The sequence below is a fragment of the Paraburkholderia sp. BR14312 genome, from assembly GCF_040948675.1.
Lineage (GTDB): Bacteria > Pseudomonadota > Gammaproteobacteria > Burkholderiales > Burkholderiaceae > Paraburkholderia > Paraburkholderia nodosa_A.
Map to the genome: position 1 here is coordinate 57,672 of NZ_JBFPKI010000014.1, position 112,606 is coordinate 170,277.

Sequence of the window (112,606 nt, forward strand, 5' to 3'; positions counted from 1 at the left end):
CGGCAGGCCGCACGCCAGCGAGCAGAAGGTCCAGCCGGTCACGCAGGTCCGACCTCGAGACCGGCACGGCGTAACGCAACTCGCGCAAGCGCTCGCGCTCCGCGAAGGCGACGCGCAGATCCCGGAATTCTTCGAGCGTGAGCTGATCGCGCGCCACGGGCGAAAAACCTGCATAGACGTCGGCCTGACCCTGAGCGACGGCGCGCAACGCTGCCTGCGTGCTCGCGAAGGTTTCGAAGCGTGCCTGCGCGAAACGCTCGCGCAATACCGATTCGAGGGCGTCGTCGCGCTCGACCGCAAACGTCGCACGCGCGAGGCGCGCCGGCTGGGTCGCGAGCGCAGTATTCCCAGCACGTGTGACAAATGCCGTGGTGCCGCTCAGATACGGCACCGTGAAAGCGAGACAGCGCTCGCGCAACGGTATACGCGCGACGCTCATCACGATGTCGACATCGCCTGCGCAGGCCGCCGCGAGCAACGCCGGCATGCCTGCGAAGACGCGCGGCTGAAGCTTGACGCCAGCACCGGCGAGAAGGCGCAGATAGTCGGCGCTGAAGCCCGTGAGCGTGGCGCCGTCGAGCACCTCGAGCGGCGGCCGCCCGCCTTCCACCACGCCGACGACGAGCTCTCGCGGCAACGTCGGGGCGACCTGCCGCGAGAGTTCGACGCCCTCGTTTGTCTGCTCACACGACGTCGCGGCGCTCGCTGCCGCGGAAAACGCGAGCACCCATGCCGCAGCGAGCGCGCCGAAGCAGGCGAACACGCACGCGAGTCGGCGCGCCCGCCACGTTGCAGCCGGGCGCGCGCGAAGACGGAAGATGCGGTGAATCGACTTCATCGGCGCACGGCAGACTGGATTTCAGACGCCGTCGCGAGATGACGTGGTGCAAATGCGCGAGCGCCGGCTCCCGAGGCGGTAAACCACGCCAGCCGCGGCGCCCCCCAGCAACGGCGCCGCCCAGAAGAGCCAGAGCTGATCGAGCGCCCATTCGCCGACGAACAGCGCGGGGCCGGTCGAGCGCGCCGGATTCGCGCCGCCGTTGCTCACCGGGATGGCGATGAGATAGATGGCGGCAAGGCAGGCTCCAACGGCGAGCGCCGCAGTCTTGCGGCGTGCGACCGTGCTCGACATCAGCAGATGGAAGAGGACGAGCACGAAGGTCGCCGACAGTTCCAGGAGAAATACGGCAGCGAGGGCGTAGCCGGTCGGCGAATGATCGTCATAGCCGTTGCTGCCGAGGTCGGACGCCGCGATGGAAAAACCCGGGCGCGCGCTCGCCACGCGCAAGAGCAAGGCCGCGCCGAGAACGGCCCCGATGGTTTGCGCCGCGAGGTAGGGCCCGGTATCGCGCACCGGAAAGCGCCCGGAGAACGCGTAGCCAATCGTGACGGCGGGATTGAAATGGGCGCTCGCCGCGCGCGCGGCGGCGTAGTTCGCTAACGTGAGCGCGAGCCCGAATGCTGCGGCCATCTCGAAAACGTTGAAGCCCTGGGAGGGCGGGCTCGCGTTGAGCGCCGTGGTTGCGCAACCCGCGAACACAAGCCACGCGGTGCCCGCGCCCTCGACCGCTAAACGCCTACCGAGCTTCATCGTTTCATCTCCACATCCGGCCTGCATCCCGGCCCGGGTCTGACCTGGCCGTCGTTCGAACGCATTCCCAGGGTCGGCAATATCTGACGAGCGATGCGTCGAGCTTGGAATTATGGAGAGACGATTCCTGCAATCAGATAGGAGAACTCTTAAAACTCCGGCCGCATTGCGCCACACGGCGGGAGAAAATCCGGCGAACGAAGGACTAATTTAGGGACGCGCCGCCTGACGATGGATCAGGTCAGCCCCACCTGCATGGCGAAATCGCTCAGATCGCGCTCCGTGACGAGCCCCAGCTTGCGCATCGTGCTGCGCTTTTGGGCGCTGATCGTTTTGCCGCTACGCTGAAACCGCTGCGCAATCTGGTGCACCGACATACCCTGCGCGTAAAGCTGGAAGACCTCCCATTCGCGCACGCTCGGCACACCCGAGCAGGGGGCGCACGCGGCACCCGCGCTCGCGAGCGTTGCGCGTGCATGGCTTGAGAGAAACGGCGTGCGCTCGCGAGCGGCGGCAACGGCGAGCAGGAGATCGTGCGTGACGTCGCGCTTGTCGACGATGACGTTCAGGCCGTGATGCATCAGGCCTGTCAGGATGGGCGGCGTCGACACCATGCTCAGGACGACGACGCCAGGCGTGCCTCGTGTTTGCGCGAGGCGCCGCAGCAGGGTGAGGGAGCCATATTCGCCGTCCAGCCCCGGCATGCAGAGATCGGAGATGACGACGTCGCACTCAGTCGTATCGAGTTGCGTGGCGAGCTCGAGCGTGTTGCCGGCTTCGCCGACGACGAGGGCTCGATCCGTTGCGCGCAGCAGACTGGCCACGCCGAGCCGGATGCACGCGTGGTCGTCGGCAACGATCACGCGCAGCGGCTTGCCCGTGTGAAGCGCGTCTTCTCGACCGACCCGGATAGCGTGCATGGGAGACCTCGCGTGCGAAGAACCGTTCAGGTTTGCTCGCCCTGCGTCACGCCGCATTCGACCGCGAAGCGATAGAGCTCGATATCGTTGCCGAGTGCGAGCTTCTTCATCGCCGCGCACTTTTGCGCACTGATCGTCTTGACGCTGCGCCCGAGCAGACCTGCGATTTCCGTTACGCCGAGCCCCGTTGCATAGTGCGTGATCACCTCGAATTCACGCCGCGTGAGAATGCGGTGCACCTCTTCGCGCCGCTCGGCGCGCGCCGCTTCCGTGAGCAGGTCGCGTACGACCGGCCCGATGTATTGCTCATGCGCCATCGCCGACAGGATCGCAACCGGGATCAGGTCGATGCGGTCGCGCTTGCTGAGCACCGCATCCACTTCCATGTCGAGGGTCTTGCGCAGCACCGAGGCCTCGCTTTCCATGGTGAGGACAACCACGGCCTTGTGCGGGAACCCGGCGCGAAAGGCGCGGATGGCTTCGAGCCCGTCCAGCTCGCCGGGCAACGCCATGTAGAGGTCCATCAGCAAGAGGTCGAACGCATTGCGGGCCGCGACTTCGAACAGCTCGGGCACGCTGCGCGCACACGCGACGACCTGCACGTTGGGATAGTTGGTAAGCATGCTGTCCAGCGCATGCACGACGAGCGGGTGGTCGTCGGCGATGATCACGCGTACGGGTGCCGCGAGGTCGGCCGTATCCGTCATGTTACGTGCCGCGAGGCAGGCGCGCTGTTCGTCGTGGTCGCGCATGGCGCGCTGCGAAGCGGTCGCCGCAGCGGCATGATCCGGGAGTGATGAGGGAGGCAGGTTCATAGAAGTCCGTACGCCCTGACATACGCGAAGAGTCCCGCGTCGTTGCTGATGCCGAGCTTCGCCATGGCGTCACGCTTCTGGCAGCTCACCGTGCGCACGTCGCGGCCGAGGGCGCGCGCAATTTCCGTGATCGAGCCGCCGCTCGCGAATTTGCGGACCACCACCGATTCGCGCGGCGTCAAACGCGGCAAACACAGGTCGGAAGGTCCGCCGGCCACCGCGAGTTCGCGCTCGATGGCCGGGCTGAGATGGGCGAGACCCTGGGCGGCGCCGCGCACGATGGCTGCGAGATCGTCCATCGGCCCGGTTTTGCGCAACATGGCGACCACGCCCGCGTGCGCCACTGCGCGCAGGAGGACGGCGTTCGCAACCCCGGTCAGCACGACCACGGCGATATGCGGCCAGTCGCGGCGCAAACGCTGCACGAGGCGCAGGCCGTCCTCCGCTTCGCCGGAGACAGGCGGCATAGTGAGGTCAGTGATCACCACGTCGCATGGGACGGCTTCGAGCGTCTGCAACAACTCTCGCGCGCCGCACGCTTGCCCCACGACCTCGATATCGTCTGCTGCAAGGAGCACCGAGCGAACGCCGAGCAGAACGAATGGATGATCGTCGGCGAGGACGATACGTAGCTTCACACTGAATCTCCTTCGAGGCGGATCTGCGTGGAAGCGATGCGCCGCATGAGCGCATCGGCAACCAGCAATATCGACAAGGTGTTCATCTGACCATTGAAAGGCCGCCGTCGAAATCGGAGATTTCCGAAACGTTAAATATGGCTTGTGTTCCGTACGGTCAAACCGCGGCGCGCGCGCGAGTGCGTTGTCGACGCTCGCCAGTGCGCATCGCGTCGCTGCGCTCGCGCGGCGCCGCGAATGCGGGCCATGCCAGCGCGGCGCAGAGCGCGGCCGCCGCCCAGACCGCCGGCCACCCGAACCACGACAACAGCAGCGGGATCGCCGAAGGCGCGACGAAGAACGCAAGGAATGCGCCGGTGTTGCCCATGGCGAGTGCGGTTCCCACGCGACCGTTGCCCGCGAGCGTCGCGAGTTCGGTGAAGGCAACGCCATGCCAGGCGGAAGCGGCGATACCGCCAGGCACGATCACCACGGCAAGCAGGGTGACGAACGCTGCGCTTGCGCGATGCGCTGGCGACGCAAAAGCCGTCAACGCGGCAAGCACGACGAACAGCGCGACGGTGAGCGCCGCGCAACCGCGCAGCCAGATGCGCCGGTCGCCGTGCCGGTCTGTCCAACGGCCGCCGTACACACGCATGAAGGCCGCGCCGCCCTGCACGGCCGCAAGCGTCGCGCTGACTGCTGCGGTACCCGCATGGCCGACGTCATGCAGGAAAATGCTCGCGAACGAGAGCACCGCCACCTGGGGAACGCACAGCACGCCAATGCCGGTCACCATGCGCCACACGGTGACGCTGCGCAGCGGTGAGACGGCGCGTTGTGCCTGTCCGAGCGCCTCGTGAGCGACGAGTGGCGCCTGCGCGGCGTCCTGTTCGTGCGCGGGTTCATGCAACCAGACGATCGTCAGCACGGTGGAGACCACACACATCGCCGCGAGCGCGCCGTACACGGCTGCGAATCCCGCATGCTCGGCGAGCGCGGGCAGCACGAGCGCTCCCAGCCCGCCGCCGGTTGGCACGGCCGTTTGGCGGATGCTCATCGCGAGGCCGCGCTCGTGGGTGGCGAACCACGCCATCACCGCACGCCCGCTCGAGCCGTTCACGCTTCCGCCAAGCAGGCCGAGCGCGAGCAGGCCTACCGCGAGCACCGTGCCGCTGGGCGTGTGCGTGCCCGCCGGTGCGCCCCAGAGCGCCATCGCGACGAGGGCGAGCGCTGTCGTGGAGAGCCCCGTGAGCAACACGCGCCGGTCGCCCCAGCGATCCGTCAGGAGTCCCCAGGGAAGCTCGCTCAGCACGATGCCCAGTCCCAGCATGCCGAGCACGACACCCAGTTCCCCGGTACCGATACGGTAATCCGACCGGATCAAGACGCCCGTTGCGGGAATGCCGCCGAGCGCTGCCGCAAAACTCGCGTTGGCCGCCACGCCCACCGCGAGCACTTTCCAGCGGTGTGCCGCGCCCCGCGTCGTACTGCGTCCCATGATGATCTCCAGAAAACGGTTGACTGAGGGCATCGTAGAGGCGCACCATCTATCGGAAAAGCGGGAAATTCCAATCCGTATATTCGGAATTTCCGAATCATGGAATTGCATGAAACGCATCTGATCAAGCCGAATCAATGAACGCACGCGGTTTCGATCTCGCGCAGTTGCGCACGTTTATCGCCGTGACAGAAGCGGGCAGTGTCTCTGCGGGTGCCGAGCGGGTGTTCCTCTCGCAGTCGTCGGTGAGCGAACAGCTCAAGAAGCTCGAAGAGCGCGTCGGCCAGCCGCTTTTCGTGCGCAGCAAGCAGGGCATGTCCGCCACACCCGCGGGCGCGAAGCTGCTCGACCACGCACGCCGCATCGTCGCGCTTTGCGACGCCGCCTTCGACGACATGCTCGGCCGCACGCTCGACGGCGAAGTACGCATTGCGATCACGGACTATTACCGGCCACACGACGTCGCCGAGATCATCCGGCGCTTCGCGGTCCAGCATCCGCGCCTGCGTCTGCATGTGACCGTGCTGCCGAGCGCCGTGATCGACAGCAGCGCCGACGATAACGCCTACGACATCGGCTTGTCGCTGCGGCTGGTGGAGGAAGGCCGCAGCACGCACAAGAGCACGTCGATACGCCGCGAAAAACTGGTGTGGGTGGGCGCGACGCAAACGCTGCGCGAGCGGCCCGCGCTCACGCCGCCCTGGCCGCTCGTGCTGCTGCCGGCGACCTGCCAGTTGCAGCGCCGTGTCGTGAGGTTGCTCGACGAAGCGCGCATGCCCTATCTGATTTCGCATTCGGCTTCGGGCGTGGCCGGGCTGCAGCTCGCGCTCAAGGCGGGGCTGGGAATCTCGTGTCTGAACGAGTCGTCGATCGGCGACGGACTGATGCCCTGCCCGGCTTCATTCGGCTTGCCTGCACTGCCCGCGGCCGAATTTCATTTGCTGCCGGGCCGGCTGGGCGAGTCCGCGCACGTGACGAACGCGCGCGCGGCGCTCGCGCAACTGCTCGCTTGAGTCCAGGCGCTTTAGCCTGCGGCCTGAACCAGTTCGGCAAAGCGCAGCAAGTCGACGTTGCCCCCGGAGATGAGCACGCCCACGCGCTTGCCGCGCACGTCCACCTTGCCGTGCAGCACCGCCGCCGCCGCGAGGCAGCCGGTGGGTTCGACCACGAGCTTCATGCGGCTCGCGAAGAACTTCATCGTATCGACGAGTTCCGCGTCGCTCACCGTGACGATCTCGCTCACGCGCTCGCGAATCACCGCGAAGGTCAGGTTGCCGAGATGCTGGGTTTGCGCGCCGTCGGCAAGGGTCTTCGGCGTGTCGATGTGGACGATCTCGCCCAACTGCAGGCTGCGCTGACCGTCGTTGCCGGCCTCGGGCTCGACGCCGATCACCGTGCACGCGGGCGAGAGCGCATGCGCGGCGGTCGCACAGCCCGACAGCAGCCCGCCCCCGCCAAGCGGGGTGAGCAGCATGTCGAGCTCGCCCGTTTCCTCGAACAACTCCTTGGCGGCCGTGCCCTGCCCGGCCATCACGTGAGCGTGGTCGTACGGCGGAATGAGCGTGAGGCCGTGCTCGGCCGCAAGCCGTTTGCCGAGTGCCTCGCGGTCCTCGGTATAGCGATCGTAAAAGACGACCTCGCCGCCATAGCCGCGCGTGGCCTCGACCTTCACGGCGGGCGCGTCGTGCGGCATGACGATCACGGCCTTCACGCCGAGCAGACGCGCCGACAGCGCGATCGCCTGCGCATGGTTGCCCGACGAAAACGTGATCACGCCGCCCGCCTTCTGCTGCGGCGTGAACTGCGCGATCGCGTTATAGGCGCCGCGGAACTTGAACGCGCCCATGCGCTGCAGGTTCTCGCATTTGAAGAAAAGCTGCGCGCCCGTGCGTTCGTTCGCGGTGCTGGAAGTCAGAACCGGCGTGCGGTGCGCGACGCCACGCAGGCGTTCGTGGGCGGCGGCGACGTCTTCGAAGGTAATAGGCAGAGTGCTCATGGTCGTTCTTCGGCTGGCAGGTAGGTGTAGACGGTCGAGCGCGCCACGCCGAGCGTGGTGGCCACGTCGGCGAGCGCATGACGCAGATTCAGCATTCCGTTTGTCGCGAGCTCGCGCACGGCCTCACGGCGCTGCGCGAGCGTCATGCCGATCGGTGTGGTGTTGCGCGTGGCAGCGAAGCGTTCGAGCGCCTCGCGCACACAGCCCACGCCGCGCGGTGCGAGCGTTTCGGCGACGGGCGCAGCCGCGCTGGTCTGGATCAGCTGGCCGAGGCCCGCCGTCACCGCGCCGATCAGCGACACATCCATGTTCAGGCAAAGTGCCGCGACGTACTCGCCCGCGCTGTTCTTCAGGCCGATGGATGTGCTCTTGGCCGGACGCCCATCCGGAAAGCGGTTCGGATAGTTGGCCACGACTTCGGGAAAGCCGGAGTCGGTGATGCGCGCGAGACCCATTTCGGTGGCGGCGTCGCCGACTTGCCGTCCTGACAAATTGTTCGCAATTGCGACGACCGAGTGCTCCGGCCGCGTGAGGTCGTGCAGCACCACCTCGACGAGCGGGGCGAGCGTCTGCCCGAGCGCCGCGACGATCTTCTCGCCTTCGCGCAGGAGCAGCGCATTTTCGTCAGTGGAAAGGCCGGAACGGGATTTGCGGGTTGGCATCATGATATTGGACATTTTGACAGTTAATGACTGAATGTCAATCGCTTGAACAGATCGCTCGGAAGTGCCGTGCATGGCCGCGCGAGACGCGAAAAAAAACCCCGCCCGAAGGCGAGGTCAATCAGACACGAAGAAACACGACTCACTGCATTGCTGCTCAGACCGTGAAGCGTTCGCTCACGAACTGCGTGGACGGCACGCGTGCGCGCGCCGCCACCGCCTGCGCGGCGCTCACCATCGCGGGCGGACCGCAAACGTAGAGGTCGGGCGCCGCGCCAGCGTCTGCCAACGCGGCGGCGAGCGCGTCGACTGGGGTGCTGTGCGAGCCCTGCCAGCCATCGCCCGCTTCGCGCACGCAAAGCTCGACATGCAGTTGCGGCAACGCCTCCCGAAGTGCGTCCAGTTCGTCGAGCAGGAAAAGTTCGCTCTCGCGATTCACGCCGTAGAAGAGCCGCGCGTCGTTCATTTCCCCGAATTCGGCCATGCGGCGCAGCATCGAGAGCAGGGGCGCGAGACCCGTGCCGCCCGCCACGAACCAGCGCGGGCGCAGACTGTCGGCGATCAAACCGAAGCCGCCCTGCGGGCCGTGAACGGTGAGCACGTCGCCCGGCTGCGCTCGCTCGCGCAGATACGCCGAAAACTCGCCTTGCGGCCGCAGCCGGATCAGGAACTCGAGCCGCCCCTCCCAGTTGCTCGTGTTGGCAAGCGAGAACGGGCGCTTCACGCCGCCCTCCGGCAGCTCCAGCTCCGCGAACTGGCCCGCTTCGAACTCGGCGGCGCTGCCGCTCGTGTCGTCGGCGTCGAGCAGCAGTTCGAGACGGCGCGCGTCGTCGGCGATCGTGTCGAGCGCGGCGATGCGCGCCGTGCGCGCGGCAACCGGCTGCAGCAGCACCTTCGTGCCGTCGTACGGCGCGGCGACGCGCAAGTCGGCCGAAGGTCTCGTGCGGCACAGCAGAACCGCGTGCGGGTCGCCGGACGGCAACGCGTCCGCACTGTGGTCGCCAAGCGTGTACGCGCCTTCAGTCACGGTGGCGTGGCACGCGCCGCAGCTGCCGCGCCGGCACTGCGAGGGCAGCGTGATATCCGCCGCCGCCGCCGCGCTCAGCACGTCCTGCCCCGGCTCGCACGCGAAACCGAACGCCTGGCCGTCGCGCGTGGTGAGCTCGATTTGATAACTCATGACGTTCTCACCCGCGCTCAAGCGGCCTTGCGTGCGAGCGCCGCGGCGAGGTCCGCTTGCGCCTCGCCGATCGGCGAAATGCCGAACTGCTCGACGAGGATGTCGAGGACATTCGGCGTGAGGAAGGCGGGCAACGTCGGTCCGAGATGGATGTTGCGCAGGCCGAGCGCGAGCAGCGTGAGCAGCACCGCGGCGGCCTTCTGCTCGAACCACGACACCACGAGTGTGAGCGGCAGATCGTTCACCCCGCAGTCGAAGGCCTTCGAGAGCGCGATCGCGATCTGGATCGCCGAATAGCTGTCGTTGCACTGGCCCAGATCGAGCAGGCGCGGAATGCCGCCGATGTCGCCGAACTGGTGACGGTTGAAGCGGTACTTGTTGCAGCCGAGCGTCATGACGACGGTGTCGTCGGGCGCGCCCTGTGCGAACTCGGTGTAGTAGTTGCGGCCGGGTGCGGCGCCGTCGCAGCCGCCGATCAGGAAGAAGTGGCGGATCTGACCGGCCTTCACCGCGTCGATCACCTTGTCGGCCACGCCGAGCACCGTGTTGCGCGCAAAGCCGATGGTGATGGTTTCCTCCGGCGTCGTTTCGCGGAAGCCCGGCAGCGCGAGCGCGGCCTGCACGACCGGCGCGAACGCGTGATGCTCGAGATGGCGCACGCCGGCCCAGCCTACCGGCCCTGTCGTGAAGATGCGCTGGCGGTACTGCGGCAGCGGCTCGATCAGGCAGTTGGAGGTCATCAGGATCGGGCCGGGGAAATGAGTGAAGTCCGATTGCTGGTCCTGCCATGCGCCGCCGTAGTTGCCTGCCAGATGCGGATAAGCCTTGAGCTTCGGGTAAGCATGCGCGGGCAGCATTTCGCCGTGCGTGTAAATCTGCACGCCGGTGCCCTGGGTGGCTTCGAGCAGCGCCTCCAGATCGCCGAGGTCGTGGCCCGAAACCAGGATGGCTTTGCCCGCCGCGGGCGTCACGCGCACGGCAGTGGGTTCGGGCATGCCGAAGCGGCCTGTGTTTGCCGCATCGAGCAGTTCCATGACCTTGAGGTTCAGGTTGCCGAGCGCGAGCGCATGTTCAAGAAGATCGCCGGCCTGCGTGGGTTCGCTCGCGAGAAACACGAGCGCCGCCTCCACGCCCGTGTAGACCTCTTCGCTCTCGTATCCGAGCACGCGCGCGTGATGAGCGTAGGCACACACGCCTTTGAGGCCATAGAGCACGAGGGCGCGCAAGCCCACAACGTCCTCGCCTACCTTCGGCAGCCCGGCCTTGATGCCGACGAGCGCGGCCTGCGCCTGCAGTTCGGCGAGATCGTTGCCCGGTTGCCAGAGCGCGGCGCCGCCCGGCGGCGCAACGGCGACGCCTTGCGCGAGCGCGAGCGCCTCGCAGGTCGACTTCACGCGATCGCGGTGTTGCGCCGCCTCGCGCAGCATCGCCACGAATCGGCTGGCGTTGAAATTGACGTTGGTGAGCGTTGTGAACAGCGCGTAGAGCATGAAGCGGTCGGCTTCGCGATCGGGGCTGCCGAGGCCGCGCGCGAGCGCGCCATACTGTGCAATGCCCTTGGCCGCGTAGATCAGCAGGTCCTGCAGATCCGCAGTCGTGGCGTCCTTGCCGCAGTTGCCCTTGGCCGAGGCGCAGCCCGGTATGGCCTGGGCGCGGTCGGTCTGTTCACATTGATAGCAAAACACGGCTTTCTCCTTTTCCTTGTGGGGTGACGGCGCGAGCCGTCTTGTAAGATGCAAAATCAATGCATCTTTTAAATGGTCGCGCGCCGGCGGGAGTTTTGCCGTGACAAAAATCAGAAAACGTGTCGCTTGAAGCGGAGAATTGACTGTGTGCGCGAAAACGTCGCAGCGGGTCGGCGCTCGACTCGCTCAGCTTGCTGAGTTCGCTCGGTCCGCGCGCGCAAATGAAAAGCCCCGGCCCGACCGTGAGGTCGAGCCGGGGCTTCAGGTCCTGCCGATGCGTTCGGAGGCTTTAGAACGGAATATCGTCGTCCATTTCATCGAAGCCGCCGCCAGCCGGCGCGTTCGAACGGCCGCCGCCTGCGCCGCCGCCGGCACCGCCACCGCTCGAACGCGGCGCGCCGCCACCGCCCGAAGCACGGCCGCCGCCGCGCGGTGCGGACTGCTCACGGCTGTAGCCGCCGTCGTCGCCCATATCGCTGCCCATCGAGGCGCCGCCGCTGCGGCCGCCCAGCATCTGCATCTGGTCGGCGACGATTTCCGTCGAGTAACGGTCGGTACCGTCCTGCGCTTGCCACTTGCGCGTGCGGATGCGGCCTTCGATATACACCGACGAACCCTTCTTCAGGTACTCCGAGACGATCTCGGCCAGGCGCCCGAAGAACGACACGCGGTGCCATTCGGTCATTTCCTTGAACTCGCCGGACGCCTTGTCCTTGTAGCGGTCGGTCGTGGCGAGGCGAATGTTCGCCACGGCGTCGCCGCTCGGCAGATAGCGCACTTCCGGATCGGCGCCGAGGTTGCCGACGAGGATCACCTTGTTCACGGATGCCATGAATTTCTCCTGTTTGATTCCGTTGCGAGGAGCGGCCGCGCGGTGCGCGCCGGCGAGCGCCTGATGTGTCATGCGCCTTCGCCGGTCGCGGACCGCCTCCGCGAATTGCGTTGCTGTGAACCGCTGGTTCTAACTCAGGCCCGCGCGGGTCAAGCCCGCGTGGCTTCTGCCCGCTTGGGCGGCGCCTTCATATTGGCCGCGATTATAAGCCAGCACAAGACGAGCCCCGAGCACGTGTAAAAGACGGCGCTCGCGCCCTCGTGCTTGAGGATCCATCCGCCCACCACGCCGCCGAGCGCGAGCCCGATCGACTGGGTGGTGTTGTACACGCCCGTGGCCGCGCCCTTGCGGTTGCCCGGCGCGAGCTTCGACACGAGCGAAGGCTGCGAAGCCTCCAGGATGTTGAAGCCCAGGAAGTACACGAACAGCACGGCCGACACGATGACAAGTGTATGCGCGAGCGAGCCGAGCAAAAGCTGGCCGATCAGGATAAGACCGATCGCAGAGACGAGCACGGCCTTCATCTTGCCCCGCTTCTCCGCGACGATGATGGCGGGCACCATCATGACGAACGCGAGGCCCATGACCGGCAGGTAGATCATCCAGTGCGACGCGACCGGCAGGCCCGCGTCCACGAGCAGGCGCGGCACGACGAGAAAGAGCGCCGTCTGCGTGGCGTGCAGCACGAGCACGCCGAAGTTCAGGCGCAGCAGCTCCACGTTGTGCAGCACCTCGGCGAACGGGGCGCGCACGTGCACGGGCTTGCTGGGCGCGTCGGGCACGACCCAGATCACCACGCCCACCGCGAGGATCGAGAACACCCCGACCAGCGCGAACAGGCCGCTCATGCCGACCCAATGGAACACGATCGGTGCGCCGACGATGGCCACGGCGAACGACATGCCGATCGAGCCGCCCACCATCGCCATGGCCTTGGTGCGGTGCTCCTCGGCCGTCAGGTCGGCGATGAACGCCAGCACGGCCGACGACACCGCGCCCATGCCCTGGATCACCCGCCCGACGATGATCCACACCATGTCGTGCGCGCCCGCCGCGACGAAGCTGCCGATCGCGAAGATGACGAGGCCGGTGGCGATGACGGGCTTTCTGCCCACCATGTCCGAAACCCAGCCGTAGAAAATATAGAGAAGCGACTGCGTGACGCCGTATGCACCGAGCGCGATGCCGACCAGCAGCAGGTTGTCGCCGCCGGGAATGGTTTTCGCGTAGACGGAAAACACCGGCATGATCATGAACAGACCAAGCATGCGCAGCGCGAAGATCGCCGCCAGCGAGACGGTCGCGCGCAACTCGGGCGCACTCATGCGTGAAGAGGTAGCGGGTGAATTGGAGGACATCGGAGCGTTATGTGTTCGGACCGCATGTGCCCGCACGTTTGTTGACCGGGACGCCCCCTGACGCGCCTCTTTCGAGGCCCTTGCACTTGCCGCTCCGGGCCCTTTCAAAGACCGTCAGCAAGCCGTAACGGCGGTCTGGAAAAGTCGTTATAGTAGCAGGTTTGGTTTCCCTTTCTCCCGCAGGTTCATGGAACAGATCCGTATCCGTGGGGCCCGAACCCACAACCTGAAGAACGTCAATCTGGACCTGCCGCGCCACAAGCTCGTGGTGATCACCGGGCTTTCCGGCTCGGGCAAGTCCTCGCTGGCGTTCGACACGCTTTACGCGGAAGGCCAGCGCCGTTACGTGGAGAGCCTGTCAGCCTACGCGCGCCAGTTCCTGCAGCTCATGGAGAAGCCCGACGTCGACCTGATCGAGGGTCTGTCGCCGGCTATTTCCATCGAGCAGAAGGCCACGTCGCACAATCCGCGCTCGACCGTCGGCACCGTCACCGAGATCCACGACTACCTGCGGCTGCTTTACGCACGCATCGGCACGCCCTACTGCCCGGACCACGAGATTCCGCTGGAGTCGCAAAGCGTCTCGCAGATGGTGGACGCCGCGCTCGCCCTGCCCGAAGAAACGAAGCTGATGATCCTGGCTCCCGTGATCGTGGACCGCAAGGGCGAGCACGCCGAGCTGTTCGACGACATGCAGGCGCAGGGTTTCGTGCGCTTTCGGGTGCGCTCGGGCGGCGGCACCGCCAATGAAGGGGAAGCGAAGATCTACGAGGTGGAGTCGCTGCCCAAGCTCAAAAAGAGCGAGCGCCACACCATCGACGTGGTGGTCGACCGCCTGAAGGTGCGCCCCGACATGAAGCAGCGCCTCGCGGAGTCGTTCGAAACCGCGCTGCGTCTGGCCGACGGCCGCGCCATCGCGCTCGAAATGGACACCAACCGCGAGCATCTCTTCAGCTCGAAGTTCGCCTGCCCGATCTGCTCGTATTCGCTGCCGGAGCTGGAACCGCGCCTCTTCTCTTTCAACAACCCGATGGGCGCGTGCCCCGAGTGCGACGGTCTGGGCCAGATCACGTTCTTCGATCCGAAGCGCGTGGTCGCGCACCCGTCGCTCTCGCTCGCGGCGGGCGCCGTGAAGGGCTGGGACCGGCGCAACCAGTTCTACTTCCAGATGCTGCAGAGTCTCGCCGCGTTCTACGACTTCGATATCGACACCGCGTTCGAGGACCTGCCGGAGAAAGTGCGCAAGACCCTGCTCTACGGCTCCGGCAAGCAGGAGATTCCGTTCTCGTACATCAACGAGCGCGGCCGCACTTCGGTGCGCGAGCACGTATTCGAAGGGATCATTCCGAACCTCGAGCGCCGCTACCGCGAGACCGACTCCGCCGCCGTGCGCGAGGAGCTGTCGAAGTACCAGAACAACCAGGCCTGCCCGCACTGCGAAGGCACGCGCTTGCGCCGCGAAGCGCGTTTCGTGCGCATCGGCGCGGGCGAAGAGGCGCGCGCCATTTATGAAGTCAGCGGCTGGCCGCTGCGCGACACGCTCGGCTACTTCCAGACGCTGCACCTCGAAGGTGCAAAGCGCGAGATCGCCGACAAGGTGGTCAAGGAAATCGTCGCGCGCCTCATGTTCCTCAACAACGTCGGGCTCGACTATCTCTCGCTCGAACGCAGCGCCGAGACGCTTTCCGGCGGCGAGGCGCAGCGTATCCGCCTCGCCTCGCAGATCGGCTCGGGCTTGACGGGCGTGATGTACGTGCTCGACGAGCCGTCCATCGGCCTGCACCAGCGCGACAACGACCGCCTGATCTCCACGCTCAAGCATCTGCGCGATCTCGGCAATTCGGTGATCGTCGTCGAGCACGACGAGGACATGATCCGCATGGCCGACTACGTGGTCGACATGGGTCCGGGCGCGGGCGAGCACGGCGGCATGGTGATTTCGCAAGGCACGCCAGGGGAAGTCGAACACGATCCGGCCTCGATGACTGGCCAGTATCTCTCGGGCGCGCGCCGCATCGACTATCCCGACGAGCGCATCGAGCCCGGCGAGCGCCGCCTGCGCATCGTCGAGGCCCACGGCAACAACCTCAAGCACGTGACGCTCGACCTGCCCGTCGGTCTTTTGACCTGCGTGACGGGCGTCTCGGGCTCGGGCAAGTCCACGCTCATCAACGACACGCTTTATCACGCGGTGTCGCAGCATCTGTATGGATCGTCGGCCGAACCGGCGCCGTTCGAGGCGATCGAGGGCCTGGAGCACTTCGACAAGGTCATCAACGTCGACCAGTCGCCGATCGGGCGCACCCCGCGCTCGAACCCGGCCACCTACACGGGCCTCTTCACGCCCATCCGCGAACTGTTCGCGGGCGTGCCGGCCGCCAAGGAACGCGGCTACGAGTCGGGCCGCTTCTCGTTCAACGTGAAGGGCGGGCGCTGCGAAAGCTGCCAGGGCGACGGCGTGCTCAAGGTGGAAATGCACTTCCTGCCCGACGTGTACGTGCCCTGCGACGTCTGCCACGGCAAGCGCTACAACCGCGAGACGCTGGAGATTCAATACAAGGGCCGGAACATCAGCGAAGTGCTCGACATGACGGTGGAAGCCGCCTACGAGTTCTTCAAGGCGGTGCCGGTGGTGGCGCGCAAGCTCAAGACGCTGCTCGATGTGGGCCTCGGCTACATCCGCCTCGGCCAGTCCGCCACCACGCTCTCTGGCGGCGAGGCGCAGCGCGTGAAGCTTTCGCTCGAGCTTTCCAAGCGGGACACGGGCCGCACGCTGTATATACTCGACGAGCCGACCACGGGCCTGCACTTCCACGACATCGCGCTTTTGCTCGAAGTGATTCACCGGCTTCGAGATCAGGGCAACACGGTGGTCATCATCGAGCATAATCTCGATGTAATCAAAACCGCCGACTGGGTCGTGGACATGGGACCCGAAGGCGGCGCGGGCGGTGGGCAGATCGTGGCCCAGGGGACGCCCGAACAGGTGGCGAAGTCGAAGGCAAGCTTCACGGGCCGCTATCTCGCGCCGCTGCTCAAGCGCCAGATCGCCGCGCTGGACACGGCGTCGGGCAAATGACCCGCCAGGCGGGCTGACGACCGGGCCGGAAATTTAGCAGTAGAAATAGCTGCAGCAACAACGGGGCAGGGGCGCGTGCGCCCCCGAAGTTTGGAGACGGAATACACCCAACATGGTCAAGCGCAACGAAGCGACGGAAGATAAACAGGTGCGCGACCTGCGGCCACGGCCGGTCAGGCTCACGAGCGACATGAGCCTGCCGAAGCTTTCGGCAGTGGAAATCGGCAGCTATGTGGCCGCGCTCGCCGGTATGCTGGCGGTGCTGCACCTGAACCTGCTCGGCGCGCTGCTCGCGGGCATGCTCGTCTTCCAGCTCGTTCATACCATTTCGCCGCTCATCGAGCGGCGCATGTCGAGCAGCCGCGCCCGCTGGCTTTCCGTGGTGCTGGTTTCCATCGTGATCGTGGGCGTGCTCACGGGGCTCACCGTGGGCGTCATCGAGCAGTTCGAAAACGACGTGCCGAGCGTGCAGAAGGTCATGGCGCAGATGATGACGTTCGTCGATCAGGCGCGCGGGCGCATTCCCGAGTCCATCGCCGCCTATCTGCCCGTAGACGTCGCCCAGATGAAGCTCAAGGCGCTCGCGCTCATGCACGAGCACGCCACCCAGCTCGGCCAGGGCGGCAAGAACGCCGCGCGCATCTTCGGACATATCGTGATCGGCATGATCATCGGCGCGATCATCGCCATTGGCGCGCAGAAGAACGCGACGCGGCTGCCGCTTTCGACCGCGTTCGTCGCGCGCGTGTCGCGTTTCGCCGACGCGTTCCGCCGCATCGTGTTCGCGCAGGTGAAGATTTCGGCCATCAACACGGTGTTCACCGGCCTCTTCCTCCTGCTCGCGCTGCCGTTGTTTCACGCGCCGCTGCCGCTCGCGAAGATGCTGGTCGTGGTGACCTTCGTGGTGGGCCTGTTGCCCGTGATCGGCAACCTGATCTCGAACACGCTGATCGTCGCCATCGCGCTCACCGTGAGCCTGCCCGCGGCGGTCACAGCGCTCGTGTTCCTCATCCTGATCCACAAGCTCGAATACTTCCTGAACGCGCGCATCGTGGGCGGCCAGATCGAGGCGCGCACGTGGGAGCTGCTCGTCGCGATGCTCGTGATGGAAGCGGCGTTCGGCATTCAAGGCGTGGTCGCCGCGCCGATTTTCTACGCGTATATCAAGCGCGAACTGATCTATCTGCGGCTCGTCTGAGCCCGTTTTTCCCAGACCCGCGCGCGGCCTTCAGCGCCCGCGCGGCTCGCCGGGCACGTCGGTCATGCCGTCGTGCCCCATCGCGTAGATCGCCACCTGCACGCGGCTCGTGAGATTGAGCTTACGCAGAATGTTGCGCACGTGAATCTTCACCGTGCTCTCCGCCAGGTCGAGCGCACGCGCAATCTCCTTGTTGCTCGCGCCGCGCGCCAGTTCGCGCACGATGTCGCGCTCGCGCGCCGTGAGCGCCTCCGCGCTCGCGCGCGCGGCGCCAGTCGTGCCGGTTGCGCCGGTCGACTGCGCTGGCTTGCGCATCTGCTCCACGAGCTTCGCCGTCATGTGCTCGGTAATCACCGGCTGGCCGCTCGCGGCCTTGCGGATCGCCGCGACGAGCGCGTCGGCGTCGATGCTCTTGAGCAGGAAGCCACGCGCGCCCTCGCGCATCGCGGCGGTGAGTTCCTCGGCTTCCTCGGAGACGGTGAGCATCACGACCGCCGTGTCCGGCAGATCCTCCACCAGCAGTTGCAGCGTTTCGAGCCCGGAGAGACCCGGCATGTTGAGGTCCAGCAGGATGACGTCGGGCAGGTGCTGCTTCGCGCGCTTGACGCCTTCCACGCCGTCCGACGCCTCGCCGACCACTTCCAGGTCAGGCTGGCGCTGCAGGAGCGCACTCACGCCCGAGCGAAAGAGCGTGTGGTCGTCGATGAGCAGGATGCGTATGGTCATGGGGATCGTTGTTTTGTCGCGATGTCTTCTGATTTTGAGCGTAGCGCCATCGACGATGGTTCATTGGCCATATTTACGCGGCCATGCGGCTCGCGGCGGGCAATACCAGTTCGACGCGCGCGCCGCGCCCCGGCGCGCTCTGCAGCGTGAGCACGGCGGCAAGACGTCGCGCGCGCTCATGCATGATGTGGAAGCCCACGTGCGATTCGCCACGCGAGGCGATATCGGCGGGATCGTAGCCCACGCCGTCGTCCTCGATCGTGAGGCGGAAGTCGCGCGCGTTCACGACACTCACCTGTACGTGCAGTGCCTGCGCATGCTTGCGTGCATTCGAGAGCGCCTCCTGCAACACGAAAAGTACCTGCAGCTGCTGGTCGGGCGGCAGCGGCGGCCCGTCTTCGTCGCGATAGTCGAGCGTCAGCTCGGCGTCCGACTGGCGGCGAAAGCGCGCCACGGTGTCCTCCACGGCGAGGCGCAGCTTGCCTGGGCTGAGCTTCGTGCGGAAATTCAGCAGCAGTTCGCGCACGTCGTCGTAGCTCTCCTCTACGCCGCCCGCGAGCAGCGGCACGATCTCGCGAATCTCGTCGAGATCGCCCTGCTGCGCCGCCCCATCGAGCAGGTGCACTTGCATCTTCAGGAAGCTCAGGCCTTGCGCGATGCTGTCGTGCAACCCCTGAGCGACGAGATTGCGCTCCTCGGACACGGCGAGCTGGCGCCCGAGCGCCACGAGCCGCCGGTTCATGAGCGCGACGCCCAGGTGGCGGCCGAGCGTCTGGAGCAGCTGGACGCCCGAAGGCGGAATCTCCCGCTCGCGCCGGAAGTGCAGCGAGAACGTGCCGAGCGTCTCGTTCTGAGCGACGATGGCCGACACCGCGACGCTCAAGAAGCCCGCCTTCAGGCAGCGCTGCGTAAAAGCCCCACTCAAGCCGCTTTCGCCGCTTTCGCCGCCGGCCGTGCGCGTGCCCGGCTGTGCCACCAGGCCGAATACGACCGGCGCCTCGGCCGTGGCACCGCCGCACGCACAGTCCGCCGCCGGCATGCACTGCTCCGCGCGCGTGATCGATTCGGGCATGCCTTCCGAGACGAGCAGATGCAGATTGCCGTCGTCAGGCGAAACGACTCGCACCGTGCCGCCGTCGGCGTCGAATTCGCGCATGACGCGCGTGAGGAAATCGTGGCACAGGCTTTCCGCCGGGCCCGGCGTATTGAGAAACGCCGCCATCTCGTAAAGCGTGGCGAGTTCGCGGTTTTGCGCCGCCAGTTGCGCGGTCTTGGCGTCCACGCGCCCGGCAAGGTCCTGGTACAGCGCCTGCAACTCCGCGACCATGCGGTTGAAGCCTTGCGTGAGATGGCCGAACTCGTCGTACGTTTCGACCGGCAACCGCGTGTCGAACTCCCGCGCCTCGATGCGCGCGAGCCCGTCCTGCAAGCGCTGCACAGGCGCCACGAACCACTGGTAAAGCAAATAGACGATCGCCATCGTGCCCACGCACGACAGCGCCGCGAGCGCGACCTGCGAAATGCGCAGCCACGCGGTCTTGCGCGCGTTCTCGCGCTCGATCAGGCTGACGAGCCGGTTCGCGTCGTCGACGAAACCGGGCAGCAGGCCGATATACATCGAGGGCTCGCCCCCGCTGGCGGCGAGGTCGCTTAGCGCAGCGGGCCTGAGCGTGTGATTCCAGGCAGACGCGACGCGTTCGAACTGCGCATGGATGCCGGCGTCTGCGGGAAGAAAGAGCGGGCGCGCCGGATCGCCGTCGCGCAATTCGCGCAGCGTCTCGTCGAGTTGGTGCATCTGCGCGTCGACTTGCGAGGGCTGACCGGTGCGGGCTTCCCATAGCGCGATCGCCACCGCGTTCGCGCGCATGCGCAGGCTGCCCGCGTCGTTGATCGCCGCGCCGCCGCCTTCGAGCTGCCAGGAGAGCCAGAGCGTGCCGCTGATCATCGCAAGCACGAGCGCCAGCGCAACCGTGGAGAGCACAACGATGCGCGTGGAGAGCCGCTTCGGGAACGGCGCTTCGTGCGCGCCGGAGGATACGGCGGAAGCGGCAGATGCGGTTGCGGAATCGGAAGACGGAGTCATGGCCGGGACCGGGAATCGGCTGCGCCGAAGCGGCGGCGCCTGTATCGACATTATCGGACGGAGCGCGGCCGATCGCGCGCTATGACGCGGTCTGCACGGCCAACTGCGACACTATGCGTCAGGTCAGCTGCCTCCCGGGCGAGTCCTGGCGAACCACGTCGCGTCGCCCCCGACCTGGGCGCATCGCGAAAAAAAGCGGGGAATGCGAGTGGGTCTCGCTCCCCGCAATGAACGGCCATCCCCACGGCCGTCCAGAGGCAAACGTTGGCCGCTAGCGGCTGCGCACGAGCTGCCAGGCGCGCGACAGATAGGTGATCGAGGCGAACCCGCTCCACACGTGCACGAGCCGCGTGAACGGGAAGATCACGAACAGCGTCATGCCCATGAAGAGGTGCATGCGGAAGATGAGCGGTGCTTCTGCCACGTAGCTCGCTGCGTCGCCGCGGAACGTGACGATGTGCTGCGCCCAGGTCATGAGCCGCACCATCATCGCGCCGTCCATGTGGCTCGCCGATTCGCCGATGGTGCTCAGCCCGAGCAGCAGCGTGACGAGCAGCCACAACAGCAGCACCTTGTCGCCCACGCGCGTCACGGCCGAAACGCGGGCATTCGAAAGCCGCCGGTGCAGCAGGATCGCGAGGCCCACCAGACACATCGAGCCCATCACGCCGCCCGCGACCATCGCCACGAGCTGCTTGACCGCGTGCGGCACGCCGAGCCAGTCCCACACGGCGACGGGCGTGAGCAGACCGAACAGATGCCCGAAGAAGAGCCCGAGCACGCCGACGTGAAAGAGGATATTGCCGAGCCGCAAATGTCCGCGATAGAGCAGCTGCGAGCTGTCCGCCTTCCACGTGTACTGCTCCCGCTCGAAGCGCGCGAGGCTGCCGAACAGGAAGATGGCGGCGGCAATATATGGATAGATGCCGAACAAAAACTGATTGAACGTGTTCATGGCGATTCCTTTGCGCAGGCAGCCGCGGTGGTCGCAGTGGTCGCGGCAAACTGCGCTCGCGGGTGGAATTGAACGACCTGCGGCGAGTTGCTCGCGCCGAACGCGTGCACGAGCGGCTCCACGCCGTCCGCGCCGGTGCCGAAGCGTTCGAGCGCCTCGTCCATGTCGCGCACGGGGGCGTCCACGAGCGGCAGCGGCTCGACATCGGTCAGCTCGCACAGCACCGTGAAGATGCCCGCGTACGGGCTTTCGCTCTTCTCGAGCTGATTGCCGAGCGCCGCGAGCACGTGAATCGCCTCGCCAAGCAGCGCGCGCGCCTCGTCCTCGCCAATCAGGCCGAGCACTTCGAGAAAGAGCGGCACGTAGTCGGGCAACTCGCTCGTCGCGACGTCGAGGCCATGGCTGCGGTATTCGTCGAGCAGATCGACCATCGCCTGGCCGCGCGCGCGGCTCTCGCCGTGCACGTGCTCGAACAGATGCAGCGAGTGGCGCGGATTGCGGTCGAAGGTGGCCACGTACGCCTCCTGCGACTCGACGAGCGAGCGCTCGCGCAGCGCCGCGATGAGCGGCGCCAGTTCGCGCGCTGCGAATGCACCGTTCGGCAGGGCCTCGAGCGCGGCTTCGATCTCGTCGAGCGCGTCGAGCAAGGGCTGCTCGGGATAATCGAGCAGCGCGGAGAGAACCGGATAAATCGACATGATGATGCCCTCCTGCTCAAGCTTCGGACGGCGTCTTGCGACGCGACTTCGGCATATCGACATACACCACGCTGCCTTCGACCTTCGAGCCGAACAGCGAACCCTCGGAAACGCCGCCCGAACACCCGTTGCCGAACGAGAAGCCGCAACTGCCCTTCTCGTTGAACGAGTCCTCGACCATTTCCTTGTGCGACGACGGCACGACGAAGCGGTCCTCGTAGTTCGCGATCGCCATGGTGCGGTACATGTCCTCGACCTGCTCGGGTGTGAGGCCTGCGCGCGCGAGAACCGCGTTGTCGTTCACGCCGTCCACGGCCTGGGTGCGCTTGTAGGCGCGCATCGCCAGCATGCGGTTGAGCGCAGAAATCACGGGCTTTTCGTCGCCGGCGGTCAGCAGGTTGGCGAGATAGCGCATGGGAATGCGCAGGCTCGCCACGTCGGGAATCACGCCGTCCATGCCGATATGGCCCGCGTCCGCGGCCGACTGGATCGGCGACAGCGGCGGCACGTACCAGACCATCGGCAGCGTGCGGTACTCGGGGTGCAGTGGGAACGCGATCTTCCACTCGACCGCCATGCGGTACACGGGCGAGCGCACGGCGGCGTCGAGCCAGCTCTGCGGCACGCCCTGGCGGCGCGCCTCGGCCTGGATGGCGGGATCGTGCGGATCGAGGAACACGTCGAGCTGCGAGTGATACAGATCCTGCGTCGATTCAACCGATGCCGCCTCGCTGATGCGGTCCGCGTCGTAAAGCATCACACCCAGATAGCGGATGCGGCCCACGCACGTTTCCGAGCAGACGGTCGGCTGCCCCGCCTCGATACGCGGATAGCAGAAGATGCACTTCTCGGCCTTGCCGCTCTTCCAGTTGAAGTACATCTTCTTGTACGGGCAACCCGAGATGCACATGCGCCAGCCGCGGCACTTGTCCTGGTCGACGAGCACGATGCCGTCGTCTTCGCGCTTGTACACCGAGCCCGAGGGGCACGAGGCCACGCACGCGGGATTCAGGCAGTGCTCGCACAGGCGCGGCAGATACATCATGAAGGTGTTCTCGAAGGTCGAGTACATCTCCTTCTGCACGTTCTCGAACAGCTTGTCGCGGCTGCGCGAGGCGAACTCGCCGCCCAGGTCGTCTTCCCAGTTGGGACCCCAATGGATCTTGTCCATCTTCTTGCCGGTGATGACCGACACGGGGCGCGCGGTGGGCGGCGTCTGCGAGAGGCGCGCCTTCTGCAAATGCTCGTAGTCGTACGTGAACGGCTCGTAGTAGTCGTCGATGCCGGGCAGGTTCGGGTTGGCGAACAGGTTGGCCAGCACCTTGAGCTTCGGGCCCTGGCGCGGCTCGAGCTTGCCGTTCGGGTTGCGGACCCAGCCGCCGTTCCACTTCTCCTGGTTCTCCCATTCCTTCGGATAGCCGATGCCGGGCTTCGTCTCGACGTTGTTGAACCACGCGTACTCGACGCCATCGCGCGACGTCCACACGTTCTTGCACGTGACGGAGCACGTATGGCAGCCGATGCACTTGTCGAGGTTCAGAACCATCGCCACCTGGGCGCGGATTTTCATGATGCTGCTCCTTCCTTCATCGGGCCTTCCAGCCACTCGACCTTCCTCATCTTGCGCACGATCACGTACTCGTCGCGATTGCTGCCGACGGTGCCGTAGTAGTTGAAGCCATACGCGAGTTGCGCGTAGCCGCCGATCATGTGCGTGGGCTTGAGCACCGTGCGCGTGACCGAGTTGTGAATGCCGCCGCGCATGCCGCTCGTTTCCGCGCCGGGAACGTTGATGATCTTTTCCTGCGCGTGATACATGAGGCACATGCCGCGCGGCACGCGCTGGCTCACCACGACGCGCGCGGTGAGCGTGCCGTTCACGTTGAACACTTCGACCCAGTCGTTATCGACGAGCCCGGCTTCTTTCGCCTCGGCTTCCGAGACCCAGACGTGCGGGCCGCCACGCGAAAGCGTGAGCATGCGCAGGTTGTCCGTGTACGTGGAGTGGATGCCCCACTTCTGGTGCGGCGTGATCCAGTTCAGCACGAGTTCGTGCTCGCCGTTGGGTTTCGCGCCGAGCATCGGCGAGGTCGTCTTCGTGTCGATGGCGGGCTTGTAGTTGCACAGGCCCTCGCCGAAATCGAGCATCCAGCGGTGATCCTGATAGAACTGCTGACGGCCCGTGAGCGTGCGCCAGGGAATCAGCTCGTGCACGTTCGTGTAGCCTGCGTTGTAGCTCACCTCTTCCGATTCGAGCCCCGACCACGTGGGCGCGGAGATGATCTTGCGCGGCTGCGCCTGCACGTCACGAAAGCGGATCTTGTCGTGCTCGCGGCCTTCGGCCAGATGCGTGTGATTCCGGCCCGTGATCTTCGAGAGCGCGTCCCACGCCTTCACCGCTACGTGGCCGTTGGTTTCCGGCGCGAAGGTGAGGATCATCTCGGCGGCGTCGATGGCCGTTTCCAGACGCGGGCGCCCCTCGGCCGCGCCGCGGTTCTGCTGGATGCCCGTGAGCCGGGCAAACTCGCCCACCTCGTGCACGGTGTTCCAGTTGATGCCCTTGCCGCCGTTGCCCAGCTTCTCGAGCAGCGGCCCGACCGACGTGAACTTGTTGTAGATCTCGCGATAGTCGCGCTCCACGAGCGTCATCGAAGGTGCGGTCTTGCCAGGGATCAGATCGCATTCGCCAAGACGCCAGTCCTTCGGCTCGAACGCCTGGCCGAGTTCGCCCGGCGTGTCGTGCATGAGCGGCGTGCACACGAGGTCCGTGCGCTTGCCCAGATGCGCGCCGCCGATCTCCGAAAACGTCTTCGCGATGGCCTTGTAGATCTCCCAGTCGGTCTTGCTCTCCCACAACGGCTGCACCGCCTCCGAAAGCGGATGGATGAACGGGTGCATGTCCGACGTGTTGAGGTCGTCCTTCTCGTACCACGTGGCCGAGGGCAGCACGATGTCGCCGTACAGGCACGTGGTGCTCATGCGGAAGTCGAGGACGGTGAGCAGGTCGAGCTTGCCTTCGGCCGCTTCGCGCACCTTCACTTCGGAAGGCTTGATCGCGTCGGCTTCGTCGCCGAACAGCGCGTTCTGCGTGCCGAGCAGGTACTTGAGGAAATACTCGTGCCCCTTGCCCGAACTGCCGAGGATGTTCGAGCGCCACACGAACATGTTGCGCGGGAAGTTCGCAGGGTTGTCGGGGTCGTCGCAGGCGAAGTTCAATGCGCCCGACTTCAGCTGATCGACGGTGTATTGCACCGGCGGCACGCCCGCGCGCTGCGCGGCATCCACCACGTCGAGCGGATTGGCGCCCAGTTGCGGCGCCGAAGGCAGCCAGCCCATGCGCTCGGACTTCGCGTTGAGGTCGAGCATCGACAGATTCTTGTAGCGTTCGCGGTCCGCGCCGGGGCCGAGGATCTCGTCGAGACTCACCTTCTCGTGGCGCCACTGGCTCGTGTGGTTGTAGAAGAACGACGTGCCGTTCATCTGGCGCGGCGGGCGCGACCAGTCGAGCGCGAACGCGAGCGGCGCCCAGCCGAATTGCGGACGCAGCTTTTCCTGGCCGACGTAGTGCGCCCAGCCGCCGCCGCTCTGGCCGATACAGCCGCACATCATCAGCAGATTGATGATGCCGCGGTAGATCATGTCGTTGTGGTACCAGTGATTGAGCGCCGCGCCGACGATCACCATGCTCTTGCCGCGTGTGCGGTCGGCGTTGTCGGCAAACTCGCGCGCCACCTGGATCACGAGCTTGCGCGGCACCGTGGTGTGCTTCTCCTGCCATGCTGGCGTGCAGGGCACGTCGTCGTCATACGAGGACGCGACGTTCGGGCCGCCAAGCCCCTGGTCGACGCCGTAGTTGGCCATCTGCAGGTCGTAGACGGTGGCGACCAGCACACTCGTGCCGTCCGCCAGCGCCACGCGCTTCACGGGCACGCGGCGCGCGAGCAGCGCGCCATGTTCGCCGCCGAAGTACGGGAAGCCCACCTCGACCACTTCGTCATGCCGATCGACGAGCGAAAGGCGCGGATCGATTTCGCGGCCGCTGCCACCGTCCTTCATTTCGAGGTTCCAGCGGCCCACCTTCTTGCCGCCGTCGTGCTCGCCTTCGCCCCAACGGAAGCCGATCGAGCCGTTCGGCGCGACGATGTCGCCCGTGGTCGCATCGATGGCGAGCGTCTTCCACTGCGGATTGTTCGCTTCGTCGAGATTCGCGGCGAGTTGCGACGCGCGCAGGAACTGGTCCGGCACCAGCGAGCCGTCGCGCTTCGCGAGCGCGACGAGCATCGGCATGTCCGTGTACTGCTTCACGTAATCGCGGAAGTACGCGGACTTCGCCGTAGCGTGAAACTCCTTGAGCACCACGTGGCCCATCGCGAGCGCGAGCGCCGCGTCGGTGCCCTGCTTCGGCGCGAGCCAGATATCGCCGAACTTCACCATCTCGCCGAAGTCGGACGACACCGCCACCGTCTTCGTGCCCTTGTAGCGAACCTCCGTGTAGAAGTGGGCGTCGGGCGTGCGTGTTTGCGGCACGTTCGAGCCCCACACCATGAGATAGGTGGAGTTGTACCAGTCGGCCGATTCGGGCACGTCGGTCTGCTCGCCCCACACCTGCGGCGAGGAAGGCGGCAGGTCGCAATACCAGTCGTAGAACGACAGGCACGCCCCGCCGATCAGGCTCAGATAACGCGCGCCCGCGGCGTACGAGACCATCGACATTGCGGGAATGGGCGAGAAGCCAATCACGCGATCGGGACCGTACTTGCCGATGGTGTAGGCGTTGGCCGCCGCGATCATCTCGGTGGCCGTGTCCCACCCGGCGCGCACGAAGCCGCCCTGGCCGCGCGCGCGCTTGTAGTGCGCCGCCTTCTTCGGGTCCTCGACGATCGAAGCCCATGCCTTGACCGGGTCGAGCGTCTTGCGCGCCTCGCGCCACATCTCGATCAGGCGCCCGCGGATCATCGGGTACTTCACGCGCTGCGCCGAATACACGTACCAGCTATACGAGGCGCCACGCGGGCAGCCGCGCGGTTCGTGATTGGGCAGGTCAGCGCGCGTGCGCGGATAGTCGGTCTGTTGCGTTTCCCACGTGATCAGGCCGTTCTTCACGTAAACCTTCCACGAGCACGAGCCCGTGCAGTTCACGCCGTGGGTCGAGCGCACGATCTTGTCGTGCTGCCAGCGGCTGCGATAGCCGTCTTCCCATTTGCGGTCCTCGTTCACCACCGCGCCGTGGCCTTTCGAAAACGTCGACTTCACGCGCGACATGAACTTCAACCGGTCCAGAAAATAACTCATCAGGTTCTCCGGGACTGCTGCTGGAATCGATCGATCGCGCCTGTCGCCGCCCGCTCGCGTTGCAAGCCTGGCGCCTCGCGCTCGTATCCTTCCGAGTATGGCGAGCAGGCACCTGCCTGCCCATTCATCAACGGGAGAGTTCGCACTACTCCCAAAGGACTAATCCGGTTCAGCAAGGTGTGGACGCGTTGCGGCGCGCATAGAAGAACCACGTCACCACCGCGCACACCACATAGAAGGCGATGAAGCACACGAGCGCGCCGACCGGCGAGCCGGTCATGTCGAGCGACGAGCCAAAGCTCTTCGGAATGAAGAAGCCGCCGTACGCGCCCATCGCGCCCGCGAAGCCGAGCACCGCCGCCGATTCCTTGCCCGCTTCGGCGAGCGCGCCGCGCTGTGCGTCATCACCCTTGCTCTTCGCGGCGCGTTGATGCTGCGTCAGGAAGATCACGGGAATCATGCGGAAGGTCGAACCGTTGCCGATGCCGGTGAGCGCGAACAGCACGACGAACATCGCGAGGAAGCCGGCGAAGCTGCCTTGTGCGCCGCCCAGCGCGCCGCCCGGCAGGAACGCGATCACGCCGATCACCGCGACGATCATCGCGAGGAAAGTCCAGAGCGTGACGCGCGCGCCGCCGAGCTTGTCGGAGATCCAGCCACCGACGGGGCGCGTGAGCGCGCCGGCGAGCGGCCCGAGGAAGGCCCATGCAGTCGGGTTGATGGCGGGAAACTCCGCCTTCGTGAGAAGCGCGAGGCCGGCCGAGAAACCGATGAACGAGCCGAACGTGCCGACATAGAGAAAGCACATGATCCAGTTGTGCGCGCGGCGGAAGATCACGGCCTGCTCGCTGAACGAGGCCTTCGCGTCGGCGATGTCGTTCATGCCGAACCACGCGGCGAACGACGAGACGACGATGAGCGGAATCCACACGAAGCCGGCGTTCTGCAGCCAGATGCTGTGCTCGACGCCGTCCTTCACGTAGGTGTGCCCGTCGCCGAGCAGGCCGGCGAACACGGCTGTCGAGATGACGATCGGTGTGACGAACTGCACGAGCGAGACGCCGAGGTTGCCGATGCCCGCATTGAGGCCGGTGGCGAAACCCTTGCGCGCCTTCGGGAAGAAGAAGCTGATGTTCGCCATCGACGAGCTGAAGTTCGCGCCGCCCAGACCGCACAGCAGGGCGAGCACGAGCAGCGTCGAATACGAGGTGGACGGATCGCGCAGCGCGAAGCCCATGCCGAAGGCCGGGATCAGCAGACTCGCCGTGGAGATCGCCGTGAAGCGGCGGCCGCCGAAAATCGGCACGAGAAACGAATAGAAGATGCGCAGCGTGGCGCCCGAAAGCGCGGGCAACGCCGTGAGCCAGAAGAGTTCGTTCTTGGTGAAGTGAAAGCCGCCCTTGTCGAGATTGACGACCGTGACGCTCCACAGCGACCACACCACGAACGCCAGCATCAGCGCGGGAATCGAAATCCACAGGTTACGGGTGGCGATCTGCTCGCCGGAAGCCTGCCAGAACCTGGCGTTCTCGGGCTCCCATTGGGTCAGGAGATACTTGGACATGATTGTGCTCGTTCAGTAGGCGCCGCACGCGCGGCGCAAGTTGGATCATTCGGAGTACGTGGTTTCCTTCGGCGCCGGCGGCGCGGCTCGAACCTTGTGCGCGAGCTTCGCGCTGCCGTGGGCGAGCGCTTCGGGGCGGAACGAAAAGTGCATGAACAGCAGGCTCACCAGGGTGGCGCCGAACATCAACATGAAGCAGGTGGTACGCACGCCCGTGAGGTCGACGAGCAGGCCGAACAAGATCGGCAGTACGAAGCCCGCGAGACCGCCCGCCAGCCCCACGACGCCGGAGACGGCGCCGATGTTGTCGGTGTACTCGTCGCCGATGAACTTGAAGACCGAGGCCTTGCCTACCGCCATCGCGATGCCGACGACGAACATCAGCACCGTGTAGAACACCGGTCCCGTGCTGATATGCAAACCAAGCGGGCCATGCGCGCTGTGGATCGTGAAGTCGGTCGGCGGGTAGCTCAGCAGGAAGAAGCACGCGAGCGCGACCCACATCACGGCCCACGTCGTGCGATAGGCGCCGTAGCGGTCGGAGAGCCAACCGCCTGCCGCACGCAGCACGCCGCCGGGCAACGAGAAACACGCCGCGAGAAACGCAGCCTGCTCGATGCCGAAGCCGTACTGGTTCACGTAGTACTGCGGCATCCACAGCGACAGGCCGACATAGCCGCCGAACACCACCGAGTAGTACTGCGCGTAGCGCAGCACACGCGGGTCGGCGAGCACGCGCAGCTGGTCCGCCACGCTCTGCGTGCCAGGCACGCGGTGCGCCGGGTGGCTCGCGGAGAACATCCAGAACAGCAGCGCGGTCACGAGCATCGCAACGGCGTAGACCTTGGGCACGATGGTCCACGTGCCGGCCGCGACGATCAGCACGGGCGCCACGAACTTGTTGAGCGCGGCGCCCGAATTGCCTGCGCCGAAGATGCCCATGGCGAGACCCTGGCGCGACTTCGGGAACCAGCGTGCGACATAGGGCGTGCCGACCGAGAATGATGCGCCGGCGAACCCCACGAACAGGCCTAGCGTGAGGAATTGCCAAAGTTGCGTCGCGTACGAGACGAGCCAGATCGGCACGATGGTCGCGAGCATGGTGATGAAGAAGACGATGCGCCCGCCGAAGCGGTCGGTCCAGATGCCGAGCGGAACGCGGGCGAGCGAGCCCGTGAGCACGGGCATCGCGGCAATCAGGCCGAATTCGGTATCGGTGAGGTGAAGCTGCTTTTTGAGCGGAATGCCGAGGATCGCGAACATCATCCAGACCGCAAAGCAGATCGTGAACGCGAAGGTACTTGAACCCAGCACGCGCCAGGCACGGCTATCGGCGACAGGTTCCGCCTGCGGAGATGGGGCGGCTTTCATGAATTTCCCTCTTGTCGTTTAGTTGACGCGACAAGAGTAGGAAAGACGAAAGGTGCGGGCTATTCTCCGCAGGGAGTGCGCGACGATGCGCCACTAGAACTTAAGGAGTAGTACCGCGGGAACGAGTTGGCGTGGAAGCGAAATCGCATGCATGCGAACGCGCCGGAGAGCAATAAGATTAGTCCGAGAAGCCGTAGCGTGTCATGAAACACGCTACGGCATGGTGTCGCACGCGATCAACCAAAGATCAGCGGAACACGACCGTCTTGTGACCGTTGAGCACGATGCGATGCTCCACGTGCCACTTCACCGCGCGCGCGAGCGTCACGCACTCCACGTCGCGGCCGATGGCGGTGAGCTGATCCGGCGTCATGTTGTGATCCACGCGCTCGACTTCCTGCTCGATGATCGGGCCTTCGTCGAGATCGGACGTCACATAGTGCGCCGTGGCGCCGATCAGCTTCACGCCGCGATCGAACGCCTGGTAGTACGGCTTCGCGCCCTTGAAGCTCGGCAGGAACGAATGGTGGATGTTGATCGCGCGGCCTTCGAGCGCCTTGCAAAGCTGCGGCGAGAGGATCTGCATGTAGCGCGCGAGCACCACCAGATCGACGCCTTCGCGGTTCACCACTTCGAGCACGCGCGCTTCCTGCGCGGCCTTGTCGGCCTCGGTGCCGCCTAGCAGCGGGAAGTGATGGAACGGAATGTTGTAGCTCGCGGCGAGCTGATAGAAGTCCTTGTGATTCGAGATGATCGCTGGAATCTCGATAGGCAGCTGGCCGGTGCGATAGCGGAACAGCAGGTCGTTCAGGCAATGGCCGATCTTCGAGACCATGATGACGACGCGCGGCTTCACGTTCGCGTCATGCATCTCCCAGCGCATGCCGAACTCCTGCGCGAGCGGCTCGAATGCGCTGCGCAGACCGTCGAGGCCCGGGTCGCCGCCCACTTGCTGGAAGTGCACGCGCATGAAGAACTCGCCCGTGTGGCTGTCGCCGAACTGGGCCGAGTCGAGGATATTGCTGCCGCGCTCGAACAGAAAGCCCGACACGGCGTGCACGATGCCAGGCCGGTCGGCGCACGACAGTTTGAGGATGAAGCTGTGATCGGTCGACATGACCTTGGTAACTCCCGTCAAGACTTGGTGTTGCTAAAAGGGCTTTGGGCTTTGCTAAAAGAACCGGCGCCCTTTCACAGCGTCGGCGGTTCGAAGATCGCGGCAATGCCCTCGCACGCGTCTTCGTCTATCCATCGGCGGCGCAGCAGGCAGTCGAGCGTCGCGAGGCTCGCGTCTACCGTCATCGCGCCCTCCTCGATCCAGCGCGCGGCTTCGTCGATGCGTGCGAGGCGATGCTCGCCCACTTCGCCGTCCTGGTTGTGCGGCACGAAATCGGCCGGGAGCACGAGATCGTAGATGAAGATCTGCTCAGCCTGCGTGCCCTCTGGCAGCGACTGCAGCACGTGCACGGTGCGGCCCGCGCGCGCCTCGCGCGCCAGCTCCTCGGCAATGCCCGCCTCTTCCCAGCATTCCTTCACGAGCGTGGCCTCGATCCCGAAGCCCCAGCCGATGCCGCCCGCCACGACGTTGTCCAGCATGCCGGGGTCGGTGGCCTTGGTATCACTGCGCCGCGCGATCCACAATTGCGGCGCGCCGGGCGCGCCTACGCCGGCCGCACCGGAATCTGCGTATTCTACGACGCCGTTCAGATGAACCGCGTACGTCATCGTGCCGAAAAAGCGCGAGGCCGCACGTTCGATAAAGGCGAGCGGCGGCGCATCGAAGGTGTTGCGGATCGCGTAGGTTTCGTTGCGCCAGCCCGGAATGTGCCCTTGCGCCGCGAGTGCGCCGATCACCGAACCGAGCGCTGCGCTGCGTGCATCGACGCTATCGAAGTGCGGGGCGAGCGTCACGCGGGCGCTATCCGCATCGCCGTCGATTTCGAACACGTCGGGCCAGCGTGCGAGCCGCGCCACGTCGTTCTCGCGTATCCAGCCCACGCGCTCGTCACCGATGTGAAACGGCAGATGCGCGCCGGCATCGAAGCGTCGCGCGTCGATAATGCAAGGCAAGCTCATCGATCAGGACTCCATAGATCAGTCGCGCAGGGCGACGCGTATGCCGATGGCGATGAAGGTAACGCCGGCCAAGCGGTCGAGCCACAGGCCCGCGCGCGGCCGGCGCTTCAGCCAGCCGCCGATCGTGCCCGCGCACAGCCCGAAGAGGGAGAACACGACGACCGTCTGCGCCATGAACACGAGGCCGAGCTCGAGCATCTGCAGCGTGACGGGCTGCGCGCCATGCGGGTCGACGAACTGCGGCAGGAACACGACGAAGAACAGCGTCACCTTCGGATTCATGATGTTGCCGAGCACGCTCTGGCGAAAGATCGCGGAGAGCGGCTGGCGCGGCTTGTCGCCGGCGGCGGCGAGGCCCTGGCTGCGCAGCGCCTTCACGCCGATCCACACGAGATACGCGGCGCCCGCGAGCTTGAGGATCTGGAACGCGAGCGGCGAAGAACGCAGCACGGCGGCCACGCCGAGTGCCGCGAGCGTGGTGTGGAACGTCACGCCCGCGGCGAAACCCAGCGCGGCCACGAGGCCGGCGGCGCGGCCCTGCGAAATGCCGCGCGCGAGCACCTGGAGATTGTCGGGACCGGGCGCGAACGTGATGGCGATGGAGGTGGCGAGAAAGAGCGCGAAATTCGGCATGAGATCGACTCGTGACGGTGGGCGTTCGGGTTGTTTCAGTGGCCGCCGAAGGCGGTCACGGTGAAGAGCGGCAGGCCGGCATCGGTGAGCAGCCTCGAGCCGCCCAGATCCGGCAGGTCGATGATCGCGGCGCCCTCCACCACGCTCGCGCCCAGGCGTTCGAGCAGCAGCTTGCCGGCCATCATGGTGCCGCCGGTGGCGATCAGGTCGTCGACGATCACGACGCGGTCGCCCTTGCTGCAGGCATCCTCGTGAATCTCGACGGTCGCTTCGCCGTATTCGAGCTTGTAGGTCTCGGAAACCGTCTTGTACGGCAGCTTGCCGATCTTGCGGATCGGAATGAAGCCAACGTTCAGCTCATACGCGACGATCGGCCCGATGATGAAACCGCGCGCGTCGAGCCCGGCCACGTAGTCGAGCTTCGCATCGACATAGCGCTCGACGAACAGGTCGATCAGCACGCGCAGGCCCTTCGGATGGCCGATGAGCGGCGTGATATCGCGGAACTGCACTCCCGCCGCAGGCCAGTCAGGCACCGTGCGGATCAGGCTGTTCACGAACTGGGCGGCTTCAGCGCTCGGGTTCGCAGGTGCGTTGGACATGATTGCTCCGGGTAATGACCAGACAAGAACGGTAGAGTTATTTAAACGGGGCTGGACCGCTTGGCGCGGTCTCGCGATTGCGCGAACGACGGCGTATCAGACCGCCGCCGCGCCCGCACCGGCCGCGCCCGGCTTGCGATGCCGCGAAAGCCGCTCCTCGGCCTGCGCGAGCTGCTCGGGCAGACCGCGCAGCACGACGATGTCGGCCTCGCGCAGTTTGGTCGATGGGTCCGGTTCCACACCGCGAATGCCGTGGCGGCGGATCGCCGTCACCTCGACGCCAAGCTCGTACAGGCCCAGTTCCGCGAGCGTGCGGCCCACGGCGTCGGCGCGCTCGTCGACCGGTACGGATTGTAGCCGCACCTGCTCGTGACCGTCCTCGCCCACATCGTCGGTACCGTGGAAGTAGCCGCGCAGGAGGCTGTAACGTTCGTCGCGCAGTTCCTCCACGCGGCGCACCACGCGGCGCATCGGCACGCCCATCAGCACCAGCATGTGCGAGGCGAGCATCAGGCTGCCTTCCACGATCTCCGGAATCACCTCGGTCGCGCCCGCGGCGAGCAGGCGTTCGAGATCGGCGTCGTCCACCGTGCGCACGATCACGGGCAAGGTGGGCTCCAGTTCGTGAATGTGATGGAGCACGCGAAACGCCGATTGCGTATTGGCGTACGTGATCGCCACCGCGGCCGCGCGGTGGATGCCCGCCGCGACGAGCGATTCGCGCCGCGCGGCGTCGCCGAACACCACCGACTCGCCCGCCGCCGCAGCCGCCGCGACGCGGTCCGGGTCGAGGTCGAGCGCGACGTACGAAAGGCCTTCGTATTCGAGCATGCGCGCGAGATTCTGCCCCGCACGGCCGTAGCCGCACACGATCACATGGCCGCTTTGCTTGATGCTTTGCGTGGCGATGCGCGTCATCATCAGCGACTGCTGCATCCATTCCGTCGAAGAGAGGCGCAGTACGATGCGGTCGGCGTTCTGAATCAGGAACGGTGCGGCGAGCATCGACAGCAGCATGGCCGCGAGGATCGCCTGGAGCAGCGTGGCGTCGACCAGATGCTTGTCGAGAATGAGGTTCAGCAGCACGAAGCCGAACTCGCCGGCCTGCGCGAGACCGAGACCCGTGCGCATGGCCACGCCCGGCGAGGCGCCGAAAATACGCGTGAGCGCCGTGATGAGCACGGCCTTCATCACGACCGGCCCGAGGAAGAACGCCGCCACCATGATGGGGTGCTGCCAGATCACGTGCGGGTTGAGCAGCATGCCCGTGGTCACGAAGAAGAGGCCGAGCAGCACGTCGCGAAACGGCTTGATGTCCTCTTCCACCTGGTGCCTGTACGGCGTCTCGGCGATCAGCATGCCCGCGATGAAGGCGCCGAGCGCGAGCGAGAGGCCGAACTTGTCGGTGATGAACGCGGCGCCCAGCGTGACGAGCAGCACGTTGAGCACGAACAGCTCCTGCGAGCGGCGGCGGGCGACCACGTTGAACCAGCGCGTCATGAACTTCTGGCCGACGATGAGCAGAATGCCGAGCGCGAGCACGATCTTCACGGCCGCCGTGCCGAGCGACTCGACGAGCGACGCCGACGAACCGCCGAACGCCGCGATCACGATGAGAAGCGGCACCACGGCCAGATCCTGGAACAGCAGCACGCCCAGAATGTTGCGGCCATGCTCCGATTCGATCTCGAGCCGCTCGGAAAGCATCTTGCTGACGATGGCCGTCGACGACATGGCGAGCGCGCCGCCCAGCGCCACGCAGGCCTGCCACGTGATATGCACCCACGGTTCCAGCACGAGCCCGAGCAGGAGTGCCACGACGATCGTGCCCATCACCTGCGAAAGCCCGAGTCCGAACACGGCGTGGCGCATGGCGCGCAGCTTCGAGAGCGAGAACTCGAGGCCGATGGAGAACATCAGGAACACGACGCCGAACTCGGCCAGGTTCTGCGCGCCGTGCGTGTCCGGCACGATGCCGAGCGAGCGCGGGCCCACGAGAATGCCCACCGTGAGGTAGCCGAGCATCGGCGGCAGATTCAGATAACGAAACAGCACGACGCCAACCACCGAGGCGAGCAGCAGGAACAGCGTCATTTCCAGCGGGGAGATCATCGTGTGAAGCGTCCTCGTTCGTCTGCGTCGTTACCGGCGATGCAAATTCTGCCCCGCGCCGGGTCAATGATCGACGCCAGGGCGGCTAAGGCCTGTTTACATGAATAACGGGCTAAATGGGAAGGGCTACGGAGAAACGGCTGGGCAAGCCCGGCGGCTCGCGCACGGGGTTTTGGCGCTGGGGGCGCCGGCGCGGCGCGCAGACGCCTTTGCTATACTCCGCGGATGATAGCGAAAATCAATGGCGACCGGGCGCTGAAGCTCGCTCGCAACGTGCTCGACATCGAAGCGGACGCCGTGCGCGGGCTTCGCGACCGGCTCGACGACAACTTCGTCGGCGCGGTCGACCTCATCCTCAGCTGCCGTGGACGCGTGGTCGTTTCCGGCATCGGCAAATCGGGCCATATTGCCCGCAAGCTCGCGGCCACGCTGGCCTCCACGGGCACCCCGGCGTTTTTCGTGCATCCGGCGGAAGCGAGCCACGGCGACCTCGGCATGGTCACCGCCGACGACGTCTTCATCGGCCTGTCGAACTCCGGCGAATCCGAAGAACTCGTGGCGATCCTGCCGCTCGTCAAACGCATTGGCGCGAAGCTCATCGGCATGACGGGCAATCGCCCGCAATCGACGCTCGGCCAGCTTTCCGACGTGCATCTGGACGCCGGCGTGGAGAAAGAAGCCTGCCCGCTGAACCTCGCGCCCACCGCCAGCACGACGGCGGCACTCGCGCTCTCCGACGCACTCGCGGTCGCGGTGCTCGACGCGCGCGGCTTCGGTGCCGACGACTTCGCGCGCTCGCATCCGGGCGGCGCGCTCGGCCGGCGCCTGCTCACCTACGTGCGCGACGTGATGCGCACGGGCGACGAAATCCCGAAGGTGCGCGACGACGTGACCGTGCGCGACGCCCTCTTCCAGCTCACGGCCAAACGCATGGGCATGACGGCGGTCGTCAACGCCGACAACCACGTGCAGGGCATCTTCACAGATGGCGACCTGCGCCGTGTGCTCGAGCGCGTGGGCGATTTCCGCGACCTGCCGATCGCTCAGGTCATGACGAAAGGCCCGCGCACGATCGGCCCGGACCAACTTGCCGTCGAAGCTGTGGAACTGATGGAGCGCCATCGCATCAATCAGATGCTGGTCGTCGATGCCGAGGGCACGCTGATCGGCGCCCTCAACATGCACGACCTGTTCTCCAAGAAGGTGATCTGATGGCTAGCCCACTCGACGCAACCGCGCGCGCCGCGCGTGTGCGCTTGATGATTTTCGACATCGACGGTGTGCTCACCGACGGTGGCCTGCTCTTCACCGGCGCGGGCGACACGATGAAGGCGTTCAACTCGCTCGACGGCCACGGCGCGAAGCTCCTGCGCGAAGCCGGCATCGACACGGCCATCATCACCGGGCGCCGTTCGGAGATCGTCGCCGTGCGCGCGAAGGAACTGAAGATCACGCATCTGTGGCAAGGCGTGGAAGACAAGCGCGTCGCGTTCGCCGAGCTGCTCTCGCAAACGGGCATTGCGCCCGAAGCGTGCGGCTACATGGGCGATGACTGGCCCGACCTCGGCGTGATGCTCCAGTGCGGCTTCGCGGCTGCGCCCGCGAACGCCCACCCCGACGTGCTCTCGCGCGCCCACTGGGTGTCCGACAAGGTGGGCGGCCACGGCGCCGTGCGCGAAGTCACCGACCTGATCCTGCGCGCGCAGAACCGCTACGACGCCCTGCTCGCCGCGGCCTGCGCGCCGCTCGCCGGGATGCCGCGATGAACCACCAGAAGTTCCGCCTCACGTCGCTCGTGCCGCTCGTGTGCGTTGCCGCGCTCGCCGGCTTCACGTGGTGGCTGCTGCAGGCCGTCCAGCCGCGCGAGAAGGAGGCGGCGCCGCGTGCGCCCACGCATACGCCCGATTATTTCGCCGATAACTTCTCGGTGTCCGAGCTCGACCAGTCGGGCGCCACGCAGTACCGGCTCACGGCCACGCACATGGTTCACTACGAGGACGACGAGAACAGCGACCTCACGAACCCGGCCGTGCGCGCATTCCAGCCCGGCAAGCCGATCGTCACGGCCACCGGGCTGCGCGGCACGGTCAACGCCGACGCCTCGATCGTCAATCTGTACGACAACGCGCGCATTCTGCGCGCGGCGGGCGCCGGCGACCCCGAAATGCAGGCTGATTCCGAGCATTTCAAAGTGCTCGTGAACGACGATGTGATCCTGACCGAAAAGCCGGTTAAACTTCGACGCGGCCAGTCGGTCATGACGGCCACCAGCGGCATGAACTACAACAATGTCTCCCGGGTCATCCAGCTCTTCGGCAACGTCCGTGGAGCCATCGCCCCGGCAGACTCCGGCGGCTCGTCCTGAACGCCGGGCCGTCCACGCAAGGCACGATTGCATGAACGATTCGCTTCCCCGTCCACTGAACGGCCGTTCGCCTGACGCCCGCCGCGCACGCTTCGCGGCGCTGATGGCGCTCGCCAGCGCGCTGCTGTTCGCCGGCCTCGCGCCCGCGGCCCACGCCGAGCGCGCCGACAAGGACAAGCCGCTCAATATCGAAGCGGACAACATGACCTATGACGATCTGAAGCAGCAGACCGTCTTCACGGGCCACGTGGTTGCCACCAAGGGCACGATCCTCATCAAGGCCGACAAGCTCGTCGTCACCCAGGACCCGCAGGGCTACCAGTTCGCGACCGGCACCGTCGCGCCGGGCACGCCCGCCGACAAGCTCGCCTACTTCCGCCAGAAGCGCGAAGGCCTCGACGAATACGTCGACGGCACGGCCGAGCGCATCGACTACGACGGCAAGCAGGACCTCACCACGCTCACGACGCGCGCGACGGTGCGCCGCCTGCAGGGTCTCTCGACGGTGATGGATCAGGTCCACGGCAGCGTCGTCACGTACGACGGCCAGAACGACTTCTACACGGCGCGCTCCGGCAAGGACGTCGCGGGTCCCGGCAACCCCGGCGGCCGCGTTCGCGCGATGCTCTCGCCGCGCAACACCGCCACCGGCGCACAACCGCCCGCCGGCGCCCCGGCCGCCCTCACGCCGTCCACCAAGCTGCAGGAAGCGCCGCCACAGTGAATACCGTCACCGCCACCCAAAGCTACGGCCGCCAGCTGGCCGGCAAGACGAGCACGCTCGTCGTGCGCAACCTGAAGAAGCGCTATGGCTCGCGCACCGTCGTCAAGGACGTGTCGCTCGACGTGAAGAGCGGTGAAGTGGTCGGACTGCTCGGCCCCAACGGCGCCGGCAAGACCACGTCGTTCTACATGATCGTGGGTCTCGTGCCGCTCGACGCCGGCGAGATCGACCTCGACGGCCGCTCCATCAGCCTTCTGCCGATCCACAAGCGCGCGGCGCTCGGTCTTTCGTATCTGCCGCAGGAAGCCTCGGTGTTCCGCAAGCTCACGGTCGAGGAGAACATCCGCGCGGTGCTCGAACTGCAGGTCGACGGCAACGGCAAACGTCTGTCGAAAGACGTCATCACCGAGCGCGCCGAAGCGCTGCTCGAGGAGCTGCAAATCGCGCATCTGCGCGAGAATCCGGCGCTGTCGCTCTCGGGCGGCGAACGCCGGCGCGTCGAAATCGCGCGCGCGCTCGCAACCGATCCGAGCTTCATCCTGCTCGACGAGCCGTTCGCAGGCGTCGACCCGATCGCCGTGCTGGAAATCCAGAAGATCGTGAAGTTCCTGAAGCAGCGCAACATCGGCGTGCTGATCACCGACCACAACGTGCGCGAGACGCTCGGCATCTGCGATCACGCGTACATCATCAGCGACGGCAGCGTGCTCGCGGCCGGCGCGCCCGGCGAGATCATCGAGAACGAGAACGTGCGCCGCGTTTATCTCGGCGAGCACTTCCGCATGTAAGCCCCCGGGCGCGCCTCGCGCGCCCGTTCACCGCAGTCCCGCAGCGCCCACCCGGGCGCGCGCGATCCGCTTTCGCGTTTTTCCGGCCTCATCTTTCGCGTTTCCCCGTGTAACTGCTCGACCTTGCCCCCAAAGCGGTGCATGGCAGGCCCGGGAGCGCCCCTGTTTGCGCACCAAATTCCGGGCAGGCACCGGCGTGGCGCACGCTCGTTTTTGCGAGTGCCCCGTGGTTTCGTCCGCGTGGCAAACTCTTTACAATGGTTCGCACACCGCCATGAAAGCCAGCCTCCAACTCCGCCTCTCGCAGCATCTTGCGCTCACGCCACAACTGCAACAGTCCATCCGGCTGCTGCAGCTGTCGACGCTCGAACTGCAGCAGGAGGTCGCGACGGCGATCTCGCAGAACCCGCTGCTCGAGAACGAGGACGACTGGATCGCGAGCCCGCTGCGCGTGGCCGCGGACGGCTCGGTCATCGCGCAGCCGCCCGCGCCCTCCGGCGCCGAGCCGATGCAGGGCGCGAACAGTTCCACCTCGACGTCCAACGGCAGCGGCGAAAACAACGAGAGCGAGCCGCGAGGCGTGGACGAATACGACGGCCTTGGCGGCGACGCGAACGGCGACGCGAGCCAGTGGAACCTGGACGATTACGGCCGCTCGGGCAACGCCTCCGACGACGACGACCTGCCGCCGCTGCAGATCCACGAATCGACCACCACGCTGCGCGACCATCTCATGGCGCAGTTGCGCGAAACGAACGCGAGCCAGCGCGACCGCGCGCTCATCACGTTTCTCATCGAATCGCTCGACGAAGATGGCTACCTCAGCGCGACCTGCGAGGAAATTCTTGCCGACATTCCCGAAGAACTCGAAGTCGACGCCGACGAATTCAATGCCGCGCTAGCGCTGCTGCATAGCTTCGACCCCGCGGGCGTGGGCGCGCGCTCGGCCTCCGAGTGCCTCAAGCTGCAGTTGTTGCGCGTCACTTCGTCGCCCACGCGCACGCTCGCGCTCGAAATCGTGTCGAACTATCTCGAACTGCTCGCCGCGCGCGACTTCACGCGGTTGCGCAAGCAACTGAAGACGGGCGACGACGAGCTGCGTGACGCGCATGCGCTGATCCGTTCGCTCGAACCGTTCCCGGGTTCGTCGTATGGCAAGGCCGAAGCCGATTACGTGGTGCCCGACATCATCGTGAAGAGGACCGGCCAGAACTGGCATGCGGAACTCAACCCCGAGGTGGTGCCGAAGCTGCGCATCAACCACCTGTACGCGAATATCCTGCGCAACAACCGTGGCGATCCGGCTAGCGGTTCGCTGCGCCAGCAGCTGCAGGAAGCGCGCTGGCTCATCAAGAATATCCAGCAGCGCTTCGAGACGATCCTGCGTGTCGCGCAGGCTATCGTCGAGCGTCAGAAGAACTTTTTCGTGCACGGCGAAATCGCCATGCGCCCCTTGGTTTTGAGGGAGATTGCTGATACGCTGGGCCTACACGAATCAACTGTCTCGCGTGTGACAACCGGTAAATACATGCTGACTCCATTCGGGACACTTGAATTTAAGTACTTCTTCGGATCGCATGTATCGACGGACACCGGAGGCGCTGCATCGTCCACCGCCATCCGCGCCCTCATCAAGCAACTCATAGGAGCCGAGAACACCAAATCTCCTCTTTCAGACAGCCGCATAGCCGAACTGCTGGCAGAACAGGGCTTCGTGGTCGCGCGACGCACCGTTGCGAAGTATCGCGAGGCGCTGAAGATTCCAGCCGTCAATCTGCGCAAGTCTCTTTAGCCTGTTCCGGCTTTTTCGGAGCAGGCGTTTTCCGGCCGCTACGCCCGTTGGCGGACATGGCCGGCCGAGTTCGCCCGCCGTCGCAGGCCTTTCGGGGAGCCGCGTTCTGGCAGACAGTCGACCGGCATTGCCGCACTTCACGCGTCACGCGGCCATCAGCCTGGAGAAGCACTATGAATCTGAAGATCAGTGGACACCATCTCGAAGTAACGCCAGCGTTGCGAGAATACGTGATCACCAAACTGGACAGGGTGCTAAGACATTTCGATCAGGTAATCGATGGCAATGTGGTCCTCTCGGTCGACAACCATAAGGAAAAGGATAAGAGACAGAAGGTCGAAGTGAACCTTCATCTGAAAGGCAAGGACATATTTGTGGAGAGCGCGAACGGCGACATGTACGCCGCCATCGATCTCGTGGTCGACAAGCTGGACCGCCAGGTCGTACGTCACAAGGACCGCGTGCAGGGACATCAACATGAGGCGATCAAGCACCAGCCTGCGCCCATCATCGAAATCCCGCCGCAGTGATCCCACAGTGTCCTGTGTGGCGATTCACGCCATGAACCGGGGCTGGAGTCGATAGTTCATCCTCCGCCCCTCGAAGCGAAGCCGCCCAAACCGGGCGGCTTTTTCGTGAGTACGCGCAATGCAGGGTTTTACCGCTGGGTGCAACCGGGCAACGAGGGTTGCGCTCATGCGTGGCGCATCGCACCATCGGCGTGGACGCTTGTTCTATAATGGTCCAGTCGTATTACGGGGTCTAACGCGCCAACAGGTCCCCACGGTCCCGGCACCGGGCTTCGTCGCCAGATCCAAAGCTTCCGCCAAAGCGGTCAGCTGTCGGGGTGTGGAGCATTCAGGCCACGTTTTCGCCTGCCAACATGAATCGTTTAGCCAAAATACTTCCCATCGAGAACGTCGTCGTCGGCCTGTCCGTCACCAGCAAGAAACGCGTCTTCGAGCAGGCTGGCCTGATCTTCGAAAACCAGAACGGCATCGCCCGCAGCACGGTTACCGACAATCTTTTCGCACGCGAGCGTCTCGGCTCCACGGGCCTCGGCGAAGGCGTCGCGATCCCGCACGGCCGCATCAAGGGCCTGAAGCAGCCGCAGGCCGCCTTCGTGCGCCTCGCCGAGCCGATCGCCTTCGAAGCGCCAGACGGCCTGCCCGTGTCGCTCCTGATCTTCCTGCTCGTGCCCGAACAGGCCACGCAGCAGCACCTTGAAATCCTGTCCGAGATCGCACAACTACTGTCGGATCGCGAAACGCGTGAGCGGCTCCATACGGAAGAAGACCGCGAAACGTTGCATCGCCTGCTCACCCAGTGGCAACCTTGATGTAATGTGCGGCGTCTTGCGAGGCGCGGTCGCGGTACGCGCGGCCGAACAGCGCGCGCTCGACGCTCGTTGCAGGGGTGAAGCGTAAGGCGCCGGCAGCCGTGAACCACCCAGGTAGCGCACCCAGGCCAGGTCGCGCGGATTATTTAGCCAGCAATTCAGTCAGCCGTTAAGCGAGTCATCTCGCGGAGTCACCGACTCATGGACACTTCCAGCATCAACGCCCAAAGCATCTTCGACGACAACGCCACCACGCTGAAACTCAGCTGGCTGACGGGGCACGAAGGCTGGGAACGCGGCTTTTCGACCGAAACGGTGGCCACGGCCACGGCGAGCGCCGACCTCGTCGGTCACCTGAACCTGATCCACCCGAACCGCATCCAGGTGCTCGGCGACGCCGAAATTCACTACTACCAGCGCCAGACCGACGAAGACCGCTCGCGCCACATGGCCGAGCTGATCGCGCTCGAACCGCCGTTTCTCGTGGTCGCCGACGGCATGACCGCGCCGCCCGAACTGGTGCTGCGTTGCACGCGTTCTTCCACGCCACTCTTCACCACGCCGATGTCGGCGGCCACCGTCATCGACAGCCTGCGCCTCTACATGTCGCGCATTCTCGCGCCGCGCGCGACGCTGCACGGCGTGTTTCTCGACATTCTCGGCATGGGCGTGCTGCTCACGGGCGACTCGGGTCTCGGCAAGAGCGAGCTGGGTCTGGAGCTGATCAGCCGCGGCCATGGCCTCGTAGCCGACGACGCCGTGGACTTCGTGCGCCTCGGCCCCGATTTCGTCGAGGGGCGCTGCCCGCCGCTGTTGCAGAACCTGCTCGAAGTGCGCGGCCTCGGCCTGCTCGACATCAAGACGATCTTCGGTGAAACGGCCGTGCGCCGGAAGATGAAGCTCAAGCTCATCGTGCAACTCGTGCGCCGCCCGGACGGCGAGTTCCAGCGTCTGCCGCTGGAGAGCCAGACCGTCGACGTGCTCGGCCTGCCCATCAGCAAGGTCACGATCCAGGTGGCCGCGGGCCGCAACCTCGCCGTGCTGGTCGAGGCCGCCGTGCGCAACACGATCCTGCAATTGCGCGGTATCGACACCCTGCGCGACTTCATGGACCGCCAGCGTCTCGCCATGCAGGACCCCGACAGCCAGTTTCCCGGCAAGCTGATCTGACGCCCGAAGCGGTGAGGCCGGCGAGGCGCGCAATGTACGCCGTGCGCGCCCTCGAAACGAGCGCCTGCGGCCCGGAGAGCCAATACAGGCGCGCGGATCGGATGCTATGATGACCCAATCGGGTTCATCGACTCTCCCATGCGTATCATCCTGATCACCGGCATTTCGGGTTCCGGCAAGTCAGTGGCGCTCAATGCGCTCGAAGACGTCGGCTATTATTGCGTCGACAATCTGCCGCCGCGCTTTCTACCGCAACTCGCCCAATATCTCAGCGACGACGGCTACGAACGCCTCGCCGTCGCTATCGATGCGCGCTCGAGTTCGTCGTTCGACGACATGCCGGAGATGATCCGCGACCTGGCGCTTCGCCACGATGTGCGCGTGCTCTTCCTCAACGCGAGCACGCAGTCGCTCATCCAGCGCTTCTCGGAAACGCGCCGCCGCCATCCGCTTTCGGGCTCCGCCGCGCACGACGCCAACGTGGGCATGCTCAAGTCACTCGAAGAAGCGATCGAGCACGAGCGTGAACTCGTTTCGAACCTCGCCGAGTTCGGCCATCAGGTCGACACGAGCAACCTGAGTTCCAACGCACTGCGCCAGTGGGTGAAGGTGTTCGTCGGCGGCGAGCGCGGCTCGCTCATGCTCACGTTCGAATCGTTCGGCTTCAAGCGCGGCGTACCGCTCGACGCCGACCTCGTGTTCGACGTGCGCACGCTGCCGAACCCGCATTACGACGCCCGCCTGCGGCCGCTCACCGGGCTCGATCAGCCCGTGATCGACTTTCTCAATGCGCAGCCGGCCGTCCACGAAATGATCGACGATGTCTATGCGTTCGTCGCGAAGTGGCTGCCGCATTTTCGCGCCGACAACCGCAGCTATCTCACCGTTGCGATCGGCTGCACGGGCGGACAACATCGATCGGTGTACATCGCCCAGACGCTCGCCACGCGCTTTGCCGGCGAGTCGAACGTTATCGTGCGTCACCGCGACGCGCCTCTCGATGTCGGAGAGTCGTCACGGCTGATCGCCTAACCGGCTGCGCATCGCGCGGCCCTTAACCGAAAGCGTTGCGCCATGTCCTCGTCTCCTGCCGTGCTTGGCCGTTTGCCGTTGTTCCCGCTGCATACGGTGCTGTTCCCCGGCGGCCTGCTGCCGCTCAAGATCTTCGAAGCGCGATACCTGGACATGGCGAGCGAGTGCCTGCGCGAGCACACGCCGTTCGGCGTGTGCCTGCTCAAAAGTGGCGCGGAAGTCGCGCAGCCCGACGAGACGACTGCCGTGCCCGAATCCGTGGGATGCCTCGCGCTCATCGAGCAATGCGATGTCGAGACCGTCGGCATGCTGCATATCCAGGCTCACGGCACGCAACGCTTTCATCTGCTCTCGCATCGCGTGGAAGCCGACGGCCTGCTCGTGGGCACGGCCGAGTTGATCCCCGAAGATATTCCACTGGAAGGCGGCAAACAGCTCGCGCAATTCGGCGCGTGTGCGGAAGTGCTCGAGCGCATCATCGCGACGATCCGCGAGCGCGATTCCGCGAGCCTGCCGTTTGCGGAGCCGTTCCGCTTCGACGATCCCTCGTGGGTATCGAACCGTCTGGCCGAGGTGCTGCCGATCGCGCTGCGCGCGCGTCAGAAGCTCATGGAATTGAACGACGCGGGCGCGCGTATCGAAATCGTGCATCACTACATGCAGCAGCATCAGCTGCTTTGATGCAGCGTTGATGCGGCTTGCTCGCTGACTCAGATCAGCGGTCCACGCAAACCATCGAGCAGTTTGCGCACCGGCGCGGGCACGCCATACGCGTCGATGTTGCCTAGCGACACCCATGCGCTCTGTCCATCATTGGCTTCGAGCGGCGCGGCATTGCGCTTGAGTTCGATCACGCGCGGCTCGATGTCGAGCTTGAAGTGCGTGAACGTATGCGTGAGCGGCATGAGCGCCGAACTCGACGCCGCGCGCTCCGGCGTCACTCCGAAGTCTCGCGCGCGCTCGGCGAGCGCGGGTTCGTCCGCGGCTTCGGGCAAGCTCCACAACCCACCCCAGATACCCGATGGCGGGCGCTTCTCCAGCATCACCGCATCGCCGTCGAGCAGCACGAGCATCCACGTGCGCCGCGTGGGCACGGCCTTCTTCGGGCGCGCGGCGGGTAGTTCGCGTTGACGTCCCGTCGTGTTGGCCACGCAGTCCTGCGCGAACGGGCAGCGCGCGCAGTCGGGCTTGCCCCGCCCGCACAGCGTCGCGCCAAGATCCATCAAGCCTTGCGTGTACGCGCTCACGTCGGCGTCGCTCGCTTCGGGACCCGGCACGAGCGTTTCGGCGAGCGTCCACATCGCGTTCTCCACGCGCTTTTCACCAGGAAAGCCTTCCACGCCGAACACGCGCGCGAGCACGCGCTTCACGTTGCCGTCCAGGATCGTTTCGCGCGCGCCGAACGCGAACGACGCGATCGCCGCCGCCGTCGAACGGCCGATGCCGGGCAGCTCCGCGAGCGCCTCGACCGTCTGCGGAAACTTGCCACCGTGGGTATCGGCCACGACCTGCGCGCAGCGGTGCAGATTGCGCGCGCGCGAGTAATAGCCGAGGCCGGCCCAGAGCGCCATCACGTCGTCGTCGGGCGCAGCGGCAAGCGCTTCGACCGTCGGAAAGCGCTCGAGAAAACGCGTGTAGTACGGAATCACGGTCGAAACCTGGGTCTGCTGCAGCATGATTTCCGAGAGCCAGATGCGATACGGGTCGCGCGTGTTCTGCCACGGCAGGTCGTGACGGCCATGCTCGCGCTGCCAGGCGATCAGGCGCGGCGCGAAACCGGTAAGCAGCTCAGCGGGATACGCGCCAGCCGGTAGCGGCACGGAAGTGGAAGAAGTTCGGTACATGGAAATGCCTGGCGCTCAGCGCTGGCAGCGCGGACAGAAATAAGTGGAACGCTGGCCCTGCACGATCTGTTTGATCGGCGTGCCGCACACGCGGCAGGGTTGGCCCGCGCGGTCATAAACGAAGTATTCGAGCTGGAAATAGCCGCTTTCGCCGTTGCTGCCGACGAAGTCGCGCAGCGTGCTGCCGCCCTTCTCGATGGCCGAGGCGAGCACGGCGCGCACGGCATCCGCGAGGAGTTCGTAGCGCGCGAGCGAAACGCGGCCCGCCGGGGTCGTCGGCCGGATACCGGCGCGGAACAGACTTTCCGATGCGTAGATATTGCCAACGCCCACCACGATATCGCCCGCGAGGAGAGCCTGCTTGACGGCGACCTTGCGGCCGCGGGTCTCGCGAAAGAGCAGTGCGCCGTCGAAGGCCGGTGTGAACGGCTCGATGCCGAGCGCCGCCAGCAGCGGATGGCCGAGCACGTCGCCAGCCTCGCGCGGGTGCCAGAGCACGGCGCCGAACCGGCGCGGGTCGCGAAAGCGCAGCGTGAAGTCGTCGAAGAACCAGTCGACGTGATCGTGCTTCTCCGCGGCCGGCGGCTTCGGCAGATTGCGCAGCACGCGCAGCGTGCCGGTCATGCCGAGATGCACGATGAACCAGCCTTCGTCGACCTCGAACAGCAAATACTTGCCGCGCCGCCCAACCGAACGTATCGTGCGGCCGCGCAGCGTACGGGCGAGCGTAGCCGGCACGGGCCAGCGCAATGCGGGGTTGCGCACCTCCACACGCTCGACGCGGCGGCCCGCGACCCACGGTTCGATCCCCCTTCGGGTAACCTCAACTTCTGGCAACTCTGGCATATCTCGCGGCCTGATTCGGATGCTGGTCCGGGTTGGTCTGCAACTTGCATAAACGTGTGTGCGCGTTGTGCGCGTATTGTAGCCAGCGCGTTACAATCGACCGAAACATTCGACGGAATTCCATGGAACTGTCTTTCGTTAAGCTGTTCGCGAAGCGTCCCGCGACGCCCCGCGCCCCTGCCGCCTTCGCGCGTCGCCTCGTTGGCGCCGCAGTTCTCGCCGCCTGGGCGTTGACCACGTCGAGCGCATATGCGCAGGATCCGTCCCCTGACACGGACGACACTTCCGTCACCATGCCGGACGCTTTCGGCCCCCCCTCGCCCGACGAGAAGAAGGATCTGCCGGCCGTTCCGCTGTCGAGCCAGATCGTCTTCCAGGTGCTCGCCGCGGAAATCGCGCTGCAGCGCGACCAGCCTGCCCCCGCCTTTCAAACGTATCTCGCGCTCGCGCGCGACACGCACGACCCGCGCATGGCGCAGCGCGCGACGGAAATCGCGCTCTCGGCGCAAAGCCCGTCCGACGCCCTGAATGCGGTGCAGCTCTGGCAGCAGTACGCGCCCGATTCCGAGCGCGCGGCGCAGCTCGACGCGTCACTCCTCGTGCTCGCGGGCAGGCCCGACGACGCCCAGCCGCTGCTTGCGCGCGAACTCGCGAAGGTACCGGCCGACAGCCGTGGCCAGGCGATCCTCTCACTGCAGCTTCTGCTTTCGCGCGGTCCCAATCGCGTGGGCGGCCTGAATGTGCTCAAAACGCTGCTCAAGGACGACATGAACCGTCCCGAGGCGCAGCTCGCGATCGGCCGCCAGCAGCTGCTCGCCGACGACGCACCCGGCGCACGCAAGTCGTTCGAGCAGGCGCTCGCGCTCAAGCCCGACTACCTTCCCGCCGCGCTGATGCTCGCGCAGATGGGGCCGGAGGAGCGCGCCGAAGGCATTGCGTCGATCGAAAAATACGTCCAGCAGAACCCGAAGTCGCGTGAAGGGCGTCTCGCACTCGCGCAGACCTATCTCGCTGCCGACCGCCTCGACGACGCGCAGAAGCAGTTCGAGATTCTGCACAAGGACAACGCGACCGACCTGATGCCGCTCATGGCGCTCGCGCTCATCAGCGTTCAGCAGAAGAAGTTCGACGCCGCGCAGAAGTATCTGACGCAATACGCGCAGGTTGCCGAGAAGAATCCGGCCGCCGACCCAGGTCAGGCCTATATTTACCTCGCGCAACTGTCGGTCGAGCAGAAGGACGACGCCGGCGCACAGAAGTGGCTCGACAAGATCCAGCCCAACAGCCAGCAATATGTGCCGGCCCAGATCACGCGCGCACAGATCCTGGACAAGGAAGGCAAGACCGACGACGCGCGCCGTCAGCTCGCGAGCATTCAGGCCGACGATCCGCGCGACCAGGCGCTGATCGCGCGCACCGACGCCGCGATCCTGTTCGACGCGAAGCGCTACCCGGAAGCCGAGGCACGGCTCGCGAAGGCGACCGCCGACTTCCCGGACGACCCGGACCTCACCTATGACTACGCGATGGCTGCGGAAAAAACCGGCCACTACGACGTCATGGAAGCGCAACTGCGCAAGCTGATCAAGACGCAGCCCGACAATCCGCAGGCGTACAACGCGCTCGGTTACTCGCTTGCGGACCGCAATCAGCGCCTGCAGGAAGCCGACAAACTGGTGGAAAAAGCCTCGTCGCTCGCACCGGACGACGCGTTCATCATGGACAGTGTGGGCTGGGTCAAATACCGCCTGGGTGACAATGCCGACGCGATCAAGCTCTTGCGCAAGGCCTACAGCCTTCAGCCGAACGCGGAAATAGGCGCGCACCTCGGTGAAGTGCTCTGGAAAAACGGCGACCAGGACGGCGCACGCGCCGCCTGGCGCGAGGCCCGCAAGCTCGAACCCGACAACGACACGCTCCTGAAGACGCTCAAACGCTTCCAGGTCAACGATCTCTGATGGCAGATTTTTTCACTTCGATTTCCCCCCAGGCCCTCACCGTTGCGCGCGCAGCCAGTTTCGTACGGCGCGCGTCGCTCGGCGCAGCGGCGGCCGCGCTCCTCGCGCTGACGGGCTGCGCGACGCAGCAGCCGCCGCGCCAACCTTCCACCTCGAACGCCACGACCTCGCTCAGTACGCAGACGAACCGCGCCTATCATGGCCGCTTCGCCGTTCAATATGTCGATCAGAACGGCCAGCAGCGCAACGCGTACGGCAACTTCGACTGGCACGAGACCGATTCGACGGTGACGCTGCAACTGCTCAATCCGCTCGGCCAGACGCTCGCGCTCGTCACTTCCGCGCCATCGCAAGCCACGCTGGAACTGCCCAACCGCCAGCCGCTCACGGCCGACAACGTGAGCACGCTCATGCAGCAGGCGCTCGGCTTTGCCCTGCCCGTGGAAGGGCTGCGCTACTGGCTGCAGCCTTCGGTCGCGCCCACCTCGCATGCGCGCACTACGCCCGACTCGCAGAATCCGCAGCGGCTTTCGCAGATCGAGCAGGACGGCTGGACCATCGATTACGTCGCCTATGCCGACGCGCCGGCCAATGGCGTGAAACGCGTCAATCTCACGCGCGAAGCACCGCCGCTCCAGATCAAGCTCGTGCTCGACCAGTAAGCGGGCCGGTTGCGGTCTCTCATCAGCAATATCTGGCCGGCACGCGCCGGCCAGAATCCAGGCATCATCCCAAGAGCATCATGATCGAAACCCAGGACTCGCTGCGCGACTGCCTAGCGCCCGCGAAACTCAATCTCTTCCTGCACATCACGGGCCGGCGCCCCAATGGCTATCACGATCTGCAGACCGTATTCCAGTTGCTCGACTGGGGCGACACGCTGCATTTCACGCGCCGCCACGACGGCCGCATCACGCGCACCGTGGAAGTGGAAGGCGTACCTGCCGAGCACGACCTCACCGTGCGCGCCGCGACGCTGCTCAAGGAACACACGGGCACGAGCGAGGGTGTCGAGATCGATATCGAAAAGCGTCTGCCGATGGGCGCGGGTCTCGGCGGCGGCAGCTCCGACGCGGCCACGACGCTGCTCGCGCTCAACCGCCTCTGGAAGCTCAACCTGCAACGCGAGCAATTGCAGGCGCTCGCACTCGAACTGGGCGCGGACGTGCCCTTCTTCGTGTTCGGGAAAAATGCGTTCGCGGAGGGTGTTGGCGAAGCCCTCGAGGCTGTACAATTGCCCCCGCGTCATTTTTTGGTCGTGACGCCGCGGGTTCATGTTCCTACTGCCGAAATTTTTTCAGAAAAATCGTTGACAAGGGACACAAAGACCTGCACAATTGCAGTCTTTCTTGCACAGCAAGCAACGCAGAACGGATGGCCAGACAGCTTCGGTCATAACGATATGCAAGCGGTTGTCGCAGGAAAATACGCGGAAGTAGCGCAGGTGCTTCGATGGTTTGAGAGTGTCTCGAGCAGCATCGCACCAGCGCGGATGACCGGATCGGGTGCCAGCGTTTTTGCAGCATTCGCCAGTCGGTCCGAAGCAGAATCGGCACAGGCCAGACTGCTTGCGGAACAACCGGACTGGCGAAGCGCGGTAGCCTCGAGTCTGAACAAGCATCCACTCTTCGCTTTCGCGGCATAGTTTTGCATGGTTGATCGTCCTACCGGTCAGTCAGGCTCAAAGTTGAGTGTAGGGGAGTCGCCAAGTTGGTTAAGGCACCGGATTTTGATTCCGGCATGCGAGGGTTCGAGTCCTTCCTCCCCTGCCAAAAATTCCAGGCAGTTCGCTCTGTGGGTTACCCAGAGCAGTTCGCCCAAGTAGTTCCTCTCGCCCCCCAAAGTCCGCAGCAGGTGCATGATGAGCAGCCATGACGGCCTGATGGTTTTTACTGGCAACGCAAATCCCGCGCTTGCCCAGGAAGTCGTCAAGATCCTCGGTATTCCCCTCGGTAAGGCTATGGTTAGCCGATTTTCCGACGGTGAAATCCAGGTCGAAATCCAGGAAAACGTGCGCGGCAAGGACGTCTTCGTCCTTCAGTCGACTTGCGCGCCGACCAACGACAACCTGATGGAACTGATGATCATGGTCGATGCGCTCAAGCGCGCATCCGCAGGCCGGATCACCGCAGCTATTCCCTACTTCGGCTATGCCCGTCAAGACCGCCGCCCCCGTTCGGCGCGCGTCGCCATCTCGGCGAAGGTCGTGGCGAACATGCTGGAAATCGCCGGCGTCGAGCGGATCATCACGATGGATCTGCACGCTGACCAGATTCAGGGCTTCTTCGATATTCCCGTCGACAACATCTACGCGACGCCCGTGTTGCTCGGCGATCTGCGCAAGCAGAATCACGAGAACCTGCTGGTCGTTTCGCCGGACGTCGGCGGCGTGGTGCGCGCCCGTGCGCTCGCCAAGCAACTGAATTGCGATCTCGCCATCATCGACAAGCGTCGTCCGAAGGCGAACGTCGCCGAAGTGATGAACATCATCGGTGAAGTCGAAGGCCGCACCTGCGTGATCATGGACGACATGGTCGACACCGCCGGCACGCTCTGCAAGGCAGCGCAAGTGCTGAAGGAACGCGGCGCGAAGAAGGTGTTCGCTTACGCCACGCACCCGGTTCTCTCGGGTGGCGCAGGCGAGCGCATCGCCGCTTCGGCTCTGGACGAACTCGTCGTGACCGACACGATTCCGCTGGGCGCCGAAGCGCGTTCGTGCGCGAAGATCCGCTCGCTCACGAGCGCAGGACTTCTCGCCGAAACGTTCTCGCGTATCCGTCGCGGCGACTCGGTGATGTCGCTGTTCGCGGAAAGCTAAAAAGAATTGTCGCGCAAGGCGCGGTGTTCGCAAGGACGCCGCGCTTTTGCACGTAATCGGCGCGAACGGACGATGGTTCGCGCTGCATCGCTGGGGGCCGGAAGGCAGGCATTCTGCTGAAAAGGCCCCGTTTTACTGCCTGGTCGCGGGCAGTGCAATGGAGAATCAAATGAAAGTCATCGCTTTCGAGCGTAACCTGCAAGGTACGGGTGCGAGCCGCCGCCTGCGCATTGCTGGCAAGACCCCTGGCATCGTTTACGGTGTCGGCGCCGAGCCGCAACTGATCGAAATCGATCACAACGCGCTGTGGCACGCCCTCAAGAAGGAAGCCTTCCACTCGTCGATCCTCGACCTCGAAGTGGCTGGCAAGTCGCAGCAAGTGCTGCTGCGCGACGTGCAATACCACCCGTTCCGTCAGCTCGTGCTGCACGTGGACTTCCAGCGCGTGGATCCGAGCAAGAAGATCCACACGAAGGTGCCCCTGCACTTCATGAACCAGGAAACCAACCCGGCTGTGAAGACGGGTGGCGCGATCATCTCGCACGTTCTGGCTGAAATCGAAATCCAGTGCCTGCCGGGCCAACTGCCGGAATTCCTCGAAGTCGACCTCGCCAAGATCGAAGCCGGTCAATCGCTGCATGCCAAGGACATCACCCTGCCCGCAGGCGTGACGCTGGTTCAGCACGTCGAAGTGGAAAACCCGGTCATCGTGTCGGCACCCGTGCCGGCTGGCGCCCAGGCGGCTGCTGAAGGCGAAGAAGCGCCGGCTGCGGAGTAAGCGCAGCGGCCTCAATGAGCCGATCCTCTCGATCCGTTTCCCTGAAACGGTCGACGTGACCCGCCGCGGTTCGCCCCGGCGGGTTTTTTTTCGCACTTTTTCGTACACTTGCGGGTCAGTTCATCGATTTACGCAAGCGGAACACCACAATGATCAGGTTGATCGTCGGGCTCGGCAATCCGGGCGCCGAATACACGGCGACGCGCCACAACGCGGGCTTCTGGCTCGTGGACCAGCTCGCGCGCGAAGCCGGCACGACGCTGCGCGACGAGCGGCGCTTCCACGGCCACTACGCGAAGGCGCGACTCTACGGCGAGGAAGTGCATCTGCTCGAACCGCAGACCTATATGAACCGCTCGGGGCAATCGGTCGTCGCTCTCGCGGCCTTCTTCAAGATCCTGCCCGATGAGATCCTCGTCGCGCACGACGAGCTCGATCTGCCGCCCGGCGCCGTCAAGCTCAAGCTCGGCGGCGGCAGCGGCGGCCACAACGGCCTGAAGGACATATCCGCGCATCTGTCGACGCAGCAGTACTGGCGTTTGCGCATCGGCATCGGCCATCCGCGCGACCTGATCCCCGAAGGCGCGCGCGCCGGTGCAAAGCCCGATGTCGCGAACTTCGTGCTCAAGCCGCCGCGCCGCGAAGAGCAGGAGGTCATCGACGCATCGATCGAACGCGCGCTCGCCGTGATGCCGACGTTCGTGAAGGGCGAGGCCGAACGCGCGGTGATGCAGCTGCATCGCAACGGTTGAAACAAGGAGAGCGTCTTGAGTCGTTACTGGAGTGACATCGTCGACCGGCTCGTGCCCTACGTGCCGGGCGAGCAGCCCGCGCTCGCGAAACCGGTCAAGCTCAACACCAACGAGAATCCGTATGCGCCCTCCCCGCGCGTGCTCGAAGCGATCCGCCACGAACTGGGCGAGACGGGCGAGTCGCTGCGCCGCTATCCCGACCCCGTCGCGAAGCGTCTGCGCGCCGCCGTGGCCGCGCATCACGGCATCCGCGCGGAGCAGGTGTTCGTCGGCAACGGCTCGGACGAGGTGCTCGCTCACGCCTTCCAGGCGCTGCTCAAGCACGACGAGCCGATCCTCTTTCCCGACATCACCTACAGCTTCTACCCGACCTACGCGCGGCTCTACGAGGTCGAGTACCGCACCGTGCCGCTCACGGAACAGTTCACGATTCGCGTCGACGATTACCGCCAGCCCAATGGCGGCGTGATTTTCCCGAATCCGAATGCGCCCACGGGTCACGCGCTGCCGCTCGCGGAAATCGAGCGGCTTGTCGCGGCGAACACGGAATCCGTGGTGGTGATCGACGAAGCGTATGTGGATTTCGGCGCCGAGTCGGCGATTGCGCTGATCGACCGCTATCCGAACCTGCTGGTCGTGCACACCACTTCGAAATCGCGCTCGCTCGCGGGCATGCGCGTGGGCTTCGCGTTCGGCCACCCCGATCTCATCGATGCGCTCAACCGCGTAAAGGACAGCTTCAACTCGTACCCGCTCGACCGCCTGGCACAAGCCGCCGCGACGGCCGCTTACGAAGACGGCGAGTGGCTGAAGACCACGAGCGCGCGCGTGATCGCCAGCCGCGATCGCCTGACGGCCGCGCTCACGGCGCTCGGCTTCGACGTGGTGCCTTCGGCGGCGAATTTCGTGTTCGCGACGCATTCTGCGCACGACGCGGCGGCACTTGCGGCCAAACTGCGCGAAAAGGAGATCTTCGTGCGCCATTTCAACGCGCCGCGCGTGAGACAGCATCTGCGTATCTCGATCGGGACGGATGCCGAGTGCGACACGCTTATCGACGCATTGAAGGCCATCGTCGCGTAAGAAGACGGCGGGATGAAATAAAAAACGCGCCAGTTGGCGCGTTTTTTACTTTCCGCAGAATTGCGCGATTCAGGCGTGGTTCTTCGCGGCCGTCAGCGCGTGGTACTTCTGCATCAACTGCTCGGGCGACTCGACATGCTCCGGATTCTTGGGAATGCACTCCACCGGGCACACCTGGATGCATTGCGGCTCATCGAAATGGCCGACACATTCGGTGCACTTCTTCGGGTCGATCACATAGATTTCCGGGCCCATCGAGATCGCGTCGTTCGGGCACTCGGGCTCGCACACGTCGCAATTGATGCACTCGTCGGTAATCATCAGGGCCATGCTGTTCTCACTTCCCGCCGGCGCGAAGGCCGGCTCACACGTTGCTTAGCCCGACAGTTTACGCTGCTTTGGCCGGGCGTTCACACCTTCGTAACCGGGGCGCCCATCGAGGCCACCTTGTCCTGCAAGCGCTTTTCCACGGACGGAAACACGAACTTGCTCACGTCGCCGCCCAACTGGGCGATTTCGCGCACAATCGTGCCCGAAATGAACTGATACTGGTCCGATGGCGTCATGAACATCGTCTCGACGTCGGGCAGCAGGTAACGGTTCATGCCCGCCATCTGAAATTCGTACTCGAAGTCCGACACCGCGCGCAGGCCGCGCACGATCACGCGTGCGTTGTTGGTGCGCACGAAGTCCTTCAGGAGCCCCTTGAAGCTCATGACCTGCACGTTCGGATAGTGGCCGAGCACCTCGTGGGCAATCTCGAGCCGCTCGTCGAGCGAGAAGAAAGGCTTCTTGTTGCGGCTGTCCGCAACGCCGACTACCAGCGTGTCGAAAATGCTCGACGCGCGCCGCACGAGATCTTCGTGGCCGCGCGTGAGCGGGTCGAAGGTACCGGGGTACACGGCGACTACCATGAGGCTTCTCCTCTCAACAGAAATGGGGCGCAATGCAGTGCCGTGGCGACGCATGCGCACGTGCGTGCGTGACGGCCAGGCCGCCCGCCGCTTCTTATCGAACGCGCATTATTCCTCATTTTCGCGCTGCAGCAAATGATAGTGAACGGCGCCGGCCCGGCCCTCGCGCACCACGCTCCAGCCCGCCAGCGCGGGCCGCGCAGCTGGATCGATACGCTCACCTGACTCCACGTAAAGCCAGCCGTCCGGGGCGACGAGCGGCGCAGCCAGTTCGAGTGAGCGCTCGAGCAGCGCGGTGTCGCCGAACGGGGGATCGAGGAACACTACATCGAACGAGCCTGGCGCGAGATTGGCCGCGAGACGCAGTGCGTCGGCTTCTGCGATTTCGATCATGCGCGCGCCAAGGCGCGCCTGGTTCGAGCGCAGTTGCGCGGCGGCGCGCGCGCTGCGCTCCACCATCACGACGCGCGCGGCGCCCCGCGAGGCCGCTTCGAAGCCGAGGCCGCCGCTGCCCGCGAAAAGGTCGAGGCAACGCAGACCGTCGAGACGCTGGCCAAGCCAGTTGAATACGGTTTCGCGCACGCGATCGGGGGTCGGACGCAAACCGTCGAGGTCGAGCACCGGCAGCGGCGTGCGCTTCCAGTCGCCGCCGATGATGCGGATCGTGTGCGCACCGCCGCCGCCACGTGCGCGGGGATCGGGCTGATGGGTGCGGCCGCCTTGGCCACGTGAAGGTGAGGAACGGGTCATGCGTTGGGTCGTACCGCTGCGTGCATTTGACCGCTGGCACTCAACTTGCCGGCGGAACTCGACTGTGGGGTTCGACGCTTTCGCATCGCGCCCTCCAATGCGCGCACGTTACCACAGGGGCGCGCAGGTGCCGCGTGCGCGCCGCAACGCTCCCACGGCGATGCCGCAGCGACTCCAGCTAACGCGCCTGATAAAATGCCATGTTTTCCGCGCGTTACCTCTTCCATGCTGTCGCTGACCGCCCCTCGGTCCGACCCGCAGCGCGCCTGACCCACCCCAGACCATGTTCAGTTTCTTCAAACGATTCCGCGGCTCGAAGGACGCCGAGAACGCGCCGGCCGAGAATGCGCAGGACGAAGCCACTCTCGAGGCGCCGGACGAGGCCGTTGATGAGGCCGTTGATGAGGCCGCCAGCGCGCCGCACCAAACGTCGCCCGCGCCCTCCGCTCCACCGGCCGTGACCGCTCCGGTCGAGCCGCAGCAAGCCGTCGACAATGACGACGAACCGGAAACCGTCGAGATTGTCCCGCCGCCCGCGCTCGAGCCCGAAGCCAGGCAATCGTGGCTCAAGCGCCTGAGGTCGGGGCTCTCGAAAACCGGCTCGAACATCCAGAGCATCTTCGTCAACGCGAAGATCGACGACGATCTCTACGAAGAGCTCGAAACCGCGCTGCTGATGTCGGATGCGGGCGTCGACGCGACCGAATATCTGCTCGAAACGCTGCGCCAGAAGGTACGCGCCGAGCGCCTGACCGACGCACAGCAGGTGAAGAACGCCCTGCGCGAGCTGCTCATCGGCCTGCTCAAGCCGCTCGAGAAGTCGCTCATGCTCGGCCGCGCGCAGCCGCTCGTGATGATGATCGCGGGCGTGAACGGCGCGGGCAAGACCACCAGCATCGGCAAGCTCGCCAAGCATCTGCAAAGCTTCGACCAGAGCGTGCTGCTCGCCGCCGGCGACACGTTCCGCGCCGCCGCGCGCGAACAGCTCGCCATCTGGGGCCAGCGCAACAACGTGACGGTCGTGCAGCAGGAAAGCGGCGATCCGGCAGCGGTGATCTTCGACGCCGTGAGCGCCGCGCGCGCGCGCCGCATCGACGTGGTGATGGCCGACACCGCTGGCCGCCTGCCCACGCAATTGCATCTGATGGACGAGCTGAAGAAGGTCAAGCGCGTGATCGGCAAGGCGTTCGACGGCGCACCGCACGAGGTGGTGCTCGTGATCGACGCGAACACGGGCCAGAACGCGCTCGCACAGGTCAAGGCCTTCGACGACGCGCTCGGCCTCACCGGCCTCATCGTCACGAAACTCGACGGCACCGCCAAGGGCGGCATCCTCGCCGCAATCGCGCGGCAACGCCCGGTCCCCGTGTATTTCATCGGCGTGGGCGAAAAGGTCGAAGATCTGCAGCCGTTCGTGGCCGAAGAATTCGCCGACGCGCTGCTTGGCAGCTGATAGCGCGCAATTACCCGGCTTTAGATGGACGAAGGGCGTCGTTCTCACGAACGACGCCCTTTTCATTGTCGCGGCGAGTGCAAACCGGTCATGCGCTCACTCCGTGTCCGGCTGCACGCCCGGCGCGGCGCGCGCGAACGCGTCGAGCGTGAGCGCGTAGTCGTTGATGCGCTGAATGGTCGGGTAACGCGTCGTGTCGATCTTGAAGCGGTTCGCGTTGTAGACCTGCGGCACGATGCAAAGATCGGCGACGGTCGGCGTGTCGCCGAAAGCGAGCTTGCCGGTGCGCGGATCGCTGGCGAGCCGCTGTTCGAGCGTCGCGAAGCCCGCCTCGATCCAGTGGCGGTACCACGCGTCTTTCGTCGCGTCGTCGGCGCCTACGGTGTGCTTGAGGTACTTGAGCACGCGCAGGTTGTCCACCGGATGAATCTCGCACGCCACCTGCAGCGCGAGCGAGCGCACATGAGCGCGATCGATGGGCGACTTCGGCAGCAGCGGCGGCTCGGGATGCGTCTCTTCCAGATATTCGATGATCGCGAGCGACTGCTGAAGCGTGTGCCCTTCGTCGTCGACGAACGACGGCACGATCGCATCGGGATTCACCTGGCGATAGGCGGGCTTGAGCTGCTCGCCGCCGTCGCGCACGAGGTGAACCGGGACGTACTCGTACGACAGGTTCTTCAGATTCAGCGCAATTCGCACCCGATACGATGCCGAACTGCGGAAATAGCTGTAAAGCTTCATGCTCCTCTCTTGCTCCTCTTGAATCGTGATGCGGCGCGCGCCGCTCAGACGACCCGCACGGCGAATTCGCCGATTCCTGCCACACCGCCCGTCATCAGATCGCCCTTGACCACGGCGCCCACGCCTTCGGGCGTGCCCGTGTAGATCAGGTCGCCGGCCTTGAGTTCGAACAGCGTCGAAAGGAACGCGATCGTGTCGGCAACCGGCCAGATCATCTGCGAGATATCCGAGCGCTGTTTCTCCTCGCCGTTGACTGCGAGCCAGATTTCGCCCTTCTCGAGCTGGCCGATCTTTGAAACCGGATGGATCGGGCCGATCGGCGCCGAATGGTCGAAGCCCTTGGCCGTATCCCACGGACGACCGAGCTTCTTCGCCTCGCCCTGCAAGTCGCGGCGTGTCATATCGAGGCCGAGCGCGTAGCCAAACACGTGGTCGAGCGCGCTCGCGACCGGAATGTCCTTGCCGCCTTTGCCGATTGCCGCGACGAGTTCCATCTCGAAGTGCACGTTCTGCGATTGTGCGGGGTACGGAAATTCGGCGGTCGAGCCCGGTGCAACGTAGAGCACGGCGTCGGCGGGCTTGGAGAAGAAGAACGGCGGTTCACGGTTCGGATCGTGGCCCATCTCGCGCGCATGCGCTTCGTAGTTGCGGCCAACGCAATAGATGCGCCGCACCGGGAAACGCGTGTCGGTGCCTGCCACCGGCACCGAGGCGAGTGCCGCCGGTTCGAATACGTACGTCATGGAGTTCTCCGTCTTTGTGATGGCGCGTGCACGAAGCACGCGTGCCTGTCGATCGCGCGGCTTGCGCCGTCAGAACAATCGCGAGTGTAACGCGCGGCGGTGGGCGTGCGCGGCGGCGTCTTCACGCGGTCGGCCGGGCGTGGCCGGCGAGGCACCGCGTGCTCGTGCGATACTTGCCGCATCCCCATTTCAATACGACGGCGGCCCTCGGCACGCCGTCGAACGAACCGCGCCCATGACCACCGCCGACTCCACCGACATCTTCCCGTGCGCCCGCTTCATCAAGGAGATCGGCCGCGGACCGCACGGCGCTCGCTCGCTCTCGTCCGAAGACACGCACGCCCTTTACGCCGCCATGCTCGACGGCCGCGTGCCCGAGCTGGAGCTAGGCGCGGTGCTGCTCGCCTACCGCCTCAAGGGCGAAACCGCGGATGAGCTGGCCGCCATGCTCTGCGCGGCGCACGCCTCGTTCGCGCCGCTCGCGGTGCCGCGAGGCGACTATCGGCCTGTGTCGATCCCAAGCTACAACGGCGCGCGCAAGCAGCCGAATCTCGTGCCGCTGCTCGCCTTGCTGCTCGCGCGCGAAGGTGTGCCGACGCTCGTGCACGGCGTCGTGACCGATCCGGGTCGTGTCACGAGCGCGGAAATCTTCGCGGCGCTGAATCGTCCCGAAGCACGCGATCACGCCGAAATCGAGGCGCAACTGGCGTCGGGCCGCGTGGCGTTTTCGTCGATCGACACGCTCGCGCCCAAACTCGCGCGCCTGCTCTCGATGCGCCGGCGCATGGGCGTGCGCAACTCCACGCATACGCTCGTGAAGCTGCTGCAGCCGTTCGCGGAGCCGGGCCTGCGTCTCGTGAACTACACGCACCCGCCGTACCGCGAAAGCCTCAGCGCCCTCTTCGCGGCTCATCCGGAAGCGGCGGTGGGCGGCGCGTTGCTCGCGCGCGGCACTGAGGGCGAAGCCGTCGCCGATACCCGCCGCCAGGTGCAGGTCGACTGGCTGCACGACGGCATCTGCGAAACGCTGGTCGAACCGGAGCGCTCGTCGCCCGGCGCGCCCGAAATCGATCTCCCCGAAGGCCGCGATGCACCGACTACAGCCGCCTGGATCGACGCCGTGCAGCGCGGCGAAGCGCCGGTGCCGGTTGCGCTCTCGCGCCAGATCGAGACGATCAAACGCATCGCGAAGCGCTGACGATCGAACCCGAAAACCCGGCGCTCAAGCCGCCGAGGGCCGCGCGGGGCGGGCGACGCGCGTGGTCCGCCGCAAGCGTATCGGCGCGCTTCATCGGCCATCTTCACGCATCTTCATGCGCCCAACCAGCAAATTCGCTGTTGACACGCGCAGCCGCCCTGATTTACATTGAACGAATGCGTTCCTACCCGAACACCCTCCGAATTACCTTCGGCCGACTATCGGCCCTATCGCTACGCCTGGCCTAAAGCTGGTGTAGCGCCGCAACGACCCCTCCTCCGGTCACCGCGGTCCTCCCAAAGCAGTTCTCGCAGTACCCCAAATCCGCTGTATCTCTACAACTTGTCGTCTGCATTCGTCCGCTTACCGTTCGGACGAGGCGCGAGGTCAAAATGCACGTTGCATGGGCATCGTTCACGTCCGCTTTCGCCGCGCCGGTTACCGCCGTCACCGTGGCCGTCTTCTTCGCGTCCGAGGTTGCCGCCCGTACGCGTGAGGTTTCGCGCATCGTGCTCCGTCGCCAGCCCGCCAACCGCCCGCTGCCGACCACCATCGCAAACGACACCATGAAGAACGAGGCTCGTCATGTTGCGTAATCCCGCCGAGAAGTACCGCCCCTTCCCCGCCATCCGATTGAACGGCCGCAAATGGCCCGCGCGCACCGTCGAGCGCGCGCCGATCTGGATGAGCACCGACCTGCGCGACGGCAACCAGTCGCTGATCGAGCCGATGAGCATCGAGCAGAAGACCGAATTCTTCGAAATGCTCGTCGCGATCGGCTTCAAGGAAATCGAAGTCGGCTTTCCGTCCGCTTCGCAGACCGACTTCGATTTCGTGCGCAAGCTGATCGACGAAAAACGCATTCCCGACGATGTGACGATCGAAGTGCTCGTGCAGGCGCGCGAAGAATTGATTGCACGCACGTTCGAAGCGCTCGAAGGCGTGCCGCGCGCCATCGTCCACCTCTACAACGCGATCTGCCCGTCGTTCCGCAAGATCGTGTTCGGCCAGTCGAAGGAGGAAGTGAAAGCGCTCGCGGTCGAAGGCACGCGCATCATCCGCGCACACGCCGACAAGAACCCGCAAACGCACTGGATTTACCAGTATTCGCCCGAAACCTTCAGCATGACCGAGCTGACCTTCGCGCGCGAAGTCTGCGACGCGGTGGCCCAGACGTGGCGCCCGACGCGCGATCACAAAATGATCGTGAATCTTCCGGCGACCGTCGAAGCGGCGATGCCCAACGTCTACGCCGACCAGATCGAGTGGATGGACCGCAATCTCGCGTACCGCGACAGCATCGTGCTGTCGGTGCATCCGCACAACGACCGCGGCACGGCGGTGGCCGCCGCCGAGTTGGCGCTGCTCGCGGGCGCGGACCGGATCGAAGGCTGCCTGTTCGGCAACGGCGAGCGCACCGGCAACGTCGATCTCGTCACGCTCGCGATGAACCTCTACACCCAGGGCATCGACCCGGGCCTCGACTTCTCGGACATCGACGCCGTGCGCCGCGTGGTCGAGCGCTGCAACCAGTTGCCCGTGCATCCGCGTCATCCGTATGCGGGCGACCTCGTGTTCACGGCGTTCTCGGGCTCGCACCAGGACGCGATCCGCAAGGGCTTCGCGCAGCAGCAGCCCGACGCCGTCTGGGAAGTGCCGTATCTCCCGATCGATCCCGCCGACCTCGGCCGCAGCTATGACGCGGTGATCCGCGTGAACAGCCAGTCGGGCAAGGGTGGCGCGACTTATCTGCTCGAGCGCGGCATGGGCTTCACGCCGCCGCGCCGCGTGCAGATCGAGTTCAGCCACGCCGTGCAGACCGTCGCCGATACGTCTGGCGAAGAGATCACGGGCGATGCGGTCTGCGCACTGTTCGCGCGTGAGTACTTCGAAACGCGCGGGCCGGTTGCCAACGCCGGTTCGGGTCGCGTGCGCTGGGAAGGCCGTGATGTGGCCATGCCGGCTGCCACGAGCAGCGATGAGGCACATGCGCAAGCTGTGGCCGCCGCCATCGCGGCAATCGCCGGCGAGCACATTGAAATCACGTCGTTCGAGACTGGGCGCACCTCGCAGGGCGGTACGGCCGTGTTCGTCGGCGCGCGCGTGGGCGGCCAGCCGCTGCGCCACGGCATCGGCGTGGGCGAAGACGCGGTCCATGCGTGCGTCGCGGCAGTGGTCAGCGCGGTGAACCGCGCGACGTGGCCGCAAGTGGATCGGCGCGCGGCGGCCTGACGCCTTTCGCGCGTGTCGCGCGCTGTGCGCGAAGCAGTTTGGCCTTTCGCGCGTGTCGCGCGCTGTGCGCGAAGCAGTTTGGGTTTCAGCAGGGAAATCGGCGGCATTGTTGAGCGCCGGCGGCAAAACGGGCCGCCGGCGTGCGCCTGAAGCGCCTACACGGCGTTTCAGCGAGCGGACTTACCGGTCGTCACTCGATCGCGCAACGCGTCGCCTGCCATGCGAGCAGACGCCAGTGGCCCCCTTCCTGCGTCTGGATCGCCGTATAGGCAATCGGAAAGAGCAGCGCACCGTTGTTCGCTTCCATCTCGATCAACACGCGGCCGGAGACCACGCAGGCCTCGTTGCCCGCGTGCAGCACGTCCTGCGACTGGATCTCGATCTGGCGGTAGCGGCGGCGGCCGGCCGTGATCGCGTCGATGAACTGCTGCTTGGTCTCGCGTTTGCCGTTGGTGTGGACGAAGGTCGCGTGATCGGACAGCAACTGGTCCAGCGACGTGCCGTCGCCGTCGACCATCGCGCGAAAGCGCTCGCGCTCAAGTCCGCGAATCGCATCGATCAGTTTTGCCGCCATCGCTCGAGCCCCTTGCGCGTTGGCCCGCGCCTGAGCGCAGATCTCCGCCGAAGATTTCTGCATACGTCTGGCTGAAATTTATACCAGGTTTTGGCACAAGGATACTTGCGATCAAAGACATCGCCTCCATTTATGGTGGATACGCCACGCGCCCGGTGAGAACTGCGCCTGGCGTAACGACATCTCCGCGGCCGCGCCCGGATGTCGCAGCGCAGCACTTTCCGCTTTATCCGATGTCTATTTCTCAGATTGTGTGACAAGGTCCTGGCGCTGCGCGGCCCGTCGAACGTCGCTGATTTCACCCCTTATTTCCCGCGCACTTCGCGCCGGACGCTGTCCCGTTCTAGAGTGTTCCTTCGGCCTGCCCCTTCGCAGGCCTGCGCCGGGCGCTGGGCCCCGCCCTGCTTGATTGCCGGCGTTTAATGTAATCTATCGATACAACCATTTCGATAGGAATCAAGGAACCTTGAAGCCCCTACAGACTCCAAGTATTAGCACTCGGGGATTCAGAGTGCTAACATCCACCGTGGAGTCGGTGTCTGACTTTCGCAAGATTCCTGAGGAGTTCGCTACGTGAGCAACGCAATGACCATGACCCTTCCGAGTACGCGGAGCCCGTCGTCGGCCAAGGCCGGGGGCTCATTGGCGCTCGCGAATGCTTCCCTGTTGCCCGGCCAGCTGGGCAACATCGACGCTTATATTCAGGCCGTGAACCGGATCCCGATGCTGACGCCACAAGAAGAGCGTCAGTTCGCGACCGAGTTTCGCGAGCAGAACAATCTTGAAGGCGCGCGCCGCCTGGTGCTGTCGCACCTGCGCCTCGTGGTGTCGATCGCGCGTAATTATCTCGGCTATGGCCTGCCGCACGCCGACCTGATCCAGGAAGGCAACATCGGCCTGATGAAGGCCGTGAAGCGCTTCGACCCCGAGCAGAACGTGCGCCTGGTGTCGTACGCCATGCACTGGATCAAGGCTGAGATCCACGAATACATCCTGCGCAACTGGCGCATGGTGAAGGTCGCCACGACAAAGGCGCAGCGCAAGCTGTTCTTCAACCTGCGCAGCCACAAGCAGGGCCTGCAGTCGTTCACGCCGGAAGAAATCGACGGCCTCGCGCAGGAACTGAACGTGAAGCGCGAAGAGGTCGTGGAGATGGAAACGCGCCTGTCGGGCGCCGACATCGCGCTCGAAGGCCAGACCGAAGACGGCGAGGAGTCGTTCGCCCCGATCGCCTGGCTCGCCGACTCGCACAGCGAGCCGAGCGCCGTGCTCGCCGCACGTTCGCGCGACCGCCTGCAGTCGGACGGCATTGCGAGCGCGCTGGAAGCGCTCGACGCACGCAGCCGCCGCATCATCGAGGCGCGCTGGCTCAACGTGGACGACGATGGTTCGGGCGGCTCGACCCTGCACGAGCTGGCCGACGAGTTCGGCGTTTCGGCCGAGCGCATTCGCCAGATCGAGGCGAGCGCCATGAAGAAGATGCGCACCGCCCTCGCCGACTACGCGTAAGCGTCGCCAGGTCTCACCGCCGGCACACCGAAAACCCCGTTCCCGCGAACGGGGTTTTTCTTTTGCGCGCACCACACGCTGCGCACCTTCGCACCGGCCTCGCTGATTCCACCCTAAGATGATTTCGAGGTGGTGAGCCAGAGGCCGCGCCGCGGTCTGGCCTCGTAACGCGTTCGAGGGCACCCGTCGCCATGATCCCGGCATCCGGTCAACGCCAGCGCACATCGTCGCTGCTGCGCACGCGCATCCTCCAGTGGATGCGCGGCCCCACCTTCGCGCGCGATATTGCCCTCGTTCTCGCCGTCAAGCTCGTCCTCTTGATGGCGCTCAAATACGCGTTCTTCAATCATCCGCAGGCAGAAGACATGAACATGCCGCCTGCCGCTGTCGCGCAGGCCATCCTGGCCGTGCCCGAGTCTACGGCGCTCAAGCCGTCAGTGTCCCAATCCCCGACCATGCCGCCCCCGCGAGGAGACCGTCATGCCCACGATTGAATCGGTGGAACTCTCGCGTCTTCAGTTCGCCATCACCGCGCTCTACCACTTCCTGTTCGTGCCCCTCACGCTCGGCCTCTCATGGCTGCTCGTCATCATGGAGTCCGTCTATGTGATGACCGGCAAGGAGATCTACAAGGACATGACGCAGTTCTGGGGCAAGCTCTTCGCCATCAACTTCGCGATGGGCGTCACCACCGGTCTCACGATGGAGTTCCAGTTCGGCACCAACTGGTCGTACTACTCGCACTACGTGGGCGACATTTTCGGCGTGCCGCTCGCCGTGGAAGGGCTCGCGGCGTTCTTCCTCGAATCGACCTTTGTCGGGGTGTTTTTCTTCGGCTGGAATCGCCTGTCGAAAGGCGCACACCTCTTCACCACGTTTCTCGTCGCGCTCGGCTCGAACCTCTCGGCGCTGTGGATTCTCATCGCCAACGGCTGGATGCAGAACCCCGTGGGTGCGTCGTTCAACTACGAAACCATGCGCATGGAACTCACCAGCCTGTTCGCGGTGATCTTCAACCCCGTCGCGCAGGTGAAGTTCGTGCACACGGTTTCGGCCGGCTATGTGACGGCGTCGATGTTCGTGCTCGGCATTTCGTCGTGGTACCTGCTGCGCCGGCGCGACGTCGAGTTCGCGCTGCGCTCGTACGCGATCGCCGCGGGCTTCGGCCTTGCGTCCACGCTATGCGTGCTGATCCTCGGCGACGAATCGGGCTACACCGACGGCGTGGTGCAGCAGGTCAAGCTCGCCGCCATCGAGGCCGAATGGGAAACCGCGCCCGCCCCCGCGCCGTTCACGCTATTCGGTTTGCCTAACCAGAAGGAAGAGCGCACCGACTACGCGATCCGCATTCCCTGGCTGATGGGCATCATCGCCACGCGCTCGATCGACACGCCCGTGATCGGCCTGAAAGACCTGATGGGCCGCGCCGAAGTGCGCATCCGCAATGGCATGCTCGCCTACGCCGCGCTGCAAAAGATGAAGGAAGGCACCGCCGACACCGAAACGCGCGACGTGTTCGAGGCGCACAAGGCCGATCTCGGCTACGGCCTGCTCTTGAAGCGGTTCACGCCGAACGTGGTCGACGCGACCTCCGGCCAGATCAGGGCCGCGTCGCGAACCGCGATTCCGGCCGTCGCGCCGGTGTTCTGGTCGTTTCGCGTGATGGTGGGTCTCGGCATCCTCTTTCTCGTGACCTTCGTACTCGCGTTCTGGTTCTGTGCGCAGCGCTCGCTGCTCAAGGACAGCCGCCGCTGGTTCCTCGGCTGGGCGCTCGTGGCGATTCCGCTGCCGTGGCTCGCCGCCGAGTTCGGCTGGGTCGTCGCGGAAACCGGCCGCCAGCCGTGGACCATCGCGGAAGTGCTGCCCACGCGTCTTTCGGCTTCGAGCCTCGCACCCGGCGACGTGATGCTGAGCATCGCGGGCTTCGTGATCTTCTACACGCTGCTCTTCATCATCGAGATCACGCTGATGTTCAAGTACGCGCGCCTCGGGCCTTCGTCGCTGCATACCGGTCGCTACTTCCACGAGCAGACGGCCGCGCTGGCCACCAGCGGCAAGGTCTCGTGATCGCTGCAAGACACCGAAAGACGCGAGGAAACACGCCATGGACTACGCAACGCTCAAGTTGATCTGGTGGGTGCTGATCGGCGTGTTGCTGATCGGCTTCGCGCTCACCGACGGCTTCGACATGGGTGCGGCCGTGCTGCTGCCCTTCGTCGGCAAGACCGACGAGGAGCGCCGCATCGTCATCAACGCGGTCGGCGCGACGTGGGAAGGCAACCAGGTGTGGTTCATCACGGCGGGCGGCGCAATGTTCGCCGCGTGGCCGCTCGCCTATGCGGCGTCGTTCTCGGGCTTCTACTTCGCGATGCTGCTCGTGCTGTTCTCGCTGTTTTTCCGTCCCGTGGGCTTCGACTATCGCGGCAAGCGCGTCGATGTGAGATGGCGCCAGGGCTGGGACTGCGGTCTTTTCATCGGCGGCTTCGTGCCGGCGCTCGTGTTCGGCGTGGCGTTCGGCAATCTGCTCCAGGGCGTGCCGTTCGCCTACGACACGGACCTGCGCGTGACGTATCACGGCAGCTTCTTCGCACTCCTCAATCCGTTCGCGCTGGTTTGCGGGCTGGTGAGCCTCTGCATGCTCACCGCGCACGGCGCGGCGTTCCTGAAGAGGAAGACCGATGGCGTCGTCGCCATGCGCGCCTCGAAGGCGCTACGGCTTTTCTCGGCGCTCACGATCGTGTTGTTTCTCGTGGCGGGCGCGCTCGTGGCGACGCTCATCGGCGGCTATACGATCACGTCGCCGGCGCCGCTCGATACCGTGGCCAATCCACTCCTGAAGCGTGTCGATTCGGGGCCAGGGCTCTGGCTCGCGAACTACGGGCTTTATCCGTGGATGGCGCTCGCCCCTTCCGTGGGCGTGCTCGGCGGCGTGCTCGCATTCGCACTCGCGGGCTCGCGCTTCGAGCGGCTCGCGTTCGTGAGCACGGGGCTGCAGATCGTCGGCGTGATTCTGACTGCGGGCTTTTCGATGTTCCCGTTCATCATGCCCTCCTCGCTCGACCCGCGTTCGAGCCTCACCGTCTGGGACGCAACCTCGAGCAAGATGACGCTCGAGATCATGCTGGTGGCCGTCATCATTTTTCTGCCGATCGTGCTCGCCTACACGGCGTGGGTCTATCGCGTGATGCGCGGCAAGATCACCGCCAGCGCGATACAGGACAACCACCATACGCTGTACTGAGCGCCCAGGCGACTGAGCGGCGCTGGAAACGAAAACGCCGCGGCAGGTGCCGCGGCGTCTTTCACAGGCATACAGCGAATCGATTACGCCGGCTGGAGCGCCAGCTCGCGTGCGTAACGCGGCGCGGCGTCGCCGACCACGATGTGCAGCGTATCCGCCGAAGTCCACACCGCGTCGAGCGCGCCGAGCTTCTCGCGATCCACGGCCGCCGGGTCGCGCACGATCACGCGCAGGCGCGTGGCCGCCACCGCGTCGAGCGAAACGATATTGGCAACGCCGCCGAACACCGCGAGCCAGCGCGACGGATTCGGATCGAGCGGGCCATGCGCGATATCTGCGCTCGCGCTCGCCTGAGCAGCCAGAACAGCCTGAGCCGCAGGCTGCGCCGCGGGAGCCGCCTTGCCAGCCGCGGAACCGCCGCGGGCGATCTCTCCGCGAATCTCATCGGCGATGATGTCCGCTTCCGGCCCGATGACGACCTGCACGCTTTCGCCGCCGCGCTTGAGCACGCCGCGTGCGCCGATCGCCTTCAACGCCGGCTCGGAAACATGCGCGGGATCGGCCACCGTGAGACGCAGACGCGTCGTGCAGGCATCGACCACCTTGAGGTTGGCCGCACCGCCCAGCGCATCGATGTAACGCGCCGCACGCGAAAGCGATGCCGCCGCCGCGCCGCCGGCTGCCACCGCAACGCCCGACATCGACGAGGCGATTGCCGTATCGCCCGCCGAAGCTTCACGGCCCGGCGTGGGCAGATTGAAGCGGCGGATGAAGAAGCGGAACAGCCCGTAGTACACGACCGCATAGACCGCGCCGAGCGCAATTGCATACCAGCCGTGCGTGGAGAGCCCGTAGTTCAGCACGTAGTCGATCGCGCCGGCCGAGAAGGTGAAGCCGAGCTTGATGCCGAGCAGCGAGCAGATCGCGAGCGACAGACCCGTGAGCACCGCGTGGATCGCGTAGAGCACGGGAGCGAGGAACATGAACGTGAACTCGATCGGCTCGGTCACGCCCGTGAGGAACGAGGTCAGCGCCATCGAAAACAGCAGGCCGCCCACCATCGCGCGCTTGTCCTTCGGCGCTTCGTGCAGCATCGCGAGACACGCTGCCGGCAGGCCGAACATCATCACCGGGAAGAAGCCGGCCATGAAGCTGCCCGCCGTTGGGTCGCCCGCGAAGAAGCGGTGCAGGTCGCCCGTGACCGCCGCACCGCCGGCTGCCGGCGTGAACGAGCCGAACACGAACCACACGAGCGAGTTGAGGATGTGGTGCAGACCCGTGACGAGCAGGAGCCGGTTGAGCAAGCCGTACACGAAGGTGCCGATCGCGCCCGCCGTGGTGAGCCAGTGGCCGGCGGTGTCGATCACGCCCTGCACCGGTCCCCAGACGTAGCCGAACGCGATACCCAGCGCGAGACACGTGAGCCCCGTGACGATCGGCACAAACCGTTTGCCGCCGAAGAACGCGAGGAACTCGGGCAGCTTGATGTCCTTGAAGCGGTTGTACAGCATGCCCGCGACGACGCCGGCCACCACGCCCGACAGCACGCCCATGTTGAGCTTGTCGTTGATGTCCTTCATCACGGCGGTCTGGACCAGATAGCCCAGCGCACCCGCGAGGCCGGCGACGCCGTTGTTATCCTTGGCGAAGCCCACCGCAATGCCGATCGCAAACAGCAACGGCAGGTTATCGAAGATCGCGCCGCCCGCGTCGGCGATGATCTTGATGTTGAGCATGTCGGCCTGGCCGAAACGAAGCAGGATGCCGGCGACCGGCAGCACTGCGATGGGAAGCATCAGCGCGCGGCCGAGGCTTTGAATCTTGAGAAACGGATTGCCATCCATTGAACTGCCTCCAGTCTCTATCTCTTGCTTGACGTGTGTGGGTGAGAGAAGCCGGCGCGCGATCGCTGCGCACGCCGGCATGTTTCTAAGGATTACTTAGGGTGGGTGAAACAGAAATCATCAATCGAGCGGCCAGCTTTCGCGGCTTGCCGCACGCACGGCTTGCGCCGATTCGAGTGCGAGGGCGTTCTGCGCACGCTGGCGGCAGTCGTTGTAGTCGAGCTTGCGCACGCGCGCCTTGATCGACGGCACCGAAACCGGATCGACGGAAAGCTCCGTCACGCCGAGGCCGACGAGCAGCGGCACCGCGAGCGGATCGCCCGCCAGCGCACCGCACACGCCGACCCACTTGCCGTGCTTGTTCGCGCCTTCGACCGTCGCTGCCACGAGACGCAACACGGCCGGGTGCAGCCCGTCGGCTTGCGCCGCGAGGTCAGGCTGGCAACGGTCCATCGCGAGCGTGTACTGCGTGAGATCGTTGGTGCCGATCGAGAGGAAATCGGCGTGGCGCGCGAGCTGGTCCGCGAGCAGCGCCGCCGAGGGCACCTCGATCATCACGCCCACTTCGACCGGCTCCGTGCGGCCCGCTTCGCGTGCGAAGGTGTCGATGCGCTCGCGCAGACGCACGAGTTCGCCCACGTCGGTCACCATTGGCAGCAGGATGCGCACCTTGCCCGCGGGCTTCACGGCAACGAGTCCGCGCAGCTGATCGTCGAGCAGATCGGGCCGCACCTGCGCGAGGCGGATGCCGCGCAGACCCAGCGCCGGATTCGGCTCGGGCGGCAGCGTGAGATAGTCGACTTCCTTGTCCGCGCCCACGTCGAGCGTGCGGATGATCGCCGTGCGGCCCGCCAGTGCGTCCGTGATGGCCTGGTAGCTCTGAAGATGTTCGTCCACCGTGGGCGCGGCCTGGCGATGGATGAAGAGCAGCTCCGTGCGCAGCAGCCCCACGGCGTCCGCGCCGTTATCCACCGCCGTGTTGGCATCCTCCAGCGTCGCGATGTTCGCGGCGACTTCCACCGCGTGGCCGTCGCGCGTGGCTGCGGCCTCGTGCGACGTGCGGCGGTTCGCTTCGCGCACGCCGGCCAGGCGCTGCTTTTCGCTGCGCGCGCGTTCGATGTCGAGCGCGCTCGGCGTGTACGCAAAGCGGCCGGCGCTCGCATCGATGACGACTTCGGTGCCCTCGGGCACCGCATGCAGCGCGTCGCCAAGCGCGACGAGCGCCGGGATGCCGGCCTGGCGCGCGATGATCGCGGCGTGCGAGGTCGCGCCGCCGCGCGCCATCACGAGCGCCATCACACGCTTGCGGTCGAGCGAGGCGAGATCGGAAGGCGTGAATTCGTCGGCGGCGAGCACGGCTTCTTCGGGCAGCGTACGCGCGGCCGCGTTCGACAGACCGAGCGCGCGCAGCACGCGCTTTTCGAGGTCGCGCAGGTCGGCGGCGCGCTCCGCTAGCAGCGGATCGTCCACCTTGCCGAGCACCGCAATCTGCGCGCGAATCGCTTCGCGCCACGCGTAGCCGGCGCTCTTGCCGAGGCTGATCGCGTCGCGCGCGGCGTCGACGAGCGTCGGGTCTTCGAGCAGCACGCGGTGCATCGTGAAGATGCCCGCCTCGCCGATCGCGCCGCGCTGCGACGCCGTGCGCACGCTCTGGTTCAGCTCGGCGTCGACAGCGGCGATCGCCTTGTCGAGCGCGCGGCTTTCCGCGGCCGACGTACCGCTCGCGAGTTCGGGCGGCGTCAGTTCGGCTTCGTCCCAGCGCACCAGCTTGCCGACCGCGACGCCCGGCGCGGCGCACACGCCCGCGAGCACGCCCGGCTCGGCGGAGGACGCCACGGCGGCCGCGGCTTCCTGCATCACGGGCGCGGGCGACTGCTGCCGCGCCGGGGCTTCGCCGTGCTCGCCGGGCGCTTCGCGCAGGAGCTCGTTCGCGACCGCGTCCACGGCGCGCTGCGCCTCCAGGCCGATGCCGACGAGTTCGATGGTCGCGCCCTCGCCCGCGCCGAGGGCGAGCAGGCCGACGACGCTCTCGATGGCGGACTTGCGCTCGCCGAAGCGCACCTCGACGCGCGCGTCGATGCCGCGCACCGCTTCGCGCGCCCGCGCCGCGGGCCGCGCATGGAGGCCGCCCGCATGCGTAAGTGTGACGCTGCGGCGCACTTCGTTTGCGATCAATTCATGGGCGGCTGCGATCTCCGCGCCGTCACGCACGCGCAGCACGAGCAGCGCGGACTTGCCCGCTTCGACGTGACCCGCGCCCGCGCGCTCGATCACTTCGAATGCATCCGAATTGGCGATCGCGACGACCGAAACGAGGCTCGGTGCATTGCACGCCACCACGTCGAGATCGAACTCGATCAAGGTGTCGCCGAGCCGCACCTGCGCGCCCTGCTTGACCTTCGGCGTGAAGCCCTTGCCGTTCAGCTCGACGGTGTCGATGCCGACGTGCACGAGCACCTGTGCGCCTTCCGCCGATTGCAGCGTGACCGCGTGGCCGGTGCGTGCGAGATGCACGACGATGCCGTCGCACGGCGCGACGACGCGGCCGACGAGCGGATCGACGCCGATGCCGTCGCCGAACAACCCTTCCGAGAACACCGGATCGGGCACCGACGCGAGCGGCACAACCGGGCCGGTGAGCGGAGAGACCAGTACGATGTGCCCCTCGGCGCGAGTATGCGGATCCATCAGGCGAGACTCCTCGATGCGTTCCATTCGCTTTCCAATCTAGTGTGTTTCGGTGACTTTGTTCAGGTAACGCGGCTCGTCAGGATTGCGGCCGCGCGCGGCGGCAAGGCCCGCCGCCATCACGTAGAACGACAAAATGGCCGCGATGGGATCGAGTGCCGCGTCGGCAGCCGTTTCGAGCGGCAGCGCAGCGCCAGCCACGTCGGCGGGCGCCGCGAGCAGCACGCGCGCACCGCGCTTTTCCATGTCGCGGGCGAACTCGATCAGGCCCGCCTGCTCCGGCCCGCGCGGGGCGAACACGAGCAGCGGGTAATCGCGGTCGATCAGCTCCATCGGGCCGTGGCGCACCTCGGCGCTCGAAAACGCTTCGGCCTGAATGCCCGAGGTTTCCTTGAGCTTGAGCGCAGCCTCCTGCGCAACGGCGAGGCCCGGACCGCGACCGATCACGATCATCTGTTTCACGTCGCGCAATTCTTCGACGGCCTTCGACCAGTCGAGCGTGCCCGCGCGATCGAGCGCGTCGGGCAGCGCGCGCACGGCGTCGAGGAACGCGGCGTCGCGCTGCCAGAAGCCGACGAGTTGCGCCGACATCGCGAGCATCGCGATATAGCTCTTGGTGGCCGCCACGCTCAGCTCGGGACCGGCGAGCAGCGGCAGCTCCATGCCGGCGGCCTCGGCGAGCGGCGAGCCCGCGACGTTGACCATCGTCGCCGTCAGCGCGCCGGCTTCGCGCAGCGCCTTGATCGTCGCAACCAGATCAGGACTCCTACCTGATTGGGAGAAAGCGAGGGCAAACTGGCTGCGCACACGTAAGGGCGCCTGCTGGAGCGTTGCGATCGACATCGGCAGCGTGGCGACCGGTATGCCGATGCGGCTCATGGTGAGCGCAGCGAAGTAGCTCGCCGCGTGGTCCGAACTGCCGCGCGCAACGGTGAGCGCGACATGGCGCGGTTCGGCCTCGAGCGCGCGGGCGAGCGCCTCGACGCGCGCGGTGTCCGCGAGTTGCGCGGCGACAACGCTGGCCGATGCCAGCGCTTCCTTAAGCATATTCGACAATCGATTCTCCTTCGACGTAGGTCGCGGTGAGCGCCAGCTCGCGATCGAACACATTGACATCGGCCCATGCGCCGCGCGCGAGGCGGCCACGGTCTTCGATGCCGAGGTAATCGGCGGCATAGCGCGACAGGCGCGCGGACACGTCTGCGATCGGCAAGCCGATCGAGACGAGGTTGCGCAGCGCCTGGTCCATGGTGAGGGTGCTGCCCGCGAGCGTGCCGTCGGCGAGGCGCACGCCGCCAAGGCACTTCGTCACGTGCTGGCTGCCGAGGCGGTATTCGCCGTCGGGCATGCCGGTGGCCGAGGTGCTGTCGGTCACCACATAAAGGCGCGGAATGGCGCGCAGCGCGGCGCGGATCGCGCCTGGATGCACGTGCAGCAGGTCGGGAATGATCTCCGCGTACTCGGCATGCGCGAGCGCCGCGCCGACTACGCCCGGGTTGCGATGGTGCAGCGGCGACATCGCGTTGAAAAGGTGCGTGAAGCCGCAGGCGCCATGCTTGAGCGCGGCCACGGCGTCGTCGTAGGTCGCGAGCGAGTGGCCGATCTGCACGCGCACGCCGCGCGCCGCCATCTCGCCGATGATCTCGATATGGCCCGCGATCTCGGGCGCCACGGTCACCACGCGAATCGGCGCGATCGAGAGGTACTTGAGCACTTCGTCGAGCACGGCCGAAACGGCGGCGTCGGGCTGCGCGCCGAGCTTGCCCGGATTGATGTACGGCCCTTCGAGGTGCACGCCCAGCACGCGCGCGCCACCCACCGTGCGGTTGCGCGTAACGTTGCCGAGGCCCGCGACCACGTTCATCAGCTCGTCGCGCGGGGCGGTCATGGTGGTGGCGAGCAGGCTCGTGGTGCCGTAGCGGGCGTGGGTGCGCGCGATGGTTTCGATCGCGTCGCCGGCTTCCATCACGTCGGCGCCGCCGCCGCCGTGCACGTGCAGGTCGATGAAGCCCGGCAGGATGTAGGGCGCGTCGTTGTTCGCCGGATCGGTGGCCTCGCCCGTGATCGCGGTGATGCGTCCGTTCTCGAACGACAGCGTGCCGTGGATCCAGCCTTCAGGGGTGAGTATGTTTCCGCTCAGCATGAGAGTTTTCCGATGAGGCGCATCGAAGCGCGGTAGGACGTTTCGGTGACGTGCATGAGAGAGACTGCGGCGGCGCTCACTGGCGCAGCTCCGCAACGAAGTCGTAATAGCCGTCGCGGCAATAGGTGTCGGTCAGCTCGATGGCCCGCTGATCGGCGGAAAAGCCCACCCGCGTGATGACGAGCAGCGCCGCGCGCGGCTCGACGCCCATCAGCGCGGCGATTTCGCCCGTCGCGTTGACCGCGCGAAAGTGCTGCAGGGCGCGTACCACGGGCACGCGATGCTGCTCGAGATACGCATACAGCGAGCCCTCGATGGCTTCCGGGTCGGGCACGATCGACACGGGCAGCGCCGAATGCTCGACGGCCATCACGGTGCCGTCGGCGCGGCGCAAGCGGCGCAGGCTCGCGACCGAGGCGCCCGGCGAGAGGCCGAGCTGCACGATCTCCTCGCGGTGCGCGGGCCGGACCTCGCGCGCGAGCCACACCGAGTCGGGCGTGAAACCGCGCTGCTCCATTTTCTTCGTGAAGCCCGTGAGGCGCGAAAGCGGGTCTTCCACGCGCGGCGTGATGAAGCTGCCCGCACCGCGTGCGCGCCGGATCAGCCCCTGCTCCACGAGCAGCTCGATCGCCTTGCGCGCGGTGATGCGCGACACGCCGATGGCGTCCGACAGCGTGCGCTCCGAAGGCAGCGCTTCGCCGGCCGACCACACGCCGCAGTGAATGGCCGTGGCAAGGTTGCGCGCCAGCTGCAGATAGAGCGGCGTCACATTGCGCGCATCGGGCATCAGGGCAGACCAACGGGTTTCCATGGACTTGGCGCCAGCGGTTGGACGTTCGTGGGGGGCCGGACGGGCACGCTGCGTGGCAGTGCCGGTGGTGCAGATTGGTCCGGTGTGGAAGCGAGCCCATTATATAACCACAATAAGACCAGTCAACAGAGGCCATCGCGCCGCAGGTAAACTAAGAATATCGTTAAAAATCAATGCATTAAACGAACTAACAAGGCTCCAGCGGGGTGCAGTTCGACATCAGGATTTACCCTGGAGCGGTATCCTGGGGGCGCCACAATGGGACCAGGGTGGCGTCAACAGGTTAGCTGACATAGGCCCACCGTAGTACCGCCGTAGGACCAGGATGCGACTGCAGCAGGAACCGTCGCGGAGACCGCGATCGTGCACGCGCAATAAAAAACGCCGTGGCGGTCGCCACGGCGTTCGGGGGCTCCCGCGTCGATTGGACGCAGGCAGCCGCTGCTCGAAGGTCCCTTAGAACGACGGAACCATCGAGCCCTTGAACTCGTTCTTGATGAACTGGCGCACGTCTTCCGACTGGTACGCGGCGACCAGCTTTCTCACCCAGGGCTTGTCCTTGTCCTGGGTGCGAACGGCGATCAGGTTCGCGTACGGGCTGTGGATGTCCTCGATGGCGATCGCGTCTTTGGTCGGCTGCAGGCCGGCCGCGAGCGCGTAGTTCGTGTTGATCACGGCGGCGTCCACGTCGCCGAGCGCACGCGGAAGCTGCGCGGCGTCCAGTTCGACGAGCTTGATCTTCTTCCGGTTTTCGGCGAGGTCGAGCGGCGTCGCGTTGTTGCCGTTGACGCCCGCGCCAGCGCGCAGCTTGATCAGGCCCTTGCTTTGCAGGAGCAGCAGCGCGCGGTTTTCGTTCGATGGGTCATTCGGCACGGCGACCTTCGCGCCTTGCGGCAGATCGTTCAGCGATTTGAGCTTCTTCGAGTACACGCCGATGGGCGAGATGTACGTGAGGCCCGCGTTCACGAGCTTGTAGCCGCGCTGCTTGATCTGGCTGTCGAGATACGGGCCGGTCTGGAAGCTGTTGGCGTCGAGCTCGCCGGCGTCGAGCGCGGCGTTCGGCTGCACGTAGTCGTTGAATTCGACGACCTTGACGTTCAGGCCTTCGCGCTTGGCGACCTTCTGGACGACGGCCCAGACTTGCGCGTCCGGACCCGAAACGGTACCGACCTTGATGACCTGGTCGTCGGCGCGTGCGCCGAAGCTGGCCGCGAGCGTGGTGGCGGCGATGCCGGCGAGGAGTGCTTTAATCAGATTTCTGCGCTGCATGAAGAGGATGTTCCTGCGTGGTTTTGGTATTGCTCCGGTTCCGTGGCGTTGTGCGCCATCTGCCGGACGATATAAATCGTCTCATATGGAACCGGTTGCGCGAAATAATGAATTCGCATACTGGTATGCCCGTGCAGCCCTGAGGCGTGCGGCGCGTGTTCGCCTCTCGCGGCGAACACGCCGCGCTTCCCTTAGTCGGGATTCGAGCCGAGAAGGATCTTCAGATCGTGCAGCCAGGGCGTGACGCCCTGCCCGTCGCGCGCAAAGAGGCGCAGCTTGCCGGTCGTGTCGAACACGTAGCTCGCGGCGGTGTGATCCATCGTGTAGCTATCCGGCGTGTTGCCGGGCACCTTCGCGTAGTACACGCGGAAATCCTTCGCCACCTGCTTGAGCTGGTCCTCGTTGGCCGGGCGCAGCCCAATGAAGGTCGGATTGAACGCGGCCGCGTACTGGCCCAGGATCTGCGGCGTGTCGCGCTCGGGATCGACGGTGACGAACAGCACCTGCACGCGCTTCGCCGCATCGGGCCCGAGCTGCTGGAGCGCCTGCGAAAGCTCGGCCATGGTGGTCGGGCAAACGTCCGGACAGTGCGTGTAGCCGAAGAACAGCACGACCACCTTGTCCTTGAAGTCGGCGAGCGTGCGCGTCTTGCCGCTGGTGTCGGGCAGCGCGAAGTCCTTGCCGAACTGGGTATTGCCGGTGATGTCGAGGTTCGAGAACGCGGGCGGCTGCTGGCCGCAGCCCTCGAGTACCAGCGTGCCGCCGAGTGCGCCTGCAGCGGCAAGCGCGACGACCGTGGCGCGCACGAAGCGCGCAAGCGTGCGGTGGGCCATGTCGTTACGCCGCGATGAGCGCATGCACGTAATGGTCGACGAGCAACGCCATGAACAGCAACGAGAGGTAGACGATCGAATAGCGGAAAGTCTTGCGCGCCAGTGCGTCGGAATATTCGACGTAGATCTTCCACGCGTAGGCGAGGAATACGGCGCCGAGCAGCACGGCCGAAGCCAGATACAGCACGCCGCTCATGCCCGAGATGTACGGCATCAGCGTGACCGCGAACAGGATCACGGTGTAGAGCAGGATGTGCAGACGCGTGTACTTCTCGCCGTGCGTGTTGGGCAGCATCGGCAGGCCGGCGTTTTCGTAGTCCTTGCGGCGGTAGAGCGCGAGCGCCCAGAAGTGCGGCGGCGTCCACACGAAAATGATCAGCACGAGAATCCAGGCGTCGCCGGGCACGTGGCCCGTCACCGCGGCCCAGCCGAGTGCAGGCGGCATGGCGCCCGAGGCGCCGCCGATCACGATGTTCTGCGGCGTGGCCGGCTTGAGCAGCAGCGTGTAGATGATCGCGTAGCCGATGAAGGTCGCGACCGTGAGCCACATGGTGAGCGCATTGGTGAACGTGTACAGCACCCACATGCCCAGGCCGCCGATCACCGCCGAGAAGATCAGGATCTGCGTGCTCGTGATCTCGCCGCGCGCCGAAGGACGCCAGGCAGTCCGACGCATGCGCGCATCGACCTTTTGCTCGACGAGACAGTTGATCGCGAAGGCCGCGCCGGCCGTGAGCCAGATGCCGACGGTGCCGCCGATCAGCTGCTTCCAGGGCACCATGCCGGGCACGGCGAGGAACATGCCGATGACGGCGCAAAACACGGCGAGTTGCGTGACGCGCGGCTTGGTGAGCGCGAGATATTGGGAAATCCGGCTACCGGGCGTCTGGGATAGGGTTGTACTTTCCATAGGGCGGGATCACACCGCAGCGGTGTCGCGCGCTGGGAGAACGGCGCGGCCGGGGCGGCTACAAGCAATTCGAAAGTTTAGCACGACGACCAAAAGCAGCAGGATCGCCGCGCCACCGTTGTGCGCCACTGCCACGGGCAGCGGCCACTGCAGCACGATGTTGGATAGCCCTGTCAGAAATTGGATAAAGATCACGATCATGATCCAGTTTGCCGGGCGTCGCAGCGAGGCATAGCGTCGCAACTTGAGGGCGAACCATACCAGATAAGCGATCACGACGAACGCGAAGGTACGGTGCGTCCAGTGGATTGCGACGAGCGCGTCCTGCGTGATCACGTCGCCGTTGCCGTCCATGCCGAGCGCGCGCCACAGGTGGAAGCCGTGATGGAAATCCATCGGCGGAATCCACGCGCCGTTGCAGGTCGGGAAGTCGGTGCAGGCCAGCACCGCGTAGTTCGTGCTCACCCAGCCGCCCAGCGCGATCTGCAAAACGAGCAGCACGAGCGCCGCCAGCGCGGCCATGCGCCAGCGCGCGGCGTCCGGCTCGTACGCGGGCAGCGGCGTCATGCGCGCGGCGAGCCAGGCGAGCGAGCCGAGCAGCGTGAGGCCGAGCAGCAGGTGCGTCGTGACGATGATGGGTTGCAGCTTCATCGTCACCGTCCACGCGCCGAACACGCCCTGCACGAGGATCAGCCCGAGCAGCGCCGTGGGCCACCACGGCGACACATGCAGCGGCAGGCGCTTGATGCGCGCGCGCCAGGCAATCGCCATCTGCGCGATGATCAGCACACCGATCGCCATGGCGAAATAGCGGTGGATCATCTCGATCCATGCCTTCGTCATGCTCACGGGACCGCTCGGCATGGCCAGATGCGCCGCGGCAATCTGCACGTGCGCGATGAACGGCGACGACGTGCCGTAGCAGCCCGGCCAGTCAGGACAGCCGAGGCCCGAGTCGGTCAGGCGCGTAAAGCCGCCGAACATCACGAGGTCGAGCGTCATGAACGTCGTGAGCCACACGAGCTTGCGAAACTTGTTGTCGTCGGCCTTGACCCAGACCCACGAGAGCGGCAGCAACGCGATGCACAGGCCGATCAGGCCCAGCTCCAGGATAATCATCTCTCTTACTCTTCTCTGTCAGACTCGCGCTGCGCACCTTAACCGATGCGGGACCACTTGAGCAGTTTAGTGACGTCTTGTTTGATTTTCGACGGATCGGCTTGCGCCGGGAATCGCATCATCAGGTTGCCGTTCGGATCGACCAGATAGATGTGGTCGGTGTCGTTCGTCGTCTGCGTCGCGGGCAGCCACGCCGCGACGGCGACCGGATCGGCGCGCAACACGCGCGTGTCCGCGTAGGCGCCCTTCACTTTCGCGGGGACGCTCGTGTCGTCGGTGCGCAGCCAGACCGTGACGATGCGCTCGCGCTCCTGGCCCTGCGTCGCGCGCACCTGGCGCATGAAATAGAGCTTCGTGGCGCAGGCTTCGTCGCAGGCGCCGCCATTCACCGAGATCATCAGCCAGCGGCCCTTGAGCGAGGCGAGCGGCACTTCATGGCCGTCGTCGCCCGTCACCATGAGCGCGCCGGGAATGGGCCGCTGCGGCTCGATGAGCGTGCCATAGCTCGTCGAGCCGCCCTTCGGCTTGATCACGTAGTACGAGAAGTACGAAATCGCGATCGGCGCGCCGCAGATGAGCATGATGATGAGCAGCGTCCAGCGGCCACGCCGCTTCGCGTGATTCTGCGCGGACGTGGCGGCCGGCTGTGCGGCTTGTCTGGCCTGGGCGGAACGGGGGGATTGCGTCGACACTCTCGTGGAACCTCGCTTCTGTCGCTTTCAGTTGTCCATGTGCTGCACGCGCAGCGCCATTGTCCGGATCATGTCGGGATCGAATCGATTCGTCCGACGGATCATCAGGCGTCCTTCGCACTGCCTGCGTCTTGCCCTTCGGGCTCTACGGCGTGCCGCCCGGCTTCGCCTTCGGTGCGCGCTTTTGTCGCAGCGCTTTTCGCAGCTTTACGGGCCGCAAACAGACCGAAACCGAGGGCCGCGAGCGCCATGCCCCACCACTGGAGCATGTAGCCGTAGTTGCGCTCGACATCGGTATCCGGCACCGGCCAGTCGCGCACGAGCCCGTCCTTGAAGGCCGGCACGAAGCCGGTTTGCTGAATCACGAACGATTGCAGCGGCAACCCGGTTTCCGCTGCGTAGGAAGCGACGCCGAGATTCTGCCGTATCTTCTGATGCGCTGCAGAGCCACCCGCACCGAGTTCGAACGCACGCGAGGCGTTTGCGCGCGCAATGCCTTCGACTACGACCGGCCCAGGCGGCGTGACATAGGGCGCGATTGCGGTGCGGTCCGCGACGTTGCGCGGCAGCCAGCCGCGATTGACCAGCACGTAGCCGCCGCCTTCGAGTTTAAGCGGCATCACGACATAAAAACCCGGCTGATCGTTATACGGACGATTGTCGAGATACACCACGCGCTCGGGCAGGAAGGTGCCCGTCGCCCGCACGCGATGGAACTCGATGTCCTTCAGCGGGAGCGGCGCGGCGCCCACCGGTTGCGGCGCAGACGATTCGTACTGCGTGATTTGCGCCTGCAGCGCCTCCTTCTGATGCGCGCGGTCGCGCTGCCAGAAGCCGAGCCGGATCGTCACGGCCATCACGATCAAGATGAGCAGCGTGGGGACGAGCCGGATTTTCATTGGGCACGTCCGATGCGTGAGATACCGGTGATCGAACCCCGCACCACGCAGCGTGGTGCGATAATGAGACAGACGTTTTCAGGCATGCCAAATTCCGTGAACTTCATGCACATACTCGTCCCGGTTGCGTTCGCGCTGATCATCGCGAGCATGATCTCCGCGCTCTACTTCATGATGCACGACCGGGGCCGCACCAAGCGGATGGTCTGGTCGCTCGCCACGCGCGTGGGCCTTTCCATCTCGCTCTTTCTGTTCATCCTGTTCGCGCACTGGATGGGCTGGATTCAGTCCACCGGGATTCCCTACGGTCGCTGAGCACCGCTGACCGTCACCGAACACCGCCGCGCAAACCGCATTCCGGAAAACACAAGGCGCCGCGCCGACGAGGTCGGGCGGCGCCTTGTTTCTCTCCCGGCTCGCGCGCCGCGGCCTGCGCGGCGCACCCCGCATCACAGCCAGTACACGACGACGTAGAGGCCGAGCCACACCACGTCGACGAAGTGCCAATACCATGCCGCGCCTTCGAAGGCGAAGTGATGCTCCGCGGTGAAGTGGCCGCGAATGAGCCGGATCATCACGACGGTCAGCATGGTGCCGCCCAGGAACACGTGGAAGCCGTGGAAGCCCGTGAGCAGGAAGAACGTCGAACCGTAGATGCCCGAAGCGAGCGTGAGATTCAGCTCGCCGTACGCGTGGATGTACTCGAACGCCTGCAGGAAGAGGAAGCACACGCCCAGCACGATCGTCGCGGCGAGCCAGGCGATGGCCTTCGAGCGATGATTGTCGCGCAGCGCGTGGTGCGAAACGGTGAGCGTCGCGCCCGAGGAAAGGAGCAGCGCCGTGTTGATGGTCGGCACGGGCCACGGCGTCATCGAGCGGAAGTGCGAGACCAGCGCTGCGGGACCGTTGTTCGGCCACACCGCGGAGAAGTCCGGCCAGATCAGCCTGTAGTCGAGGCTGCCGAGCTGATGCAGGGCGATCGCACGCGCGTAGAAAAGCGCACCGAAGAACGCGCCGAAGAACATCACTTCGGAGAAGATGAACCAGCTCATGCTCCACCGGTACGACACATCGACGCGCTTGCCGTACATGCCGCCTTCGGACTCGGCGATGGCGTCGCCGAACCAGTGCCACAGCGTGAAGAGCAGCCACAGCAGGCCGACGAGCACACCGATCGGCCCCCACGACTCGCCGTTGATCCACGAGGCGAGCGACCCGAGCATGACCACAAGCCCAATGGACGCGCTGATCGGATGCCGCGACGGGTGCGGTACGAAGTAGTACGGGCTATCGTTTTGGCCGCTCATGCCTGTTTCTCCAGTTTCCAGTTGCACCGGACATCGCCGGCTGCATTTGTCCGAGTGTGTCCTCGTTATTCACTGCTTCGTGCGCAGCGTTGCGCGCACTCGCTCATCCCACCACCGCGTGCACGATCAACAGCAGCACGACGATGAACAGCACTGCGCCGATGATGCCCGCGATGATCAACTGCACGGGGTGCAGGTTCGCCGCGTCGTCTTCGAGGTCGGCGCGCTTGCGCACGCCGAGAAAGGACCACGCCACCGCTTTCATCAACTGCAGGATGCCGCCTTTCTTCTTCGCCGGCCCCGCTCCGCCATGTTCGTCACTCATGCGCCCTTCGCCTCCTGGCATCGTTGACTTCGGCGCTGAAGGAGCTCACGCGCCCGCCGATTGCTTCGGCGGCGGCGGCACAGCCGGCTTGTTCAGCTCGAAGAACGTGTACGACAGCGTGATCGTCTTCACGTCTTTCGGCAGCTTCGGGTCGATCACGAACACCACCGGCATGCGCTTCGTCTCGTTCGCCTTCAGGACCTGCTGCGTGAAGCAGAAGCATTCGATCTTGCGGAAGTACTCCGTCGCCTGCTTCGGCGCGTAGCTCGGAATGGCCTGCGCGTCGATCGTGCGTCCTTCGTTGTTCGAAATGTCGTACATCACCGTCATGACTTCGCCCGGATGCACGTCGAGGCTCGTCTGCTCCGGCTTGAAGCCCAGCAGCCCGCGTGCGTTCGCGTCGAACTCGACCGAGATCGTGCGTGTCATGTCCACCTGCGTGTTGCGCGCCTCGCGCTCCGTGGCGTCGCGCTGCACCAGGTTGTTGATGCCTGTGACCTGGCAGATCGCTCGATACATCGGCACCAGCGCAAAACCGAAACCGAACATCAGCAGCGCCACCACGGCGAGCTTGATGAGCATCGACCGGTTGAATGCGCGATCATTTCCAGCTTGCGTGGACATCGAACTTCCTCGAACGATCTTCCGGCAAACGCCCTGCGCGTCAGTGGCCGGGGAAATACACCTGCTTGACGACGGCCGCCACAAAGAAACCGACTACGACAGCCAGCAAGATGAGGCCGAGCCGCAGATTGCCCGCGCGGATCTGCTCGGGCGTGCGTCTTTTTTGTGGATCCCGGGTCATGCGTTCAGCGCGGTTGGCCGCGGCTTCTCCTTGCATCGTGAATCGCCTCTCGTACGTGCTCCGATGAAGACTGCGTGAAGACCGCGTGCTTCGTTCGCGTCCGGCTGCGCACAGCCGGACGCCACCCACTCAACGGGTTACTCGACCGTCGGCGGGTTCTCGAACGTGTGGAACGGCGCCGGGCTCGGCACGGTCCACTCGAGGCCCGTTGCGCCGTCCCACGGCTTGTCGCCGGCCTGTTCCAGCTCGCCGCCGCCGCGATACGCGGGCAGCGCGACAAAGAACAGGAAGTACACCTGAGAAAGCCCGAAGCCGAAGGCGCCGATCGTGATCACCTGGTTCCAGTCGGTGAACTGGGCCGGATAGTCGGCATAGCGTCGCGGCATGCCGGCCAGGCCGACGAAGTGCATCGGCAGGAACGCGAGGTTGAAGAAGATGAGCGAGCACCAGAAGTGGATCTTGCCGCGCGTCTCGTTGTACATCCAGCCGGTCCATTTTGGCGCCCAGTAGTACCACCCTGAGAACAACGCGAATAATGACCCCGCCACCAGCACGTAGTGGAAGTGCGCCACCACGAAGTAAGTGCCGTGATACTGGATGTCGAGCGGCGCCATGGCGAGCATCAGGCCCGAGAGACCGCCGAACGTGAACACGATCAGGAAGCCCACGGCCCACAGCATCGGCGTTTCGAACGAGAGCGAGCCGCGCCACATCGTGGCGACCCAGTTGAACACTTTCACGCCCGTCGGCACGGCGATCAGCATCGTCGCGTACATGAAGAAGAGCTGGCCCGTGACCGGCATGCCGGTGGCGAACATGTGGTGCGCCCAGACCATGAACGAGAGAATCGCGATCGACGCCGTGGCGTACACCATCGAGCTATAGCCGAACAGCGGCTTGCGCGAGAACGCCGGAATCACCTGCGAAACGATCCCGAACGCCGGCAAGATCATGATGTAGACCTCGGGGTGCCCGAAGAACCAGAAGATGTGCTGGTACATCACCGGGTCGCCGCCGCCGGCCGCGTTGAAGAAGCTCGTGCCGAAGTGGCGGTCGAACAGCAGCATCGTGATGGCGCCCGCGAGCACCGGCATCACGGCGATCAGCAGGTAGGCGGTGATGAGCCACGTCCACACGAACATCGGCATCTTCATGAGCGTCATGCCGGGGGCGCGCAGATTCAGGATCGTCACGACGATGTTGATACCGCCCATGATCGACGAGGCGCCCATCATGTGCAGCGCGAAGATCGCGAAGTCCATGCCCGGGCCCATCTGCGTGGAAAGCGGCGCGTAGAGCGTCCAGCCCGCGGCGGTCGCGCCGCCCGGCGAGAAGAACGAGCCGACCAGCAGGCAGCCGGCGGCGGGCAGCAGCCAGAAGCTGAAGTTGTTCATGCGCGCGAACGCCATGTCCGAGGCGCCGATCTGCAGCGGAATCATCCAGTTCGCGAAGCCCACGAACGCCGGCATGATCGCGCCGAACACCATGATGAGACCGTGCATCGTGGTGAGCTGGTTGAAGAACTCGGGGCGCATGATCTGCATGCCCGGCTCGAACAGCTCCGCACGAATGGCGAGCGCCATGACGCCGCCCGAGAGGAACATCACGAACGAGAAGAGCAGATATAGCGTTCCGATGTCCTTGTGATTCGTCGCGAGCAGCCAGCGGCGCCAGCCGTGGGGCGTGGCGTGCGCGTGGTCGCCGTGCACGTGACCGTGCCCGCCAGCTACATCGTGTCCGATGCTAGACATGTCTTATCTCCTGTCGGTCCGGAGTTGGCGCTTTGGCGCCTGACTCCAGCCCCATGCAATTGAAATGCTGAAGCGAATTGCTTTTGCGTCTCTTGCTGCTTGTTCTTATGGCGCGGGCCCGTTCAGGCCGCCGCGCTGATCTCCACCCGACGCGCTTCTTTCGCGTTCGCGCCGCCCGTGATCGTTTCCGGCTTCTTCAGAATGATGTGGTCTTCCGCAATGCCTGCCGCCTTCATCGCGTCGCGCACCGCTTGCGCGCGGCGCTTTGCGAGGTCGGCGTTCGTGCTGGCGTTGCCGCTCGAATCGGTGTAGCCCGACAGCGTGAACTTCGCGTCCGGGTGCGCCTTCGCGTAGTCGGCTGCCGCCTGGATGGCGTCCTTCGCGTCGGCGGGCAGCGTGCTCTTGCCCACTTCGAAGTAGACGCTCGCCGGCAACGCGGCTGCGCTCGGCGCCGCTGCGCCCGACGCCTGATCCGCGCCGCTTGCGGGGACCGCGCCGCTCGCCGCGCTCGCTTCGGCCGCGCCGCTGGCGGCTTCCGCGCCGCTTGCCGCGGCCGCGCCGCTCGCGGCGCCCTCGCCCGCTGCCGCCGTCGTGCCGCCGCCCTCGGGCATTTTGCCGTTACGCGCGTCGGCCACCTGACGCGGCTGCAGAATGTCGCCGGTGTGGTTGCCCCACGAGTTACGCTCGAACGTGATGACCGATGCGATCTCGACGTCGTTGAGCGTCGGCGCCCATGATGGCATGGCGTTCTTGCCGTGCAGGACGATGCTCACGTGCTCCGCGAGCGGACCCTGAACGACCTTGCTGCCGTCGAGCGCCGGGAACGCGCCCGCGCCCTTGCCGGTGGGCTGGTGGCACACCGCGCAGTTCGAGTTGTAGATCTTTTCGCCGCGCTCCTTGAGCTCGGCCAGCGTGTAGGTCTTGTTCGGGTCGTCGTTGGCAGAGGCCATCTTTGCCTTTTGCGTATCGACCCACTTCGCGTAGTCCTCGTCGGAGAGCACCTCGACGACGACCGGCATGAACGCGTGCTCCTTGCCGCACAGCTCGGTACAGAAGCCGCGATAGGTGCCGACCTTGTCGGCCCTGAACCACGTGTCGCGCACGAAGCCCGGAATCGCGTCCTGCTTCACGCCGAACGCGGGCACGTACCACGAGTGCACGACGTCGTTGGCCGTGGTGATGACGCGGATTTTCTTGTTGACCGGCACCACGAGCGGATTGTCGACTTCCTGCAGGTACGTATCGGTGATCGGCACGCGGTTGTTCACCTCGGAGCGCGGCGTGCTGAGCGTGGAGAGGAAGTTGATGCCCTCGCCCGGCCCCTTCACGTAGTCGTAGCCCCATTTCCACTGGTAGCCCGTGACTTTCACGGTGAGGTCGGCGTTGGAGGTGTCCTTCATCGCGACGACGGCCTTGGTGGCGGGCAGCGCCATCAGCACGACGATGATGAACGGCACCACCGTCCAGATGATTTCGACCGTGGTGCTCTCATGAAAGTGAGCGGCCTTGTGGCCCTTCGCCTTACGGTGCGCGTAGATCGAATAGAACATGACGCCGAACACGCCGACGAAAATCACGACGCACAAGAGCAGCATCATCATGTGGAGGCCGTAAAGCTCTTCGGCGATGCGCGTGACGGGCGGCTGGAAATTGATCTCGTTGACCGCAGGGCCGCCTGGGCTGTCTCCGACTGCGAGTGCCGCGCCGGCGACGAGGAATCCGCTGCACGCCAGCACGCCCTGGAGGGCTCGCTTGATTGTTTTCATAGCTTCCTTACCCATAATTTCCATTCAAACCCTCGACCCCGCAGGAAGGTTTTGCAACCAGGGCGCCCCCTGGGACGCTCGTGCCGCCAACCGGCAAGCTCACGCGCCGCGCATCAAGGCGCGCGCGCAAGCCAGGCACGCAGTTCCCGCGCGAACTGCGCACGCCGATATTGCGGCAGATGCAACCCGACAGCGACCGCCTGACCGCGGGACACGAGACGCACCGGGTCGCGTGGGGTCGCGCCCGGCTCGACCCGGACCCAGCGGGGATTGAATTCGAACTGCGTGAGCGCGTCGGCGCTCATCTGTTCGATCACCAGCCGGTTCGGATAAAGCCTGATACGTTCGTAATCGACAGCATGGCGCGCATAGATGACAAAAGCGCCGCCTACTACCAACAGATCGATACCGGTAAACGGCAAAACCAGCCAGGCGCCGTGGATCAACAACAGAACGGCGATCGCGATGGAAACCAGCGCCAGCGAAACATAGAAGAACACGAATTGCCTGGGCGAAACCGAACAGTTGCGCTTCATGATCCAGTCTTTCAGGACCGGTTCCGGACTCGCCAGCAGATCAGACGCCTGCATCGCTCGCTTCCCCCACTTGCAACTTCGCCAGACTATCGCCGCGTCGCGCCTCGCACAACTACGGGAACATCTGGACTTGCCACAACGGAATTTGGGGACCCTTCCGCGCAGCAAACTGACGCATTATAGGCGCGATCCCCAGCCCTCACAAGCAAGGCCCAATCGCCCGCGAACCCATACCAGATGGGCTTTACAGCGATTTTTCAGGCATTTCCCCAAGGCTTTTCCGGCGCTAATTTCAGGCATAACGAAAGCCCCCTTACCACGTTACCGATTCCTTGCAGGACCCCGGCCGATGTCTTCGATGCGCACGATGCCATGGCCTTCGGCGGTCGTGCGCGGCACGGCCTTCCACGCGTGGCCGTAGATGATCTCGAAGGTCAGCGGGATCGTGCCCGCGTGCGGACCGTCCGTGCAGCGGCGCGCCTCGAGCGCCGCCACGAGCGCACGGTGCAGGCGCCGCGCGGTGCCACCGTTCTCACTGTCGCCATCGCCGTTGCGCTCGAACGGATACGCGCCCCAGCGGCGCACGTCGGCGAGCAGCTTCTCCGGCGTCTTGTAGGTGATGGTGAGCGTTTCCTGGTCCATGACCGGAATCTCGAAACCGTTCTCGACGAGCATGTCGCCGAGATCGTGCATGTCGACGAAATCGATGACGTGCGCGCGCGTCGGCACGCCGTGCGCGGCTTCGACTTCGGCGAACGCGCCGCGCAACTCCTTGAGCGTGTCGGGGCCGAGCGTGCTGAACATGAGCAAGCCGTTGACCTTAAGCACGCGCTGCCACTCGCCGAACACGAGGTCGGGGCGCGGATGCCAATGCAGTGCGAGATTCGACCACAGCAGCTCGAACGCACCGTGCGCGAACGGCAGTTCGGCGAAGTCGGCCTGCGCAACCCGCGGACCGCGCGAGCCGAGCGCGCGTCCAACCGATGCAGGCAGGAAACGCCGCCAGCTCGTGTCGGGGGCGTCGTGCTCGCGGGCACGGCGCAGCATGGCGAGGGAGAGATCGGTGCCGAACACGGGCGCTTCGGGAAAGCGCTCGCGCAAGCCGGGCAGGTCGTCGCCCTGGCCGCACGCGATGTCGAGCACGGCCGCAGGTTTCACCTTGATGTACTCGAGGCGCTCGCGCATGCGTTGCGCGATTTCACGCGGCAGGAAGGCAACGTCGTCGAAAGTCGCCGCACGGCGATCGAAGATGCGCCGCAGGTGCCGGGTGTCATAGTCCGGACGGCCAGTTCTTGCGGGAGACGGGGACATGTCGGTCGTATTGGCGAAGTCTGCGAAGTATACTCGCTCACTCCTTTCCTTTCAGTCACGCGAGCCCGCTGCCCGGGCCGTCCTTCGATGCCGCCGCGCCCTTCTTCTCGTGATGCACGCAATGCAGCGGGCGTCACACCGCCCGCTTCGCACCGCACTCGTCTTGCGGGCGTTGCGCGCGTCTGTCGAAAAGCGCGGGCGCTGCCGTCACAGCTTGCCCACTTCGTGCTGCCCAATCTGTGTCCATTATGCGGCAATTTGACGCGAGCCACGCTCTGTGTGTGCTGCGATGCCGCGTACTGGAATGAGCCGCGCCTGCGCTGGACGGTCTGTGCGATGCCGCTCGCGCACAGGCGCGGTGCGGCGGGACGCGCACGCTACCGCTGCGAGGCCTGCACCGACGCACCGCCTGCGTTCGACGCCACGCTCGCGCTCGCCGATTATCGCGCCCCGCTCGACCTGCTCGCGCGTGGCCTGAAGTTTCGCGCGCGCCTCGCACTCGGCGAGGAATTTGCGCGACGCCTGGCGCTGGCCGCATACGATATGTGCGATGAGCACGGCATGCCGGAGATCGTCGTGCCGGTGCCGCTCTCGCGCGAACGCCTGATCGAGCGCGGCTACAACCAGGCCTGGCAGATCGCGCGGCCGCTCGCGCGCCGGTTGGGCACGCACGCGGATGCCACGCTCGTACGACGCATCCTGCATACGGCGCCGCAATCGAAGCTCGATCGCGAGACGCGCCGCCGCAACGTCGGCCGGGCCTTCGCGCTCACGCGGCCGCTTGCCGGCCAGCACGTGGGTGTGGTCGACGACGTGATGACCTCGGGCGCCACGCTCGACGCGCTCGCGCATACGCTCAAGGCCGCTGGCGCACGGCGCGTGACGAATTTCGTCGCGCTGCGCACGCCGAAGGACTGATCGGCCTCACCCTGTTCAAGACATCGAGAGAGTTTCATCGTCATGTTCAACGTCGTTCTCGTCGAACCCGAAATCCCGCCGAACACCGGCAACGTGATCCGCCTGTGCGCGAACACCGGTGCGCGGCTTCATCTGATCGAACCGCTCGGCTTTCCCCTCGACGACGCGAAAATGCGCCGCGCGGGCCTCGATTACCACGAGTACGCGCAGATGCACGTGCACGCCGACTGGGATACCTTCATCGCCAAGGAAGCGCCGGACCCGTCGCGCATGTTCGCGTTCACGACGCGCGGATCGGGCCGCTTTCATGCGCATGCGTTCCAGCCGGGCGACTGGTTCGTGTTCGGCGCGGAAACGCGCGGCCTGCCCGACGCGGTGCTAGAGCGCTTTGCGACGCCACAGCGTGTGCGCCTGCCGATGCGACCCGGCAATCGCAGCCTGAATCTCTCGAACACAGTTGCGGTCGTGGTGTTCGAAGCGTGGCGTCAAGCGGGATTCGAAGGCGGCGAATGACGCGGGTACGTTGTACCGCGTCGCCCTACGCCCTGCCGCGCGCCGCAAGCTCACGCTCGTAGCGCGTGAGCATCGCATTGTCGAAGCACGCGAAGATCACGTGTTCGAGCGTCGGATATTTCGATAGCTCGTCGATCACGGTCGATACCGCAATCGCCACGGCCTCGTCGGCAGGAAAACGGTAGACGCCGCAACTGATTGCCGGAAACGCGATGCTCGTCACGCCGGCCTCGCGCGCGCACTCGAGCGAGCGCCGGTAGCAGGACGCGAGCAGATGCGCTTCGTCACGGCCGCCGCCGTACCAGACGGGGCCCACGGTATGGATGACGTGTTTTGCGGGAAGGCGATAGCCGCCGGTGATTTTGGCGTCGCCGGTCGGGCAGCCGTTCAGCGTCTCGCATTCGCGCAGCAGGTCCGGCCCGGCGGCGCGATGAATCGCGCCGTCCACGCCGCCGCCGCCGAGCAGCGATTCGTTCGCGGCGTTGACGATCGCATCGACCTTCAACGTGGTGATGTCGACGGCCTGCGCTTCGATGCGGCAGTTTCCGATGGTCAGCATACGGTCCTCCTTTGCGATCCGGCCCACGCAAAGCGTGCTCAAAACCTGGCGCAGCAGGACCGAAGCGTCCTACTCCGCCTTCGCGTCGCGCCGCAGCAGCGCGCTCACGGCGTCGCGCGGCGTGACACCGTCGAACAGCACGGCGCATACCGCCTGGGTGATCGGCATGTCGATGCCGTGCGCGCGCGCGAGCGCCAGCACGGCCTGCGCGCAGCGCACGCCTTCGGCCACGTGGCCGAGTGCGGCGAGGATATCGTCGAGCGTGCGGCCGCTCGCGAGCTGCTTGCCCACGGTGCGGTTGCGCGATAGGTCGCCCGTGGCGGTGAGGATGAGGTCGCCGAGGCCGGTCAGCCCCGTGAAGGTCTCGGCGCGCCCGCCGAGCGTGACGCCAAGGCGCGTCATCTCGGCGAGACCGCGCGTGATGAGCGCCGCGCGTGCGTTCAGGCCGAGGCCCAGACCATCGGCAATGCCGGTCGCGATCGCGAGCACGTTCTTGACCGCGCCGCCCACCTCCACGCCGACCACGTCGTCGCCGGTATAGATGCGCATCGCGCGGTGATGGAACGCAGCGAGCGTGCGCTCGCGACAATCGGCGGAGGCGCTCGCCACCGTCAACGCGACAGGCAGGCCCTCGCCGACTTCGCGCGCGAAGCTCGGCCCCGAAAGCACGCCGTTGCTCGCATGGCCCGGCAGCTCGGCCGCCACGACCTGATGCGGCATCAATTGCGTTTGCGCTTCGAAGCCCTTGCAGAGCCAGACGAAGTGCGCGGGCACGCGGCCCATGTCGCGCAGTGTGCAAAGCATGCCGCGCAGGCCGGCCACGGGCGTGGCGAGCACGACGAGATCCGCCTCGCCCGACGCATGGTCGAGCGCGGCGGCAAGATCCGTTTCGTATTCGAGATTGCTGGGCAGCGCGACGCCCGCGAGGTAGCGGGCGTTTTCGTGCGTCTTGCGCAAGGTGTCGACGAGCGCGCCATCGCGCGCCCACAACAGCGTGTGATGCGCCTGGGCGAGATGCCCTGCCAGCGCGGTGCCCCACGCTCCGGCGCCGAGAACGGCGATGTTCATTCCGATACTCCGCACCGGTAGTTCGTGGAAACGATCAACGTACGCTTTAGTGCGTTGCGCTGCTTGCGCCGTCTTGCTGGGCGAGTTGCTGCAGGCGTTGCTCGTAGAGCGCCTGGAAGTTGATCTCGGCCAGGTGGATCGGCGGGAAGCCCGCGCGCGTGATCGCGTCGGCGATATTCGAGCGCAGGTACGGGAACAGGATGGTCGGGCATGCGATGCCGACGAGCGGATCGACCTGTTCGGCGGGGATGTTGCGGATGTCGAAAATGCCGGCTTGCTTGGCTTCGATCAGGAACGCAACCTTGTCCTTGACCTTGGCCGTGACGGTGCCGGTGACGATGATCTCGAACACCGATTCGGCGAGGCGCTCGGCCTTGACGTCGACTTCCACTTCGACCGAAGGCATGTCCTGCTCAAGGAAGATGGCCGGCGAATTCGGCTGCTCGAGCGACATGTCCTTGAGGTAAATGCGCTGGATATTGAAGAACGGCTGGTTGTTCTCGTCAGACATGGTGTATGGCTTCCCTGATTGAATGGATCGCGGCGGCATCCTCGTGACATCTCAGCGTCCCGAAAATGCGCCGCGCTACGGCAATGAACGGCAACAGGCCCGCGCAAGCCTCACTGGCTCGCGCGGGCCGAAACCCTGCGTCGCTACGTCACGCTGCGCAGCCCGCCTGCGGACCGAGGCCGCAAGGCTATCGGGCTGCGAATCAGGCCTTGAATCCGCCCGTAACCTCAGGCGGCTTCGAGCAGCGGCATCAAGCCGCCCGCACGGTCGAGCGCGGAGAGGTCATCGTAACCGCCCACGTGCGTCTCGCCGATGAAAACCTGCGGCACGGTACGCCGGCCGGTGCGCGTCATCATCTCTTCGCGCCGCGCCGGGTCCCGGTCGATCAGCACTTTCTCGATGTGTTCGACGCCGCGCGACTTTAAAAGACGCTCGGCCATCTGGCAATACGGGCACACCTGGGTGCTGTACATGACCACTTTGCTCACTTCGAACCTCCTTGTTTCACGACCGGCATACCGGCCTGCTGCCAGGCGTTCACGCCGCCGTCCAGCACGTGGACTTCGGCAAAACCGGCGTCCTTCACGAGGCGCAGCGCCTTGTGCGACTGCTGGCCCGTCTGGCAGACCAGCAACACCGGGTTGCTCTTGTTCTTCACGAGCTGGCCGATCTTCGTCTCGAGTTCGCCGAATTCAACCTGGCGCGCCGAGGGCAGATGACCCTTCGCGAACTCACCCGCGGGACGCAGGTCGACCACCACCGCGTTGCGGCGGTTGATGAGCTGCGTCGCCTCGGCGGTGGAAACCCCGCCGCGGCCGCCGCGCTTGAGCGTCGGCCACAGGAGCAACCCTCCTGAGATGAGGACGATCGCGATGAGTACAAGGTTGATGTAATTGGTGAAGAACGTCACGGAGGGGCCGCCGAAAAAAGGGAAAGTCGGAGAAATCGTGCGAAATCGGATTCGGACAATCCGCTCATTATAAAATAACCGTTTGTCGCAGGGTTACCGCCCCCCAGCCCGGGCGTGCCGCCCGCCGGACCTGGACCGCCGCCATGGTGCTGCTGCCGTGTTGCGTCTTCCGTCCCCGATTACCGCTTCCTTCACTACCGACCGGCATCCTCATGTACAAACTCGTACTCATCCGCCACGGCGAATCGACCTGGAACAAGGAAAACCGCTTCACCGGCTGGGTGGACGTCGACCTCACCGAGCAGGGCAACCGCGAAGCGCAGCAGGCAGGCCAGCTGCTCAAGGAGTCCGGCTACACGTTCGACATCGCCTACACCTCCGTGCTCAAGCGCGCGATCCGCACGCTCTGGCACGTGCAGGACCAGATGGACCAGATGTACCTGCCCGTGGTCCACTCGTGGCGCCTGAACGAGCGTCACTACGGTGCGCTTTCGGGCCTGAACAAGGCCGAAACGGCAGCCAAATTCGGCGACGAGCAGGTGCTGGTCTGGCGCCGCAGCTACGACACGCCGCCGCCGGCGCTCGAGCCGTCCGACTCGCGCACGTCGTACAACGACCCGCGTTACGCCAAGGTGCCGCGCGAGGAACTGCCGCTCACCGAGTGCCTGAAGGACACGGTCGCGCGCGTGATGCCGATCTGGAACGAGTCGATCGCGCCGGCCATCAAGGCGGGCAAGAAGGTGGTGATCGCCGCGCACGGCAACTCGATCCGCGCGCTCGTGAAGTACCTCGACAACATTTCGGATGACGACATCGTCGGTCTGAACATCCCGAACGGCGTGCCGCTCGTCTACGAGCTGGACGAGAGCCTCAAGCCCATCAAGCACTACTACCTGGGCGACGCCGAAGCCATCGCGAAGGCGCAGGCCGCCGTGGCGAACCAGGGCAAGAAGGCGGGCTGAGGCTTGGTGCTTCCCTTCATCGGCCGCATCCTGGCCATGCCTGGTTGATTCAGGCAGCCGCCGGTCCGTCGGGCCGGCGGCCTGTCCGCAGGCCATGCCCTCCCACCAGGCGAAGCGCCGCGCGGCTTCGCCCCGGCACTCTGGCCGCGCTGGAATTCGTTGCACATTCCCCTTTTCTGTCTTTTTCCGGGCCTGGCTGGCAGGATTGCCAGCGCACTGCCAGCACCGTGCCAGAAGCAAAATTGCGGCACACGGTTTGCGAACCTGGCGGCTGCGGCACTGTCTTAGTCCCCATCGTACGCGCCATATACACAGCCACGGCGGGTGTGCAGTTATACTTGTCCGTCGCTTTTCCAATAGACGCTGCCACGCGCCTTTTCGACCGCACGCAACATACTCTATGCGAAAGAACCTGAAAAACATCGGCCTGATCGCCGCTGGCCTCGCGACCGGCGTATTTGCCACCCTGCAGATTTCCGCCGAGGCGCAGCAAACCCAGCAGACGGTCGTAGAACCGCTGCCGCTCGACCAGCTGAGGCTCTTCGCCGAAGTCTTTGGTCAAATCAAGCATGAGTATGTCGTGCCGGTGGACGACAAGAAGCTCCTCACCGCCGCCATCAAGGGCATGGTGTCGAGCCTCGACCCGCACTCGTCGTATCTCGACAAGACCGATTACCAGGAACTCCAGGAGCAGACCAAGGGTCGCTTCGCGGGCCTCGGCATCGAAATCTCGTCGGAAGACGGCCTGATCAAGGTCATCTCGCCGATCGAAGACACGCCCGCCTACCGCGCCGGCATCCGTCCGGGCGACCTCATCACGCGCATCAACGACAAGCCGGTGCGCGGCATGACGCTCGACCAGGCCGTCAAGCAGATGCGCGGCGACCCGGGCACGAAGGTCACGCTCACGATCTTCCGCAAGACCGACGACCGCACCTTCCCGCTCACCATCACGCGCGCCATCATCAAGGTCCAGAGCGTGAAGTCGAAGATCGTGCAGCCGGGCTACGCGTATATCCGCATCACGAGCTTCCAGGAGCGCACGGTCCCCGACCTCGCCCAGAAGCTGCAAGATATCGCGCGCCAGGAGCCGAACCTCAAGGGCATCATCCTCGACCTGCGCAACAACGGCGGCGGCCTGCTGCAAAGCGCCGTCGGCGTTGCGGGCGCGTTCCTGCCGCCGGATTCGGTCGTCGTCTCGACGAACGGCCAGATCCCGGACTCGAAGCAGGTCTACCGCGACACCTACGAGAACTACCGCCTGCCGTCGTTCGACGGCGACCCGCTCAAGGGCGAGGCGGCCGAGTTCAAGACCGTGCCGATGGTCGTGCTGACCAATGCCTACTCGGCGTCGGCCTCGGAAATCGTGGCGGGCGCGCTGCAGGACTCGAAGCGCGCGCTGATCGTCGGCAAGACGACGTTCGGCAAGGGCTCGGTGCAGACCGTGCGCCCGATGACGGCCGACACGGCGCTGCGTCTCACCACGGCGTACTACTACACGCCGAGCGGCCGCTCGATCCAGAACAAGGGCATCCGTCCTGATATCGCGGTCGATCAGTACGCAGACGGCGATCCGGACGACGCACTCGTCACGCGCGAAGTGGACTACCAGAACCACCTCGCCAACACGCAGGATCCGGACGAGAAGAAGGAGCAGGAAGTGCGCGAGCAGGAGCGCATGGACATGCTGCGTCAGCTCGAAGAGCAGAACGACAAGAAAACGCCGGATCAGCGCCAGAAGGATCGCGAGCGCAAGCCGGTCGAGTTCGGTTCTACCGACGACTACATGCTCCAGCAGGCGCTGAACAAGCTCCAGGGCAAGCCGGTGGCCGAATCGAAGTCGCCGATGGAGCGCCGCCTCGCGCAGCAGAAGCCGCCGACCTCGGCTTCCGCGCCGATCGCCGTGAAGCCGGGCGCGCTCATCATGGCGCCGGCTCCGGGCTCCGCCGCGCCGGCCTCCGCTCCCGCGCCGGCGAAGTAACACGCCGTACCGCCTCGCGACCCGTGCGCCTCGTGCGCCGGTCGCGAGGCCGCCCCTCCTCCAGCCGCTGGCGTCGTTACAATAACGGCACGGTATTTCCCCGGCGCGCGCTCCCCCATTCAGGGCCATTCAGGCTCTCGAGTCCATCGCAGCGCCATCGAACCAGCGCATCGCGATGAACGACGACCAACTCCTTCGCTATTCCCGCCATATCCTCGTCGACGAGATCGGCATCGAGGCGCAGCAGCGCTTTCTCGACGCGCATGCGATCGTCGTGGGCGCGGGCGGCCTGGGGTCGCCCGCGGCGATGTATCTCGCGGCCTCGGGCGTGGGCACGCTCACGCTCGTCGACAACGACACCGTCGACCTCACCAACCTGCAGCGGCAGATCATGCACGAGACGGCTTCGGTCGGCCGCGCGAAGGTCGAGTCGGGCCGCGACGCCATCGCGCGCCTGAATCCCGAGGTGAAGGTGAACGCGCTGCAAACACGCATCGACGATGCGTGGCTCGACGCGCAGGTGCCGGGCGCGACGGTCGTGCTCGACTGCACCGACAACTTCGCCACGCGCCACGCCATCAACCGCGCGTGCGTGAAGCACCGCGTGCCGCTCGTCTCGGGCGCGGCGTTGCGCTTCGACGGACAGATCAGCACGTTCGACTTTCGCGACGACGCCTCGCCGTGCTACGCCTGCGTGTTCCCGGAAGATCAGCCATTCGAGGAAGTGGCGTGCTCGACGATGGGCGTATTCGCGCCAACGGTTGGCATCATCGGCGCGATGCAGGCGGCCGAGGCGCTGCGCGTGATCGGCGGCATCGGTACGCCGCTCGTCGGGCGGCTCATGATGCTCGACTCGCTGCGCATGGAGTGGAGCACGATGCGCGTGGCACGGCAGCCGGATTGCCCGGTGTGCGGCGAGCGTCGCCGGCACGCCTGAACCCCCGCGCGAGTCAAGAAAAAAGCCCCGGACATGCCGGGGCTTTTCGCATTTTCGCGTATCAGCAGGTGCACGCTCAGGCCTGGGCCACACGCTGCAGCGCGGCCTGCAGCTCCTCGGGCTCGTAAGCGGCCAGCACCTCCGCCACCGGTTTTTCCAGCGTCTTGAGCTGCGAGCGCAGGATCTCCTGCTTCACCACGAGCAACTGGCTCGGGTGCATCGAAAACTCGGTAAGCCCCATGCCGAGCAGCAAACGCGTGAACGACGGGTCGCCCGCCATCTCCCCGCATACCGAAACGGGCACGCCCGCGCGCTTCGCCTCGCGCAGCGTATGCGCGATCAGCTGCAGCACGGCCGGATGCAGCGGATCGTACAGGTCGGCCACCGCGTTGTCGGCGCGGTCGATGGCGAGCGCGTACTGGATCAGGTCGTTGGTGCCGATCGAGAGGAAGTCGAGACGCCGCAGGAACATCGGCAGCGCGAGCGCGGCCGCCGGAATCTCGATCATCGCGCCGACCTGGATGTTGGGATCATAGGCGAGGCCCGCGTCGTCGAGCTGGCGCCTGGCCTCGCGGATCAGGTCGAGCGTCTGGTCGATCTGCTGCGCGTGCGCGAGCATCGGAATCAGGATCTTGACCGAACCGAACGCCGAGGCGCGCAGGATTGCCCGCAACTGCGTGAGGAACATCTGCGGCTCGGACAGGCTCCAGCGGATCGCGCGCAGGCCGAGCGCCGGGTTCGCAGCCGTCTCGTAACCGTCGCCCGCATTCATGGCGTCGAGCGGCTTGTCCGCGCCCACGTCGATCGTACGGATCGTCACGGGCAGCCCGTTCATGAGCTCCACCGCGCGGCGGTAGGCGGCGAACTGCTCGTCCTCCTCCGGCAGGTGGTTCTTGTGGTTCATGAACAGGAACTCAGTGCGAAAGAGGCCCACGCCCGTCGCGCCCGAGTCGAGCGCGGCCTGCGCGTCGTCGGGCAGCTCGATGTTCGCGTACAGCTGGATCTTCGCGCCGCATAGCGTTTGCGTCGGCGAGAACTTCAGGCGCTGCAGCTTGCGCCGCTCGAGCGCCATCTCGCTTTGACGGTAGGTGTACTCCTCGAGCACGATCGGCGCGGGATCGACGATCACGATGCCGTGGTCGCCGTCGACGATGATGAGATCGTCCTGGCGGATCAGCGCGCTCGCCTGCTGCACGCCCACCGCGGCCGGGATGCCGAGGCTGCGCGCGACGATCGCCGTGTGCGAGGTGCGGCCGCCCAGATCGGTGACGAACCCCTGGAAGGTTTGCCCCTTGAACTGCAGCATGTCGGCCGGCGCGATGTCGTGCGCGACGACGATCATCTCGTCGCAGCCGCCGTGCAGCGAAGGCGGCATGGCGCCGGCGAGCGACTTCAGTACGCGCTCCACGACTTGCTCGATATCTGCCTTGCGCTCGCGCAGGTACTCGTCCTCCACGTCGTCGAAGTGACGCGAGAGGCGTTCGAGCTGTTCGGTAAGCGCCCACTCCACATTGAAGCGGCGCGTGCGGATGAGATCGATGGTCTCCTGTACGAGCATCACGTCGTTCAGGATCATGAGGTGCACACCGATAAATGCGCCCATTTCGGAAGGGGCGTCGGCGGCGAGATCGGCGCGCAGCGTGTCGAGTTCGTGCTCCACGGCCTGCAGCGCCGCGCGAAAGCGCACGATTTCGTCTTCGATCTGCGCGTGCTCGATGAGGTAATGGTCGACGTCGAGCGCAGCCGGAGCGATCAGGTACGCTCGCCCGATGGCTATACCGCGTGATACGGGAATTCCATGCAGCGTGAACGGCACGCGCACCTCCTCTGGTTATTTGATGCTGCGGCAAACCGCTGCAATGCGCTCTCTCAGACCCCGGCGATGATTATAAATTCCAGCGCGGCGGAATGTGGCCATGCGCACCTGTGCGCGCATGACTGCGGCGTTGTGCAGCAGTCGCCGCCCGCAAACAAAAACGCCGCGGCAAACCGCGGCGTTCCGAGCAAGGCGCAATGACCACGCGCGTCTTACTGGCCTTCGCCAAACTTATCGGCGATCAGCTTGAGCAGCGCGCTCATGGCGTCGGCCTCGTCCGGGCCTTCGGTTTCGATCATCACCGTGCTGCCGATGCCCGCCGCCAGCATCATGACGCCCATGATGCTCTTGGCGTTGATGCGGCGGCCGTTGCGGCTCATCCAGATTTCCGACTGATAGTTGCCTGCGAGCTGCGTCAGCTTCGCCGACGCCCGCGCGTGCAGGCCGAGTTTGTTCACGATGGTCGTTTCTTGTTGCAGCATAGGTCGATCCGGACGCGGTGTGTGGAAGTGAGACTGGGTTGTTTCGCTGTGCCTTGTTGTTGGCTTTCGCTGGCGCGCCGCCGGCTCAGGTGCTGCCAGCCGGCCTGAACACGCCCGCCGCAACGCCGCCGGTGCAAGCCGCGCCGCGCGTCGCGGCTGCTGGCTGGCTCGCGCTCTGGCCGGCTACCGGATTCGCGGCCTGCTTTGTCGCGTCGGCAGTGGTTTCGGTGCAGGGCGTGGGCGGGCAAGCGCATTCGCTCGCAGGAGCAACGGGCGGCATGGTCGGGCCGATGGTCTGCACGCCCTTGCTCGCGCCGGCCAGCGCCTTTTCGACCAGCGTGTCGAGCGGCGTTGCCCGGTAGCACACGGCACGCACCAGCATCGGCAGATTCACGCCGGCCAGCACGCGCACCTCGGGCACCGTGGCGAGGCGCGCCGCGATGTTCGAAGGCGTGGCGCCGAACATGTCGGTCAACACGAGCGCGCCGTTTTCTTCGCGCAGGCGCTCGATCTCCGAATTCGCCTTGGCGACCACTTCAGCCGGGTCGCTGTCGGGGAGCACGTCGAGCGCGCCGATGCGCGCCGGACAACCGCCATAGATATGCGCGATGCACTCGCGTAGCGCGGTGGCGAGCGGTGCGTGCGCAATGATCAGAATCCCTGCCATGTCAGCTTGACTGCAAAAAACGGCTCCGGTTGATGCTCGGACGACCCCGTAGATCGCGTCCTGCAGCGCCAACCCCGCAGCCAGCCGTGAGCTCGCAGGGTCGGAACACGCGCCGCGCGGCAGCCAAAGCGTCTCGTCGACGCCCGCTTGCCAGCCCGGAACGCGGGCTCGCGGCATTGTAGCAGGGTCATTTTCGCGCACGCGAGGCGGTTCTGCTCACAGCGGCGACAGATATCGCGCGCGATTCACAGGCTCCGCGTACGCGCTCGACCTTTCGTGGTCCAAAACTGCCCGCCAGTCAAGGTCTGGAGGGGCGCCTGCCCTGCAAGGCGTCCACATCCGGCAAATGCAGCCATACGCGAGGCTTTCAAGTCCGCGCTCCAGGTGCGGGCTTCAAATGCGCCCGGTCCCCGTTTCGAAAGCAGATTCAGGCCGCCGCGCGCTCCAGCGCGTCGATGAACATCGCGGCCACGTCGAAGCCCGTCTGCTCCATGATTTCGCGGAAACACGTCGGGCTCGTGACATTGACCTCGGTGAGCCAGTCGCCGATGGCGTCGAGCCCGACAAGCAGCAGGCCGCGTGCCGCGAGCGTCGGGCCGAGCGCTTTGGCGATCTCCATGTCGCGCCCGGTGAGCGGCTGCGCGACGCCGAGCCCACCCGCCGCCAGATTGCCGCGCACTTCATTGCCCTGAGGAATACGCGCGAGCGAAAACGGCACCGGCTCGCCGCCGATCAGCAGGATACGCTTGTCGCCGGCCTTGATTTCGGGGATGAACTTCTGCGCCATCACGCTGCGCGCCCCGTCGTGACTCAGCATCTCGATGATCGAGCCGAGGTTCATGCCGTCCGCCTTCACGCGGAACACGCCCATGCCGCCCATGCCGTCGAGCGGCTTGAGGATCACGTCCTGGTGCTCCTCATGGAACTTGCGCAGGCGCGCCGCGCTGCGCGTGACGAGCGTCGGCGCGACGAACTGCGGAAATTCGCCGATGGCGAGCTTCTCCGAGTGATCGCGAATCGACTGCGGCTTGTTGAAGATCTTCGCGCCCGCGCGCTCGGCGATCTCCAGCAGCCACGTCGACGTGACGTACTCCATGTCGAACGGCGGGTCCTTGCGCATGACGACGGCGTCGAAGCCGGTGAGCACGCGCGCATCGGCCGTGGCTTCGAACCACGTTTCGCGATGCAGGTCCGCCGTATCGCCGATGATCGTGAAGCGCCGCACGTCGGCCTCCACCTGGCCGTTCACCCATGCGAGGTGCCGAGGCTCGCACGCGAAGAGCCGGTGGCCGCGCTTCGCGGCCTCGGCCATCATCGCGTAGGTCGAGTCCTTGTAGATCTTGAACCGCTCGAGCGGATCGGCGATGAAGAGAATGTCCATATCGTCTCTGCCTTGTCCCTGTCCTGTCGCTGCTTGACGCCTGGCATGGCGCCTGGTGTGGTGCCTGCTTTCATGACGGCAACGCCCGCACGGTGGCGGGCGCTGCGTTCGATTGTGTGAAGGATGACGGCTGGATCAGACCTGGATCGCTTCGGGGTCGGTCTTCTCCAGCTCGACCGAGGCCGCCAGCAAGCCGAGCCGCGCCACCACGCCGTACATGTAAAAGCGGTTCGGCGGCGCCGCCCCCGCTTTCGCGCGCGTGTCGGGCAGCGCCGTGTGCTCGAAGCCGAGCGGCACGAAATGCATGCCCGGCGCGTTCAGGTTCTGGTCGCGCTCGCGGCTGCCGTGCGCGCGGTAGAAGCCGCCCACCACATAGCGGTCGATCATGTACACGACCGGCTCGGCCACTTCGTCGCCGATATGCTCGAACGTATAGACGCCTTCCTGCACGATCACGTCGTGCACTTCCAGCCCGTCCTTCGTGGCCGACATCTTCGCACGTTCGCGCTTCGTGAGTGCGGCGACCTCCGAGGCATCGTGCACCGTCATCACACCGCGGCCGTCCGTGCCGGCATCGGACTTGATGACGACATAGGGCTTTTCGGTGATGCCGTACTCGCGGTACTTCTTCGCGATCTTCTTGAGCACGGCGTCGATGGCAGTCGCGAGCGGCTCCTCGCCCGTGCGCGCCTCGAAGTCCACGCCTTCCACGTGCGCGAAGTACGGATTGATCATCCACGGGTCCACGCCCACCATCTTCGCGAACTTCTTCGCCACGTCGTCATAGCAGGAGAAGTGCGTGGACTTGCGGCGCACCGCCCAGGCGGCGTGCAGCGGCGGCAGCACGTACTGCTCGTGCAGGTTTTCGAGCACGGGCGGAATGCCGGCCGAAAGATCGTTGTTCAGCAGGATCGAGCACGGGTCGAAGTTCTTCAGGCCGAGGCGCCGCTGCGAGCGCTCGAGCGGTTCGAGCACGATCTTCTGGCCGTCCGCGAGCGAGATCGTGACCGGCCCGGCGATCGTGTCGTCGAGGGTGCCGAAACGCACGTTCAGGCCCGCCTGACGCATGATCGTGGCGAGCCGCGCGACATTCTCCAGATAAAACGCGTTGCGCGTGTGCATCTCCGGAATCACCAGCAGGTTCTTGGCGTCCGGGCAGATCTTTTCGATGGCGGCCATGGCCGCCTGCACGGCGAGCGGCAGCACTTCCTGCGGCAGGCAGTGGAAGGCGCCGGGAAAAAGGTTGGTGTCGACGGGCGCGAGCTTGAAGCCGGCGTTGCGCAGGTCGACCGAGGCGTAGAACGGCGGCGTGTGCTCCTGCCATTCGAGGCGGAACCAGCGCTCGATGGCCGGCGTCGCGTCGAGGATGCGCTGCTCCAGTTCGAGGAGCGGGCCATTCAACGCCGTAACCAGATGCGGGACCATAAGGGGTGACTCGCGGACGAAATGCTTTGATTGTAGGGAAACCGGTCGTTTATCTGGGGACGATTGCGCCAGTTGCAAGACGGGATTGCCCTCGTGAATCCCCGTCATGAAACCCTTGGGCGCGGTAGGGTCAATCGAGCGTTTCGCGCGCGCGGATATTCAAGCCGGATATCCATTCTGGACCGCCCGCGCCGCCCGGCGCAATTGGGCACACGGATTGAAGGGGCACTATGCGAACGCGCGGGCGCGGCGCTTATTCCCCCTCCCGCGGGAGCAAAGCCCACACCCGGCGCCGCAGCGCGCAAAAGAAAAGGGCCCGCCGAAAAGGCGGGCCCAGGTCGCTGCTTACTGCCCTGCTAGATCAAACCATCTAACGCGGCGCGCTTATTCCACGCGTTCGCCATGCAGCACCACGTCGAGACCTTCGCGCTCTTCTTCTTCCGAAACGCGCAGGCCCATCACCATGTCGATCACCTTCAGCAGGACGAAGCTCACCACGCCGCTATAGATGAGGGTCGTGAGCACGCCCTTGGCTTGCAGGATGAGGCTGCCATCCGCGCCGCCGATGTCCTTCACCGCGAACACGCCGGTCAGCAGCGCACCGATGATGCCGCCGATGCCGTGCACGCCGAACGCGTCGAGCGAGTCGTCATAGTTGAACTTGTGCTTGAGCCACGTCGCCGACCAGAAGCAGACCACGCCCGCCACCACACCGATCACGATTGCGCCCAGCACGCCGACGAAACCCGAAGCCGGCGTAATGGCCACGAGACCTGCAACGGCGCCCGAAGCGATACCGAGCACCGACGGCTTGCCCTTCGCGATCCACTCCGCGAACATCCAGCCGAGCGCGGCGCAGGCGGTAGCGATTTGCGTCGTGAGCATCGCGAAGCCGGCACGGCCGTCAGCCGCGACTGCCGAACCCGCGTTGAAGCCGAACCAGCCCACCCACAGCATGGCCGCACCCATCAGCGTGAGCGTGAGGTTGTGCGGAGCCATCACTTCGCGGCCATAGCCAACCCGCTTGCCGAGCACGAGACAGCACACGAGGCCCGCGATACCGGCGTTGATGTGCACGACCGTGCCGCCCGCGAAGTCGAGGATGCCGGCGCTGGCGAGCCAGCCCGTCGGCTCCCACACCATGTGCGCGATCGGCGAGTAGACGATGACCGACCACAGCGACATGAACACGAGCATCGCCGAGAACTTCATGCGATCGGCAAACGCACCGGTGATGAGCGCCGGCGTGATGATCGCGAACGTCATCTGATAGACGAAGTACACGGTCTCGGGGATGGTCGGCGCGAGGTGGCTCACGGTAAGCGTCGTCGCCTTGTCGCCCTTGATGTAGTTCATGCCCTCAAGGAAGATGCGCGAGAAGCCGCCGATGAACGAGCCGCCCGGCGTGAACGCGATCGAGTAGCCGACCACCGTCCAGATCACCGTGACGACGCAGGTGATCGCGAAGCTCTGCATGAGCGTCGAGAGCACGTTCTTCTTGCGGACCATGCCGCCGTAGAAGAGCGCGAGGCCCGGGATCGTCATGAACAGCACGAGCGCGGTGGAGGTCAGCATCCACGCGGTGTCGCCGGAGTTGATCTTCGACGAATCGACCGAGAACGGCGCGGTCGGTGCGGCGGGCGCCGCAGCTGCGGCAGCGGCCGATGCGTCGGCCGGGGCGCTGGCGGCGGCGGCCGGGGCGCTGGCTGCTGCTGCCGGGGCCGAAGCCGCGTCGGCTGCGGGCGCCGAAGCCGGGGCGGCCGCGGACGCATCGGGCGCCGAAGCGGTGGTGGCCGGCGCGGAGGCCGCGGCGGGCGCGGATGCGTCGTCCGCCAGCGCGGCGCCGACGCCGCCGGCCAGCAGCGAGCCGGCCATCATCAGGGACATCAAAAGTTTGCGCATCTCGGTTTCCTCTTTCCTCTTGTCTCGGTCTCTTTAGGCTTTACAGCGCGTCGGCGCCGGTCTCGCCGGTGCGGATGCGGATCACTTGTTCGATCGGGGTGACGAAAATCTTGCCGTCGCCGATCTTGCCCGTGCGGGCCGCGCGTTCGACTGCCTCGATGGCCTGCTCGACGATATCGTCGGCCACGGCGGCTTCGATCTTCACCTTCGGCAGGAAGTCGACGACATACTCCGCGCCGCGGTACAGCTCGGTGTGCCCCTTCTGGCGACCGAAGCCTTTCACCTCCGTCACCGTGATCCCCGAAACGCCGATCGCCGAAAGGGCTTCGCGCGCCTCATCGAGCTTGAACGGCTTGATGATTGCTGTAATGAGTTTCATGTAGTCCTCGCTGTGGTTTGCTTCATTCCTTTGTCTGCTTCTGCAACGGGCGCCCGGCGAACGGCGCGTGATGCTTCGCCGCGTCGCTGGCACACCGTGAGCCAACCTGTCGTTCGGTGCGCGGGGCAGTATTAGCAACACCCGTGCCAATTTGCTGCACTCCGTGCGTAAAGGCGGTGTGATGGACTTCGATGCAAGCGCGCTCAAAGCCGTGGACAATGCGGTCCGCGCCTTGAGGGGCGCGGCGCGCAAGGCCCTGGCCGAACGGCCAGCGTGGCGCGCGCGCGGTGGCGTGGCGCGGGGAACGTTGCTACAGTGTTCTCAGGCATTGCTGCCGCGCCGGGCGCCGCATGGCGGCGGGAAATGGCCCGCCGCGCCACAGCGCGAAGCACACGGGCCCGCGGTGCGCACCACTTGCGCGCACACTGGCCGTGGCCCTGCGAGTTCGCACCAAGATCGATCACGGTCCGCCGCGGGGCACAGGCGAAACAAAACTTGCACATTTTTTGTGCAGCGAAGGGGAATCGAATGAAGCAACCTAACGATGTATTCAATGATCTGCAGTCGCGCATGAGCGATCTGCTCAAGAACTCGCCGGCGCGCGATGTCGAACGCAATGTTCGCGCAATGTTGTCGCAAGGCTTTTCGAAGCTGGACCTCGTCACGCGCGAGGAATTCGACGCGCAAACGCAGGTGCTCGTGCGCACGCGCCAGCGCCTCGAAGAACTCGAGCGCCGCGTGGCCGAGCTCGAGCAGAAACTGCCGGTGACTAGCCAGTCCTCCTGATCATTTCCTTGCGCACTCCTGTGCGCAATTGAGTGCAGCACCGCTGCCGCCCGCCGCAAGCGATCCGTAGCGTGGTCGCAATGGAACCGTAAAGGGGCATACGCCTCACCAGCCTGGCGCATGCACGGCGCGCGAAACACATACGAAGCCCGGTCCGAAGCTTCGTACACCGCGCGCCACTTCCGCATGCGAGCCTTCCGGAGAATCCCATGTCGCTTGCCGTGGTGCGCAGCCGCGCGCCGGCTGCTGGCCGCGCGCCCGAAGTCACCGTCGAAGTCCATCTCGCCAACGGTCTGCCGTCGTTTTCCATCGTCGGGCTGCCCGACCTCGAAGTGCGCGAAAGCCGCGAGCGCGTGCGCGCCGCGCTCTCGAACTGCGGCTTCGATTTCCCGGTGAGGCGCATTACCGTCAACCTGGCACCCGCCGATCTACCCAAGGAATCCGGCCGCTTCGATCTGCCCATCGCGCTCGGCATTCTCGCGGCGAGCGGGCAGCTTCCGGCTGCGGCACTCGCGCACCGGGAGTTCGCGGGCGAGCTTTCGCTCACCGGCGCCGTGCGGCCCATGCGCGGCGCGTTTGCCATGGCTTGCGGCACGGCACGCGCGCACAGAGAGCGCGCAGCGCATTTCGACGAAGCGGCAGCGTTCAGCCGCGAGCCCATAGGCGAAAGCGCCATCCTTCGGATTCCCGATACTGAACCCGGCGAAGCAGCGCGCCCCGGCATGCCCGAGCTTTATCTGCCCGCGCAAAACGCTGCCGAAGCGGCGCTCGTGCCAGATGTCGCGGTGTACGGCGCGGCAGACCTGCGCTCCCTGTGCGCCCATCTGGCGGGCGGCAATCCCGAAGCGCGCCTCGCCCCCGTGCGCGCGAGCGCCCTCGACACTGGACCCATCGCCACGCCCCCTGACATGGCCGACGTCGTCGGCCAGCGCGGGGCGCGCCGGGCGCTCGAAGTCGCGGCGGCCGGCGGGCACCATCTGTTGATGGTCGGGCCGCCAGGCGCCGGCAAGTCGATGCTCGCCGCACGCCTGCCCGGGCTCCTGCCACCCATGACGGACGACGAGGCGTTAGCCTCCGCCGCCCTGCTCTCCGCCAGCGCGGTCGGTTTCACGCCGCAGCAGTGGCGCAAGCGGCCGTTTCGCGCGCCGCATCACTCGTCGAGTGCCGCCGCGCTGATCGGCGGGCGCAATCCGCCGCAGCCGGGCGAGATCACGCTCGCGCATTTAGGGGTGCTATTTCTGGACGAGCTGCCCGAATTCGACCGCCACGTGCTGGAGACCCTGCGCGAGCCGCTCGAAGTGGGCGCGATCACCATTTCACGCGCCGCGTGGCAAACCGACTTTCCGGCCGCCTGCCAACTCATTGCCGCGATGAATCCCTGCCCGTGCGGCTGGCGCGGCGACCCCGCTGGTCGCTGCCGCTGCACGCCCGAAAGCGCCGCGCGCTATTTGCGCAAGCTGTCGGGGCCGCTCCTGGACCGCATCGACATCCAGATCGAGATTCCAGCGCTGCCGCCCGCCGAACTGGCCGCTCGCGCGAGCACGAACGCCGAATCGAGCGCCGCGATCGCCGCTCGCGTCCAGGCGGCACGCGAGCGCCAGCTGGCGCGCCAGAGTAAAACCAATCGCGAATTGAACGGCCGCGAAACCGACGCAGTCTGCCAGCCGGACGCCGCCGGGGAAGCGCTGCTGCGCGAAGCGGGCGAGCGCTTTGGCTGGTCGGCACGCGCCCATTACCGGGTGCTCAAGGTCGCGCGCACGATCGCCGATCTCGCGGGCGCCGCGATGCCCGAAGCCGCCCACGTGGCGGAGGCCGTGCAGTACCGGCGCGTGTTCACCGAGCGGTAACCCGCAGTGCCGGTTTCGCCGGAGAGCGCTGCCGCTTTGCGCCGCAGGGAATGTGAATAGCGCCAATAAGTCGAAGTCAAGACTTGACTTATGCACATTTCGTCATGCTGCCCCTGGTTCTGAGCATGGTTCGCATTACGCCACGATCGCTTTCGTAACCCATTGATTCTTCTACCCTTCTGGATTTATAGAAAAGCGGCCAAAACTAACAGAAAGCCCACAGGACGGCCCTTTCCGGCCAACGGGGCGTTGTTTTCCACAAAGTTACCCACAGCTCCTGTGGGTAACCAGTAAACCGTCAATCAAATCCGATAATTAGCGTGTTTACCTGCAGCGCAACTTTCACTTCGGCCCGCAAGCGCCCGCCGCTGTGTGACCAAAACATCGCGACGCAAGGCGTACTGCGGACTCCCAAAACTCAGTACAGCTTGAAAGATCCGAAGAACTGATCGACCTGCTCGACCGGCGGCTCGGTACGGCCGACGATCGCCACCTGATAGGCGCGTGCGCCCTTTGCCACGAGCCGCGCGTGGATCGTGCGCGTCTCGCCGTTGGCGCCCGCCTTGCCGGCCATGCGCATTTCGACGCCCTCGACCGAGCCGCCCATTGCAAGCGGCACCCCCACCGCGTGTGTCTCGGCAGCCGCGCCCACGTTGCGCGCAAGGCCCGCGCGCAGGAAGTCGAGTGCCTTTTGCTGCGTTGCGGGCTGCGCGTCGGGCAGATCGAGCGTGCCGACCACGAACACGTCGCCGGCGACTTCGGCCGTCTGCACGCGCATGCGCATCGGCGTGCCGTTCACGTCGATGCGGCGCTCGTCCTTGTCGGGCTTGGCCGGCAGATCGATCGCGTAGCCGCTCGCATCGTTTGAAATCGTGCGCCAATCGTAAGTGGGCGAGCAGGCGGCCAGCGCGAACGCGGCGGCGACTATGCCCAGCGCCGCCACGCGGGCAGGAACGGAGGCGCGCATCGGTAGATTCAACGGGAGTCGGGCACGGCGAAGGATGTCCAGGACCATGGGGCGCGGTTCGTCACGGAGGTGAAAGGTGCGCGACATTATCCGTCGACGCATACCCGGATGTTGTCTCGCAACCGCTATGCCGGGAAATTCGGCGCTACAATATTTGCGCTCGACACCCGCGCCCTTCGGCGCACGAGGCAAGGCTCATGACCGCTGCATCCCCGAATTCTTCGAACAAGCGTTCCGGCGCGCTCATGCGCATTGGCGCGGCGGTGGTCGTCGTCGCGATCGCTGTGGCCGGCTACTTCGCGTTCTTCGGCAGCCAGCAGCGCGTACCCGACGCCACCTTCACGCTCCTGTCCGGCCAGAAGGTCTCCACGAACGACCTCAAGGGCAAGGTCTACCTCGTCAACTTCTGGGCGACGAGTTGCACGACCTGCATGGCGGAAATGCCGAAGATGGTCCAGACCTATAACCGCTTCAAGGGCGAAGGTCTCGAGTTCGTTGCGGTGGCGATGAACTACGACGCGCCGATGTACGTCGCCAACTACGCGCAAACGCGCCAGCTGCCGTTCAAGGTGGCGATGGACGACGGCTCGGCGGCCAGGCAGTTCGGCAACGTCCAGCTCACGCCCACTACCTTCGTGATCGGCCGCGACGGCAAGATCCTCAAGCGCTACGTGGGCGAGCCGCAGTTCGCCGAACTCGACCAGTTGCTGCAGAAGGCGCTGGCGACCTGATACGCAATTCGCGTAGCCAATAAAAAAAGCAGCGGAAAACCCGCTGCTTTTTTTATGCCTCTTTGTGCCGCTTCACGCCTCGCCGCGCGCCACCAGCCCATAGCGGCGTATTTTCTCGTACAGCGTGGCTTTCGCCATTTGTAGCCGCTCGGCGGCCTGGGCGACCGCGCCGTTGTTCTGCTGCAGCGCGTCGGCAATCAGTGCGCGCTCGTACTGCTCCACGCGCTCCTTGAGCGGCAACGCGTCGTCCTCGCCGGCCGCCGCGACTGCCGACAGATCGTCGGGAATCCCGAGGACCCTGCGGTCCGCCGCATTGCGCAGCTCGCGCACGTTGCCCGGCCAGTCGCGTTGCGCGAGCCGCATGCGATCGCGCTCGGTGAGGAGCGGCGCAGGACGCTGGTAGCGCACCGCCGCGTCGAGCAGGAAGTGCTCGAAGAGCGGCACGATGTCCTCGCGGCGCTCGGCCAGCGGCGGCAACGCGATCGTCACGACGTTCAGCCGGTACAGCAGGTCGCGCCGGAAGGTCCCCGCCGCGACGTGCTCGCTCATGTCGCCCTTCGCCGCCGCGACCACGCGCAAGTCGGCGCGCACCGGCTGGTTCGAACCGAGGCGCTCCAGCACGCCATCCTGCAGCACGCGCAGCAGCTTCACCTGCAGCGAGAGCGGCATGCTTTCGATCTCGTCGAGAAAGAGCGTGCCGCCGCTCGCGTGCTCGAGCTTGCCGATCCGGCGCTTGGCCGCGCCCGTGAAAGCACCCGCCTCGTAGCCGAACATCTCCGACTCGAACATCGGTTCGGGCAGCGCGCCGCAGTTCACGGCGACGAACGGCTTGTCATGGCGCGGCGAAAGCTCATGCAGGCTGCGCGCAATGAGTTCCTTGCCCGCGCCGGTGTCGCCGTTGATGAGCACCGAGGCGTCCGTCGGCGCGACGTTCGCGATGAGCTTGCGCACCTGTTCGATCGCCGGACTTTTGCCGATGATGCGCGGCGCGAGCGCGTCGTGCCCCGCCAGCTCGCGGCGCAGCGCGAGGTTTTCGAGCACGAGCAGGCGCCGCTCCAGCGCGCGCCGCACCGTTTCGATAAGGCGTTCGGAGGCGAACGGCTTTTCGATGAAGTCGTAAGCGCCGTCGCGCATGGCCTGCACGGCCATCGAGATATCGCCGTGGCCCGTCACGAGGATGATGGGCACCTCGGGCGCTCGCTCGTGGCACTGCGCGAGCAGATCGAGCCCGCTCATGCCGGGCAGGCGGATATCGCTCACCACGACGCCCGCGAAGTCGGCATCGACGAGCGGCAGCGCGCTTTCCGCATTGGCGAAACCGGCGGCGTCGAAGCCGGCGAGCTGCAGGCTTTGCACGCCCGCGCGGCGCACCAGTTCGTCATCCTCTACGTAGAGCACCCGGCCGGGCGCGGTATTGACCATGCGTTCACCATGTTCGTTCGTCATCCTGATTCAAAAGCCAGCCACGCAACCCAGCGTCACAACCCCGCGGCACGCGCCGCGCTCTCGGCATCGGCACGCGCGCGGCGCAACGTCAGCACGAAGCGCGCGCCGCCTTCGGGTACGTTGCTCGCCGTGAGCGAGCCGCCGCAGTCGCGTGCGATCGACGAGGAGATCGCAAGGCCAAGGCCAAGCCCCTGCCCCATTTCCTTCGTCGTGAAAAACGGCTCGAAGAGGCGCGGCAGCACATCGTCGGGAATGCCCGGTCCATTGTCGCTCACCGCGATGGCGAGCGTCGCGGCGCTCGCCTGCACGTCGATCGCAATGCGCGGCGACGGCAGGCCTCCCACGGCGTCGAGCGCATTGCCGAGCACGTTGATGAGCACCTGTTCGAGCCGCAGGTCGTCGCTCTGCGCGCTCAGGTCCGGGTACTCTGCGTCCACGTCGAGCGGCACGGTCGGCGCGCCGTCTTCCGTCAACGTGAGATCCACGCGCAAGCCGTCGAGCCGCTTGCCGAGCAGCGCGAGCGAGTTGCGCAGCGCGCGGGTCACCGGTGCACGCGCGCCTCTCGGCCGCGCGCGCCCGACGAACAGCTTGAGCTGATTGACGATCTTGCCCATGCGCTCGGTGAGCGAGCCGATCGCCTCGAGGTTTTCGGTGGCCGCCGCGTATTGGCCGCGCTCCAGAAACACGCGCGTGTTGTCCGAGAAGCTGCGCAACGCCGCGAGGGGCTGGTTCAGTTCGTGCGTGATGCCCGCCGCCATCTGGCCGAGCGCGGCGAGCTTGCTCGCCTGGATCAGCTCGTCCTGGGTGGCGCGCAGTTCCGCTTCGGCGCGCGTGCGCTCCGCCACCTCGCGCTGCAGGCGCTCGTTGGCCTGCGAGAGATCGGCGGTGCGCTCAGCCACGCGCTCGTTGAGCATCGCATAGGCCTTTTGCAGCATCGCGCGGCTGCGCATCACTTCCCTCACGCGTGCGCGCCGCATGCGCCAGTAGAAGCCGAACAGGCACAGGGAAACGTAGCCGAAACCGGTCATGATGGTCGCGTTGCGCGAGGCTTCGAGCACGGGGTCGATCGACGACATGGTGACGAGATGCCAGTCGGGCTCGACGAGCGAGCGGCGCGTTTCCAGGTAACGCGGTGCACGGATGCCGGCGCCCATGCGCACGATGTCGGCGCCGCCCTGCAACACGCGTTCGACGCGCGTCGGCAGCGGCGCGATCG

The 112,606-nt window shown here is 65.6% G+C and carries 105 protein-coding genes and 1 tRNA gene (2 of these 106 only partly in view); 39 read left to right on the top strand and 67 right to left on the bottom strand.

The annotated features are described in order from the left end of the window. From AB3X98_RS32995 to AB3X98_RS33020, 6 genes are all read right to left on the bottom strand, one after another. A protein-coding gene (locus AB3X98_RS32995) for a transporter substrate-binding domain-containing protein (RefSeq protein ID WP_368605874.1) crosses the window boundary here: on the bottom strand, window positions 1-838 show its 5' portion. It extends 3,728 nt beyond the left edge of the window; only the first 838 of its 4,566 coding nucleotides appear in the window; it begins with the start codon at window positions 836-838; its stop codon lies beyond the left edge, outside the window. Window positions 839-859: 21 nt separating this feature from the next. Further along, on the bottom strand, window positions 860-1,591 hold the full coding sequence (locus AB3X98_RS33000) for an aquaporin (protein WP_368605873.1): 732 nt from the start codon (window positions 1,589-1,591) through the stop codon (window positions 860-862). A 236-nt stretch (window positions 1,592-1,827) separates the two neighbouring features. After that, window positions 1,828-2,511 carry a response regulator gene (locus AB3X98_RS33005; protein ID WP_368605872.1) on the bottom strand — a complete coding sequence of 228 codons (684 nt, stop codon included), beginning with the start codon at window positions 2,509-2,511 and terminating at the stop codon, window positions 1,828-1,830. A 26-nt stretch (window positions 2,512-2,537) separates the two neighbouring features. Next, window positions 2,538-3,263: a response regulator gene (locus AB3X98_RS33010; RefSeq protein ID WP_368610374.1), complete on the bottom strand. Its 726-nt coding sequence runs from the start codon at window positions 3,261-3,263 to the stop codon at window positions 2,538-2,540. Between the two features lie 59 nt (window positions 3,264-3,322). Beyond that, window positions 3,323-3,964, bottom strand: coding sequence for a response regulator transcription factor (locus AB3X98_RS33015; protein ID WP_342949499.1), 642 nt, complete (start codon window positions 3,962-3,964; stop codon window positions 3,323-3,325). Window positions 3,965-4,121: 157 nt separating this feature from the next. Further along, a complete protein-coding gene (locus AB3X98_RS33020) occupies window positions 4,122-5,444 on the bottom strand; it encodes an MFS transporter (protein WP_342949500.1) in 1,323 nt (440 codons plus the stop codon). Between the two features lie 137 nt (window positions 5,445-5,581). Here AB3X98_RS33020 and AB3X98_RS33025 point away from each other — a divergent pair, with 137 nt between their 5' ends. Then, window positions 5,582-6,457 carry a LysR family transcriptional regulator gene (locus AB3X98_RS33025; RefSeq protein WP_368605870.1) on the top strand — a complete coding sequence of 292 codons (876 nt, stop codon included), beginning with the start codon at window positions 5,582-5,584 and terminating at the stop codon, window positions 6,455-6,457. 11 nt (window positions 6,458-6,468) lie between these two features. On the opposite strand, the gene AB3X98_RS33030 is transcribed toward AB3X98_RS33025, so the two are convergent. The 6 genes from AB3X98_RS33030 to AB3X98_RS33055 all read right to left on the bottom strand — a co-directional run bounded on the left by AB3X98_RS33030 (window position 6,469) and on the right by AB3X98_RS33055 (window position 13,157). Further along, on the bottom strand, window positions 6,469-7,440 hold the full coding sequence (locus AB3X98_RS33030; RefSeq protein ID WP_368605869.1) for a threo-3-hydroxy-L-aspartate ammonia-lyase: 972 nt from the start codon (window positions 7,438-7,440) through the stop codon (window positions 6,469-6,471). Then, window positions 7,437-8,105, bottom strand: a complete 669-nt coding sequence (locus tag AB3X98_RS33035) for a transcriptional regulator (protein WP_218108657.1) — start codon at window positions 8,103-8,105, stop codon at window positions 7,437-7,439. Before AB3X98_RS33035 ends, AB3X98_RS33030 begins: the two co-directional genes overlap by 4 nt. Before the next feature lie 154 nt (window positions 8,106-8,259). Beyond that, window positions 8,260-9,282 carry a 2Fe-2S iron-sulfur cluster binding domain-containing protein gene (locus AB3X98_RS33040; protein ID WP_368605868.1) on the bottom strand — a complete coding sequence of 341 codons (1,023 nt, stop codon included), beginning with the start codon at window positions 9,280-9,282 and terminating at the stop codon, window positions 8,260-8,262. Window positions 9,283-9,299: 17 nt separating this feature from the next. After that, on the bottom strand, window positions 9,300-10,967 hold the full coding sequence (gene hcp / locus AB3X98_RS33045; protein WP_368605867.1) for a hydroxylamine reductase: 1,668 nt from the start codon (window positions 10,965-10,967) through the stop codon (window positions 9,300-9,302). Window positions 10,968-11,256: 289 nt separating this feature from the next. Next, window positions 11,257-11,799: a single-stranded DNA-binding protein gene (locus tag AB3X98_RS33050; protein ID WP_069265232.1), complete on the bottom strand. Its 543-nt coding sequence runs from the start codon at window positions 11,797-11,799 to the stop codon at window positions 11,257-11,259. 149 nt (window positions 11,800-11,948) lie between these two features. Next, complete coding sequence (locus tag AB3X98_RS33055; RefSeq protein WP_368605866.1) at window positions 11,949-13,157, bottom strand: MFS transporter; 1,209 nt, start codon at window positions 13,155-13,157, stop codon at window positions 11,949-11,951. Between the two features lie 187 nt (window positions 13,158-13,344). Here AB3X98_RS33055 and uvrA point away from each other — a divergent pair, with 187 nt between their 5' ends. Beyond that, window positions 13,345-16,236, top strand: a complete 2,892-nt coding sequence (gene uvrA / locus AB3X98_RS33060) for an excinuclease ABC subunit UvrA (RefSeq protein WP_069264813.1) — start codon at window positions 13,345-13,347, stop codon at window positions 16,234-16,236. Between the two features lie 112 nt (window positions 16,237-16,348). Continuing rightward, window positions 16,349-17,434: an AI-2E family transporter gene (locus AB3X98_RS33065; protein WP_069264815.1), complete on the top strand. Its 1,086-nt coding sequence runs from the start codon at window positions 16,349-16,351 to the stop codon at window positions 17,432-17,434. 30 nt (window positions 17,435-17,464) lie between these two features. Here the strand turns inward: AB3X98_RS33065 and AB3X98_RS33070 are convergent, their stop codons facing one another. The 13 genes from AB3X98_RS33070 to AB3X98_RS33130 form a co-directional block, all read right to left on the bottom strand. Beyond that, on the bottom strand, window positions 17,465-18,160 hold the full coding sequence (locus AB3X98_RS33070; protein ID WP_368605865.1) for a response regulator: 696 nt from the start codon (window positions 18,158-18,160) through the stop codon (window positions 17,465-17,467). A 73-nt stretch (window positions 18,161-18,233) separates the two neighbouring features. Further along, complete coding sequence (locus AB3X98_RS33075) at window positions 18,234-20,243, bottom strand: type IV pili methyl-accepting chemotaxis transducer N-terminal domain-containing protein (protein WP_368605864.1); 2,010 nt, start codon at window positions 20,241-20,243, stop codon at window positions 18,234-18,236. Window positions 20,244-20,514: 271 nt separating this feature from the next. After that, on the bottom strand, window positions 20,515-21,198 hold the full coding sequence (gene narI, locus AB3X98_RS33080) for a respiratory nitrate reductase subunit gamma (RefSeq protein WP_069264820.1): 684 nt from the start codon (window positions 21,196-21,198) through the stop codon (window positions 20,515-20,517). Beyond that, window positions 21,195-21,896: a nitrate reductase molybdenum cofactor assembly chaperone gene (narJ, locus tag AB3X98_RS33085; protein ID WP_069264823.1), complete on the bottom strand. Its 702-nt coding sequence runs from the start codon at window positions 21,894-21,896 to the stop codon at window positions 21,195-21,197. The genes narI and narJ overlap by 4 nt, the downstream gene beginning before the upstream one ends. A 16-nt stretch (window positions 21,897-21,912) precedes the next feature. Further along, entirely contained in the window at window positions 21,913-23,466 is a 1,554-nt protein-coding gene (gene narH, locus AB3X98_RS33090) for a nitrate reductase subunit beta (protein WP_368605863.1), read from the bottom strand. Continuing rightward, window positions 23,463-27,188, bottom strand: a complete 3,726-nt coding sequence (locus AB3X98_RS33095) for a nitrate reductase subunit alpha (RefSeq protein ID WP_368605862.1) — start codon at window positions 27,186-27,188, stop codon at window positions 23,463-23,465. The genes narH and AB3X98_RS33095 overlap by 4 nt, the downstream gene beginning before the upstream one ends. Before the next feature lie 169 nt (window positions 27,189-27,357). Further along, the gene (locus AB3X98_RS33100) at window positions 27,358-28,752 is read right to left on the bottom strand and encodes a NarK family nitrate/nitrite MFS transporter (protein WP_368605861.1); all 1,395 of its coding nucleotides are present in this window, start codon (window positions 28,750-28,752) and stop codon (window positions 27,358-27,360) included. Window positions 28,753-28,797: 45 nt separating this feature from the next. Further along, window positions 28,798-30,123 (bottom strand): nitrate/nitrite transporter, encoded by a 1,326-nt coding sequence (locus AB3X98_RS33105; protein WP_368605860.1) that lies wholly within the window; start codon window positions 30,121-30,123, stop codon window positions 28,798-28,800. Between the two features lie 247 nt (window positions 30,124-30,370). Next, a complete protein-coding gene (gene purU, locus AB3X98_RS33110) occupies window positions 30,371-31,240 on the bottom strand; it encodes a formyltetrahydrofolate deformylase (RefSeq protein WP_069264838.1) in 870 nt (289 codons plus the stop codon). Window positions 31,241-31,314: 74 nt separating this feature from the next. Next, window positions 31,315-32,199, bottom strand: a complete 885-nt coding sequence (locus AB3X98_RS33115; protein ID WP_069264841.1) for a DUF4743 domain-containing protein — start codon at window positions 32,197-32,199, stop codon at window positions 31,315-31,317. 18 nt (window positions 32,200-32,217) lie between these two features. Then, window positions 32,218-32,832, bottom strand: a complete 615-nt coding sequence (locus AB3X98_RS33120; protein WP_368605859.1) for a LysE family translocator — start codon at window positions 32,830-32,832, stop codon at window positions 32,218-32,220. 35 nt (window positions 32,833-32,867) lie between these two features. Beyond that, the gene (locus tag AB3X98_RS33125) at window positions 32,868-33,434 is read right to left on the bottom strand and encodes an adenine phosphoribosyltransferase (RefSeq protein WP_368605858.1); all 567 of its coding nucleotides are present in this window, start codon (window positions 33,432-33,434) and stop codon (window positions 32,868-32,870) included. 96 nt (window positions 33,435-33,530) lie between these two features. After that, on the bottom strand, window positions 33,531-35,546 hold the full coding sequence (locus AB3X98_RS33130; RefSeq protein WP_069264848.1) for a cation:proton antiporter: 2,016 nt from the start codon (window positions 35,544-35,546) through the stop codon (window positions 33,531-33,533). A 225-nt stretch (window positions 35,547-35,771) separates the two neighbouring features. Between AB3X98_RS33130 and kdsD the strand changes: the two genes are divergently transcribed. The 11 genes from kdsD to AB3X98_RS33185 all read left to right on the top strand — a co-directional run bounded on the left by kdsD (window position 35,772) and on the right by AB3X98_RS33185 (window position 45,437). Next, window positions 35,772-36,758, top strand: a complete 987-nt coding sequence (gene kdsD, locus AB3X98_RS33135) for an arabinose 5-phosphate isomerase KdsD (protein WP_069264850.1) — start codon at window positions 35,772-35,774, stop codon at window positions 36,756-36,758. Next, complete coding sequence (locus AB3X98_RS33140) at window positions 36,758-37,312, top strand: HAD family hydrolase (protein ID WP_069264851.1); 555 nt, start codon at window positions 36,758-36,760, stop codon at window positions 37,310-37,312. The genes kdsD and AB3X98_RS33140 overlap by 1 nt, the downstream gene beginning before the upstream one ends. Next, entirely contained in the window at window positions 37,309-37,911 is a 603-nt protein-coding gene (lptC, locus tag AB3X98_RS33145) for an LPS export ABC transporter periplasmic protein LptC (protein ID WP_342949516.1), read from the top strand. Before AB3X98_RS33140 ends, lptC begins: the two co-directional genes overlap by 4 nt. 31 nt (window positions 37,912-37,942) lie before the next feature. Beyond that, window positions 37,943-38,635, top strand: a complete 693-nt coding sequence (gene lptA, locus AB3X98_RS33150; RefSeq protein WP_069264856.1) for a lipopolysaccharide transport periplasmic protein LptA — start codon at window positions 37,943-37,945, stop codon at window positions 38,633-38,635. After that, window positions 38,632-39,423 carry an LPS export ABC transporter ATP-binding protein gene (gene lptB / locus AB3X98_RS33155; RefSeq protein ID WP_069264858.1) on the top strand — a complete coding sequence of 264 codons (792 nt, stop codon included), beginning with the start codon at window positions 38,632-38,634 and terminating at the stop codon, window positions 39,421-39,423. The genes lptA and lptB overlap by 4 nt, the downstream gene beginning before the upstream one ends. Before the next feature lie 274 nt (window positions 39,424-39,697). Beyond that, window positions 39,698-41,215, top strand: a complete 1,518-nt coding sequence (locus AB3X98_RS33160) for an RNA polymerase factor sigma-54 (protein WP_368605857.1) — start codon at window positions 39,698-39,700, stop codon at window positions 41,213-41,215. Between the two features lie 173 nt (window positions 41,216-41,388). Then, on the top strand, window positions 41,389-41,745 hold the full coding sequence (gene raiA / locus AB3X98_RS33165; RefSeq protein ID WP_028201861.1) for a ribosome-associated translation inhibitor RaiA: 357 nt from the start codon (window positions 41,389-41,391) through the stop codon (window positions 41,743-41,745). A 353-nt stretch (window positions 41,746-42,098) separates the two neighbouring features. After that, the gene (gene ptsN / locus AB3X98_RS33170; protein WP_069264863.1) at window positions 42,099-42,554 is read left to right on the top strand and encodes a PTS IIA-like nitrogen regulatory protein PtsN; all 456 of its coding nucleotides are present in this window, start codon (window positions 42,099-42,101) and stop codon (window positions 42,552-42,554) included. A 201-nt stretch (window positions 42,555-42,755) separates the two neighbouring features. Further along, window positions 42,756-43,724, top strand: coding sequence for an HPr(Ser) kinase/phosphatase (gene hprK / locus AB3X98_RS33175; protein ID WP_028201859.1), 969 nt, complete (start codon window positions 42,756-42,758; stop codon window positions 43,722-43,724). Between the two features lie 138 nt (window positions 43,725-43,862). Further along, window positions 43,863-44,756, top strand: coding sequence for an RNase adapter RapZ (gene rapZ / locus AB3X98_RS33180; RefSeq protein ID WP_069264864.1), 894 nt, complete (start codon window positions 43,863-43,865; stop codon window positions 44,754-44,756). A 42-nt stretch (window positions 44,757-44,798) separates the two neighbouring features. Next, on the top strand, window positions 44,799-45,437 hold the full coding sequence (locus AB3X98_RS33185; RefSeq protein WP_069264867.1) for an LON peptidase substrate-binding domain-containing protein: 639 nt from the start codon (window positions 44,799-44,801) through the stop codon (window positions 45,435-45,437). Window positions 45,438-45,466: 29 nt separating this feature from the next. Here the strand turns inward: AB3X98_RS33185 and mutY are convergent, their stop codons facing one another. Together mutY and mutM are read right to left on the bottom strand one after the other, a co-directional pair. Next, on the bottom strand, window positions 45,467-46,600 hold the full coding sequence (gene mutY / locus AB3X98_RS33190; protein ID WP_368605856.1) for an A/G-specific adenine glycosylase: 1,134 nt from the start codon (window positions 46,598-46,600) through the stop codon (window positions 45,467-45,469). A gap of 15 nt (window positions 46,601-46,615) precedes the next feature. Further along, entirely contained in the window at window positions 46,616-47,446 is an 831-nt protein-coding gene (gene mutM / locus AB3X98_RS33195; RefSeq protein WP_069264868.1) for a bifunctional DNA-formamidopyrimidine glycosylase/DNA-(apurinic or apyrimidinic site) lyase, read from the bottom strand. A gap of 122 nt (window positions 47,447-47,568) precedes the next feature. Between mutM and AB3X98_RS33200 the strand changes: the two genes are divergently transcribed. The 8 genes from AB3X98_RS33200 to hisC all read left to right on the top strand — a co-directional run bounded on the left by AB3X98_RS33200 (window position 47,569) and on the right by hisC (window position 54,835). After that, the gene (locus AB3X98_RS33200; RefSeq protein WP_368605855.1) at window positions 47,569-49,404 is read left to right on the top strand and encodes a tetratricopeptide repeat protein; all 1,836 of its coding nucleotides are present in this window, start codon (window positions 47,569-47,571) and stop codon (window positions 49,402-49,404) included. Next, window positions 49,404-50,066 carry a lipoprotein insertase outer membrane protein LolB gene (gene lolB / locus AB3X98_RS33205; protein WP_069264872.1) on the top strand — a complete coding sequence of 221 codons (663 nt, stop codon included), beginning with the start codon at window positions 49,404-49,406 and terminating at the stop codon, window positions 50,064-50,066. Before AB3X98_RS33200 ends, lolB begins: the two co-directional genes overlap by 1 nt. 80 nt (window positions 50,067-50,146) lie before the next feature. Continuing rightward, complete coding sequence (ispE, locus tag AB3X98_RS33210) at window positions 50,147-51,049, top strand: 4-(cytidine 5'-diphospho)-2-C-methyl-D-erythritol kinase (protein ID WP_368605854.1); 903 nt, start codon at window positions 50,147-50,149, stop codon at window positions 51,047-51,049. 50 nt (window positions 51,050-51,099) lie between these two features. Beyond that, a tRNA-Gln gene (locus tag AB3X98_RS33215) sits at window positions 51,100-51,176 on the top strand. Between the two features lie 89 nt (window positions 51,177-51,265). Continuing rightward, the gene (locus tag AB3X98_RS33220) at window positions 51,266-52,222 is read left to right on the top strand and encodes a ribose-phosphate pyrophosphokinase (protein ID WP_069265235.1); all 957 of its coding nucleotides are present in this window, start codon (window positions 51,266-51,268) and stop codon (window positions 52,220-52,222) included. 169 nt (window positions 52,223-52,391) lie between these two features. Continuing rightward, on the top strand, window positions 52,392-53,000 hold the full coding sequence (locus tag AB3X98_RS33225) for a 50S ribosomal protein L25/general stress protein Ctc (protein ID WP_069264876.1): 609 nt from the start codon (window positions 52,392-52,394) through the stop codon (window positions 52,998-53,000). A gap of 149 nt (window positions 53,001-53,149) precedes the next feature. Beyond that, the gene (gene pth / locus AB3X98_RS33230) at window positions 53,150-53,752 is read left to right on the top strand and encodes an aminoacyl-tRNA hydrolase (protein WP_342949522.1); all 603 of its coding nucleotides are present in this window, start codon (window positions 53,150-53,152) and stop codon (window positions 53,750-53,752) included. Window positions 53,753-53,767: 15 nt separating this feature from the next. Further along, entirely contained in the window at window positions 53,768-54,835 is a 1,068-nt protein-coding gene (hisC, locus tag AB3X98_RS33235) for a histidinol-phosphate transaminase (RefSeq protein ID WP_368605853.1), read from the top strand. Window positions 54,836-54,904: 69 nt separating this feature from the next. Here hisC and AB3X98_RS33240 read toward each other — a convergent pair whose 3' ends face one another. The 3 genes from AB3X98_RS33240 to rsmD form a co-directional block, all read right to left on the bottom strand. Beyond that, window positions 54,905-55,165, bottom strand: coding sequence for a YfhL family 4Fe-4S dicluster ferredoxin (locus AB3X98_RS33240; protein ID WP_368605852.1), 261 nt, complete (start codon window positions 55,163-55,165; stop codon window positions 54,905-54,907). Between the two features lie 80 nt (window positions 55,166-55,245). After that, window positions 55,246-55,749: a pantetheine-phosphate adenylyltransferase gene (gene coaD / locus AB3X98_RS33245; RefSeq protein ID WP_069264884.1), complete on the bottom strand. Its 504-nt coding sequence runs from the start codon at window positions 55,747-55,749 to the stop codon at window positions 55,246-55,248. 108 nt (window positions 55,750-55,857) lie between these two features. Next, window positions 55,858-56,499: a 16S rRNA (guanine(966)-N(2))-methyltransferase RsmD gene (gene rsmD / locus AB3X98_RS33250; protein WP_368605851.1), complete on the bottom strand. Its 642-nt coding sequence runs from the start codon at window positions 56,497-56,499 to the stop codon at window positions 55,858-55,860. Between the two features lie 283 nt (window positions 56,500-56,782). Between rsmD and ftsY the strand changes: the two genes are divergently transcribed. Next, entirely contained in the window at window positions 56,783-57,952 is a 1,170-nt protein-coding gene (gene ftsY, locus AB3X98_RS33255) for a signal recognition particle-docking protein FtsY (RefSeq protein WP_368605850.1), read from the top strand. Window positions 57,953-58,048: 96 nt separating this feature from the next. On the opposite strand, the gene maiA is transcribed toward ftsY, so the two are convergent. Both maiA and AB3X98_RS33265 read right to left on the bottom strand, forming a co-directional pair. Continuing rightward, the gene (gene maiA, locus AB3X98_RS33260) at window positions 58,049-58,696 is read right to left on the bottom strand and encodes a maleylacetoacetate isomerase (protein WP_368605849.1); all 648 of its coding nucleotides are present in this window, start codon (window positions 58,694-58,696) and stop codon (window positions 58,049-58,051) included. Between the two features lie 44 nt (window positions 58,697-58,740). Continuing rightward, window positions 58,741-59,439, bottom strand: a complete 699-nt coding sequence (locus AB3X98_RS33265; RefSeq protein WP_342949527.1) for a fumarylacetoacetate hydrolase family protein — start codon at window positions 59,437-59,439, stop codon at window positions 58,741-58,743. Between the two features lie 235 nt (window positions 59,440-59,674). Between AB3X98_RS33265 and ybiB the strand changes: the two genes are divergently transcribed. The 3 genes from ybiB to leuA all read left to right on the top strand — a co-directional run bounded on the left by ybiB (window position 59,675) and on the right by leuA (window position 62,869). Next, window positions 59,675-60,637 carry a DNA-binding protein YbiB gene (gene ybiB, locus AB3X98_RS33270; protein WP_368605848.1) on the top strand — a complete coding sequence of 321 codons (963 nt, stop codon included), beginning with the start codon at window positions 59,675-59,677 and terminating at the stop codon, window positions 60,635-60,637. A gap of 392 nt (window positions 60,638-61,029) precedes the next feature. Beyond that, window positions 61,030-61,233, top strand: a complete 204-nt coding sequence (locus AB3X98_RS33275) for a hypothetical protein (protein WP_342949529.1) — start codon at window positions 61,030-61,032, stop codon at window positions 61,231-61,233. After that, a complete protein-coding gene (leuA, locus tag AB3X98_RS33280; RefSeq protein ID WP_368605847.1) occupies window positions 61,223-62,869 on the top strand; it encodes a 2-isopropylmalate synthase in 1,647 nt (548 codons plus the stop codon). The genes AB3X98_RS33275 and leuA overlap by 11 nt, the downstream gene beginning before the upstream one ends. Window positions 62,870-63,059: 190 nt before the next feature. On the opposite strand, the gene AB3X98_RS33285 is transcribed toward leuA, so the two are convergent. Then, window positions 63,060-63,443, bottom strand: a complete 384-nt coding sequence (locus tag AB3X98_RS33285; RefSeq protein WP_028201838.1) for a nuclear transport factor 2 family protein — start codon at window positions 63,441-63,443, stop codon at window positions 63,060-63,062. Between the two features lie 573 nt (window positions 63,444-64,016). Here AB3X98_RS33285 and rpoH point away from each other — a divergent pair. From rpoH to cydB, 4 genes are all read left to right on the top strand, one after another. Next, the gene (gene rpoH / locus AB3X98_RS33290) at window positions 64,017-64,952 is read left to right on the top strand and encodes an RNA polymerase sigma factor RpoH (protein WP_368605846.1); all 936 of its coding nucleotides are present in this window, start codon (window positions 64,017-64,019) and stop codon (window positions 64,950-64,952) included. A 191-nt stretch (window positions 64,953-65,143) separates the two neighbouring features. Then, entirely contained in the window at window positions 65,144-65,446 is a 303-nt protein-coding gene (gene cydP / locus AB3X98_RS33295; RefSeq protein ID WP_342949531.1) for a cytochrome oxidase putative small subunit CydP, read from the top strand. After that, window positions 65,433-67,019 (top strand): cytochrome ubiquinol oxidase subunit I, encoded by a 1,587-nt coding sequence (locus tag AB3X98_RS33300; RefSeq protein WP_069264906.1) that lies wholly within the window; start codon window positions 65,433-65,435, stop codon window positions 67,017-67,019. Before cydP ends, AB3X98_RS33300 begins: the two co-directional genes overlap by 14 nt. Window positions 67,020-67,056: 37 nt before the next feature. Further along, window positions 67,057-68,193 (top strand): cytochrome d ubiquinol oxidase subunit II, encoded by a 1,137-nt coding sequence (gene cydB / locus AB3X98_RS33305; RefSeq protein WP_342949533.1) that lies wholly within the window; start codon window positions 67,057-67,059, stop codon window positions 68,191-68,193. 83 nt (window positions 68,194-68,276) lie between these two features. Here the strand turns inward: cydB and nagE are convergent, their stop codons facing one another. The 11 genes from nagE to AB3X98_RS33360 form a co-directional block, all read right to left on the bottom strand. Then, window positions 68,277-70,037 carry an N-acetylglucosamine-specific PTS transporter subunit IIBC gene (nagE, locus tag AB3X98_RS33310; RefSeq protein ID WP_368605845.1) on the bottom strand — a complete coding sequence of 587 codons (1,761 nt, stop codon included), beginning with the start codon at window positions 70,035-70,037 and terminating at the stop codon, window positions 68,277-68,279. 120 nt (window positions 70,038-70,157) lie between these two features. Continuing rightward, a complete protein-coding gene (ptsP, locus tag AB3X98_RS33315) occupies window positions 70,158-72,752 on the bottom strand; it encodes a phosphoenolpyruvate--protein phosphotransferase (RefSeq protein WP_368610375.1) in 2,595 nt (864 codons plus the stop codon). 12 nt (window positions 72,753-72,764) lie between these two features. Next, window positions 72,765-73,772, bottom strand: coding sequence for an SIS domain-containing protein (locus AB3X98_RS33320; protein WP_368606429.1), 1,008 nt, complete (start codon window positions 73,770-73,772; stop codon window positions 72,765-72,767). Continuing rightward, window positions 73,765-74,868, bottom strand: coding sequence for an N-acetylglucosamine-6-phosphate deacetylase (gene nagA / locus AB3X98_RS33325; RefSeq protein ID WP_069264917.1), 1,104 nt, complete (start codon window positions 74,866-74,868; stop codon window positions 73,765-73,767). Before nagA ends, AB3X98_RS33320 begins: the two co-directional genes overlap by 8 nt. A gap of 76 nt (window positions 74,869-74,944) precedes the next feature. Next, window positions 74,945-75,679 (bottom strand): GntR family transcriptional regulator, encoded by a 735-nt coding sequence (locus tag AB3X98_RS33330; protein ID WP_324148451.1) that lies wholly within the window; start codon window positions 75,677-75,679, stop codon window positions 74,945-74,947. 456 nt (window positions 75,680-76,135) lie between these two features. Beyond that, complete coding sequence (locus AB3X98_RS33335) at window positions 76,136-76,948, bottom strand: MetQ/NlpA family ABC transporter substrate-binding protein (RefSeq protein WP_368606405.1); 813 nt, start codon at window positions 76,946-76,948, stop codon at window positions 76,136-76,138. Window positions 76,949-77,139: 191 nt separating this feature from the next. Beyond that, window positions 77,140-77,781, bottom strand: a complete 642-nt coding sequence (locus tag AB3X98_RS33340; protein WP_368606406.1) for an SCO family protein — start codon at window positions 77,779-77,781, stop codon at window positions 77,140-77,142. A 4-nt stretch (window positions 77,782-77,785) separates the two neighbouring features. Next, entirely contained in the window at window positions 77,786-78,691 is a 906-nt protein-coding gene (gene cyoE / locus AB3X98_RS33345) for a heme o synthase (RefSeq protein WP_069264928.1), read from the bottom strand. Window positions 78,692-78,700: 9 nt separating this feature from the next. After that, on the bottom strand, window positions 78,701-79,810 hold the full coding sequence (locus AB3X98_RS33350; RefSeq protein WP_368606407.1) for a heme A synthase: 1,110 nt from the start codon (window positions 79,808-79,810) through the stop codon (window positions 78,701-78,703). 38 nt (window positions 79,811-79,848) lie between these two features. Then, the gene (locus AB3X98_RS33355) at window positions 79,849-80,502 is read right to left on the bottom strand and encodes a cytochrome C oxidase subunit I (RefSeq protein ID WP_069264933.1); all 654 of its coding nucleotides are present in this window, start codon (window positions 80,500-80,502) and stop codon (window positions 79,849-79,851) included. 104 nt (window positions 80,503-80,606) lie between these two features. Beyond that, on the bottom strand, window positions 80,607-81,401 hold the full coding sequence (locus AB3X98_RS33360; RefSeq protein ID WP_368606408.1) for an SURF1 family protein: 795 nt from the start codon (window positions 81,399-81,401) through the stop codon (window positions 80,607-80,609). Window positions 81,402-81,506: 105 nt separating this feature from the next. Between AB3X98_RS33360 and AB3X98_RS33365 the strand changes: the two genes are divergently transcribed. After that, entirely contained in the window at window positions 81,507-81,716 is a 210-nt protein-coding gene (locus tag AB3X98_RS33365; RefSeq protein WP_028201826.1) for a twin transmembrane helix small protein, read from the top strand. Between the two features lie 134 nt (window positions 81,717-81,850). On the opposite strand, the gene AB3X98_RS33370 is transcribed toward AB3X98_RS33365, so the two are convergent. The 8 genes from AB3X98_RS33370 to AB3X98_RS33405 form a co-directional block, all read right to left on the bottom strand. Next, a complete protein-coding gene (locus AB3X98_RS33370) occupies window positions 81,851-82,708 on the bottom strand; it encodes a cytochrome c oxidase subunit 3 (protein ID WP_069264937.1) in 858 nt (285 codons plus the stop codon). Between the two features lie 103 nt (window positions 82,709-82,811). Further along, a complete protein-coding gene (locus AB3X98_RS33375) occupies window positions 82,812-83,033 on the bottom strand; it encodes a DUF2970 domain-containing protein (protein ID WP_069264939.1) in 222 nt (73 codons plus the stop codon). Between the two features lie 45 nt (window positions 83,034-83,078). Next, entirely contained in the window at window positions 83,079-83,657 is a 579-nt protein-coding gene (locus AB3X98_RS33380; RefSeq protein ID WP_069264941.1) for a cytochrome c oxidase assembly protein, read from the bottom strand. 40 nt (window positions 83,658-83,697) lie between these two features. Next, entirely contained in the window at window positions 83,698-83,838 is a 141-nt protein-coding gene (locus AB3X98_RS33385; protein ID WP_208867222.1) for a cytochrome oxidase small assembly protein, read from the bottom strand. A 137-nt stretch (window positions 83,839-83,975) separates the two neighbouring features. Next, on the bottom strand, window positions 83,976-85,589 hold the full coding sequence (gene ctaD, locus AB3X98_RS33390; RefSeq protein WP_069264943.1) for a cytochrome c oxidase subunit I: 1,614 nt from the start codon (window positions 85,587-85,589) through the stop codon (window positions 83,976-83,978). A gap of 122 nt (window positions 85,590-85,711) precedes the next feature. Further along, window positions 85,712-87,379: a cytochrome c oxidase subunit II gene (gene coxB, locus AB3X98_RS33395; protein WP_368606409.1), complete on the bottom strand. Its 1,668-nt coding sequence runs from the start codon at window positions 87,377-87,379 to the stop codon at window positions 85,712-85,714. Window positions 87,380-87,468: 89 nt separating this feature from the next. Next, the gene (locus tag AB3X98_RS33400) at window positions 87,469-87,945 is read right to left on the bottom strand and encodes a DUF2244 domain-containing protein (RefSeq protein WP_069264947.1); all 477 of its coding nucleotides are present in this window, start codon (window positions 87,943-87,945) and stop codon (window positions 87,469-87,471) included. A 267-nt stretch (window positions 87,946-88,212) separates the two neighbouring features. Continuing rightward, on the bottom strand, window positions 88,213-89,202 hold the full coding sequence (locus AB3X98_RS33405; protein WP_069264950.1) for a methyltransferase domain-containing protein: 990 nt from the start codon (window positions 89,200-89,202) through the stop codon (window positions 88,213-88,215). A gap of 87 nt (window positions 89,203-89,289) precedes the next feature. Between AB3X98_RS33405 and AB3X98_RS33410 the strand changes: the two genes are divergently transcribed. Continuing rightward, window positions 89,290-90,120: a ComF family protein gene (locus tag AB3X98_RS33410; RefSeq protein ID WP_368606410.1), complete on the top strand. Its 831-nt coding sequence runs from the start codon at window positions 89,290-89,292 to the stop codon at window positions 90,118-90,120. Window positions 90,121-90,162: 42 nt separating this feature from the next. Then, complete coding sequence (trmL, locus tag AB3X98_RS33415; RefSeq protein WP_368606411.1) at window positions 90,163-90,633, top strand: tRNA (uridine(34)/cytosine(34)/5-carboxymethylaminomethyluridine(34)-2'-O)-methyltransferase TrmL; 471 nt, start codon at window positions 90,163-90,165, stop codon at window positions 90,631-90,633. A 25-nt stretch (window positions 90,634-90,658) separates the two neighbouring features. Here trmL and AB3X98_RS33420 read toward each other — a convergent pair whose 3' ends face one another. The 5 genes from AB3X98_RS33420 to AB3X98_RS33440 form a co-directional block, all read right to left on the bottom strand. Next, the gene (locus AB3X98_RS33420) at window positions 90,659-91,192 is read right to left on the bottom strand and encodes an O-acetyl-ADP-ribose deacetylase (protein ID WP_368606412.1); all 534 of its coding nucleotides are present in this window, start codon (window positions 91,190-91,192) and stop codon (window positions 90,659-90,661) included. 69 nt (window positions 91,193-91,261) lie between these two features. Then, the gene (locus AB3X98_RS33425; protein ID WP_069264958.1) at window positions 91,262-92,260 is read right to left on the bottom strand and encodes an NAD(P)H-dependent glycerol-3-phosphate dehydrogenase; all 999 of its coding nucleotides are present in this window, start codon (window positions 92,258-92,260) and stop codon (window positions 91,262-91,264) included. A 46-nt stretch (window positions 92,261-92,306) separates the two neighbouring features. After that, window positions 92,307-92,771 (bottom strand): protein-export chaperone SecB, encoded by a 465-nt coding sequence (gene secB, locus AB3X98_RS33430; RefSeq protein WP_042270084.1) that lies wholly within the window; start codon window positions 92,769-92,771, stop codon window positions 92,307-92,309. Window positions 92,772-92,998: 227 nt separating this feature from the next. Continuing rightward, window positions 92,999-93,259 carry a glutaredoxin 3 gene (gene grxC / locus AB3X98_RS33435; RefSeq protein ID WP_042270085.1) on the bottom strand — a complete coding sequence of 87 codons (261 nt, stop codon included), beginning with the start codon at window positions 93,257-93,259 and terminating at the stop codon, window positions 92,999-93,001. After that, window positions 93,256-93,681 carry a rhodanese-like domain-containing protein gene (locus tag AB3X98_RS33440; RefSeq protein WP_042270087.1) on the bottom strand — a complete coding sequence of 142 codons (426 nt, stop codon included), beginning with the start codon at window positions 93,679-93,681 and terminating at the stop codon, window positions 93,256-93,258. Before AB3X98_RS33440 ends, grxC begins: the two co-directional genes overlap by 4 nt. A gap of 212 nt (window positions 93,682-93,893) precedes the next feature. Here AB3X98_RS33440 and gpmA point away from each other — a divergent pair, with 212 nt between their 5' ends. The 3 genes from gpmA to AB3X98_RS33455 all read left to right on the top strand — a co-directional run bounded on the left by gpmA (window position 93,894) and on the right by AB3X98_RS33455 (window position 97,561). Next, a complete protein-coding gene (gene gpmA / locus AB3X98_RS33445; RefSeq protein WP_069264960.1) occupies window positions 93,894-94,643 on the top strand; it encodes a 2,3-diphosphoglycerate-dependent phosphoglycerate mutase in 750 nt (249 codons plus the stop codon). 400 nt (window positions 94,644-95,043) lie between these two features. After that, entirely contained in the window at window positions 95,044-96,624 is a 1,581-nt protein-coding gene (locus tag AB3X98_RS33450) for a S41 family peptidase (RefSeq protein WP_342949544.1), read from the top strand. Window positions 96,625-96,799: 175 nt separating this feature from the next. Further along, entirely contained in the window at window positions 96,800-97,561 is a 762-nt protein-coding gene (locus AB3X98_RS33455) for a ThiF family adenylyltransferase (protein WP_368606413.1), read from the top strand. Window positions 97,562-97,637: 76 nt separating this feature from the next. Here AB3X98_RS33455 and ptsP (AB3X98_RS33460) read toward each other — a convergent pair whose 3' ends face one another. The 7 genes from ptsP (AB3X98_RS33460) to AB3X98_RS33490 form a co-directional block, all read right to left on the bottom strand. Then, window positions 97,638-99,377 carry a phosphoenolpyruvate--protein phosphotransferase gene (gene ptsP, locus AB3X98_RS33460; protein ID WP_069265236.1) on the bottom strand — a complete coding sequence of 580 codons (1,740 nt, stop codon included), beginning with the start codon at window positions 99,375-99,377 and terminating at the stop codon, window positions 97,638-97,640. A gap of 212 nt (window positions 99,378-99,589) precedes the next feature. Further along, complete coding sequence (locus AB3X98_RS33465) at window positions 99,590-99,859, bottom strand: HPr family phosphocarrier protein (RefSeq protein WP_042270095.1); 270 nt, start codon at window positions 99,857-99,859, stop codon at window positions 99,590-99,592. Window positions 99,860-99,944: 85 nt separating this feature from the next. After that, on the bottom strand, window positions 99,945-100,526 hold the full coding sequence (locus AB3X98_RS33470) for a PTS sugar transporter subunit IIA (RefSeq protein WP_083245260.1): 582 nt from the start codon (window positions 100,524-100,526) through the stop codon (window positions 99,945-99,947). A 427-nt stretch (window positions 100,527-100,953) separates the two neighbouring features. Next, window positions 100,954-101,907, bottom strand: coding sequence for a glutathione synthase (gshB, locus tag AB3X98_RS33475; protein ID WP_368606414.1), 954 nt, complete (start codon window positions 101,905-101,907; stop codon window positions 100,954-100,956). Between the two features lie 135 nt (window positions 101,908-102,042). Further along, entirely contained in the window at window positions 102,043-103,332 is a 1,290-nt protein-coding gene (gshA, locus tag AB3X98_RS33480) for a glutamate--cysteine ligase (RefSeq protein ID WP_069264972.1), read from the bottom strand. Window positions 103,333-103,716: 384 nt separating this feature from the next. Further along, window positions 103,717-105,234 (bottom strand): ammonium transporter, encoded by a 1,518-nt coding sequence (locus AB3X98_RS33485; RefSeq protein WP_368606415.1) that lies wholly within the window; start codon window positions 105,232-105,234, stop codon window positions 103,717-103,719. 40 nt (window positions 105,235-105,274) lie between these two features. Beyond that, the gene (locus tag AB3X98_RS33490; RefSeq protein ID WP_028201804.1) at window positions 105,275-105,613 is read right to left on the bottom strand and encodes a P-II family nitrogen regulator; all 339 of its coding nucleotides are present in this window, start codon (window positions 105,611-105,613) and stop codon (window positions 105,275-105,277) included. A 528-nt stretch (window positions 105,614-106,141) separates the two neighbouring features. Here AB3X98_RS33490 and AB3X98_RS33495 point away from each other — a divergent pair. Next, window positions 106,142-106,399 (top strand): accessory factor UbiK family protein, encoded by a 258-nt coding sequence (locus tag AB3X98_RS33495; RefSeq protein ID WP_069264980.1) that lies wholly within the window; start codon window positions 106,142-106,144, stop codon window positions 106,397-106,399. A 209-nt stretch (window positions 106,400-106,608) separates the two neighbouring features. Next, on the top strand, window positions 106,609-108,246 hold the full coding sequence (locus AB3X98_RS33500; RefSeq protein WP_368606416.1) for a YifB family Mg chelatase-like AAA ATPase: 1,638 nt from the start codon (window positions 106,609-106,611) through the stop codon (window positions 108,244-108,246). Between the two features lie 418 nt (window positions 108,247-108,664). Here the strand turns inward: AB3X98_RS33500 and AB3X98_RS33505 are convergent, their stop codons facing one another. Beyond that, complete coding sequence (locus AB3X98_RS33505; RefSeq protein ID WP_368606417.1) at window positions 108,665-109,213, bottom strand: hypothetical protein; 549 nt, start codon at window positions 109,211-109,213, stop codon at window positions 108,665-108,667. Window positions 109,214-109,410: 197 nt separating this feature from the next. On the opposite strand from AB3X98_RS33505, the gene AB3X98_RS33510 reads away from it, so the two are divergent. After that, window positions 109,411-109,944, top strand: a complete 534-nt coding sequence (locus AB3X98_RS33510; RefSeq protein ID WP_254340890.1) for a TlpA disulfide reductase family protein — start codon at window positions 109,411-109,413, stop codon at window positions 109,942-109,944. Between the two features lie 72 nt (window positions 109,945-110,016). On the opposite strand, the gene AB3X98_RS33515 is transcribed toward AB3X98_RS33510, so the two are convergent. Together AB3X98_RS33515 and AB3X98_RS33520 are read right to left on the bottom strand one after the other, a co-directional pair. Further along, window positions 110,017-111,366: a sigma-54-dependent transcriptional regulator gene (locus tag AB3X98_RS33515; RefSeq protein ID WP_368606430.1), complete on the bottom strand. Its 1,350-nt coding sequence runs from the start codon at window positions 111,364-111,366 to the stop codon at window positions 110,017-110,019. Between the two features lie 56 nt (window positions 111,367-111,422). Further along, window positions 111,423-112,606: the 3' portion of an ATP-binding protein gene (locus AB3X98_RS33520; protein ID WP_368606431.1), read on the bottom strand. 796 nt of this gene lie beyond the right edge of the window; the window shows 1,184 of its 1,980 coding nt (coding positions 797-1,980); the start codon falls outside the window, past its right edge; it ends in the stop codon at window positions 111,423-111,425.

What these genes read in the sequence shown, in the direction of transcription:
- AB3X98_RS33000 (WP_368605873.1), bottom strand. Translation starts at nt 1,591, where the DNA reads ATGAAGCTCGGTAGGCGTTTAGCGGTCGAGGGCGCGGGCACCGCGTGG.
- AB3X98_RS33005 (WP_368605872.1), bottom strand. Translation starts at nt 2,511, where the DNA reads ATGCACGCTATCCGGGTCGGTCGAGAAGACGCGCTTCACACGGGCAAG.
- AB3X98_RS33010 (WP_368610374.1), bottom strand. Translation starts at nt 3,263, where the DNA reads ATGCGCGACCACGACGAACAGCGCGCCTGCCTCGCGGCACGTAACATG.
- AB3X98_RS33020 (WP_342949500.1), bottom strand. Translation starts at nt 5,444, where the DNA reads ATGGGACGCAGTACGACGCGGGGCGCGGCACACCGCTGGAAAGTGCTC.
- AB3X98_RS33025 (WP_368605870.1), top strand. Translation starts at nt 5,582, where the DNA reads ATGAACGCACGCGGTTTCGATCTCGCGCAGTTGCGCACGTTTATCGCC.
- AB3X98_RS33030 (WP_368605869.1), bottom strand. Translation starts at nt 7,440, where the DNA reads ATGAGCACTCTGCCTATTACCTTCGAAGACGTCGCCGCCGCCCACGAA.
- AB3X98_RS33035 (WP_218108657.1), bottom strand. Translation starts at nt 8,105, where the DNA reads ATGATGCCAACCCGCAAATCCCGTTCCGGCCTTTCCACTGACGAAAAT.
- AB3X98_RS33040 (WP_368605868.1), bottom strand. Translation starts at nt 9,282, where the DNA reads ATGAGTTATCAAATCGAGCTCACCACGCGCGACGGCCAGGCGTTCGGT.
- AB3X98_RS33050 (WP_069265232.1), bottom strand. Translation starts at nt 11,799, where the DNA reads ATGGCATCCGTGAACAAGGTGATCCTCGTCGGCAACCTCGGCGCCGAT.
- AB3X98_RS33055 (WP_368605866.1), bottom strand. Translation starts at nt 13,157, where the DNA reads ATGTCCTCCAATTCACCCGCTACCTCTTCACGCATGAGTGCGCCCGAG.
- uvrA (WP_069264813.1), top strand. Translation starts at nt 13,345, where the DNA reads ATGGAACAGATCCGTATCCGTGGGGCCCGAACCCACAACCTGAAGAAC.
- AB3X98_RS33065 (WP_069264815.1), top strand. Translation starts at nt 16,349, where the DNA reads ATGGTCAAGCGCAACGAAGCGACGGAAGATAAACAGGTGCGCGACCTG.
- AB3X98_RS33070 (WP_368605865.1), bottom strand. Translation starts at nt 18,160, where the DNA reads ATGACCATACGCATCCTGCTCATCGACGACCACACGCTCTTTCGCTCG.
- AB3X98_RS33075 (WP_368605864.1), bottom strand. Translation starts at nt 20,243, where the DNA reads ATGACTCCGTCTTCCGATTCCGCAACCGCATCTGCCGCTTCCGCCGTA.
- narI (WP_069264820.1), bottom strand. Translation starts at nt 21,198, where the DNA reads ATGAACACGTTCAATCAGTTTTTGTTCGGCATCTATCCATATATTGCC.
- narJ (WP_069264823.1), bottom strand. Translation starts at nt 21,896, where the DNA reads ATGTCGATTTATCCGGTTCTCTCCGCGCTGCTCGATTATCCCGAGCAG.
- narH (WP_368605863.1), bottom strand. Translation starts at nt 23,466, where the DNA reads ATGAAAATCCGCGCCCAGGTGGCGATGGTTCTGAACCTCGACAAGTGC.
- AB3X98_RS33095 (WP_368605862.1), bottom strand. Translation starts at nt 27,188, where the DNA reads ATGAGTTATTTTCTGGACCGGTTGAAGTTCATGTCGCGCGTGAAGTCG.
- AB3X98_RS33100 (WP_368605861.1), bottom strand. Translation starts at nt 28,752, where the DNA reads ATGTCCAAGTATCTCCTGACCCAATGGGAGCCCGAGAACGCCAGGTTC.
- AB3X98_RS33105 (WP_368605860.1), bottom strand. Translation starts at nt 30,123, where the DNA reads ATGAAAGCCGCCCCATCTCCGCAGGCGGAACCTGTCGCCGATAGCCGT.
- purU (WP_069264838.1), bottom strand. Translation starts at nt 31,240, where the DNA reads ATGTCGACCGATCACAGCTTCATCCTCAAACTGTCGTGCGCCGACCGG.
- AB3X98_RS33115 (WP_069264841.1), bottom strand. Translation starts at nt 32,199, where the DNA reads ATGAGCTTGCCTTGCATTATCGACGCGCGACGCTTCGATGCCGGCGCG.
- AB3X98_RS33120 (WP_368605859.1), bottom strand. Translation starts at nt 32,832, where the DNA reads ATGCCGAATTTCGCGCTCTTTCTCGCCACCTCCATCGCCATCACGTTC.
- AB3X98_RS33125 (WP_368605858.1), bottom strand. Translation starts at nt 33,434, where the DNA reads ATGTCCAACGCACCTGCGAACCCGAGCGCTGAAGCCGCCCAGTTCGTG.
- AB3X98_RS33130 (WP_069264848.1), bottom strand. Translation starts at nt 35,546, where the DNA reads ATGATCTCCCCGCTGGAAATGACGCTGTTCCTGCTGCTCGCCTCGGTG.
- kdsD (WP_069264850.1), top strand. Translation starts at nt 35,772, where the DNA reads ATGATAGCGAAAATCAATGGCGACCGGGCGCTGAAGCTCGCTCGCAAC.
- AB3X98_RS33140 (WP_069264851.1), top strand. Translation starts at nt 36,758, where the DNA reads ATGGCTAGCCCACTCGACGCAACCGCGCGCGCCGCGCGTGTGCGCTTG.
- lptC (WP_342949516.1), top strand. Translation starts at nt 37,309, where the DNA reads ATGAACCACCAGAAGTTCCGCCTCACGTCGCTCGTGCCGCTCGTGTGC.
- lptA (WP_069264856.1), top strand. Translation starts at nt 37,943, where the DNA reads ATGAACGATTCGCTTCCCCGTCCACTGAACGGCCGTTCGCCTGACGCC.
- AB3X98_RS33160 (WP_368605857.1), top strand. Translation starts at nt 39,698, where the DNA reads ATGAAAGCCAGCCTCCAACTCCGCCTCTCGCAGCATCTTGCGCTCACG.
- raiA (WP_028201861.1), top strand. Translation starts at nt 41,389, where the DNA reads ATGAATCTGAAGATCAGTGGACACCATCTCGAAGTAACGCCAGCGTTG.
- ptsN (WP_069264863.1), top strand. Translation starts at nt 42,099, where the DNA reads ATGAATCGTTTAGCCAAAATACTTCCCATCGAGAACGTCGTCGTCGGC.
- hprK (WP_028201859.1), top strand. Translation starts at nt 42,756, where the DNA reads ATGGACACTTCCAGCATCAACGCCCAAAGCATCTTCGACGACAACGCC.
- rapZ (WP_069264864.1), top strand. Translation starts at nt 43,863, where the DNA reads ATGCGTATCATCCTGATCACCGGCATTTCGGGTTCCGGCAAGTCAGTG.
- AB3X98_RS33185 (WP_069264867.1), top strand. Translation starts at nt 44,799, where the DNA reads ATGTCCTCGTCTCCTGCCGTGCTTGGCCGTTTGCCGTTGTTCCCGCTG.
- mutY (WP_368605856.1), bottom strand. Translation starts at nt 46,600, where the DNA reads ATGTACCGAACTTCTTCCACTTCCGTGCCGCTACCGGCTGGCGCGTAT.
- mutM (WP_069264868.1), bottom strand. Translation starts at nt 47,446, where the DNA reads ATGCCAGAGTTGCCAGAAGTTGAGGTTACCCGAAGGGGGATCGAACCG.
- AB3X98_RS33200 (WP_368605855.1), top strand. Translation starts at nt 47,569, where the DNA reads ATGGAACTGTCTTTCGTTAAGCTGTTCGCGAAGCGTCCCGCGACGCCC.
- lolB (WP_069264872.1), top strand. Translation starts at nt 49,404, where the DNA reads ATGGCAGATTTTTTCACTTCGATTTCCCCCCAGGCCCTCACCGTTGCG.
- ispE (WP_368605854.1), top strand. Translation starts at nt 50,147, where the DNA reads ATGATCGAAACCCAGGACTCGCTGCGCGACTGCCTAGCGCCCGCGAAA.
- AB3X98_RS33220 (WP_069265235.1), top strand. Translation starts at nt 51,266, where the DNA reads ATGAGCAGCCATGACGGCCTGATGGTTTTTACTGGCAACGCAAATCCC.
- AB3X98_RS33225 (WP_069264876.1), top strand. Translation starts at nt 52,392, where the DNA reads ATGAAAGTCATCGCTTTCGAGCGTAACCTGCAAGGTACGGGTGCGAGC.
- pth (WP_342949522.1), top strand. Translation starts at nt 53,150, where the DNA reads ATGATCAGGTTGATCGTCGGGCTCGGCAATCCGGGCGCCGAATACACG.
- AB3X98_RS33240 (WP_368605852.1), bottom strand. Translation starts at nt 55,165, where the DNA reads ATGGCCCTGATGATTACCGACGAGTGCATCAATTGCGACGTGTGCGAG.
- coaD (WP_069264884.1), bottom strand. Translation starts at nt 55,749, where the DNA reads ATGGTAGTCGCCGTGTACCCCGGTACCTTCGACCCGCTCACGCGCGGC.
- rsmD (WP_368605851.1), bottom strand. Translation starts at nt 56,499, where the DNA reads ATGACCCGTTCCTCACCTTCACGTGGCCAAGGCGGCCGCACCCATCAG.
- ftsY (WP_368605850.1), top strand. Translation starts at nt 56,783, where the DNA reads ATGTTCAGTTTCTTCAAACGATTCCGCGGCTCGAAGGACGCCGAGAAC.
- maiA (WP_368605849.1), bottom strand. Translation starts at nt 58,696, where the DNA reads ATGAAGCTTTACAGCTATTTCCGCAGTTCGGCATCGTATCGGGTGCGA.
- AB3X98_RS33265 (WP_342949527.1), bottom strand. Translation starts at nt 59,439, where the DNA reads ATGACGTACGTATTCGAACCGGCGGCACTCGCCTCGGTGCCGGTGGCA.
- ybiB (WP_368605848.1), top strand. Translation starts at nt 59,675, where the DNA reads ATGACCACCGCCGACTCCACCGACATCTTCCCGTGCGCCCGCTTCATC.
- AB3X98_RS33275 (WP_342949529.1), top strand. Translation starts at nt 61,030, where the DNA reads ATGCACGTTGCATGGGCATCGTTCACGTCCGCTTTCGCCGCGCCGGTT.
- leuA (WP_368605847.1), top strand. Translation starts at nt 61,223, where the DNA reads ATGTTGCGTAATCCCGCCGAGAAGTACCGCCCCTTCCCCGCCATCCGA.
- AB3X98_RS33285 (WP_028201838.1), bottom strand. Translation starts at nt 63,443, where the DNA reads ATGGCGGCAAAACTGATCGATGCGATTCGCGGACTTGAGCGCGAGCGC.
- cydP (WP_342949531.1), top strand. Translation starts at nt 65,144, where the DNA reads ATGATCCCGGCATCCGGTCAACGCCAGCGCACATCGTCGCTGCTGCGC.
- AB3X98_RS33300 (WP_069264906.1), top strand. Translation starts at nt 65,433, where the DNA reads ATGCCCACGATTGAATCGGTGGAACTCTCGCGTCTTCAGTTCGCCATC.
- cydB (WP_342949533.1), top strand. Translation starts at nt 67,057, where the DNA reads ATGGACTACGCAACGCTCAAGTTGATCTGGTGGGTGCTGATCGGCGTG.
- nagE (WP_368605845.1), bottom strand. Translation starts at nt 70,037, where the DNA reads ATGGATGGCAATCCGTTTCTCAAGATTCAAAGCCTCGGCCGCGCGCTG.
- ptsP (WP_368610375.1), bottom strand. Translation starts at nt 72,752, where the DNA reads ATGGAACGCATCGAGGAGTCTCGCCTGATGGATCCGCATACTCGCGCC.
- AB3X98_RS33320 (WP_368606429.1), bottom strand. Translation starts at nt 73,772, where the DNA reads ATGCTTAAGGAAGCGCTGGCATCGGCCAGCGTTGTCGCCGCGCAACTC.
- nagA (WP_069264917.1), bottom strand. Translation starts at nt 74,868, where the DNA reads ATGCTGAGCGGAAACATACTCACCCCTGAAGGCTGGATCCACGGCACG.
- AB3X98_RS33330 (WP_324148451.1), bottom strand. Translation starts at nt 75,679, where the DNA reads ATGGAAACCCGTTGGTCTGCCCTGATGCCCGATGCGCGCAATGTGACG.
- AB3X98_RS33335 (WP_368606405.1), bottom strand. Translation starts at nt 76,948, where the DNA reads ATGCAGCGCAGAAATCTGATTAAAGCACTCCTCGCCGGCATCGCCGCC.
- AB3X98_RS33340 (WP_368606406.1), bottom strand. Translation starts at nt 77,781, where the DNA reads ATGGCCCACCGCACGCTTGCGCGCTTCGTGCGCGCCACGGTCGTCGCG.
- cyoE (WP_069264928.1), bottom strand. Translation starts at nt 78,691, where the DNA reads ATGGAAAGTACAACCCTATCCCAGACGCCCGGTAGCCGGATTTCCCAA.
- AB3X98_RS33350 (WP_368606407.1), bottom strand. Translation starts at nt 79,810, where the DNA reads ATGATTATCCTGGAGCTGGGCCTGATCGGCCTGTGCATCGCGTTGCTG.
- AB3X98_RS33360 (WP_368606408.1), bottom strand. Translation starts at nt 81,401, where the DNA reads ATGAAAATCCGGCTCGTCCCCACGCTGCTCATCTTGATCGTGATGGCC.
- AB3X98_RS33365 (WP_028201826.1), top strand. Translation starts at nt 81,507, where the DNA reads ATGCACATACTCGTCCCGGTTGCGTTCGCGCTGATCATCGCGAGCATG.
- AB3X98_RS33370 (WP_069264937.1), bottom strand. Translation starts at nt 82,708, where the DNA reads ATGAGCGGCCAAAACGATAGCCCGTACTACTTCGTACCGCACCCGTCG.
- AB3X98_RS33375 (WP_069264939.1), bottom strand. Translation starts at nt 83,033, where the DNA reads ATGAGTGACGAACATGGCGGAGCGGGGCCGGCGAAGAAGAAAGGCGGC.
- AB3X98_RS33380 (WP_069264941.1), bottom strand. Translation starts at nt 83,657, where the DNA reads ATGTCCACGCAAGCTGGAAATGATCGCGCATTCAACCGGTCGATGCTC.
- AB3X98_RS33385 (WP_208867222.1), bottom strand. Translation starts at nt 83,838, where the DNA reads ATGACCCGGGATCCACAAAAAAGACGCACGCCCGAGCAGATCCGCGCG.
- ctaD (WP_069264943.1), bottom strand. Translation starts at nt 85,589, where the DNA reads ATGTCTAGCATCGGACACGATGTAGCTGGCGGGCACGGTCACGTGCAC.
- coxB (WP_368606409.1), bottom strand. Translation starts at nt 87,379, where the DNA reads ATGGAAATTATGGGTAAGGAAGCTATGAAAACAATCAAGCGAGCCCTC.
- AB3X98_RS33400 (WP_069264947.1), bottom strand. Translation starts at nt 87,945, where the DNA reads ATGCAGGCGTCTGATCTGCTGGCGAGTCCGGAACCGGTCCTGAAAGAC.
- AB3X98_RS33405 (WP_069264950.1), bottom strand. Translation starts at nt 89,202, where the DNA reads ATGTCCCCGTCTCCCGCAAGAACTGGCCGTCCGGACTATGACACCCGG.
- AB3X98_RS33410 (WP_368606410.1), top strand. Translation starts at nt 89,290, where the DNA reads ATGCCGCCGCGCCCTTCTTCTCGTGATGCACGCAATGCAGCGGGCGTC.
- trmL (WP_368606411.1), top strand. Translation starts at nt 90,163, where the DNA reads ATGTTCAACGTCGTTCTCGTCGAACCCGAAATCCCGCCGAACACCGGC.
- AB3X98_RS33420 (WP_368606412.1), bottom strand. Translation starts at nt 91,192, where the DNA reads ATGCTGACCATCGGAAACTGCCGCATCGAAGCGCAGGCCGTCGACATC.
- AB3X98_RS33425 (WP_069264958.1), bottom strand. Translation starts at nt 92,260, where the DNA reads ATGAACATCGCCGTTCTCGGCGCCGGAGCGTGGGGCACCGCGCTGGCA.
- secB (WP_042270084.1), bottom strand. Translation starts at nt 92,771, where the DNA reads ATGTCTGACGAGAACAACCAGCCGTTCTTCAATATCCAGCGCATTTAC.
- gpmA (WP_069264960.1), top strand. Translation starts at nt 93,894, where the DNA reads ATGTACAAACTCGTACTCATCCGCCACGGCGAATCGACCTGGAACAAG.
- AB3X98_RS33450 (WP_342949544.1), top strand. Translation starts at nt 95,044, where the DNA reads ATGCGAAAGAACCTGAAAAACATCGGCCTGATCGCCGCTGGCCTCGCG.
- AB3X98_RS33455 (WP_368606413.1), top strand. Translation starts at nt 96,800, where the DNA reads ATGAACGACGACCAACTCCTTCGCTATTCCCGCCATATCCTCGTCGAC.
- AB3X98_RS33465 (WP_042270095.1), bottom strand. Translation starts at nt 99,859, where the DNA reads ATGCTGCAACAAGAAACGACCATCGTGAACAAACTCGGCCTGCACGCG.
- AB3X98_RS33470 (WP_083245260.1), bottom strand. Translation starts at nt 100,526, where the DNA reads ATGGCAGGGATTCTGATCATTGCGCACGCACCGCTCGCCACCGCGCTA.
- gshB (WP_368606414.1), bottom strand. Translation starts at nt 101,907, where the DNA reads ATGGACATTCTCTTCATCGCCGATCCGCTCGAGCGGTTCAAGATCTAC.
- gshA (WP_069264972.1), bottom strand. Translation starts at nt 103,332, where the DNA reads ATGGTCCCGCATCTGGTTACGGCGTTGAATGGCCCGCTCCTCGAACTG.
- AB3X98_RS33485 (WP_368606415.1), bottom strand. Translation starts at nt 105,234, where the DNA reads ATGCGCAAACTTTTGATGTCCCTGATGATGGCCGGCTCGCTGCTGGCC.
- AB3X98_RS33490 (WP_028201804.1), bottom strand. Translation starts at nt 105,613, where the DNA reads ATGAAACTCATTACAGCAATCATCAAGCCGTTCAAGCTCGATGAGGCG.
- AB3X98_RS33495 (WP_069264980.1), top strand. Translation starts at nt 106,142, where the DNA reads ATGAAGCAACCTAACGATGTATTCAATGATCTGCAGTCGCGCATGAGC.
- AB3X98_RS33500 (WP_368606416.1), top strand. Translation starts at nt 106,609, where the DNA reads ATGTCGCTTGCCGTGGTGCGCAGCCGCGCGCCGGCTGCTGGCCGCGCG.
- AB3X98_RS33505 (WP_368606417.1), bottom strand. Translation starts at nt 109,213, where the DNA reads ATGCGCGCCTCCGTTCCTGCCCGCGTGGCGGCGCTGGGCATAGTCGCC.
- AB3X98_RS33510 (WP_254340890.1), top strand. Translation starts at nt 109,411, where the DNA reads ATGACCGCTGCATCCCCGAATTCTTCGAACAAGCGTTCCGGCGCGCTC.
- AB3X98_RS33515 (WP_368606430.1), bottom strand. Translation starts at nt 111,366, where the DNA reads ATGGTCAATACCGCGCCCGGCCGGGTGCTCTACGTAGAGGATGACGAA.